The following is a 115,343-nucleotide window of genomic DNA, read 5'->3' on the forward strand; positions in this document are numbered from 1 at the left end:
TAGTCCTCTTTTCCATTTCCTAAATCATATACCGCTACTTTTGGAGTATTATTCTCGGCCATGTCGCCAGTTTTTTGGAGCCCACTAACAATAAGCTTGTTTTGAGGCATCGCTGTAGAAGAAGTGAAAATCTGTCTCCACTGATTCCCTTCAGAACTAAAAAGTATTTGACCTGAAACAAAATCAATTACAGTTTTCTTGGAAGACATAAATCCGCCTTGTGCCACCATAACATAAGGTGAAGCAGGAATAAAAGTGAGTTCTTCTGGTTTTACGCGACCGTAGTCTGTAAATTTAAAAAGCAATTCATTGCTTCCAGGCTTAATGCCTACTAAGCCATCGTTACTTGCAACAACAAGCGTCCCAGCCTCGGTAAGATACATTTCGTTAATTTTCCCGCCTATATCGTAGCTCCAGTCGGGTTGTTCGGCTTTTTGCGCAAACGTCCCTAAAGCTATTAAAAGAGCAAAAAGTGTGTTGAAAATTGTTTTCATAATCGTGGTTTTAAATTTGATTACTTCAAAGGTGTAAAACATTGCCTAGTAGTTCAATAGGGCAATTGACGTATAATTTATATAGTAATGGATTTTAGGTAGATGGTCATTACGTAAAAAACCGGAAGCAAAACAAAGTTCTACTCCCGGCTCCACGTAAAAACCTCAACACTTGAGATTTTTTTTAATGGGATTTAGTTTTGGGTTACTTCCATATCAAAAGATCCACTTGTTACTGAAACTGTATCTGTGTTATCTTGAATATTATACCCTGTAAAAGAAAAGGTTCCCTTTACTCTGTCTGCTGTGTAACTAGAAATATTAACTTCTCCTCCAGAAGTAGTTCCATTTACGGCCATATACACTACCACGGTTGTTGGATCTGGATTGCCTGGATCTGGCAAGTAGCTATAGGTTCCAATATTAGCTAAGTTTAACTCGTAAGTTCCTACGCCATCAAAATTTTGGATTATCATTTGTAGATTTTCTGAATCCACTGTTCCTGCAGAAACAGCCATAACTCTAACACCTCCAGAATTGGATTCTTGAGCCATAACAGTTCCTTCAAGTGACTCAAAAGAACCACCATCTACAGTTGCAGTCATAGTTCCAGCGGCTGCCTGTGGGTCGTCACCCCCGTCATCGTCTTTTTTACATGAAGCAAGCACTAAACTTGCAAAAAAGAATAAAGAAAGAATTTTTAAAGTTTTCATAATTGTATGTTTTGGTTTTTGTTAGGTACAAAGTTGTCCTAAAACCAAAGCGCATACAATACGGCAATTGTCGTATAATACAAAAATGACGCCCATAGGCGCCATTTTTATTTCTTTTTTACCTTACACGTACTAATACCAAAAGGCGCATACAATGGGCAAAAACTTATAAAACTAGTAAGTATAAAAATACCTGCCAGTATTAAAAGCACGAGCCCTAGTGTACCAGAGATAACACCTGCGTAATAAAGAATGGCGATAATGACTGCGATGATAATTCTTAAAAAACGATCACCTTGTCCCATGTTTTTTTTCATAACCGTAGCTTTTTAAACTTATTAAATATAGTCAAAACTATCATTTTTCTAAAAACAATTAAATGACCAAAGTCACTAAAACTGTATCCAAGGAAGTTCCTTTTGAAGCTTTTCTATGCTCTTCTGAAGATTTTTTTGAAACACGCTGTGTTCCTCACTATCAGGATTAAACGGTTTGTGTTGTAATCCTTTATGAATGGCCGCAATCTCATTTTGAAGGTGGGTTGTTTCAGCTGAAATCCATACCCGATTAAACTTTTCCCATATATACTGTATGGCAGTATCATTAGGATGCAACATATCCTCTTTATAAAAGCGATAATCGCGTAGCTCGTCCATCATCAATTCATAAGAAGGGAAATAATGTGCATTTTCAATCGTAGAAATCGATGGGTGTACGGCTGAAAGTAAGTGCGACTTGCTTAAGGTATTTTCTGCAAATCCATCCTTTATATGCCTAACAGGAGAAACCGTAAAAATGAAAGTAACCTTTGGGTTTACTTCATTAATTTCTGAAATACAATTTTGCAAACTTTTTGAAATCATCTCCATAGAGAGTATCTCTTTTGAAAATTCTTTCTGTGGGACTTTTTGACAGTTTGCAACAATTTCGGAAGTGTTGTTGTGCAAGTACACCCAAGCCGAACCTAATGTAAAGATGATATGTGAGGCTTCTAAAAGGTATGTTTTAAAATGGCTAAGTTGAAGGTTAATGCTGTTTAAAAATTCAGATTTATCTACCATTGAAAGGGACGAATGCACCTCATAACAATGCCATAAGCCTTTGTGCTGAAAAACATCATTTTCCGTATAAAAATCATCATGTAACGCTCTAAAAATGAGTTTTTCAATAGAAACAGGATTGAAAATTACCCCAAACGGATTTTGAATATTCTGAAATTGAAAATAGTCCAGCTTCCCTCCTATATTCTCCGTAAAACAAGACCCCATTAATACCACCTTGGACTGGTAATTAATTTGAGGTTCCTTGGGAGAAAGTGGTATTTGGGTTTGGAGGTTCATTTATTTTAAATAATCTTCCGCAGCTTTTAAGGCCTCAGTAATCCCTTCAGGGTTTTTACCTCCAGCCGTAGCAAAGAAGGGTTGTCCACCACCGCCGCCTTGGATGTATTTTCCTAATTCACGAACTATCTGACCAGCATTTAGGTTTTTTTCAGCAACTAATTCTTTAGAAATATAACAGGTTAATAAGGCTTTTCCATCGATTGCGCTTCCAAAGAGTAAAAACAAATTGTCTACTTCATTCCCCAATTCAAAAGCCAGATCCTTTTGCCCTGCGGCATCCAAATCGATTTCTGTGGCTAAATAGTGAACGCCATTTACCTCTTTTACTTCAGCCTTTAAATCTCCTTTTAAATTTTTGGCTTTATCTTTTAATAGCTGCTGAATCTGCTTCTGCAATTCGTTGTTTTCTTCCTGTAGTTTTTCGATAGAACTTACGGGGTCTGGTGTGTTGTTCAATAATTTTTGAACTTGTTTAAAAGAGGCTGCACGTTCTTCAAAATATTGCTTTGCGGCATCGCCTGTAATGGCTTCGATTCTTCGTATTCCTGAAGCTACCGCCCCTTCTGAAGTAATGATAAAATGCCACACGTCATTAGTATTTTGCACGTGTGTACCACCACACAATTCCATCGATTTTCCAAACTTAATGGCACGCACTGTATCCCCATATTTTTCACCAAATAATGCCAAAGCACCTTCGTCAATGGCTTGTTGATGTGGAATATTGCGACGCTCTTCTAAGGCAATTCCTTCTCGAATACGAGCATTGACAAAATCTTCAACTTTTTGTAATTCTTCATCAGTCACTTTACTGAAATGAGAAAAATCGAAACGCAAATTTTTACTATGTACCATGGACCCTTTTTGAGCTACATGTTCGCCTAAAATATTGCGCAAAGCCTGGTGCAACAAGTGTGTTGCCGTATGGTTTGATGCGGTTCTAAATCGCTGTTTTGAATCTACAACTGCCTTAAAAGTAGCTTCAGGATCACGTGGTAAATTTTTTGCAAAATGAACAATAAGGTTGTTCTCTTTTTTGGTGTCAATAATATAGACTACTTCCCCATTTTGAGCTTCCAAATAGCCTTTATCACCTACTTGTCCGCCCCCTTCAGGATAGAATGGTGTAAGATTAAAAACCAGTTGATACAACTCCCCTTCCTTTTTGCATTCCACCTTACGATAACGGGTAATCTTTATTTGGGTTTCTAGGGTATCATACCCAACAAATTCTTCATCGGCATCATCACTTAATAGCACCCAATCGCCCGTTTCTACTTTGGTGGCAGCACGCGATCGTTCTTTTTGTTTTTGGAGTTCTTCTTCAAATCCTTTTTCGTCTAGTTCTAACCCCCGTTCTCTTAAAATAAGCGCTGTCAAATCGATAGGAAACCCAAAGGTATCATACAATTCAAATGCCTTGGAACCCGAAATAGTTTTACTCTTTGAAGCAGAAATAACATTCTCCAATAACACCAAACCTTGGTCCAGAGTTCTAAGGAAAGAAGCTTCTTCTTCTCGAATGACATTTGTAATTAAATTTTCCTCACGAACCAATTCTGGAAAGGCTTTTCCCATCATTTTTACTAAGGTGGGAACAAGCTTGTAAATGAAAGCCTCTTTGGTATCCAAAAACGTAAATCCGTAGCGAATAGCACGACGAAGTATTCTTCTAATAACATACCCAGCCCCAGAATTACTTGGCAACTGCCCATCTGCAATAGAAAATGCTACCGCTCGAATATGATCTGAAATTACGCGAATCGCCACATCCCTTTTTTCATCTTTCCCGTATTGACTCTTGGTAACGGCTTCAATTTCACGAATAAGCGGCATAAATACATCGGTGTCGTAATTACTTTGTTTGTTTTGAAGCACCATACACAAACGTTCAAATCCCATCCCCGTATCTACGTGTTGCGAAGGTAGTTTTTCAAGACTTCCATCCGCCTTACGGTTGTATTGCATAAATACCAAATTCCAAATTTCCACCACTTGTGGATGGTCTTGGTTGACAAGTTTATCTCCTGAAATTTTTGCTTTTTCTTCGGCAGAACGAATATCCACATGGATTTCACTACAAGGGCCGCATGGTCCTTGTTCTCCCATTTCCCAAAAATTGTCTTTTTTGTTTCCGTTTAGGATACGTTCTTCAGGAACAAATTTTTTCCAAAGGTTGTAAGCTTCGGTATCACGGTCCAACCCTTCACTTTTATCTCCTTCAAAAATGGAGACATATAAAATATCCTTATCTATTTTATATACTTCGGTCAATAATTCCCAAGCCCATTCAATGGCTTCCTTTTTAAAATAATCGCCAAAACTCCAGTTTCCCAACATCTCAAACATGGTATGATGATAGGTGTCCATTCCCACCTCTTCCAAATCGTTATGCTTTCCGCTTACACGTAAACATTTTTGGGTATCGGCAATACGGTTATTTTTAGGTTTTCCATTTCCTAAAAAATATTCCTTAAATGGCGCCATCCCACTATTAATAAACATTAAAGTAGGATCATTTTTTACCACCATGGGTGCTGAAGCTACTATGGAATGAGATTTCGACTTAAAAAAATCTAAAAACTGTTGACGGATTTCTACCGAAGTCATAAAAAATTAGTATTTGTAAGAGTTTATTTACTATAAAAGCAAACAATTTCTATCTTTGTTATGCGTTACAAAAAAGGCATTAGCCTTTAATCACCGCAAAAATAGGACTTTTTAAGATATGTCTAAGGTAAAATATTACTACGATAGCGAAACGCTCTCCTACCGAAAAATTGAACGCAAAAAAGGGAGAAGGCTAGGAATATTCTTGTTATCTCTTTTGGGATCTTTATTGAGCGGTTTTTTACTTTTATTAGTTTATTTAAATCTACCTAATGTTGAAACCCCAAAAGAGCGCGAATTAAGGCGTGAACTTGCGCAGATGGAGCTTCAATTTGAGTTATTAAATAAAAAAATGACGCAGGCCGAAGCGGTTTTGGAACAAGTAGCCGATAGAGATAATAACATTTACCGTGTTTATTTTGAAGCCAATCCCATTCCCGAAGAACAGCGTAAAGCAGGTTTTGGAGGGGTGAACCGTTATAAGGATTTGGAAGGATTTGATAATTCCAAACTTATTATTAATGCTAGTAGACGGCTTGATATTTTAACCAAACAGATTGTTATTCAATCAAAATCGTTGGATGAAATAACGATACTCGCTACCGAAAAACAAAAGTTACTCGAAGCTATTCCCGCCATACAACCTGTAAACAATGAAGATTTAACCCGCATGGCGTCTGGATTTGGATACCGAACCGATCCTTTTACCAAAGAACGTAAATTTCACTGGGGAATGGATTTTACTGCCCCTCGAGGAACACCGGTTTATGCTTCAGGAAATGGAGTGGTAAGTAGAGCAGATAACAGTGCAGCAGGATACGGTAATCATGTTCGTATAGACCACGGGTTTGGATATGAAAGTTTATACGCTCATTTATTTAAATATAATGTGCGTGTGGGACAAAGAGTAAAACGAGGAGATTTAATTGGCTTTGTGGGTAGCACTGGAAGAAGTGAAGCGCCTCATTTACACTACGAAATATTTAAGGACGGAGACCGTATAAACCCTATTAATTTTTACTATGGAAACTTAACGCCAGAAGAATTTGCTCAAATACTTGAGAAATCTCAGTTAGAAAACCAATCGCTCGATTAATGCACGTAGAACTCCCAGAAAAATTGTATTACACCATTGGCGAAGTAGCTAAGGCATTTGATGTTAATACATCGCTTATACGATTTTGGGAAAAGGAATTTGATATTTTACAGCCTAAAAAAACTGCCAAAGGCAATAGAAAATTTACCCCCGAGGACATTAAAAACCTTGAGTTTATTTATCACTTGGTAAAAGAACGAGGGTTTACGCTTGAGGGAGCAAAAACGCATCTTAAAGAAAATAAGCACAAAACACTGGACAATTTTGAGATTATTAGAAAATTGGAAACCGTAAAAGCTGAATTGTTAAAGATTAAGGAAAATCTTTAATTCATTATTTCTTCCTAATAAAAATTGTTACTGGTACCCCGTTAAAGTCGAAGTTTTCGCGCAACTTATTTTCTAGAAAACGCTTGTAGGGCTCCTTTACATACTGTGGTAAGTTGGCAAAAAATGCAAAACTAGGGAAAGGCGTAGGCAGTTGTGTACAGAATTTAATCTTTACATATTTTGCTTTAATAGCGGGCGGCGGATAGGCTTGTATAATAGGCAACATCACATCGTTAAGCTCACTCGTTTTTATCCTTTTACTTCTGTTCTTAAACACCTCAACAGCCGTTTCTATTGCCTTATAAATTCGTTGTTTATTGGTGACCGATATAAACACTATTGGGACATCTACAAAAGGTTCAATTTGTTTACGAATGTATGCTTCAAATTCTTTTGTTGTATTGGTTTCTTTTTCAACTAAATCCCATTTGTTCACCAAAATCACAATCCCCTTATTATTTCGCTGTGCTAGCCAAAAAATGTTTTGTACTTGTCCATCGAATCCGCGTGTGGCATCGCAAACTAAAATAGCTACATCACAATGTTCTATAGCGCGAACACTACGCATCACACTATAAAACTCTAGGTCTTCTTTTACCTTACTTTTCTTTCGTATTCCGGCTGTATCTACCAAGTTAAACTCGAACCCAAACTGGTTGTAGGTGGTGTCTATACTATCGCGCGTAGTTCCGGCAATATCGGTTACCACAAAACGATCTTTACCAATTAAGGCATTAATAAAAGAGGATTTTCCTGCATTGGGACGTCCTACTACCGCAAAACGCGGAAGGGTGGTTTCTTCCTTTTCGGCTTCATCAGGTAACGCTTCTACTAAATCGTCAAGCAGTTCTCCTGTTCCGCTTCCGTTAATGCTAGAAAGGGTATAATATTTTTCTACGCCTAAGGAATAAAACTCCATGGCATCATTTACCCTGTTGCTATTATCTACTTTATTAACGGCTAAGAAAAATGGTTTTTTACTCTTTCGAAGCAATTCCGCTACTTCTTGATCCATACCCGTAACGCCGTCTTCTACATCTACCATAAAGATTATGGCATCTGCCTCGTCAATAGCGAGTTCTACTTGTTTGTCAATTTCAGCTTCAAAAATATCATCGCTTCCTACTACATACCCTCCTGTATCGATTAGCGAAAATTTCTTTCCGTTCCAGTCGCTCTTACCATAGTGACGGTCACGGGTTACCCCGCTCACGGCATCTACAATGGCTTCACGACGCTGGATTAATCGGTTAAAAAAGGTAGATTTACCTACATTGGGTCTTCCTACTATAGCTACTATACTCATATTCTGAAAAATGGACTGCAAAGGTAGGGGTTTAAATTGAAGAAAAAATGCTAATTTCAATCTGTTTAAAATTATTATCTATTGGAACTAGGTGAAGAAATAGTATTGCGCCCCCGGTTTACTTTTGATTTAAAAAGTACACCCGAAGAAGCGATAAAGGCATTTGAAGCTAAAAAGAATAACACAGAGGACATTGTGATTACGCATGTAGACCATCACGTATTTTTAAAAATTCCGAAACACCTACAACATTTTTGGTCGCCTCAACTGGATTTGGAAATTACTAGTTTTGAAGAAGGAAAGACTACCCTACGAGGGCTCTTTGGCCCCAAACCAGCGGTATGGACTATGTTTATGTTCTTCCACTTTGCCGTGGCATCGCTGTTTATTGCCTTCGGGATTTGGGCATACACCAATGCCTCTTTAGACTCCCCTTACCTACTACAATTAGTATTCATGGGGCTTATGGTAATTACTTGGTTTGTACTTTATTTTGCCGGTAGGATGGGCAAACAAGCAGGTAAAAAAGAAATGCTAAAGCTTTATGGGTTTATGAAGCAAACGTTGCAGCTTTAATTGTTATATCCAAAACGCTTTAATTGGTTTTGATCGTTACGCCAGTTTTTATTCACCTTTACATACAACTCTAGGTGAATATGCTTCCCGAAGAATTTCTCTAAATCTTTACGTGCTTCAATCCCTACCCACTTAAGAGGTTGTCCTTTATGACCAATCACAATTCCTTTTTGAGATTCTCGCTCTACCATAATAATTGAACGAATACGAATCATTTTTTCATCTTCAAAAAACTCTTCGGTTTCTATCTCTACCGAATACGGAATTTCCTTTTTGTATTGCATTAATATTTTTTCGCGAATGGTTTCATTCACAAAAAAACGTTCGGGCTTATCGGTTAATTGGTCTTTAGGATAAAAGGCGGGTGACTCTGGTAGTAGCTCAATAATCCTCTGAAAAACTTGTTGTACTCCAAAATTCTTTAAAGCAGAAATGGCAAAAACCTCGGCATTGGGCACTTTTTCCTGCCACATTTTTACAGCTTCGAGCAGGGATTCTTCATTCCCCATATCAATTTTATTGAGCAGTAGTAGCACGGGGATTTTGGCACTCTTTATTTTATTGAAAAAATCTTCGTCTTTTAATTCCTTTTCGCCTAATTCTACAATATAGAGCAGTACATCGGCATCGTCAAAAGCAGATTTTACAAACTCCATCATACTGCTTTGCAACTCGTAGGCTGGTTTAATAATTCCAGGGGTATCACTCAACACTACCTGAAAATCCTCACCGTTTACAATCCCTAAAATTCGATGGCGTGTTGTTTGCGCTTTACTGGTGATGATAGACAAGCGTTCCCCTACAAAAGCATTCATAAGTGTACTCTTGCCTACGTTAGGGTTTCCTATAATATTTACAAATCCAGCTTTGTGAGCCATAAAAAATGTTTTTGCAAAGGTAGGTTATTACAATTTGTTGAAAAGGAAGCGCATTTATTTATTTCTGAAATAAAAAAAATAGGTAGCCAAGTAATTGACTACCTATCCCTCAGCTGTAGAAATCCTTATAAAGGCTTTCTACCCGATATAATATTGTACAAAATTGCAATCACTGCAATCACTAAAAGTATATGAATTAAACTTCCGGTTCCTATTCCGGCAACGATGCCAAAAAACCCTAGCACCCAAATAATAATACAGATTACGGCTACAAGCCAAAGCAAACTTCTCATAATGTTAGTTTTAATGGGTTGATATACTTAAAGATACAGTAACTAAGGTTAAGTAGTACGCCTTTTAATAATTCCTTCACAAAAGTTTGGGACAGATTAACAATTAGCGCTTTACATTCTTATAATTTTAAAATCTTATTTTTTTAAATCTTGAATCACCCAATGTAACATATTATCTCTCCCCTTTGCAAAGCTACCCCATTGATAATGTAATAAAACATCGGGTTGCACCCCTTGTGTAACAGTATCTGAAATTTTAAAATATCGTTTTGAATACGTAATTACCAATTTTGAGTTTGGCAACTCAAATGTAGCCATATCTTGATATCCAGTGGGGTTAGAGCCAGTGGGTTCGCCTACTACTTTGCCGTTAAGTAGCCTTTTAAAAAGGGCGGTGTTACTGGTTGCTGCCGAAAATGTAATATGATCACACATAATGTAAACTCCATTTTTCCAGTCTATGGTGTCTGCCAAATTGAGCGCATAGGCCAAAACCACTCCTACATATAAATCGCCACCTCCATTGCCACGAAGATCAATAACTGCCTTTGAATGTGCATTCGCCATAATATATCCAACCAAGGTTTCCCCAAAGGCTAGCATTTCATCAAAACTTGGATAACCCTTAAATTTAATATAGATAGCTTTTGTATCCTTTATGGGTGTATACCATAAATAATCGAATTTTGAGTCTTCGGGTTTTGTAATCTCAGGAACGCTAATCGTTAGTGCTTCAAAATCGGTTTCTTTTGTAGACGTATTGTTGGAAATAGGATTTAAAGTAAGGCTTATTTCCCGTTTATTTTCATCTATAAAAGTGAATTTGGCTTCGTTTTTATTCTTCGTAATGTGTAGCGCATAAAGCAACTCACTCATAGGTATATATTCTCCTGTTCTAATCACTTCCGAATATTCATTTTCTACAAACTGGGCCACTTCTGAAACCTTTGACACTACCTCATTAATAGGAATTCCTTCAATTTTAATTAAGGATGTTTTTAAAAGATTTTTATGCTCTTTAGCAACCTTTACCACACGCCAATGCCCTTCTAAAAAACGTACTTCAAAAGGATAGTTATGGGTTTCAATATTTCGTAATGACACCGAGGTATGACCATCACCAATGCGTCTTGTTAATCGCATGAGGTCTAACATAATCTCAAAATCGGTCTTCTCAAGGACACTTTCTTTTATCCTAGTTAGCTCACTTTCAAAATCTTGTTTGCTAACGCTATTATAAACGTCTATGTGTTTTACTTCTAATCCAGTTTGATAGGCTTGAATATCTTCTTGCCAAGCCAATACCCTATTCTGCTGGGCATTTACAAAGGAAAGTTGAAGGAATGTAAAACCGAGTAGGAGATATTTAAAAACATATTTTTTCATAATAAACTGACGATTTAAACCATTTTTTGAAACAATTTAATGAAAGAAAATAACTCAATGTATTTTTACAGTAAATAGGCTTACCTTTTCTTGTTTTCCTTTTAAGGGAATATTCCCAATGGAATTAAATTGAAACGTTGACTTTTCTTGAATATCATCCAAAACCTTTTGAGAAACCAATAAATCTGTAGAAAATTCCTTGCATAAAGATTGCATTCTTGCCGTGGTATTTAAAACATCTCCTGTAAAAAATATTTCTTTCTTTAGTGCGCCTATTTCCCCTGTAGTAACCTCCCCCACATGAATAGCAGCTTTAAATTCTGGAAAAAAATGAAATGTTTTGTGATACCAATCTTTTCTTTTTTCTAAATCGGTTTTCATATCATAAAAGCATTTAATACTTGCATCGGCTCCTTTCACTTTCTTAAGATTCCAAGTAATTACAATCTCATCCCCAATGTATTGATATACCTCCCCTTCATTATTAATAATGGCATTAGACAAATCATTGTAATAGGCTCTTAATAGTTCAAAATATTTTCGGTTGCCTAACTTCTCTGCGATGGTTGTGGAGGCTTTCATATCGGTAAACATAATGACCCGTTCCTCGTTAATGGGATTATGATACTTTCCCGTAAAAAAGTTTTTTAGCACATTTTGACCTAGGTTTTCACTTACTTCAGCATATAGCAGAGAAATTAAAAGCGAAAAGCCAATTTGCATTAGGGTGCTTAGGTGGGTAATACTAAAGAAAAAGGTGACATATTTATTCCAAACTTGAATGTCCAAAATTGAAGTATTCATTTCAATACTAGCGGCAATCATAAACATGACGAATATGATAATGCTTAAAAAAACAGTATAAATAATGAACTTATAAAATATCTTAGCTTTAAAACTATAGGTAACAAAGTGTTTTTCAAGATATACTAGCTCAATAACTCCAACTAAAAGACCTACCAGGGTTACCCCAAATGAGGCAAAAATAAATACCTGAAGATTAACATTAATGGCAGAGTCTAAGGTGTTTCCTTGAGCTCCTGATACGGCATGCTCTGAAAACAAAAAGACTAAAGAGAGAATAAACCATATAAGCCCAAAGGGAATAATTCGATTAATATTTCTCTTAGTTCTGGGTGTTAGTTTTAGCACAATTAAAAATAGTAAAAACTATAAAAAAGAAAAAAATAAAGCCTCTTGATTTCTCAAGAGGCTTTATTAGTAGCGGGAACTGGACTCGAACCAGTGACCTTCGGGTTATGAGTTCCAATCGAAAATTAACAAACCCTCTATTTACTTGGATTTCCAGTGACTCACTCCTGCTATTATGTCAAAATCGTATGCGTTAGCGTATGCGCAAAGATTATTAATTACTACAGTAAAAATAGACATTATATTATTAATTACAAAAGATCTCTAAAAACCATCTCTTTTTCAATAGTAATTTATTTTTTTTTACTTTAAACCTTTATTTTTAATGTCTTTAGAATATTTTGAAACAGTAAATTAATTAATGGTAATGAAACCAAAAGATATATTTATTACACATTTAAAAAAGAGCATTTCGATTTCAGAAAGTGACGAAATACTTGTTAGGACATATTTTATTGAAAGAGAATTAAAGAAAAAAGAAATTTTACTTTTTGCTGGAAAGGAATCGTGTCATATGCAATTTATTGCAAAAGGATCATTACGGGCATATTATTTAGATGAAGATGCCAAGGAACATATAGTACAATTTGGTATTGAAGAATGGTGGGTTAATGACTTATACAGTTACCTTACAAAAACCCCTGCTACACAGTATATACAAGCACTAGAAGATAGTATCATCTTACAAATACATAGAGATAAACTAAACGAGCTTTATGATTTAGTCCCAGCTATTGAGCGTTTTTTTAGATTGAAATTTGAAAAAGCCTATGTTGCTTTCCAAAATAGAACCATTAATTCTATGAGCAAAACAGCCGAAGAACGATACGAAGAATTTCGTACAAAATATAGAGCTATAGAACAGCGTGTGCCACAATATATGGTAGCTTCCTATCTTGGCATTACCCCCGAATTTCTTAGCGCTATCAGAAAAAAAACAATATAAATTCCTTTCTTAAGATATCTTAATTATTAGTTTTCCCTCAAGGTCTAGCTTTGTACTGTTAAATAAGAAATGTATGAACGCTAAAATCATAAATAATTTATTTGAATTTTGGGAACAAATAGGAACCTCAGCTCATTGTTTTAAAAAAGAAATTGGCTTTAAACTTACCATGCCAGAGAACAATTCATGGCCCTCTAAAATCTTCTCCTTAAATCCCCTAACCATTGATTTAAAAGATTTACGAAACCGCATTCAAAATAGTGAACTTCCGAATGCTATTGGGGTTGTCGAAGAAGAAAACACTAATCAAATATTAGTAAAGCATCACTTTAAAAAGACAAGCATTGTAAAAGCTATGTCATTAAATATTTCTCAATTAGAAAAACCAACAATTAATTTTGATAATATAAAGCAGATTGAAACTGATGAAGAAGCTTGTCATTTTGCCGAAATAGCTACAAAATCATTCGGATATGTGGTTTCACCCAAGATTATTAAAGCAATCATAAAGGAATCAAATATTAAAATGTTTTTAGGCAAACTCGAAAACGAATATGCAAGTTGTGGAATGATTTATTTAGATAAAAATGGAGAATCGGGTATCCATATGATAGGGACACTTGACAATTTTAGAGGCTTTGGGTTAGGAAAGACAATGACCCAGAAACTTATATCTGAAGCATTCAAAAATAATAGCGATTATGTATTTTTAGTAGCATCAAAACTTGGAGAACCTATTTACACTAAATTAGGCTTCCAAACCTTTGGCGCACTTGCTACGTACACTGTTTAATGACCTTCACTTGATTTATTTTTTAGTAATTTTATTTAATGAAGATTAAAAAATTACAACTGCTTACAAACAATCTTAAGGATACAAAAGAATTTTATACAGTTTCTTTAGGGCTTCAAACCATTGAAGAATCTTCAGATAAGTTTACATTACAAATTGGAAGAAGTGAGCTCACTTTTCTCAAAGCCCAAAACAACCATATTTACCATTTTTGTTTCCTAATTCCTTCAAATAAAATTATCGAGGCTTTAGAATGGTTTGAAAAAAGAGGTCGCGTCCTTTCAATTGAAAACCAGAGAAAAATACAAAATTTTGAAAGCTGGAATGCTCAGTCTTTTTATTTCAAAGATCCAAGTGGAAATATCGTAGAGTTTATAGTCAGACATGATATAGAAAATAAAAGTGATGTTGCCTTTGGTTCAGATAGTATTCTTTGTGTAAATGAAATTGGCATGCCCACAAGAGACATTCTTACTACTAATAGATTTTTAGAAAGTAAATTGACATCGAAGTTTTGGAAAGGAAATTTTAAATCATTTGGCACCCATGGATCACAAATAGGATTGCTTCTGCTTCCAAATTACCTTCTAAAAGCAAAATGGTTCCCAACGGAATTAGTAATAAAACCAGAACCCTTTAAAGCTCAATTGGAAATAAATGAAATTTTGTATTCATTAGAATACAAAAATGAAACTATTTCCATTTCTATTTTGTAACAATTTGGTTCACAAGCCTTTCTTAAGATACCTTAAGTTTTATCACCCAACTAGCCTCTAAATTTGCCTATATCAATTAGATATAGGTTATGAAAACAATTTTACAATTTATAGTTTTTATCCTTTTCGGTTTACAACTAACCCATGGGCAACTACTATCCTTTACCCCAGAAATTGTATTAGGAACAAGATCCCATACCTACCAACACTATATTAATTATTCATTCGATAGTAACTGGTCAATTAATAATGTCACACTGTTTGATGCAGAATACTTTACTGAGGGAAATACTATTTTTTTCATCAGAAATATGCTGGCATATAAAGTTAGCAAACATTACAAAATTAATGCAGGTTTTGGTGTAAAAAATCCAGGAACATTCTCAACAATAAACGGACAATATCAACTTACAAAATCAAAGTTAAAACTAAACTATTCCATAGGGACCACCTATCAAGAGGGCTTCACACTAGAGCAAAATATTAGCCTAAACTATACGCCTAGACTTACGAACACCCTAGATTTTTATTTAAGTGTCTTTGCTGTTATGAATACAGATTTTAAGATGATTAATCGTGGGATTCAGCAAGTAAAAATTGGGGTTAAAAAGGGAGATATTATGTTCGGGCTTGCAGGCAATCTAGATCAATTTAACAATACTTCAAAGACCCTCGAAAACTATGGAGTATTTATAAAATATAACTTTTAAAACTAAATATTATGAATCAAAAACAACACATCGGATTATTTTTATTAAGAGCTAGTATTGCTTTTACCATGCTTTTATATGGTATTAATAAATTAATTTTTGGCATTGAATACATAAAAGATTTGTTGGATCAATATGGCCTTCCTACATTTTTAAGCTACGGGGTTTTTATTGGTGAAATAATTGCTCCCATCCTCATTATTATTGGATTAAGAGCCAAATTGGCAGGGCTTTTTTTTGGTATATTTTGCTTTATAGCCATCTTATTGGATCGAATTCCAGATGTTTTGAGTTTAAACGAAAATGGCGGTTGGTCAATAGGATTGATTTTCATCTACATGATATTTGGCTTAAGTATATTTTTTATTGGGGCAGGCAAATACGCCTTGTCAACTTCTAACAAGTGGGATTAAGCAATTTTAATAAACTATTATGAAAATATTCTCATTCTACATTCTAGCCTTAATGGGCGGTGTTTTTTTGGCAGTTCAAGCTGGGTTTAATTCTCATTTAGGAGGACTTTTAAAACAACCGATTCTTGCAGTAATTGCAACTTCCATTAGCAGTGTGGTATTTGGGAGTATTTTATTCCTACTAATAGGAAAAATAAATTTCCACACAATAACATTTACGAATATCCCATGGTATTTATGGTTTATAGGTGGCCTTTTTAGTGTTCTTGGAATTTCCTTGTATTTCTATACAATTCCACGTCTTGGCATTTCAAAAATGATTGCTTTAGGACTATTTGGGCAGCTCATTTTCTCACTAATTGCAGGAAAGTATGGCTGGTTGAATTTACCTATAGAACCTCTTACTATGAAAAGAATTTTAGGTGCAATAGCTATGACTATTGGAATTATATTAATTAATACAAAATAAAAAATGGAATTATTAAAAAACTTAGAATGGCGTTATGCCACAAAAAAATTTGATACTACTAAAAAAGTGTCCAATGAACATTTATCCAAACTAAAAAAGGCAATTCAACTTTCAGTTTCATCTTATGGATTACAGTTGTATAAAGTACTTATTGTAGAAGACCCAAAAATAAGAAAACAACTCTTGCCTGTCTCTTGGAATCAAAGTCAAATAATAGATGCTTCTCACCTATTTGTTTTTTGTTATCACAAAAATCCTACTCCAGAAATGATTGATATATTTATTAAACAAACCGCAGATGAACGTCAATTAGACTTAGAAAGGTTAAATGGATATGGAGACTTTATAAAACAAAAAATTGAGGAAAAATCTCAAGAAGAAAAAACAAGCTGGTTAAAATCTCAAACCTATTTGGCATTAGGAAATTTGTTAAATGCTTGTGCCGAATTAAAAATTGATGCTTGTCCAATGGAAGGTTTTGAAGCAGAATCGTACAACGAGATATTAAATCTGAATGAAGAAGGGTTGTGCGCTGCTGTTATTGCTCCTATAGGGTACAGGCATAAAGAGGATAATACGCAAGCTTTACCCAAGGTTCGCAAACCAATAGAAAAACTATTTTCAGTGATTTAATCGTTTTTACTTTAGTATTTTAAATAAAGGTTTGGGTTTGTACCCAAACCTTTTTTAATTTAGCTTAGTTTTTAAGATATCCCTTTGACGAAATGGAAAATAAAATTTCCGATCTTATCTCCAGATTTTTAAGCCTTAACAAGGAAGAGCGTAATGCTTTTGAAGAATGTATCCCCATTAAATCGTTTAAAAAAGGGACAATACTTTTAAAGGAAGGCCAGATTTCTAGGGAATCTTATTTTGTAATAAAGGGATGTGTTAGAAAATTTTACTTGGTGGATGGTGAGGATAAAACTACCTCCTTTTATATTGAAGACGAATCTGTAGCATCATTACAAAGCTATAAGAATAAAACACCAGCAAATCATTACTTTGAATGTGTAGAGGATTGCAAATTAGCCGTATTAACATACGAAAAGGAACAAGAATTGTTTCAACGAGTCCCCAAGTATGAAACCCTATGCAGAATGACCATGGAGGAAGACTTTGGTGATCAACAAGAAGAACAAGCAAGGTTTATTACTTCTAATCCTGAAACTCGATATAAACTCCTCATTGAGACCCGACCAGATTTAGTACAACGTGTACCACAATACCATTTGGCAAGTTATTTGGGTGTAAAACCGGAATCTTTGAGTCGCATTAGAAAAAGAATAGCGAAAAAATAGATTTTCTTTAATTAAAATATTCTACCCTTACTTATTTGTAAATAAAACAAACCTATACTTCTATAATGATGTGTAAATTATTAAAGTAAGTATGAATAATAATTTGAACTATAGTTATCAATACTATTTGCACTTTTCTTAAAGTATCTTAATAGATAAGAATCTGTTTCTAAATAATTTTACAATCCTATAATCCTTTTTAAAAACAACAAACATGAATTTAGAATTTCATAAAAGAATCTTTGCAGTATTTATGGCAAGCATAGCCCTACTAGTTACTTTAGAACTTTATAGTTCGAATTTACGAAACTCTGGTAATCAAGGAAGTGCTATCAATCCTCCTAATATGACAATGAGGCTAGAATTATTTACATCGAACATAGAACAAACGGTGAATTTTTATAAAAACGTACTTGGTTTTAAATCCTTAAAATCCTCTATTTCCACCTATCAACCCATTCAGAATGGACAAGTTGTATTAGGAATAGGGCTGATAGAAAACCTCGGAAATGATCATTATTTTAATCCCAATCAAATTGATATTCAATACGGTTTTGGAGTGGAAATAGTATTGGAAGTGGAAGATATAAAATTCATATATAATAAAGTTAAGATGGCTGATATTGAAATTGAAAGTGAACTTAAAAAGCAACCTTGGGGACTAACTGACTTTCGTTTAGTAGACCCTAATGGATACTATATTCGAGTTACTTCAAAAAAATAATAATATTTTCGCAATCTATTTAATCTTAATTAAAAGGAAGCCCTAGGAATTATTTCTAGGGCTTCCTTTTAATTACTAATAATCTTGGTACTATTCTTCTCTTTTAATCACTTTTACCGTTTTATAATCTACCATTCCAAGGGAAAGGATTCGTAACCATAAACTAGATTTCGTTTCAATAGTATACTTTTCTGCATTCATTTCATCAACAAGTGCTTTTACATCACTCTCTTTTACATTAATACCAATAATGTGTAAATCACTTGTTTTTTTAAAGGTTAACTCCTTTGTTTTTTCTCCAAATACTTTCCCGCCATTTTCAAATGGCTCAGTTTCTGTATTCACTGCAAATTGTTGCACCGAACAAGATGTTATAGTTAAACACAATAACATCCAAAATACTAATTTCATTAAATTCATAATTTTTAAATTTTTAATCTTACAAAAGTATCAAGGGATTAAAATTCAAACATTGACTTAAGTTAATAATGAAAGGTCAAATCCAAATAAAAGAAGCCGGATTTAACATCCGGCTTCTTACCCAACTAACTATTAATCAAAATCACTAATTAAAAACTTAATTAGTTTTTTTTAATGTTACTATTAATCTTTCATTTCATTTTTTGGTATCGAAAAATAGCTTGGTAAAATAATTATAGCTGTTTACAAACCAATAAATAATAATTCTAAACGAATTAGAAATTACTTGCCCTTACTTGATTGCTTTTTTATCACATAAAATTTTATTCCACAAAAACTCTTTATTAAAAAGCCAGACATTACATCTGGCCTTTTACATAACTAACCAATTAATCTAAAAATCACTAATCAAAACTCAATTAGTTTTCCTTCAAAGTCTCTATTATCTTATCACTTTTAATTTTTTTTATTTCAACATTATTAAATGACAGAGTATTCTTCTTAGCTGTTGCTAGAGTCAAAAAAATAGGAAGGAACCCATCCATTCTTACCAACCGGCAAGTTCCTTTTTTTACTACGGCATAATAATATTTCTGATTAACGGTTGTCACTGATAACAATAAATTATTGTTTAATAACTCGCTTAAGGAATGTCCCTCCTGAATCTGTGGTTACATTCAGTAAATAAACCCCATTAGAGAGTCCAGACATATTGACTTCAGCATTATTGGAAACTTCAATAATCTTTTTTCCAGTTAAATCATAAACAGATATAGCTTTAGGCGAAACACCCGATACCATTACAGAAACTACATTGGTTGTTGGGTTTGGAAAAACAGAAATATCTTGGTTTGAAAAATGATTCTCTTCAATTTCTAGCACCTGCAGGTCTATGGTATACTTTAACAATCCCAAATCTACACTTCCAATATAGACGTCTGCACTTTCTTCATTGAATTTAACCGTAGAAGCAGCCGATCCAATAGATAATAATTCATCATTATCTACAACATCCCAAGTCTGTCCAGCATCCATTGAATAAATTAATCCAAATTCAGAATCTCGAGAACTGTGAATCATTCCAACCAAATGTCCATCATTATAGCTGGAATGATGAATTTGATGAACAAGCTCATTGTAAATTTGACTCCAAGAAGCACCACCATCTAGGGATGTAAATATTCCTCTATTGGTTGCAATAGACAATTGATCATTATTAAATGGATTTGAATCCATATGCAAGATTAGATCTATTTGTGGGTCTAAAAATTCAATACCGACATTAGACAAATTCCAAGTACTTCCAAAATCTTCAGTTTTATATACTTTCGTTCCTAAGGTGATTATTACATGACCTTGGTTATTTGGATCAAAATAAATACCTCTAATTATTCCATTCTCGGGTAAGGAAATATTACTTGTTATTATGGAATTTAAGTCACTTACATCTGCACGTTTGAGTTGAGCATTTCCAGCTGTATCAGAAAAAGCAAACCAAATAACACTTGTATCAAAAGGATCTGTTCCCGTGGCGTCCAAAGAATTCATCCAAGTATTAAGAACTTGATGCTTGTTTTGACCGTGGTCAATACTTATTTTGAGGTCTGATCCAAACCATCCTCCACTTAATGTAAAAATTCTTCCCTCTATAGCTTCATCAATAAATAGCTTTGGAGCATTCCCTTGAGTAAACCAATCAAGTGGCAGAATATCAAAGCTAGCTTCATTTTCAGTAGTTAAATTTCTATTTATGTATCCATATTGAACCCCATAATATAAATGACCATCTCCTTCAGGAAATAACCCAATAGAACCTGTAGAAAGGAAGAAATTGTTTTTAGCCCAATTTAAGGTTATACCTCCATCATTCGAAAATTGTGGGTGATAATCACTGTTAATAAATACTTCATTCTCATTATAGGGATTAAATGAAAGGTTTGTACCATAATAATATCCGTGAATATTACTAGTATCATGAACATAATTCTCCCAAGTAATTCCGTTGTCTGTGGAAATAGCAATTTCATTTTCTTCTAAAACCATGATACTATTTTCAACCTGTGGATTAAAGGCAATAAAAGTAATGTCATTCAATTGTTCATCTGTCCAAGAAATGGGTACCGTTTGCCAGTTTTCTCCACCGTCTACAGAACGATATAAGTTTTCTATTGTACTTCCAAAGCTAATCCCTGTACCAGCATAAATTACGTTGGTATTATGCGGATTAAAAACCACTGGAGCCAAAACAATACCTTCTAATTTTTCAACCCAGGTTTGTCCTCCGTCAAATGACTGAAATAATCCACCATCAACACCTGACGGACCTAACCCTCTGGTAAGTATAAGGTGCTCTGGATTACTTGGGTTTATCGTTACACTATTAATAGCAACATTATCGTGCTCAGATTTTGTGTAAACTAAATCCCAATTTTGACCTCCATCTGTTGTATAGTATGTGTTCTCTAAAGTGCCAAAGTCAATTCTGGTATTCATCAAAATGACATTTGGGTCTGCATCATAAATACTATATGACTTTATATATTTATCTCCAGAAGTGTAGGGAATTTCTATTTCATCAATAATAGTATTTGAATTTAAATCCAGTATTAAAATTGTATTATTTGATGAACCTATATTATACTTAATAAAACTCAATGCTGTATTATTTCGAGTGAGTTTTAAATTTTTGAATGTGGTAACCTCTTGTACCGACATAGAAAATAATACTTCCCAGTTTTGACCATTATCATTAGACACTAGAATATGGTTATACAGGGTTGTTGCATATAATTTATTTTCAACCGAAGGGTCATACGTAATATTAAAAATTCTTCCGTAGTCAGACGACCCTATAGCCTCCAATTGGGCAAATCCTCTTTGAAAAAATGAGAGACCCAAAACCAAAATAAGCCAAGTAAATTTGTTTTTCATTGTTATTTGTTTTTAAATATGATTTACGGGGCGAAATTGAGGAATTGGTGGTTCTAGGAAGAATTTTACACACGAATTAATAGGACATGTTAGAATAAAAAGTGTGACATGTAATTCTTTATTGCAATTGAGAGAGGTACTGATACAAATTAGAAGTATCCTTTAAACCCAGTTTTTTCCCAATGCGTTCCTTTCGTTTTCTACACGCATCTGGGGTAATGTTAAACATGGTTGCAATTTCCTTAATTGAAAGATTCATGTATAAATAAGAAATGAATCGGATGTCGTTAGTATTTAATGAGGGATGTTTTTCTTTTAAAGTTTTTAAGAACCCATAATTTGCTTCTTCAAAATGAATCAAAAAATCGTTCCAACCTGCATCATTTTTTAAATGAGTCTTTAACTGAAGCATCAAATTTTTTAATTCACTATTACTAGCTAAATCTTTATATGATTTAATTGTTTGTAAAACTTCTTGAAGCAATTCATTTCTGCTTGCCATATTCAAGGCTCTGACCGTTAACTTCCTGTTTTTAGATTCCAATTCATTTTCAAGTTCCAACATTTTAATCTTTTGATCTCTTTCAGAAATGATTCTCTTTTGTTTATATCTTGAAATATTCATTTTCCATGCCCAAATGGAAAGTAAAAGCAATAACACAAAAGAACCTATTAGTATATAAAACACCTTACGTTCTGCATTAAATTTTCGAGTATTATCTTCAAGCTCTTTTTCATAACGCTTGATATCGAATTTCACTTTATTTCCTTCAAACTGATTTCTACTTTTAACTTTGAAAAGGCTATCTTTTAAAGTAATAACCGAATCTCCATAAACCCGTGCTTTTTCAAAATCTTTTGAACCGTAGTTGAGTAATGAGAGCTGTTCGTATACTTTAATTAGAGTTTCTAAACTACCATAAAAAGACTTTGCTTTTAATCCATACTGTTTAGCACGCAACAAATCACCTTCTTTTTGATAGATATTCGAAAGAATTAGATAGGCCTCAGATTGATGTTCCAATAGCCCAGCATTATTTAATTCTGGAATCAATGAGTTAATTAAATTAATTGCCTCTTCCAGATTCCCCTTTAAATATACATTCTCCGCTAATGCAAATTTACCTTGAAGAAATATGGCCTTGTCATTATGGAGAAGAGGGAACGCCATATCTAAATACTGATTCGCCTTATCTAAATTCCCTAATTTATTATGAACAAGACCTAAGTTTATCGCGTAAATACCTTTTTTAACTGTTTCATTATACTCATTGGCAATGGTGTATGCCTTTGAAAAATAGTTTTCAGCTTCTTTATACTTCTTCTCCTCAAAAGATAAAATTCCCACATTATTTAAAACGACCATTTCCTTTCGTGGGCTTAAATAATCTAAAGCAACATTATATGCTGCTAAATAGTTCTCCAACGCCTCTCCATAATCTGATAATTGATAATAGTTAGCACCTATATTATTTAGTGCCAAAAACTGTTCTTCATACCATTTATAGGTAATGGCCATATTTTGGGCATTGATGAGTAATTCTAAGGATTTAACATGTTCCTTATTGTGCAAGGCCTCAATGGCTGTTTGAATCATTTCTTGACATTGCTCTCTAGATTTTTCAAGAGGACTAAATACTAATAATAAAACAATAAAAAATAACTTCATTTAATCTCCTTTTCTACCTACCAACTTCTAGCTTTTCCTTTATTCCAAAACTGACCCGATTTCACATTACTATTTAACAAATTGAAAATATCATTTGCTGCTGCTTGAGGTTTACGATTAGCCTCAAGCCCACCCATATCGGTTTGCGTCCACCCTGGATCTAGAGAGGAAACCTTAATTTGCTTTTCTTCCAATCGTTTTGCCAACAATTTAGTGTACATATTTAAAGCAGCTTTAGACATTTTATAATGGGGCTGAAATTCATCAAAGTTTTGCTCGCTAAATGAACCCCAATCTGAGGTAATATTTACAATATGCGCATTGGTGTTTAACTTTGGTATTAACTTTTCGGTTAACTCAATAGTTCCAAATAGATTAATGTTGAAAGTACTTTTTAATTGTACCATATTTATAGTAGAAACATCCCATTTTTCAATTAAAATGCCTGCATTATTGATTAAGAAATCAATGTGTATATTGCCTATTTTCTCAACAAAATTAGCAATAGAATTACTGCTTGACAAGTCTAATTTTAAACATTGAAAATTTGGATGTTTAAGTGGATGATTACCAGAAGTGGAGCTTCCAATAATTTTATAATTATGGGCAATTAATAACTCGGCAGTGGCTAATCCAATACCTCTACTGGACCCTGTAACAATTCCGTATTTCATAACACGTCTTTTTATTCTTTTTCGTTAATATAATGAGCGTAATGATGTAAATAATCAAAATACAAATTGGAATTATCAGAAATCTTTGTTCTGGAAATACAACCCAAAAAATTAAAATTGAAACTGTTCGTATAACGACATGAAATATACCCACCCAATGCTTTATAACCTTTGAAAATTGAATCCAATGGATTCCTGTAAGTAATCCAATGGTTAAAGGCAGTGATGTATATTCTATTATAAAGAAAGGAATAACAATAGCATAGATTAATGAAGCTTTAATCATAGCATATAAAAACAAGCCATTAAACATTTTTTTAGGCTCTATTTTGTCCAAATAATTTTCACCTGTAAATTTTGAAATAAAAAGGGCTACATAAACGATGCTTGAGGAAGCAATTAATAACACCCAAATGGTTATACTATTAGGCAAAAACATTCCTGAAATACTTACTAAAAGCCAAGCAATTAAACCCGAAAATGGCATCGCTAAAAATTTTCTTTTTGCAAATTCGATACGTTGTTCTTCTAAGGGTATATTCATGACTTTAGTCAAATACACTATTAATGAATTTAAGGTTTAGTCTAATTAGCTTCAGAAGCTTTGTTAAAACCAACGGTTTCTCTATAAAGTTGTGGAGAAACATCAACATTTTTTTTAAAAAATCTGCTAAAATAGTATTCGTCATTATAACCTAATTCATAAGCAATTTCCTTTATTGTTTTATTAGTTAAGTATAATTCCCTTTTAGCTTCAATTATTATACGTTCAGAGATTAAATCAGTTAAGGTTTTATTAAAATGAGCTTTGGTTAGTCTTGTTAGTGCTTTTGGCGTAATCGCCAGCATATTAGCATATTCACTAGCTGTATGCTTTGTTTTATAGTTTGATTCTATGAAATTTTTAAGATTTTGTAATATAAATGGCATTTCACTTGTATCATTTAATTTTTCTACATCTTCTTGCTGACTTGCTTTTAATCTCGATGCGTTAATTAAAAAAATTTTTAAGTAGGAGATTAACAATTCATACTGTGCTAAAGCTGGATTTTGCAATTCGTTTTTCAATTGTGCTATAATCCCTTTAAAATTGTTCTTTGTCTTCTTGTCAACTTTTACCAACGGTGGGCTATAAATATTATTGAATAAAACTCCATTACAAGCTACTTCCTCATGATGCTTGTGGATACAAAAGAAATCTGGATGAAAGTTAATACACACAGCTTGTACTTCATCTGAAGTGTTGATCATAAAGGGTTGATAAGGGGAAAAAGAGAGTAATGTATCCTTTTTGAAAGTATATTCAGAAAAATCAGCCTTTACAGTACCCTCACCTTTAGTAATCCAAATAAGTGAATAATAATTCATTCTTTGAATATGGTCATAAGGATTTTCATTTTCAACAAATTGTAATTTGAATGCTAGATTTCCTGTTTTTGGATTGATAAGTGTGTAGTTGTTTTTCTGCATCATACTTTAAATTAAAACTCTATCAGTTTCTTCAATCTTTAAATCATTTATACTGGCAAAACGCTTTTGCATCAATCCATTTTTATCAAATTCCCAAAGTTCATTGCCATAGGCTCTGTACCATTGGTCGTTTTCATCTTGAAATTCATACTCAAATTTAACTGCCATTCTATTTTTTCTAAAACCCCATAGTTCTTTTTTTAATTTATAATTTCGTTCTTTTTTCCATTTTTCAGTTAAAAATTGAACTATTTCTTTACGGCCATTTATAAATTGGGTTCTGTTTCTCCATTCAGAATCAACAGTATAGGCTTTTGAAATTTGTATTGGGTCTTTAGTATTCCAAGCATCTTCTGCTTTTTGTACTTTTTCAAGCGCAGTTTCCAAGGTAAATGGTGGAAGTGGATATTTTTTTTCCATAGTAAATAAATGTTTTTTAATCTTTTATAAATTAGGCCGCACTATACATAATTTTGTATAGCACAGCCTAAATTTAATTTGATTTATTGATCTTGTCCCAATTCTTATGAGCCGCTTTTATCAATCTTGAGGTTTCTGCCTCCCATGGTTCCAATGTATTGAATGGTGCGCCATTAAAAGGACCGTTGAAGAAGAGGTATAACTTCCCATCCACAATATCAAAGGTCTCTGGATTAATCGGGAATTTTGTTTCTTTTTCTCCTACGCCCCATGCACAATATCCATCAAACTGAGGAAGGTATTTTTTAGGTGCTTTTTTGAAAGCATTACTATTTGTAATGTTGGCAAAATAATAAGTAACACCATTATATTTTGCAGAATAGCTCTCAAGACCCTTTTCAGCTTTACCTGAAAAATAGGCTACAACGTCATATCCACCAATGGCCAGACCGTTATCATCTACAGGAGCGATTTGCGCCAGTGAGATAGAAGCCATTGAAATGGCAATTACTAATATTATATTTTTAATCGTTTTCATTATATTTGATTTTTAAGTTAAAAGTGGGGAACATGAAAATTTCTGTTTGCCACTCTAAATTATTATTTGATTTACAAACTTTCCGCTATTGGAAAATCTACAGGCACTTTTGTTAGGTTGTGCAAATAGTTCATTGCTGTTTTATCACTTATTTGAAGGATTAAATCAACCAAAGTTTCTTTGGTATATCCTTGAGCAAAAAAATCTTCAATATTTCGTGCATTCGCATTACCTTTATTTTTGGTAATGTCGGCTGCCAATTTTACTAAGGCATCCAGTCTAGCATTTTCGCTTTTACCTTTACGAATGTTTAATAATTGCTCATCGTCAAATCCATTCATTTTTCCCAAAACTATATGTGCACTTTGACAATAAATACACCCATTGATCTGGCTTACAATTAGGTTTACTGCTTCTTTTTCCTTATTCGATAATGAGGTTTTGGCGTTTTGAAAATCTAAATACCTTTTTAATCCGTGGTCTGAATATGCTATCGTTGCATAAAGGTTTGGTACAAACCCCAACGCTTTGTTTAAACCGTCGAAAATTTCTTGGTTATTAGATGATACTTGTTCTCTTGTAGGAACTTTAAATTCTGTTTTTACTAAATTTTCCATTTCTATGTATTTTAAAATTGTATGTCAATATTGACGCTACAAAGTTGATGAAGAATACAATGGCTTAAAATGGATAATTCTCGTTAATGGATGGACGATTTTCCTTAACTAAAAAATAATTTAGCAAATTTCTTTTTGCAAATTCGATATGTTGATTTTTTAAAGATTCCATAATGTCAATTAGTTTTGACTTTTATATATTTTCCTTGGGTTATAATATTAAACCACCAACCGTTTTTTTCTAAAATTGTTGATAAGCTCTCTACTTCACCATTTGAAGACAACTTAAATTTTAAATAATCATTGGAAGTTGGTCCTTTAAAATCAAATGTACCCTTATTAATAGGTTGCAGTTCAAAATGAAAAGCACCTTCTTGCCTTGCAAATAGTTTTCCATCTTCAAAAACAATTTCAATCACCATTGCATCTGTTAATTGGTAAACTCCAACGTAGGACATTAATTCATTTTGTGTTAATTTAAAATTGTTATTAAAATCTACTTCCAACAATTCTTGTATTTGATACTTTAAGTAAGCCTTTAATTTAGGATAGGCCTCTAAACCCTTAACGATCTCATTCAATTTAGGATCTAATGACATCTCTTCTGCACTTAAACCTTTTTCATATAAGTGACCAACAACTTTTGCGAATTTTGTGTAAATCGCTCTATTTGTCATCAATCGATTTTTATTTCCAAAATAGAAATGAGGATTTTTTGACGTGTTTCCAGAAACAATAATCGTATTTTCATCGCTCAATGAAATCGCCATATCAATCCCTTTTAAAACACCATTTAGTCCATTTGGCCCAGTATAAGTTAGCCAATTGGTTTTAAAACCATCGCTCATAAACAACACATTGCTTTTTTCTAAGTGAACATCAATATGGTCAAGGGTATGTGAGGGTGTATGGTATGCTGTAACGACTTCATTACCTATTGGAATAGAGATAGAATCTTTAAAAAGGATGTCGTGATCCGCTGTTGAATACTTCATATTGTAATGCGATACTATTGTAGCACCTTTATCTGCAAAATATGTATTGGCATGATGGTTATATGGATCTGAATCACTATTAATGATATAGGTAATAGGCAAGTCTGTAATTTTTTGGATTTCCTTTTCTAAAGATGATGCACTATTCATCATCATAGAATTAATAAGCAACACTTGATTATTACCTATAACCACTCCTAAGTTTCCATTGGCATTACCTTCCCATAGTTCAGTTAAAATAAAGACGTTCTCATTTACTTTTTTGACATCGTATTTAGCTTGCGCAACTAATTGTGGTGCAAACAAAAAAGCATAATAAATACTTAAAATATGTGCCAATTTCATAATTACATAGTCTTTTTATTAAGTCTAAAAACCATTTGCTACCAATATTCTTTAATCATAAAAATCTTTCCATTCTTAAACTCGAAAAGTGCCATTTGTTCGTCACTTGCAACCATTTTACCATTTTCTTTTGTGACGAAGCGTTTACTTACTGTAATGGCATTTAACCCATAAATAATGTTCTCGATTTTTATGTCAATAACACTTCCATCGTAGCCTCCATTCTTTTGATTACGTTTGTAACCATTATAGAGGTCTTCACGTGTATAAACGCCACCATAATTTGGGTGCACATAGGTAAAATCATCAGTAAACAGTTCAAAGATGTTATCGATGTCTTTTAAGGTAGAGCTTTGCTGAAATACCTTTAGGTTTAGCTTGTAATATTGATTTAACACATAGTTTAGCGAATCTTTATGAGTATCCAAGTTATTTTCCTGTGCTTGGGCTAAATGAAGTCCTCCAAACAATAGTGTTATTAAAATGATAAATCTAATTTTCATATTTTCATATTTTAATTAATTCCAAATGCAAAATTGGGTATGGCTTTCCTGAGGCATCCGTTTCAGATCGACCAATTGCTTTAAATCCGTAACGTTTGTAAAACCCAATAGCGTCATTATTCTGCTTATTAACATCCACTTTGGTGACCTTTAAATTGCTTATGGCATATTCCAATAAAGTTTTTCCTATGCTTTTACCTCTATGTGCTGGGTGAATAAATAGCATCTCTAAATGTCCATTTAACACCCCTACAAAACCTATAATGTTATAATACTCATCTCTACAACATCTTAATTCAACAGCGTCTAGATAAGTATTTAGAATTAAGGATTTGAAATAGGTGATATCTTCTTCTTTTAAAAAGTGGTGTGTTGCTCTTACAGAAGCTTCCCACAACTCTACAACTTTATTGTATTCGAATTTGTCAATATAATCTATTCTATGTTTCATCTTATATTGCCTTAAATAACTTGTCAATTTTGGATTCAACAATTTCATTGGGTGCGACTTTATAGAATTCATTGAGTATATCTAGAGAAGTTGGTTTCTTTGGGTATTGATTATTTAGAAGAAAATTTTTGAGAGCGAGGTTTACTTTGTCTTCACCAATTAACTCACTTAACTTCACCATAATTATTGCGCCTTTAGAATAGGCTATGTGAGCATTCCCATAAGTGACTTTGTAAAGCGGTTGGTCTCCATTCAAACCTTTTTCACTATCATAAATCTGCTGATGAATTTTAATTCGTTCCATCATTTTTTCTATCCCATACATCTTTTTATACAACATCATTTCCGTGTACATCGCTAAGGTCTCTGTAAGCATTGAAGCACCTTCTCTCTCGTCTGGGTTTATTAGGCTATTCCCCCACCAAATATGAGAAAGCTCGTGTCCAGCTAATTCATTAATTACGTCCTGTTTTTTATCGCTCTCGAGGTTCGTGTGAAAAATCATATCCTCGGTCATAAAGATGACTGAAGGGTAGGCAGTTGCTGCAAACCCTTTAGTAAAAGAAGAAACTTCAACAAAATTAATCGATTTAAATGGATATGCTCCAAAATGAGCTGTACAATAATCCAACGTAAGTTTAGCATTATTTAGTAAATGGTCTACATTTTCAAAATGATTTTTGGTGTAATACACATTGATATTTACACCTTTATGTTGAATTGATTTATGTCTATATACTGCTGATGAAACTGCAAAACGAAAAGGAATATTCTCAGCTTTATAGTTAAAATAATTTCTATTAGCATCAGACCACTGTTCTACTAAATCGCCTGTACCTACAGCCACTTGAGGAGCTTCTGTAGAAACAGTCATATTCAAATTAATAAAGTCGTTTTTAAAAACCTCTGGAGCATCAATTGTATTGACTTGTGAAGCTTTTCCTAATTGAAATTCTTTACGTTTAAGCTCTTCTTCAATTTCCCTATCTTTTTGATAACCTATGGACGGAAAATAATTGCTAATTCGCATAAACGACCCATTACCAACAATAGCATTAAAAGATTGATGACCATTTACAGCAAACCATTTATACGATAAGTTAAAACTTAGAGTAGTTTTTTCGTTAGGTTCTAATGGTTTTTTTAGTTTTATTTCAGAGACAAAATCTTCCAGTTTTATACTATCTCCATTACTTTTAAATAAGGCATCATCAACTTTTAATTCGGGGTGAAAATTCACCAATATATTCTCAATTGGTTTATCAGTTTGATTGTTTAAAACATATTTCCCTTGAATCTGGTATTCATTTTTTGATGGATAAAGCTGAATTTCTGTGGCCACATCCGTAATGGAAGGTTGTGGTAAGGATTCGTAAATGCGGAATTTCTGTTCGTATTCAACTGCTTCTAAAATAGTTTTTTCCTCATCTTTAGGAATGTATCCCTCCATAAAAGAGATTCCGGTTAACATGCATAAAACCAATAAAACAGAAGTGAATATTGATTTTTTAATATGCCAAACTCTTGTCTTTAAAAAATCAATTGCAACCCACAATAAGGCAATGAAGCAGAATCCAAATAATAGCCGTTGGGAGAAAGCTGACAAATAAATTCCATACCCATTAAAATCACTGAAATTACCATTAAAGCCTGAAAATATTTGTAGTAATGGATATGTAAGAATTGATTTGGATAATGGAGTTGCTAAGGCAAAAACTGCCACGGTTGAAATTCCCAAAGCTGCAAACCGATTCTGGATAATATTATTTATCAATAGTAAAAAAGCTGAAAAAAGAAGTAATGGAAATGTATTGAAGATTATGACCCCTACATACGCTTTCCAATCAATATAAAAGTAATTATAGCTAATCTGAAATACGATTCCTTCAGCAATAAGTAAAAAGGTGAAAAAGCATACCAAAATGTTTACTGAAACAAGATGTCCTAACATCTTATTTTTGGAAAAATAAGTGCTTTTTTCAATTAATTCGAAACCCGACGTATGACTTCTCCAATAGATGTCATTAATGAAATAGACCAAAATCAATAATCCGAATAAATGAAAGTTTTCAGAAATAGTGATGGCTAAAAGTCCAGAACTAGCATAGTTTTCAGGCAATCTAATGCCTTTATCTATATCTGCATACATTTCCATTCCTACGTAAAACACAAGTAGAATGGAAATCGCAACAATAGAGACACTTTTAAAGAGATAAATTAAGTCTATTCTCGCAAAAGATACCATCGATTTAAAACCTGCCAAACTTCCATAATAAAGTTGAGGAATCTTGATTTTTTTAAACGTTGATATGGAATTACCCGCTTCTATTTCTATTCTCCGCAGGACTTTTTTCCCTTTTTTTCGAGAAAAAGAGAAACATCGATAACTGAGCCATAAAAAGGTTCCAGAAATGAGAACAATTGCTAATCTGTTTATTAACAGCAGTCCCGATAGCGGTACAATAAGTTCATTCTTTTGTTGTACCAAAAATATTCTTGCTTCAAAAAAATAGGCAGATAATCCAAATGGGTCTAATAAGGAAGACATTTGTTGTACTTCTATAGATTGCGGTAAACTAGAAGACATAAATGGTGAGTTAGAAAACACTAAAAGCACCATATAAAGTACATACAACAAAAGTCCGCCAACAACTACCAATAACTTTTTACGTGTTGAATAGGCAATAAAAAATAAAAAGCTGCAAACAAAGAAACAATTTATCAATCCAAATAAAAGGAGAGGGTACAAATAGTGCCATACATTAAATCCTGCTTGTATTTCACTTCCAATTCGCAAATTTTGACCAATAACAAACCCCAAAATAAGTAGCCCAAAACTCAAAAATGTTTTTAGAAAAAGAAATCCGAATTTCCCTTTTAAATACGACTTTTTGGATATTGGTAATGCAAAAAACATATTTTCGAATTGTGCATCCCATTCTTTAAAAAGGAGTTGGTTCGAAAAGAGAATGGCAAAGAATATAATCGACAGACTTAACATTCCTGTCATAAAACCAATAGTGTAAGGCGAATTAAGGTAAATTCCTTCTCCTGCACTCAAATTGAACTTATTCCCGCAAAAAACTCCAATACATAGTAGAATTATGGCAATAAGATAGGTGACCCAATGCCTTGAACTTTGCTTTAATTCAAATAGTAACAAAGCATTCATCATTCGTTATTTTGAGAAAGTGCGTAAAAATAAACGTGCTCCAACAAAGGAGTAGTCATTTCAAAATCTTTTGGCTGTTCGTTTGAAAATACAGTAATCTGTAATTTTCTTTCAACCAATTGTTGACTGATAATGTTGAAATTGGAATGATAAAAATCCAATTCATCCTTTTCAATAGATTTTGACCAGATCTTGTTTTTCAGTTCCAAAATCAATTCTTTTGGTTGACCAGATTTAAGAAATTGCCCTTTATTCATAATGGTCATTTCTGAACATAAATTCTTTACATCTTCCACTAAGTGTGTGGAGAGTATAACAATAACATCGGCACTAATTTCATTCAATAAAGTATTAAATCGGTTTCGCTCTTCCGGGTCTAGTCCAGCAGTGGGCTCATCCACAATAATTATTTTGGGTTTTCCCAATAATGCTTGAGCTACACCAAAACGCTGTTTCATTCCACCAGAAAACGTATGTACTTCTTTGTTCTTAAAATTCCAAAGATTTACTTTCTCTAACAAATACTGAATTTGGTCTTTACGCTCTGTATCATCTTTAATTCCTTTTAAAATGGCAATATGGTTTAAAAGATTATAAGCACTAACTTTAGGATACACTCCAAAATCCTGAGGTAAAAATCCTAAGTTCTTTTTAATATAATCCGAATTTCTGACGATATCAACATCGTTAAATTGAATACTTCCTGAAGACGGTTTTTGAAGCCCTACGATTGTTTTCATAAGAGAAGATTTTCCTGCACCATTAGGACCCAACAACCCAAACATTCCATTTTTTATCTCTATTGAAATATTATTTATGGCCTGATGTCCATTGTTATAAGTAAGGTTTAGATTATTGATCTTTAAAGTGTTCATTTTTTAGTCTTCTTTAATGGCATTAATTGCTTTAATCTTCTTATTCAAAAATTTATCTGAATTTGGATGCTTTTTTTATACTATTCTGAGAAGTTATATCATTGTTTTATTACAATAAGTTGCTCTCTCAAAATCCCTTATGTTAATAGAAATAATAGGCACTTCAGGAAACATTCCTTTAAGTTCTGTAACTATTCGTTTTGAAAGCCCTGCTTTCTGTTCTGTATTTCTTCCTTCCATGATATTCCCAAAAACATGAATGAAGTTATCCTTTGAATTACCTGTAGTGTAATATTGAAATTGATTGATTCTTACTTTTATTTCTTCAGGAAGAAACAATCCAGTCGATTCTGCTGTATTATATACATTCTGTATAATTTCTTGTGGTGATTTTAATTTGATAATCTCCTCTGAGCAGTCTATTATAAAATGTGGCATAATCTGTTGTTTTTAAGTTTGTTTTTTTAAGTTTTCAATTATTAATGTTACTATATCTCGCGTAACTTTTGTTGGTGAGTTACAATCACAATTACTAAAACCTACTACGTACACATCGTAATCTGGCACATAAACTCCCATAGATTTATATCCAAATATACTTCCCCCATGCTCTCTAGTAGAAATTCCTTCTGTTTCATTTAATTGCCAGCCATAGCCATAATTAATTAGCTCTCCGCTGTTTAATTTATAGTTTCTAAATATTATTTCTTTTGTTTTTTCACTTATTAATTCATTATCATTGATTGCATTTTGCCATTTCAGCATATCATTTGCCGTTGACATTAAGGCCCCTGATGAAAAAGGAATGCTATAACTTATGTTTGTTTTATTCACGTATCCGTAGGTTCTTTTGTGATAACCATAGGCCCTATTCTTTATAACCTCTCTATCACTTGAATAACGGGAATTTTTCATCCCAAGTTTTTCGAAAATGTATGTTTCAATAAAATCTTCGTAGGTATTTCCAGACACTAATTCTATAATATATCCTAAAAGGACATAGCCAGAATTATTGTAAGAATATTGCTCCCCTGGTTCAAAATCGACGGGCTCATCCATAAAAAATTCTACAAGTTCTTTTGATGCCATATCTTTCCTTGCAATATTCATAATGGATTTCATCTTAGTAAAATCTTTAATTCCAGACGTATGCGTCAATAAATGATGGATAGTGATATTGTCTCCTTTAGGGTAATCTGGAATGAATTTTGAAATAGGATCATTTACATTTAATTTACCTTGTTCCTCGAGCATCATGATAGCAATGGCTGTAAATTGTTTGGTCATGGAACCTATTTGAAAAACGTTATCCGGGGTCATAGTAACATCTAGTTCAATGTTAGATTTACCGAAGGCCTTTAAGTAAATTGGTTCACAATCCTTGGAAACCAAAAATACTCCTCCAGGTCCATCTTTTTGAAATATGGGCTGAAGGAGACTATCAATTTTAGATTCTAATGTTTGTGCAACACCTAATTGAATTGAAAAAAAGAAAAGTATTAAATATTTTACACCGAGTATTTGATTCATTTTATTCATTGATTTTATGTTGTAAATCTTGATCTTATAATTTTAAAGTCAATTCCCGATTATCCAATTTGTAATCTTATCCAAAAAACGATTTACAAATTTCTTTTCAAGAAATGGATATTCATCCCTCCTTCCCGTGGTTGCTTTTTGGAAAAAATGATTGGCATGTTCAAATGTTATAAATTGATAATCAGACCCCGATTTAAGAAGGGCATTTTCCATTCGATCCTTATTCTGGTCGATCGTAACCTGAAAATCTAATCCTCCAAATAAGCCTAATACAGGCACTTCCAATTGTTTCAAATCAATTGATGGATCGTAGTAAAGAAATGAGGTAAGGGATGGTAAACCGTAAATTATTTTGAATTCCTTGGTTTTAGCTAGGGCTTCCTTTTCAATTTTCAAAGTGTCAACGACATTTTTTGATAAAGATGACTCATACAAAATAACTTCAGTACTTTCTCGGAACAAGCTTAATGCCTCATTAATATTTTTGTTATCCTTGATAGCCCACATCAATCTACTATGGGCTGATACATTAGCTTCAATAAGTGGTTTTGAGATATTGGCTTCGTTATTTTCTTGCCTTACTTGGTACAAAACCACTTCTACAAGAGGCACCGCAGGGGCACCCATTAAAATCACCTTTTTGACTGACGTATTTCCAACAGCAACCTTTGATGCAAGAATACCTCCCTGACTATGCCCAAATAATATAAAGTCATGGAAGGGATGCTTTATGTTCGATTTAAAATAATCCATTATATTTTTAAGGTCGTTTGAATGGTCCTCTATGGTACTGTTCACAAAATCACCTGTACTTTCACCTACCCCTCTATCATCATAGCGAAAAGAAGCAATTCCTTTAGAAGCTAGGTGGTCGGCGATGACCTTTAGTATTTTAAACCCCTCTAAGGTTTCATCTCTATCTTGGTCACCACTTCCAGAAAGTAATATAACGAGGGAGGAAACTTCTGGTTTAACTGGAGTAGTAAGCGTTCCACCAATTTGAGTATCACCTGTTTTAATTATGAGATTAATATCTTCTTTGTCATTATTAAAAGTTAAGCCAATTCTTGTATTTGGCTCAGGCTCAAAGTAGGTTTTATTGGTGAAAGCATAACAAGCATGGGCCATGATTAAAAACCCTATAATGCCTAACAATTTTATACTTCTTTTCATTATTTGTTATTTATATTATACTCCTAAGTCAGCTAATTTTTTTATGTTTTGATAAAATTAAACGGGTTTAGATTATTAAATCTTAAACTACATTAAGAAAAACCAAGGGTATCTTTTATTGACGATGTCTTATTCAAAAAAGTTACAATGATTGGCTGGACTTTATCTGGTAAGCCATTTTTTTGAAGCCTTTGAACAATAACCAAATGGTAAATGACAGCTCTCCAATAACACCCGTAAGAATAACACCCATCTCAAAATAAGACTTAAATTGACTATAATCTTCTAGAGTTAATTTTGCTGAAGAATCAATAAAATATCCAAGTGAAGCCAGTATTAATAATATGCCTAAAGTGCTAGGGATTGTTGATGATTTTAAGCCAAGATATCCTAGAATCAATAAATGAATCGCAAAAAACATTAATCCAATTGTCCATAGAATATCGAAATTCACTAATAAAATCATTATTTCCTCTTGTAAAGGATTTGAAATTATCGGGTTAGAAGTTTGGATGTATATTTTAAATAAATAAATCAAACCGATAATAAAAAAAAGAGCGTGCAATAATCTAAATATTGATGCCAAATACGAAAGCCTCTTACTGACAGTCACGGTTATTTTAAAAAGTGACCAAACCAATAACAAATCGAAAAAAACCATCACAACAAATCCAATTAAACCATAACCAAATTGTATATGGTTATTTATAATATTAGTTGTAGTAGTTATGGGGTCTTTCAAATCCACAAGACTTTCAAGGATTGCAAAGTTGGCGTAAAATCCACTTATAAAAATCAATAAATAAGCAATTCCTGAAATTTTAATTATCTGTTTCATAATGTTTTACATTAATATTATGAACAAAATTATGGCCTCAAAATTTATATTTCATTGACTTATGTTAAGTAATAACCTATTTCGAAGTTTCTTTTAATCTATAATACTTAGCATCTAGTAATGAATAAAACTTTTTACTTATTAGATCATGAAGGGTAATTTAATATTACATTAGTTTTTCTCTAATCGGTCTATTTCAAGTTGGTAACCCTCCTCATAACCCAATTTGTATTTTTTCGACACTTTAATAGCTTCTTCATAAGTACTAATAGCTCGCTGTATCTGATTTACTTTTTCATAGAGTTTAGCCAAGTTATTTAAAAGACCAACATATTTTGGATAGGCTTCAGTAGCTCTTTTTAATACAACTATAGCATCTGTAGTCTCCCCTTTTTCATCTAGACCAGCATATAATTTTACATAATCCATGGCAGGTCTTCTGGTCATTTCTCCATATTGTGATATAAGATTTTGTTCATCTTTTAAAAAGGTGGTCCTATCAAAGTTTTCAATTGTAAACTTGGTGTTTTTCAAATCTGAAAAGATAAACCTTAAGCCGTGATAATTTAAGAGTAATCGCGCTTGATTGTGGTCTTCATCTCCAACTTCTTCATGCTTCCATCTAAAGCCGTGAGGTGTATTTTTATTGACCACCTCAACATAGCGTTTTAATTCTTGACGCATTCCCCAACCATCGTCACCACCTATTCCAAAATACACGGTTTTGTTTAAACTGAAATTTGCCATATAGAAGGTTTTGGCTGTTTCTATCATCTCTTCATTATTCCACCATAAAGCAGGTGCTTGTATGATAAACGCATCAAAAAGATCAGGTGATTGCATCAATACAAAGGTGCTAAATAAGCCTCCAAAAGAGTGCCCTTCTAAAATGCGAAATGGATGTGTTCTATACGTGGTTTCTACATAAGGTATGAGTTCTTCTTCTAAAAACTTTAAAAATAATGGTGCCCCTCCGCTCTGAGGTATACCTGCCCCTCCTGCTCCGCCATAAACGCCTTCGCCAGCTTTTGATGGTGTCAAGTCTTTGGCTCTGTCCATACTTTGAATACCTACAATAATTAATGGTGAAATCAATCCTGACTCAGCTAATAATTCTGCGGTAGCTACAGTATGTTTAATATTTCCTAACCCATCTAAAACATATAGAACTGGATAATTGGCATTCGAAGTTTCATACCCAATAGGTAATGAAATAATAATTGGTCTGTCTTCATCAAGGATTTTAGACTTATAAATATGTTGCGTTCCCAGCCCTAGAAGCTGTCCATCTTCGGTCATGTCTATAGTATTGGCTAATTGTGCGTTTAACTGGCAATAACCTAATACCATAATGGCAATAGGCATTAGTCGCTTAATTATTTTTGTCCTCATAATGGTTGTTTTTTCATTTTTAATTATTAGTAACCATTTCTTGATTATAATATGTTGTTTTTTGCAAGACCTACATATTTATAAACAAATTTATAGACTTATGTAATTAATTTCATTGACTTAAGTTAAGAACTAATCCTTTTAAAAAAAATGCTATTGTCTATGGAAATAATTAGAACTTATAGAAAGATTGCTTTAGTGCTGTTATAATTTGTTACGAACTATCTATTGTAAAATCTGATATCATTGGTTTTATTTAACTGTTATTTGAAATGTTTTGACCTTGGTGAAAATGTCCTCTTTCAAAGATTCACTATTGATTTCCTCACTACAGAAATTATTAAAAAATGTAGGCAATAAAAATGTAGGTTATTCAAAATTCAACACATACAATCACTATATTTAGTTGGCATTAGTTTTCTTTATTCTACCAATCTCATAATCATTTTTCTACTACCTAAATCAAGTTCTTGTTTTAAAATTTTTCTAGTTAACATATCAATATAATAAGTAATTGTAGAAGTATTATTTGAAATCTCGTCTGTAGTTTCAATCTTCCATACTTGTTTAAGCTTACCATTATGTTCTAAAGTTGATTCTTTTGTGTCTTTTATTGATGCTGTTAGGACACCTATTTTAGCCTTTGGATTGTAATCAAAAATTGAAATGGTTTTCGAATAGCCGTTATTTAAAGGTAATAACCTTAATAGTTGTGGATAAAAATTACTATCAAAAAAAGGTTCTTTAACTTCTTCCGAAATTTTAGTTTTGGTGTTGGCTTGCTTATCTAAATAATAACCTGTTATTTTTTTACCGAATTTTAAAACCATATCTCTTTGTTGATTGTATGAAGAATGATAAATAGGCTTTAAGTTTTTCGTGCCAACTATAGTACTGTCAATCCATTTGCTATTTGATCGATGCATAAGTACTGTTGTAGTAATAATAATACTGTCTTTTTCTTTTCTTACTATGGAATGGATGTCACCAATTTTTATTTCAGTTGAATCTTTAACCATAGACCAAGACATTTTTGATTTTTCTGATTTAAGCAAAGCTAAATTTGCAGAGTTGTTTTTTGGACTCAATGACAATTCTTGACTAGTTCCTTGAGAAGTAAAGACTATAGTAAGAATTAATAAGTAAATTATATTTTTCATTTTTAATTGATTTTAGATATAAAACAAATGAAGGCTCCGAAAACTTATTAAAAGTCTCCAGAGCCTTTATAAATGGGTTAGTGGTTTTGAGTTATTTCTAAATTCCAAATCCCAGCTTCAGCAGTTTGTCTAGCATAGGTTTCAAAATCTTTAGCCGGTCTACCTAATACTTTTGCAACATCATCTGATACTTCTTGGTTATCTGGATTTCCTAGTACTTCTTGAAATAAATAACCAAAAAGCCATACATAAGAATCTGGTAATCCTGCTTTTCGCATGCCATCTTTGAATTCGTCAATTGAAATAGGTACAAATTGAATTGGTTTATCGGAAGCTTCAGCCATAATCTCTACAACTTCTTTAAAGGTTCTTTTTTGAGGTCCAGTAACGGTTATGGTTTGTCCGTTGTATGAATCATCGATCAATACTTTAGATACTACATCGGCAATATCATCTGCGTCCACAAATGGAATTCTTGCTTCTGGCATAGGCAATGCCACAACGCCACCCAATACAAAATCTAAAAAAGCACCTTCACTAAAGTTTTGATTAAACCACGAGGCTCTAACCAAGGTGTAATTTAAGCCTGAATTAGCCACGATGTCCTCACAAGCTTCTGCTTCAGTTTCGCCTTTACCAGAAAGCAATACTACTTTTTCTAAGCCAGCTTCTAATGCTTTTTTAGTAAGTGTTGTAATTGCATCTCTAGAACCAGGAACAGCCAAATCAGGATAATAGACGATGTAAGCTCTGTCCATATCTTTCAAAGCTGCATCATAGGTTTCAGAATTTTCCCAGTCAAAAGCTGGATTTGTTTTTCTCCCTACAACTCGTACGTTGTGTCCAGATCGTGTCAAATTTTCTGCTACTCGGCGACCAGTTTTACCAGTTCCTCCGATAACTAAAATGTTTTCTGATTTCATAATTTTAAATTTTGATTATTAATAATTGTTCTGTTTTATTTTGTGTAAATAAACCCTATTAGAAGTAAGCAAAATGAGGTAAATGAGGCAATGGTTCGTTGAATGTGCCAACGGTTCCAAGGTTGTTCAAATTTGGTTCTTAATTCTTTAAGTTCAACTACCGAAAGATTTTCTAATACAGTTTTATCAAGTACCTCGTTGAGCGGAACATTTTTAAAAACTGTGATAAGACCAACACCAAAAAAAAACAAAATTGCAGCCACCATAAATGACCAGAATGTTGTTGGGTGTGCATGGCGATGTAAAAAGGCATTAATAAATAAGAGCAACACTGGTCCTAAAAACACAATGAGAAAACTTGGGTTGATGATGGCACGGTTCATAGCTTGAAATGATTGCAAGAACCCTAAGTCATCCAATCTACCTATGCCTGGTGTTATAGCGTTAGACCAGGTAAAACATAAACCTGCCGTTAACCCTGTAAATAAGATGCTTAGCATTAATACGATAATTTTAAAGTTTATTTCCATTTTGATTGCTTTTTGTGGATGATATCCAGGTTAATAAATCTTGATACTCAATAGAGGTAAGTTTATTATTTCTGCCTTTTGGCATCCGTTTCTTAATGAAGACTTGCTTATAAATGTCATTGGCCCAGGTATCCATGTTTTCTGTTGTGAATACGCGCCTTTTGTTTTGTTTACGATGACATACGTTGCATTTGTTATTTAAAATTTGAAATGCATTTACTTTAGAATTATTTTTAGAATAACTTAAAGAAAGTACACTCAAATCATTATTATTAAAAATAGGTTCATATGAGCTCTTGGAGTTCACCATAAGTGCCATAATAACTGCAATGATATATTTTGCCAATACAACCATGATTATATTAGTTATTATATTGCTGTTCAAAAAGAACTAGCTTTTGATATAGTTCTTGGTTTAATCCTTCATCAGTTATTCCTTCTTCTGAAAAATTATCATAAAAAGAGGGCAATGAAAACGTATCTGTGATGCTAGCTCCCATAAACGGAAAGTATGCATTAGCCGATTGTAAAACCGTTGCACCACCTCTAGCTCCTGGCGAGGTTGCCATTAACAGCATAGGCTTATCTCGCCATATTTTCATATTTGCACGAGACAACCAATCAATTATATTTTTAAATACCGATGCATAAGACCCGTTATGTTCAGCCAGAGATACTATAAATCCGTCAGCAGTATCAAATAACTCGTTTAGACGTTTTATTGCAGTCGGAATACCATTTTCCGCTTCATAATCAATACCGTAAATAGGTAAAACATAATCGTTTAAATCGATTGATATAGTTTCCACGTTTTTTAAGAAACTCGAAGTATACTCTATTAAACTTTTATTGATAGATTTTTGACTATTGCTACCTGCTATTGTGATTATTTTTTTCATAATTACTTTTTTTTAGAAATTAATGTATCTATTGACCATTTCCCACTACCATTTACTACAATAGATAAGGCTAGACCGATTACAAGAAGAGAATATTCGAAACCTTCTCCTGCTTGATTATTATACCAATTCATAAAAAAACCATGTTCTAATTGTGTGGTATAAATAATGCCAATGAACATCCCTGTAAGTGATAATGCCCAAAACCTACTAATCAGTCCAAGAATTAGTGAAATAGAGCCAAAAAATTCAATGATTATTATTGAAAAGGCGACAATGCTTGGTAAACCCATTTGTGCCGTAAATGATTCCATAGTTGCTGAATACCCATAGCCTCCAAAAATTCCAAGTAATTTCTGAGCTCCATGTGGAAATATTACCAAACCAAGAGTTAATCTTGCAATGCTAAATCCAATATTTGGATTTGTAGTTAAAAGTTTTTTTACTAAATTTTTCATGATGTTTTAGATTTAAAATTGTTTATAAAGTTTTTCTATAATACAAGCCGAAAGATTTCTTTTCTATTGGGTTTGGACCATACTGATCAAAGTCCACTCCAACACCAAGTTGGTGACTATTGAAGGATACTCCTGCACGCAATTGCTCAAAACTTCTTGAATGCTTTTCGAATTTGTCCCATACAGTTAAAAATTGCCCATTAATCCAAAGTGATACTTTGTCATTCAACGGTGCATTTATCTGAAACTGAGCAAAGATTTCGGCATATCCAGCATCCATTTTTTCAGAATGAGCAACTGAAGGAATAAATACAAATAATACTCGTGAATTTTGAAGTGTGAATTTTGCCGACATGCGTCTCGAATAGCCAGCAATGCTGTTGTAATATAAGGATGGTCCAAGTGCAATACTCTTATTAATATTCCAGAATAGAGTTGGTTGAACTCCTACCTCATCAAAGCCTTGGTTTTCTTTATGGTTAAATTTTTGAAAGAAAGCCAATGTATTAATACTTAGAGTCTTTTTCTGATTAATAGTATAGCTTGAGTATGATGTAAAATCTGTTTTATCAAAACCTGAAAACAGTTCGATCTGAGTAAATTGTGCTTGCAAATAGTTTACAAACCCAATTGTTAAAAATGATGTAATGGTGATTAATTTTTTCATGCTTCAAAAATCCGATAGGAACGCATGAAAAAAAATGAACTAGTTTAAGACTTTTACATTCTATTAACTTTCGAAATAATTTTACTCATAAATTCTGGTGTTATACCAATGTAGCCTGCTAAGTCTTTCTGTGTAATTCTATTTACAATTTTTGGATATTTCTTTTTAAACTCGATATATCTTTCTTCAGCAGTTAAGGATATCCCGTGATTGGAACGTCTTATATAGCTTATAAGTGACCTTTGATATAGTATTCGATAAAACCTTTCAAATTTTGGAATTTCTTGAAAAAGTAAATTATAATTAGCCCTAGAGATACCTAATAATTCTGAATCCTCAGTAGCTCTAATAAAATAACGTGATGGTTGTTTGGTCATAAAACTAGCCATGTCTCCAGTCCAATAATCCTCTACTGCAAACATGGATATGTGTGGAACACCATCTTCATCTAAGGTATAGACCTTTAAGCATCCTTTTGTGATAAAATATTCATATTTAGTAACATCACCAGCCTGCATTAAATAGGCCTTCTTTTTTACTTTTATTTCCGTTAATAAAGAGAGGTATTTTTGCTTTTCTAGCTCGGTTAAATCAATAAACCTTGCTATATTATTAAGTATTAATATATGTGATTCTTTATAAATCAATTCCTTCTAAATATTTATGATTTTAATTTATAAAATAAATATTTAAAAGCAAAGTAGCCCAGCAAAATAATTGAAAATGAGACCTCTAACTTCTAATTTGGCAAAGGTCTCTGCTATTAGGAGTTATGTATTTAAATAATAAGTAATAAATAAAACTAAAAATCCTATATGTTTTCATAAGTAGGCTAGAAATAGCAATTATTTATTAGTATTAATTCTTTCAATTTCATTTATCATTTCTTTTGCCACAATAGCTGAAGAGGGAAGAAACATGGTCGTCACAATTCTCTTATCAATTACTATATCATGTTTATCTTTCAAATCGGCTTTTGTTTGAAATATTCCTCCGTTAATCCTTAACTGGTCCTCTAGCATTACGGGTAATAATGTTCCTTCTTTAGCCCAACTTTTGGTAATCTCAGTTGAATTTGGAAAACCTGTCACTTTTTTACCTTTAACCATATAATCACCATTACTAAGCTTAACATTTGCAAAAGCACCAGGGCCGTGACCACAACCTCCTACTATTCCCTCATTTTCATAAATTTTTGCTATAATAGAAAGTAAACTTCTATTATTGGCAACATCAAACAATGGTCCATATCCACCTCCAATAAAAACAGCTTTATAATTTTTATAATCTACTAAATCGGGGGTTAATGAATTTTGAACTTCATCATTAAAATTTTCATACTTTATAGTATAGCTACTTATTCCAATAGGATCCATTGAAAAAGGTACTTTTCCACCTGTTGGTGAAACAAAATCAACTTTATACCCATGAGACACAAAAACATGATATGGGGGTGCTACCTCCCAGAGATTGTTTCCTGCAAAGTGCTTTTCTGGGTCGCCCATGTCTTCTAGATTTGAAACAATAATCAATATACTTCCTTTTTCAGTTTTGTCATCGGCACATGATATAAAAGTTAATATTACCGATAATGTGAAGAGTAATTTTTTCATTTTACTTGATTGAACTATGTATTGTAAGACTATAAATAAAAAAAATGTTACAGTTTTTAGTATTAAAATTAACGGTTTAGTGTATGAGTAGTAGCGGATTTCTGCTCACAAACCTTTCGGTTTTAGACTGACCTTTGTTTTATGTTTATACTTCGGTTTTATCACTTAAACCGCTATTACTTATACACCATGTTAGCAAATGTTTTTTTCTATTTCATATTGAAAAGTATGTCAGCGTTTACCCAATAAACTTCTCCTTTTTCTACTCCTGCCCATCCTTTTTTTTCAGGGTTATTATATCTTCTGGAATAGATAAAAAACTTTTCATCTGAAGACATATAAGGACAATAATAACGCCAATTACTTTCATATTTTAACGGTATCTCTTTCGGTTTTGTCCATTCTCCATTTTCATTAAAAGTTATTTGAAATTTACCTTGTCCATTAGTAATGGCATACCGTTCATCAGCTGAAACATACGTTATTAGTTCTTTGTTCTTTGTCTTAATATCTACGATAACAGGTGTTTCAAATTTTTCATCTCCTAAATATTGCGCACGATATGTCTGCATTCCTCCTTTATTATTTGGTCTATTTGAACGAAAATATAAACTACCATCTGCCGTAACCACAGGATAGGTTTCGAAATATTCAGTGGAAACCAAGAAATCTACTTTGGAGGCTAATTCCCACTTACCATTCACTTTTTCACTCTTATAAATGTCTGGCGGGATTGTGTAAAGTTCTTCTCGGGTAACATTATTATTATATAATTTAGGGTCAACACCGAGAAAATACATTGCCTTTCCGTCTTTGGTAATAGTGGGGTCACAGGCAACTGAAAACAAGACACTATCGTCATACATCTTTATTGGCTCAATGTCAGACCATTTACCATTATTTAACTCAGAATGGTGAATAACAAAGCTACTGTCCACAATTCTTGAAAAGAACATTTCTGTATGGTCAGAATTAAAAACCACATTAAGTTCGACATTGTCAGTATTAACAATTGTTGGCGCAAATAATTTAGGGGTTGTAGAAGGAAGTTCTTGGTTGAAATATAAAACTGTATTGTTTTTACAACTAAAAAATGTTATTGTAATTAGGAAAATCAATAAGTGTCTATTCATTATTGTTAATATTTGCTAATTCGTTATATCTTAAGTTTTATCATGGTTATCTGGGTCCATTGCCACGGATAACAATAAATTCATATCGTGTTTATCCGGAACCCTTTCTATTTTATTGCAATTATCATAGAACTATTACACCATTCAATAGTTTTATACATACTTGGGTATAAATCAAGGTTAATCCATATTTACTATGTCTTAAAGTTATTAAATAAGCCTTAAAATAAGTTTCAAACTTTTAAAATTTATATCAAAAAAGCAAGATAATTTTTTATCTCCTTTCTCAAAAAATGCAATTCTGGTTATATAAAAACAACCATTTGGTTAGCAACATCATAAAAAGGATTCTTGCCAAACTCATCCCTACCAATATTTTTAATGGGAAGTAGACTCCCTTTAATCAATGATTTAAGCTCAATAATATCTTCTTTTGTTGCCGGTCTATTGTGTTCTGGAGTCAATGCTTTTGATAATAAATTAACCGCTAAGTTACCCATAGCTGCATTTCCAACCCCTGCGAGGCTCATTTTATCAATTTGTGTCTTTTCTTTTTTTTTGGATTTTACTTTCTTATTCGATTGAATTTTTTTTGATGGCTCCGAATAACGATTTCTTATATAGTAGGCTTTGGACCTACAACTATTTGAGCAATACTTTTGGGCAAATCTCCTCTTAGGGACATATTCTCTATGACAATATTCGCATTCGTAGGTATAATTATCCGTCAAATAATCGTTTGTTTTACGCATAATGCTGGGTTTTTAAGTTTTAATATTAAATACTTGTTTAAGAATGTAGGCATCGGCTTCACCTCTTGTGATGAGCTTGGCCCTTAAAACTGAAGAAGCTTTTTTCTCTTTTAAAATATCCTTATCCAACATTGCATATAGTTTTTTCAGCTCTTCCGCAGGAAGTGCCTTAGCTACACTATATACAATGTTCGCATTCAATTGGTTGCTTTACTTTTCAGAATTAATCTTTACAAGATTAATAATCCTTAAAATTTTAGTGGAGAGAATGGCTAGTCTTGGCCGGACTTTTCCGGAAAAAAATGGTTATGTCTGGACTTTGATGGACTTGTCCTCTCTTTTCCACTCTTTTCCACTCTTTTCCACTCTTTTCCCTTCTTTTCCCTTCTTTGCAGGACATTGAAGGAAATTGCGGGAAATTGAAGACCTATGAAAGGCATTACTTTGACCAGTAAAATATTTAGGCTAGTTCAGGGGTCTTAAATAAATTTAGCTTAAAAGCAATAATCCTATGGATGAATTCTAATTATAGAGGCTATGAAAAATATTCTGAATAATCCTCGGGTAAGGCAGCATCTATATCCCTAAGATATTTTTCAAGTGCTTGCATACTAGAATGCCCTGTTATGAGCATCAATTTACTTTTTACTTCAAACGGAGTAAGCTCTACAGCCATTTCTTTATAAAGTTTAGTAATAAATGTATGTCTAAAGGAGTAAAGGCCATACTCTTTACCTAAATCGAAATGGTTCTTTACCACCGTTCTAAATCGCTTTGAAAAATAATCCCTTCTATTGATTTCCGTGGCATTCCATTCCCCACCTATCTGTGTTGGAGTAAATAAAAAATGGTCTTGTTCTAAACTTGTAAGATTTGGGATGGATTCAAGCATAATTTCAGGAATTATCTTGATTTTGACAGGTTTATTTTTAGCCCTAATATAAATACGTCTTTCCATAACATCAACATCTTTTACTTTCAACCTACAGACTTCAATAGGCCTTAAAAAATTATAGGAAATAAACTGTATGAATAATAATAAAATAGGATCATTATCCTTTAAAAAGGAATAGATAGATTCTTGCTGTTGATTAGTATAGGTCTTATTCCTCTCAGGAGTAGCCTTTAAGACATTTATGGAATGAATAAAATTGACGGGGATAATTTCGTTATCAACTAAAACCTGAAATAAACTTCCTAATTCAGTACGGGTATTATTTCGTGTCCTAGGACTTGTACGAGCCAATACTTCATTTAGATATTCAACTATCAATTTCTTAGTAACCATGTCTATGGTTGGGTTCTTGGGAAGTTTTTCGTTTAACCATTTTTCAAGTTTTTTGAGTTTACTTCTATAATTGGTAAAAGAACTTACCGAAACCACGTTTTTTTTTATGTCTAATATTTTTTCAAATGATTCTTTTATTGTGGTGTTATTTATCCTAGAATCTCCTAAAGATTCTAAAATTTTGGGGTTTTCAAATTTAGGAATCAATCGATCGGTGTTATCCTCATAGGGATTAAACCCTTTTTTTAAAAAATCTGATAAGCTCTTGCGATACATAGAAAGAATTTCCAGACGTTCCCCTTTGGTATGGTAATGATTTGCACCCCCATAGATTGGAGTTTGACGTTCCAACTTACCTGTTGATGGGTTTCTAAAAGAAAAATAGACATACCACCTTTTGCTAAGGTCACCCCCAGCATCAAATATTTTAGGTTCAGAATATTGCTTGCGTTTGGTCAAATCGTATGCGCTACCGTATGCGTTAGCGTATTCAAATGTAAGAAAATCCGTAAATTGAGACATAAAAAAAGCGGTTTAGCTTGCGCTAAACCGCTTTATCACTTGACTTGTGAATTAGTAGCGGGAACTGGACTCGAACCAGTGACCTTCGGGTTATGAGCCCGACGAGCTACCTACTGCTCTATCCCGCGATATGGACGGCAAAGATACAACGAAAATTATACTCCGCAAAAGTTTATTTTAAAATTATTGCTCTATACTGGTCGCATCAAAATGGATTAAGGCTCCATCTTCAAAAGCTACTGTCACTTCAATAGGATGACAACATATTTCGCAATCCTCCACATAAGTTTGTGAAGCGCTTGGATCTAGCAACATTGATATTTCCTCCCAACAATAAGGACATTGAAAGAAATGTTCCTCCATTATAACTCCACATTTAGTAATTGACCCGTAAGTTGAAGTAATTCTAATTCTGAAAGTTTAGCTTGATATTTTGCTAAGTTCTTACTGGTTTTGGCATTTAGCAAATTAATTTGCGCTTGACGAAGCTCTACAGACGTAATCTGACCCAATTTATAGCGCTCTAGCGAACGTTCATAGTTATTGGTTGCCGTAATCACATTTTGCTCTTGTAGCTTGTAAATAGCCAATCTATTCTGATAATTCCCATTTGCATTAGCTATATCTCTTTTTACTTCAGTCTTTATTTGATTGTAAAGTATTTCTTGTGAATCTAACTGAATTTTAGCATTCTTAACGGAGGTAATTCCGCTGCCACCATCAAATAAATTCCAAGTTAAACTAACTCCTGCAGAAAGCCCTGTAGTGTTATTTACAGCTAAAAAGCTAGTGGAAGGAAAAAAGCCTTCATTCCATCCATATGAGCCCGACAACCCAACAGTTGGCAAAAAAACAGATTTGTTAGCCTTTAGATTATACTCGTTTATTTTGGTGTTTTTTTGAGCTTGTAATAATCGAATATTGTTAGTATCTGCTGTTTGAATAAAACTTTCCATTTTCAATGCTCCTAAAAACGAAACCGTAGTATCAACAATAAATCCCCGCTCTAATTCCCCATTTATAACAACCATTAAATCCCGCTTTGCATTTAAAAGTTGCTGATGACCATTCATTAAATTTATACTGTCTGTCACCAAATCAACTTCAGCATTTAAAACATTTAATTTATTTACTTGCCCATATTCAAATGCATATTGAGCACGTTTTAAGCGGTCTTTGGTATTTTGTAATGTTTGGTTTAAAACCTCTTCATTTTCGGTAAGTCGGGCCACCTCAAAATAAACCGAAAATAGTTGCAACAACGTAGTTTCAATAGTTTCTCTGGCTTGTAATTCGGAAAGGTTATATTCTTCCTTTAACCGTTTGTAATCATACCATCTTCCTAATCCGTCGAAAAGGGTGTAATTCAAATTTAAGGAAGCATTGTAGCGTTTTGTTTCGGCACCATCTACAGTATTGACCGTTCCATCTTGAAAAGTTACTTCTTGATTCTCTTTATTGTAGGATGCCCCTGCATTTCCTGTTAATGACGGAAGAAAACCAGAATTTAAAACCCCTTGGTTGTTATCTGCAATGGCAACATTATTTTTTGCTATTTCAACTCCAAAATTGTTTTCCAAAACCTCAGCAACTGCTTTTTCTTTGGTTAATAATTCTAGATTTTGCGCTCCAGAAACAGCACAAATTAAACCAACTATACAAGTTAAAATACTAGACTTCATGGATTTCTTCTTCCGTTTTAAATTCTTCATGATGCTCTTCAAATCGTCTTTTAGCTTCTTCTGCAAATTCCCAATCCTTTTCTTCCTTCTGCTCCTTAATAGCTCGTTCTACATCCTCTCGCTTAATTTCATCGCCTGTCCTTAACCAAGCAACTTTAGCCTTAAACTCGTTAGTAATAGATAAAAGAAGAGGTAAAATAATTAGGGTTAAAACGGTTGCAATTCCTATTCCATAGGCAATAGAAATAGCCATAGGCTTTAAAAATTGTGCTTGTCGGCTTTTTTCAATGAGCAATGGTGCTATACCTGCAATAGTCGTTAAAGAGGTAAGGAAAATAGCTCTAAAACGAGCTCGTCCGGCTTCAAACAATGCCTCTTCAAATTTCATTCCTTCCCGTAAAAAGGAATTGAATTTTCCTATAAGCACCAATCCGTCGTTTACCATAATCCCAATTAATGCTATAATTCCTAAAGCCGAGAGTATATTAATTGGAAAATCATGAATCCAATGTCCCCAAGCCACTGCAATAAAACTAAAGGGAATCATAAATATGAGTAACAATGGTTGGCTGTAACTTCGGAAGGTAAAGGCAATTGTAATATAAATAAGCAGGATAATAATAGGCACGACTGTTTTTGCAGACCTTGTAAGTTTTCCCGCTTCCCTATTTTGCCCCTCATAAGAAACACTCAATGTAGGATATTTTGAAAGTATTTCTGGCATCACATTATTCTCAATATCCGAAAGAATTTCGGTAGGGCTGCCTTTTGGGTCTTTTAGGTCTGCATTAAGTTGAATTTCTCGAAGTCCGTTTAAGTGACTAATAGATTCATCTCCTCTTCTAATTTCATAAGTAGCAATTTCACCAAAAGGAACGCGTTGCCCCGAAGGGGTTACTATTCGCATATCGTCTAAATCGTTTATCGACTCTCGATTTATCCTGTTGTAACGCACCCAAACTCTAATTTCGTCTTGCCCTCGTTGAAATCGTTGTGCTTGTAATCCGAAAAATCCCGCACGAACTTGACTCATAACACTTTGAAGGTTTAAACCAAGCGCATATGCTGTTTCATTAAGTTCAACATTAATCTCTTTTATTCCCTCTGGATCGGTATCTGAAACATCTGCCAACAAAGGGTTTTCCTCCATTATTTGGCGCAATTCATCTTTGGCAGCCTTTAGTTCTTCCGTATTGTTGCCTAAAAGTGAAACTGAAACAGGATTACCTCCAAAGTTTCCTCCAGACCCAAAGGTAAGTCGTTCCACTCCATACACACTACCCACTTCCTGTCTAATAGAATTGGTAATATCTGGGGATCCAACGTCTCTTTCTTCCCCTGGGAGTAAGTTGACACTTAATGAGGCTTTATTATTTCCTGGACCCACTCTTTTTATAATATTTTCAACTACTTGTTTGTTATCTGTTTGTAATGCTGTGTATTCTTCATTTACTCTCCAAACAGCATCTTCTACTAAGGAAATAATAGAATCTGTAATTTTTGGATTGGTTCCCTCTGGCATTAGTAAATCGATACTTACGCGGTCACTTGCAATTTGCGGAAAAAAGGCCCCTCTAATGATACCCCCATTAAATGAACCAATAGTAAGAATCATGACTGCAATAAGAATGGCAAAGGTGATAAAACGTTGTTTTAATGCAAACCGAAGAACAGGAGTATACATATTATCTCTACAATAACGCATAAACCTATCGCCATACTCATTAAATTTTCTAAGTTTCAAGAAAAGCTTATCAATTCCCTTTTTTTCTTGTTTTTCTTTCTCTGTTTCGCGAAGAAGTGCTTTTGAGTGTGCAATATGAGTGGGGAGAATTATAAGCGCTTCTACTAGCGACACTACTAAGGTTAAAATAACAATTACTGAAACTTCACTGAAGAAATTTCCTATTCGACCATCCAGAAAAAGAAAGGTTGAAAATGCTAAAACTGTAGTAATAATAGCCGAAGTTATAGGCGACAACACCTCCATAGTACCATCAATAGCCGCTTGTATTCTTGGTTTCCCTTTTTCGAAATGTTGGTAGATGTTTTCTGAAATAACAATTCCATCATCCACCAAAATACCAATGACGATAATCATTCCAAAAAGGGACAATACATTAATGGTCACATTAAATTGAGATGCAAAAATAAACATTCCTAAAAATGCTATAGGTAACCCAAAGGCAACCCAAAAAGCAAGTCTTGTGTTTAGAAAAAAGGAAAGAAAGAACAAGACTAAAAAAATTCCCATAGCCCCATTTTCTAGAAGCAATTTAGTACGCTGTTTTAATGTAATAGAGGAATCGCTTACTACATCCAAATGTACTCCAGTGTATTTTTGATTGAAGTTCTCTATATAGGCGTTTACCTTATCTGCAGTGGAAATAAGATCTTCGTTGTTAGTATTACTTATTGTAATATTGACCGCAATATTGCCATTAAAATACGAAGCGTTAGGTGTTTCTGAAAATCGATCCTTAACATCTGCAACATCTTCTAGACGAACGACAGTTCCATCGGCACTCGAGCGAACGACAATATGATTTAATTCGTCTCCATAATAAGAACGGTTATTAGCACGAATAAGGTAATCCTCTGCTTCGGTTTTAATATTTCCACCGGTACTTAAAATATTGGCTTGTGAAACGGCCGAAGCAACTTCGGCAAAGGTGAGATTGTACGCCAATAAGTCACTTTCCCGTACAGCAATTTCAATTTCTTCTTCAGGATAGCCAGAGACTTCAATTTGCGAAACACCATCCATCCTACGTAGGTCATTTTCTATTTGCCTCCCAATTTGTTTTAAAGTAGCGAGGTCAATATTTTTTCCGCTAATAGAGAAATCGATGGTTTGCCTTACATTTTCTTGTTTGGCTACCACCAAGGGCTCCATTCCTGTTGGGAAATTTGGTACACGATCTACCGCATTTTTCACTTCAGCCAGCATGGCATCAATATCTCGCCCAGTTTCAATTTCTACGGTAATGCTACCCCCATTTTCACGAGACACAGAAGTAACTCTATCTACCCCAATTAATCCTTTTAGGTTATCTTCGATTTTAAGTACAATCCCTTCTTCAATTTCTTGAGGTGCTGCCCCTGGATAGGCAATACTAATAGAAATAATCTCTGGATCTTGTAAGGGAAAAAAGGAAGATTTTAGCTGGGATACTCCAATAAATCCGAATATAACAAAAGCGATAATGATAATATTTACCGCTACTTCATACTTTATAAAATAAGAGATGACTTTTTTCATCTATTCGGTAGTTTTAGTTGAAGTTGTATCTGTAGTTTTTGCTTCTTTATACACTTTCACCAACATACCCGCATAAGCCCCTGCAACAGGTCTTGAAACCACTTGGGTACCATTGGGAATCCCCTTTACCACCATATCTTTTGAAGAAAAATAGACAGGCTCTACCTCTAAAACATCCAAAATACTATCACGCACTATAAATATTTCGGATTCATTAACCAATAGTTTTCTAGATAGTTTAATCGCGTTGGGCTCTTCCTTGGCTTCCAATTGTGCCTCTAGGTACATCCCTTCCTTTAACCCTTCTCCTTTTACTTCTACATAAACTTTTATGGTTTGTGTGGCTTGATCAATACTACTATTCACCCTAGTTACAGTACCGGTATAAGTATCATTCCCATCAATAGAATTTAACGCAACTTTTTCTCCTAAACTCAGCAAATCACTATAGTTTTTACCAATAGACAATTCTAAATCATACACCGATGTATCAATAAATTCTCCTAATTTTTGCCCCTGTCTAATGAGGGTTCCTTTGGTTACTAAAGCTTCTGTAAGAACGCCACTAAAGGGTGCCGAAATACTATACTTCCCTAAACGTTGTTCAAGGTTTTTTATGTTATAATAGGAGGTTGTTACGCCTCTTCCTGTAATAAAATAATTCACTTTTTCAGAAGACGTTTCAGGCAGTGGTGGTAAAGATTTATTGATATTAATACTATTTAAATAATTTTGCCACGTTGGGAAAGCTTCTGGATAATCCAGTCTTAAATCCGGCATTAGTGAGGTTACCAAGTTATAAAATTCGCTTTTTGCAGCTTGAACCGAAGCGTAGTATTCCGAAGCATCCATTCGTAATAAGATTTCTCCCTTTCTATAGGATTGTCCGGTTTTAAAATCATGTGAACTAGAAGAAAAAATCCCTTGAACTTCTGCATATAGCTCCAATCTATTTTTAGCAATTAAATTTCCATTAGCAGGAATAACAATAGGAACGGATCCATTTTGAGCTGTTTCGGTAAAAACAGTCTTAACTATCTTTTGCACTTGAGGTTTGGGCTTATTGCTATTTTTCACAATGAGATAGGCACCTAGCAATGCACCACCAATAATAACAACTCCTATTAGGGAAAGTAAAATTCTACGCACAAATTTAAATTTAGGTTAGAATTTCAAAAGTAACAACCTAAAGTTGGCTATTGCGTTAAACTAATCTTAAAAAAATATTCTAGTTCAATTCGTCAATTTGAAGGGTAATTTGCTCCCACTCGGTCATTAGTTTTTGCAATTTGTTCTTTTTAGACTCGTACTGTTCAAAAAAGTTAGATTGACTTATTGTTTTTTCGTAATTCACCGCCAATTCTACATCTATTTCTTTAATTTCTTTTTCAAGTTGATGGATGGCAGCTTCGGTTTTGCTTAATTTGTTTTGAAGTGATTTACTTTTTTTCTGTTCTTCGTATGCCTCTTTACCACTTTTGGCTTTTTCAACTGGTTTTTTTTCAGAAATAGATTTTTTTTCGGCTTCTCCTAAATTTTGAAGATTTCTTTGTTCAAGGAAATAATCTATATCCCCCAAGTATTCTTTAATTCTATGGTCTTTAAACTCGTATACCTTATTGGTTAACCCTTGAAGAAAGTCCCTGTCGTGAGATACCACAATCAAGGTGCCGGTAAAGTTCTTTAAAGCTTCCTTGAGTACGTTTTTAGATTTTATATCTAAGTGGTTGGTAGGCTCATCCATCACCAATACATTAAAAGGTTGAAGCAAAAGTTTTGCAAGTGCTAAACGATTACGCTCACCTCCAGACAACACCCGAACATATTTATCTACTTCCTCACCACGAAACAAAAAAGAACCCAAAATATCGCGAACCCGAGGACGCGATTTTTCGTCTGCCGCATCAATCATGGTTTCTTCTACTGTTTTGTTCCCGTTGAGATATTCGGCTTGGTTTTGTGCAAAATAACCTATTTGTACATTATGCCCCAATTCAATTTTTCCTTGGAAATCGATTTCCCCGACTATCATTTTTGCAAGGGTCGATTTCCCCTGACCATTTTGCCCTACAAATGCCGTTTTACTATCACGCTCAATTAATAAACTTACATTTTTCAATACTTCCTTTTCACCATAGTTTTTTGAAGCATTTTTTGCGGTAACTACTACTTTTCCAGGAGTAACCGAAATTGGAAAACGAAGCGTCATTACAGAATTGTCATCTTCATCTACCTCAATTCGATCTATCCTATCTAACTTTTTAATTAATGATTGCGCCATGGAAGCCTTACTAGCCTTCGCACGGAATTTTTCAATAAGTTTTTCAGTCTGTTCTATCTGCTTTTGTTGATTCTTTTGTGTGGCTAATTGTTGTTCTCTAAGTTCTTTTCTTAGCACTAAATATTTAGAATAGGGTTTAGGGAAATCGTAGATTTTTCCTAAAGAAATTTCAATAGTCCTATTGGTTACATGGTCCAAAAACATCTTATCATGACTCACAAGTACCACTGCTCCAGCATAGTTTCGAAGAAATTCTTCCAACCATAAAATAGATTCAATATCCAAGTGGTTGGTAGGTTCATCGAGCAGTAAAATATCATTGTTTTGAAGGAGTAATTTTGCTAACTCAATTCGCATTCGCCATCCCCCCGAAAAAGTATCAGTTACTTTGGTAAAATCCTCTCTTTGAAACCCTAACCCTTGAAGTATTCGCTCTGTTTCTCCTTGATAATTATACCCTCCATGAATTTCGTATTGATGCTGAATTTCGTTTAAATCCACCATAAGCTGATGATATCCATCACTTTCATAATCGGTTCTTTCGGCTAACTGGGTATTTATTTCTTCAAGCTGTTTTTCAAGTTTCTTGATTTCAGTGAAGGCTTGATAAGACTCTTCCAAAACCGTACGTCCTTTAACAAAGTCAATATCTTGCTTCAAAAAACCAATAGAAACTTCTTTGTCGGTAGCAATTTGTCCCGTATCATATTCCTGTTCACGAGAAATAATTCGTAACAACGTAGATTTTCCCGCACCGTTTTTTCCAACCAATCCCACGCGGTCACCTGCCTTAAGCTGAAAGGTAATTCCTTCGAATAAATATTCGCCTTGAAACGAAACAGAAAGATTGTGAATATTTATCATAGTATTAATCTAAAAAAGTATCAGTAAATGTTATTGAGGACCTCATTTATTTTAATGCAAAGATGCTTAATTTTGTAGCAGAAAAAAAATGCTTATGTCACTTAAAGGAAGTAAAGCTTACAGCATAGTTACAAGTACATGTCCCGTTTGTCAATCTGGAAAAATGTACAGCAATAAAAATCCATATAAAATTTCGGAAACCTTAAAAATGAATGAACGATGCCCGCATTGTGATACAAAATTTAAAATTGAACCCTCTTTCTTTTATGGTGCGATGTATGTGAGTTATGGTGTTGGCATAGCGTTTGCCGTAGCCGCGTTCATCATTTCTTTTTTTATACTTGATCTGGGAAGACTAAATTCTTTTTTTGTCATTATTGGAACTTTAGTCGTTTTCCTTCCTATTATATTAAGACTTTCAAGAAATATTTGGATTAACTTTTTCTTTAAGTATGACGAGAAAAAGGCTAATTAAAGAATCTTTTGATATTAATTTCTGAAGGAAGGTTTATATTATTCTCTATAAAATCATATAAATAATTTGAAAGGAGTGGCGCCATTAACAACCCTCTTGTACCCAAACCATTTAAAAAATAGACATTTTTATGTTCAGGTAAATTTCCCACTAATGGCCTTCTGTCTTTTACTGTTGGGCGCATTCCTACTTCTTGATCTATAACTTCAAAAGGAACTGTAATCAGTTTTTGAATGGCAGCTACCAATTCTTTTCGTCCCTTTTCAGAAATTTGTAGACCGTAGTCGTCATGAGCAAATGTGGCTCCAATTTTATACATATCTTCCCCTAAAGGAATAATAAAAAATTTACTTTTTAATACTGAAAAGCAATCCAGTTGTGGTGATTTTATGGTAATGTATTCCCCCTTTTTCGGAATTAAAATATTTTTAGGAAAAAAGGGATTGTATATAGCTGAAGCACCTTCAGCAAAGACAATATTGGTTGCTAAAATATCCTCGTAAACTACTTCACTGTTTTTCACTTTTAATGCTTCAAAATTAAAATCTGTAGGTAGTAAGGATTTCGTATTACCTAAATATTCACGATATTTTGCAATAATAATTTTAGTATCTATTTGAAAGCTATGATTTACTTTTCCAAAACCAAAATCTGCGTTGAGCCCGTCATTGGTGTTTTGTATTATTTCTTCCCCGAGATATTTTGAAAGTTCATTTCTGTCACTAGCAACAGTCCATAAATTTTGTTCTTCATTATTATTAAAAACTTTTAGGATGGGTGTTTCAGTAATAAATTCAACGTTAAGAAAAGATTCTAATTCCTTATAAAATGGCAGCGCTTGGGGCAAGAAGATATTGGCTTCCCAAACAGGCGTAAAGTGTTTTAAAACACACGGATTTACAACCCCACCAGCGACACTTGTTGCTGAGGAATTTGCATCGATAACGACAAAACTTTTGTTGTTTTTCCGAAGTTGTTCGCAAATTGAAATTCCTGCAATTCCTAACCCAACAATTATGTAATCTATTTTATCCATAAAAAAACCCTCCAAAGGTAAGGAGGGTTTTTAATTTTATCACTTAGAATTTATTAATAATTCCAAAGGTCAATTTCTATGTTTCTAATTTGTTCTTTGATACGGTCAGATTCCAATAATTGCATCAATGCATTATCGCTTATGTAATCTGCCACACCTCTATCTCCTTGCACATTATCTTCTCTATAGATTACGGCACTAAATCTTCTTGAATTTAACAAATGATCAAAGGAAATAGGCTGTGATGTGTTTTTGCGGTTGAAAGCCATAGATTGGTTTAACACTTCTCTCGTCGCGGGAAACCAAACCCAGAATAATTCAACTTTTGCATCTACTCCGTCATCTGGATATGCTTTAGAACGAGCCTCGTTTGCTACTGGACAAAGTCCAAGCAATCTGTAACGAAGTTCTCCTTGACGCTTATCAAGATACCAATATCCACGTATTCTCCACTCTTCAACATCGCCAGCATCCAAAGTAAATTTTCTAATGTATTCTGGATCTACTACACCTTCTGCGTTGTATTGCTCAATACCTAAATCGGTAGTGTCACTATACATTAAAGAAGCTTCGATGTCTTTAAGTGTACGTTTTTCAGTAAAATAAGAATCGGCATACACTTGGTCTATTTTACCATTTTTGATATTCTTTACCAAAACATCATACAAAGAACGTCTGTCTGCTCCAATGTTGTTGGTATCGATTGGGTAATACAATGGAAAATTCACTCTTTCATCAAGGTCAATAATTTCCCAAGTGGTTTTGGACCACAACACATCACGCTCGTCAACGTATCCATAAGGTAATGGAGTATCGTTATCGTAGGCAATCTGAGCTTCGGTCTTTACGCCTATCTCATCGGGTGTCTTTGCATTAAGGATATTGATTTGCGCAGTAGCACTTATCCCTAAAAGACCCATTACACATAAAACAACATTTCTAAAACTCATATTTTAATATTCTTAGTTTGTTAATTCGATACAGATTGGGGAAATCTTTTTAAGCTTATATCCTGTGTTACCAGAAATACTTGCGTTGATATCGAAAATTTGAACAGTTTCCCCTCTTTTTGCACGGTTAAGTGCTCCAATGGCTTGGGAATTTAGTTTTCTTCCGCTAACAATAACGGTTGGTTGACCAGATACTTTAAAACTGAATCCAGTTACGTTAAGTGCTAAATCAAAATCAAAATCTTCTAAAGCAGCACCTACGCTAGCAATCTCCAATCCTTGACGTTGCATACGTACACAACCACCATCACCAGTTTCTCCACGAATAGATCCTACTGGACGAGGGATATCTTTGATACGGAACATAGAATTCGTACTAATTTTTTGACCGTCTGGAAGTGTCCCACTTGCGTTAATTGTTACTTCTCTTCCCTGTCCTGGTCGCATCATATATTTACTTCCAGCTCCTTTAGTAAGACCCGCAGCAGAAGCAGATACTTTATTATCTGGGATACCAGGGATAGAAATCGTCATAGGATTATCTACACCACGGTAAACCACATTCATCTTATCTGCAGAAATTACAGCAGCATTTGGCTTTGTAATAGTAGCAAAACTTGCGCTTACAGGAATTTCAACTTCCTTACCATCTTGTAAGAAAATTAAATTTCCTTCAATTTTATGATCTCCTGCAGCACCAGCACTAATATTTAATTTTACTTTACCATTTTCAATTGTGTACTGACCTTCCGTTAATGGTCTTCCATCTAACGTAAGTTCAACTCTGTTTGGTTTTGTATTTGGATCCTTACGTCCTAAAACAATTCCTCCATCAAATGGCTCTCCTGCATAAAAGGCAGATTTAGCTTGTTCAAGTAACGTATTGTATTGAGTAAATGATAATGCTGTTGCTTGCTGCCCAGCAAGCATTTTAGCTAGCAACTCATTTTTAATTACCTGAATGTCATTTTGAAGAGATGTTAACTTTGTTCTAGAAGCAACCATTGGGAAACCTTCATAGTTATAGTTTAACCAATCAATTTCTTTACCATCACGTCTTGTAACTGGAGCTGTAGAGAAATTACTTTCAACCGAAGCCTTAATATCTGGGTACGTATCTCCTAATACAGCAACCATATCAGTTCTATACTTATTGATTTGATCTAAGAACTCTTGACCTTCTGGCTTCAATTTATCTCCCTGAAAAAACAATCGATCTAAAAAATCTGGTTTATCTTGAACCTCGTAATCATTTTGTTCTTCTGGCTTAACCGTTGCCATCATATCGCTTTTTAACTTAGCTAAGTAACTATCCAATGTTGCTGATATTTCGGTCACCTGATCTGCCTTTGCCTTTACAGAGGCGTATTGTTCTGGTTGCTCTGAAGCTTTTGTAGCTAAACTCTCCATAAACGCAGTGTTTCTTTGAGTCGTTGCTGTGGTAGCATCAGAAATTTTTTCGTCTAATAATCCAAAAGCAGATAATACTTCTTTGGACATGTTTAAGGCAAGCATTGCGATGAAAACCAGATACATTAGGTTAATCATCTTTTGCCTTGGTGATAATGCTCCTTTAGCCATAATCTTTTAGTTTTTTAAGTTATTAAAAGTTAGTCTAACGGACATTAGTTTCTATTGGTCATTGCAGAAAGCATTCCACCATACACTCCATTTAATGAAGATAGGTTAGTTGCTAAATGCTCCATTTGTGCTTTTAGTTGCTCTGCATTTTCCACTACACGCTCGTTTACTTCTGCTTGACGGCTTGTAGACTCCACTTGTACTTTATAAAGACTATTTAAAGACTCCATTTGTGCAGCCGCAAGCGCCATTTCTTCACTATATTTTTTGGTAGAACTCATTGCTTCAGCAGTTGGGGCCATGCTTTTAGCAGCTCCTTCGAAAGAACGGATACTATTTCCTAAGCTACTCATTAATTCAGAATCAATTTTAGCGTCTTTCAACATTTCGTCTAATTTTTTAGAAAGGATTCCCTGAGCATCTTTTGGGGCTTCTTTATCTTTTCCTTTTCCTCCAGCCAATTCTGGATATACTAGAGACCAGTCTAAATCGTCGTCAACTGGCTCAAAAGCTGAAATAGCAAAAATAATTGCTTCGGTAATTAAACCAATGGCTAGAAGAAGTCCACCGTTAAGGGGTCCTAATTCCCAGTGAAGAATTTTGAAAAGTGCTCCTAAGATTACAATAGACGCTCCAAGGCCGTAAGCCATGTTAAAAAGTTTCTTGGATGATTTTGATTGTGCCATAATAAAATATAATTAAGTTAAGTTAAGTTTAAAGTTAGATGTATTAATAAGTAGAGACTATCGAGCGTCTCCAAAGTTTTTGTTTAAGGTTATGTCTGTACCCATATAGTCTTGCACAGTTCTAAAGCCTATATAACTTCTTGCAGAATCTGCGTATTCATAATCACGAGTACTTACTTGTAAGAAATAGGCAACATCCTTCCAAGATCCACCTCTAACCACTTTACGCATATTCTTTTCGTCATTAACGTTAGGGTTCATTGTTGAAGAATATTCATAAGAATCTGGGTCATAAGATGAAGCAACCCACTCGCTTACGTTACCTGCCATATTATACAGGTTATAATCGTTAGGTTCGTACGCATCTGCTTCTACGGTATATAATGCCTGATCTGCCGCATAATCACCTCTCAAAGGTTTAAAGTTTGCCATAAAACAACCTCTATCGTTTTTAGCATAAGGTCCTCCCCAAGGATAGGTTGCAGACTCTAATCCTCCACGAGCGGCATATTCCCACTCTGCCTCACCCGGAAGTCTAAATGAGTTAACATAAGGTCTTTTCTTCGATTTTTGATATGCATTTTTGTATAAAGTTCTCCAAGCACAGAATGCTTTTGCTTGTTTCCAATTCACTCCAACAACTGGGTAATCTCCATAAGCTTCATGCCAGAAGTAATCGTTATGCATTGGTTCATTATAAGAGTAATTGAAATCTTTTATCCAAACAGTAGTATCTGGATAAATATTAACTTCTTCTTTCTTAATAAAATCTTTTCTGCGTTGTCCTTTAGCACGAGCTGCTGCTTGGATGTCCATATAAGTGTATTGAAACTTCAACTTACTTACATCAATGGTTCTTTGTCCATTATACGCTTCTTCAGCAGGAATATACATACTATCCATTACTTCTGAATAATATTCATCTGGGTATTCTGCTGTGTCCGTAAAAAGGTCAACATCACGGTTAATCTTTCTACCTGCGTAGAAATCTTCACCCATTCCGTAATAATTATCGTAATTATACTGCTCCCACGGAGTCATTTCTTCATTTTCTTGATCTACAAACGCAAACTCACCAATACCACCATCTCCTGGAGTAGCACCTACTTCATCTGCTAGGATAGCAAGTTTAAGTCTAATTGTAGAGTCACGTACCCACTCTACAAACTGGCGATATTCTGCATTTGTGATTTCTGTTTCGTCCATATAAAAGGAGCGAACCGTTACGGTACGAGTAGGAGCATCGTTAACGGCAACAAAGTCGTCGTCTGCTTTACCCATGATGAAGGACCCACCAGGGATAAGCGTCATTCCATAAGGTTTCTCGGGATACCATTTTTTGCCTTTAGCACCAACAAGTTCTCCTCTATCTTTTTTAGAGTTACAACTGAACAACAAGGCAAGTACTGCAGTAATTGCAATTAGCTTCTTCATAGGTAATTAGGTTAAATTTTATCAGATTTAAGGGCGTAAACCTATTTATAATATTCCAAAAAAACAACATTTTTCTGAAAAATCCCCTAAATCTTGATTATTTAATTTTTGGTTATACTTCATTCTTTTGGCGGGCTTTAAACCACCTTTCAGGAATTTCCTGATTTGTTGCACTCAAATAATCGCCATAAGTGCAAGGTAATAACGTATGTGTTTTTAATTTATTATTAACATTTGAAATAAATGGCAATTCTATCCACCATCTACCCGTTTTATTACTCTTTTTAAACACCAATATATCTTCAGCTATAGGAACTTTAAAAGTTGTAAAGTGATTTTCATTTTCAAAATCTTCATCTTCTATCCTAAAATTAACCCCTTCAATAAAGTACCATAAAACCTGAGATAATAACATTGCAAGGCTTTCTCCCTGCGTAAACTCTTTCAATTCGTAAATACCAAAAGAGCTCACTCGATTACTTATTCCTGCATATCTAGCAATAGCGCAAATCTCCCTACTATCAAATCCGTTAGGACTATTGTAGTATTTATAACTTAAATCTCCATATTTTATTGTGGCAGCATCTATAGCTACAATGTCTGCATCTCTTAAAATAGGCTCTACTTTTGTAATATCCTCGGTGACACTCCCCAAACGGTAGGCATCAAAATACAGCTTATCCATAAGCGCTATTTCTGCAGGGGGGTTAAAAAACGATTGATACCCCAAAACACTATAATTAAATAGATTGTATGGCTTATCAACGATTACCTTGCCAACATAGGATTTATTGGAAATCGGATTTTCGGCAACCCCTAAATCAAAACGATTATCCACATTAACCAAATTAATCATCTTCTTAAAAGAATCATACGCTCTGTAATGCGAATACAGCAAATCCTGACTACCTCCTAATATAATAGGTATAATATTTTTTTTGAGTAATGCTTCAACGACCGCCTTTAAAGCAAAATAAGTATCTTCTACCGTTTCTCCTTTTTCAATATCCCCAAGGTCCACCATATTTAGCGACCAATTTCCTGGATATAAACTGTAAAACGTTTTTCTTAACGTTTCGAAAGAGACCTCTTCCCCTAAATAATTTTCGTCATTTCTATTTTCTTTTACCCCTAAAATAGCAAATGCAATGCCTTTAAGGTTAGGAATCTCTCCTTTCTTTTTATGCAATGCAATTTCTTTACCAATGGTTCCAATGGATAAAACCTCTATATGAGCAACAACAGATTTTGAAACGGGAGAGAGAAATTCTATCATTTCTTTTTAGCAGGAGCTTTTTTGGTTCGAGTTTTCTTTTTTGGAGCTTTCTTTTCTAAAATCTCTTGTACTTGCTCCAGCGTTAGTTTATCTGCTTTCGTAGTTTTTGGCAATTCTACTTTTGTTTTGCCTTTAATTAAATTGAATCGTCCCCAACGCGCCTTTTCAATTTTAATTCCTTCGGAAGGCCATTCTTGCACCAATTTATCTATCTCTTTCTGCTTTTTATCTTTAATTAGTTCGATAATATCCGCATCAGAAAGATTATCGAAGTCATACTTTTTATTCACGTTAATGAACATATTATTCCACTTTATAAATGGTCCAAAACGCCCAGTCCCTTTTTGAACAGGTAATCCTTCGTAAGTATATATTGGGGCATCTGCCTTTTTCTTTTCTTCTATTAATTCCTTTGCTTCCGCCATAGAAACATCCAATGGATCCATGCCTTGTGGCAATGATATAAATTTCTTTCCAAATCGAACATACGGTCCATATCGTCCGTTAGCCACTTCAACTTCTTCTCCATCATACACACCCAATTGCTTTGGAAGTTTAAATAAATCCATCACTTCTTCAAAAGTAACTAAGTGAAGTTGTTGATCGGGTCTTAGACTTGCAAATTTTTTGTCATCATCATCGGGGGCACCAATTTGAGCCATCGCACCAAATTTTCCTAAACGCACCGATACAGGTTTGCCAGTTTCTGGATCTTCCCCTAAAATTCGTTCTCCACTTTCTCTATCTGCATTTTCTTGCACGTCTTCTACCTGTGGATGGAATTTTTTGTAAAAATCCTTCATCATTTTTGTCCACTCTTCTTTTCCTTCGGCTATTTCATCAAAATCCTCTTCTACTTTCGCGGTAAAGTTATAGTCAACAATATTTTTAAAATGCTCCACCAAAAAGTCTGTTACAATCATTCCAATATCGGTTGGCACAAGCTTTCCTTTATCACTCCCCACGGTTTCGGTTAGGTTCTTTTCTTTTAAAGCTCCTTTATCTAAAAGTAGCTGTGTGTATTTACGCTCCACACCCTCAACCGTTCCCTTTTCAACATAATTACGGTTAATTATTGTAGAAATGGTAGGTGCATAAGTAGAAGGTCTTCCTATTCCAAGTTCCTCTAACTGCTTCACTAATGATGCTTCGGTAAATCGGTAAGGTGGTCTTGTGAAACGCTCGGTTGCAGTGATGTATTTATTTTGAAGTGCCTCCCCTTCTTTTAAGTTAGGCAACATACCTTCTTGCTCTTCCTCGTCAAAATCGGTGCCTTCTAAATATACTTTTAAGAAACCATCAAACTTGATCATTTCCCCATTGGCTGTAAACTGTTCTGAAACTTTTTCGGAAGAAAGTATATCAATCTTTACATTGGTTCTTTCCAATTTAGCATCGCTCATTTGAGACGCCAAGGTTCGTTTCCAAATTAAATCGTACAATCGTTCTTGATCGCGATCTCCTGAAATAGTATGCTGTGACATATCTGTTGGGCGAATTGCCTCGTGAGCTTCCTGAGCCCCTTTGGACTTACTTTTATAATTACGTGGCTTGCTGTATTCCTTTCCGTATGAGGTTTCAATTTCATTTTGTGCAGCCTTCATCGCATCATTCGATAGATTTACGCTATCGGTACGCATATAGGTAATTAACCCAGATTCGTACAATCGTTGTGCAATGGTCATGGTCTTACCCACTGAAAAATATAATTTTCTCGATGCCTCTTGCTGAAGCGTAGAAGTGGTAAAAGGTGCTGCAGGCGATTTGGCTCCTGGTTTTTTGGATAGCTCTGCTATTTTATAATTAGCTCCTAAATTTTTCTGAAGAAATGCTTTTGCCTCTGCTTCGGTTTCAAAGTTTTTAGGAAGTTTTGCTTTAAACTTACTACCCTCTTCTGTTATAAATTCTGCATCAATTCTAAAGGAAGCCACGGGATTAAAGCCTTCAATTTCTCGCTCCCTTTCCACAATTAAACGTACAGCAACACTTTGCACACGCCCCGCAGAAAGCCCTCCTTTTACTTTTCGCCAAAGCACAGGAGATAATTCGTACCCAACCAATCTATCCAAAACACGCCTTGCTTGTTGGGCATTAACTAAATTGTAATCTATTTTTCGTGGATTCTCAATAGCTTTTAATATGGCAGATTTCGTAATTTCGTGAAAAACAATTCGTTTTGTTTTTTCATCTTTTAAATCTAATGACTCGGCTAAATGCCAAGCAATAGCTTCTCCTTCTCGATCCTCATCACTTGCGAGCCACACCATATCAGCTTTGTCGGCTAGGCCTTTTAACTCTTTTACAAGTGCTTTTTTATCTCGTGAGACTATATATTTAGGTGTAAAGTCACCCTCAACATCCACTCCCAATTCTTTGGAAGGAAGATCTGCAATGTGCCCAAAACTGGAAGTTACTTTAAATTCTTTTCCTAAAAATTTCTCTATAGTTTTAGCTTTTGCGGGAGACTCAACGATCACTAAATTCTTTGCCATAATGGTAAAATTTGGATTACAAAAGTATAGGAATTTTTTAATTCGATACGATTTAACCTATAAATTAGAATTTTCACCGATAAAAAAGGGTGATGAAAAAATTGATTTTCATCACCCCTATTTGTGTATTTGATTTGGAATTTTCTAATTACTCTTCCACTGGCTTTCCTATGCTAGAAATACCATCAACATCTTCAAAACCAATCGTATCTCGATACGTTACATAGGTAGCTATATACGTAAAAAATAAGGTGGCAATCATTCCAATATAACAAGCAATAGCACCTAAAGATGCAATTATGGAAACTACAATCCCAATCCCAGCAAAAGTTAGCCAGTTTTTATTTCCAAATTTAAAAGCTGCTTTTATAGTATCTGAAACACTAAGTTTATCATTAAAAATAAAAATAGGGAACGCCCAATGCAAAGGAATCATCACATAGAAAATTGGTAAATAACATAATAAAGCGGCTAACAATGCTATACCTAAAGTTGCCAGAGACAGCATAAATAGCTTACTAAAATGTGTTTTTAAGAGGGTAAAATATCCGCCAATATCTTCGTTAGTCCCATAATCCATTCGTTTTAGATCTTTAAAGAAATGGCCAAAAATAGACATATTAACCATCTGCATTAAAAAAGAAAAAAGAAAAACTAAAATCACCCATCCTACAATCATCGCTATTGAATAATCCTCAAAAGCGGTGGGAGTGTAATAAGGATCTCCCGCATTTTGAATCATTTCTATATACATGGGAATTAACGGAATGTAAATTATGAGTATAAACGGAATGACAACCACTAAAGAAATTAGTGTATGTGTCAATCCTTGCGTAAACGTTTTCTTATAGAGTTCAAAACTTTTACTTATTACATCCCCAAAGTCGGGCTGTGGCGATCTTTGAATCTTTTCAAAAATTGGGTGTTCCATGATTTCTTTGGTTTAGTTAATGAAAGGCTAAAGATACAAAAAGAAGTCTGCCATTTTGACACTTTACACATGAAAATTGTATCTTTGCAAAGCCTTTTAAAGGCAGGCATATTATTTGACAAATAAACTAACTATCCGTTACAAAAACACGGAAAATTGATGGAAGAGAAAATCATTGACGAAAGTAAACAAGGCGAATCACTTGTGCTTGAAGGCAAAAGCAGCAATACTCGAAAGCTATATATTGAAAGCTACGGTTGCCAAATGAATTTTAGCGATAGCGAAATTGTGGCTTCAATTCTTAATGACCAAGGCTACAATACAACGCAGGTACTTGAAGAAGCCGATTTGGTATTGGTAAATACATGCTCCATTAGAGACAAGGCAGAACAAACAGTTAGAAAACGTCTAGAAAAATACAATGCCGTAAAAAAAATCAACCCAAAAATGAAAGTAGGCGTTTTGGGTTGTATGGCAGAACGCTTAAAAAGTAAATTTCTCGAAGAAGAAAAAATCGTGGATATGGTCGTGGGGCCAGATGCCTATAAAGATTTACCCAACTTGCTTCAAGAAGTGGAAGAAGGACGCGATGCTGTGAATGTGATTCTTTCAAAAGATGAAACCTACGGAGATATTTCCCCTGTGCGATTGGGCGGAAATGGTGTTACAGCTTTTGTAAGCATTACCCGGGGTTGCGATAACATGTGCACCTTTTGTGTAGTGCCTTTTACTCGGGGTCGAGAACGTAGTCGAGATCCACTAAGTATTATTGAAGAGGTAAACGATTTAGCTAAAAAAGGCTACAAGGAAATTACGCTCTTAGGCCAAAACGTAGACAGTTATTTATGGTATGGTGGCGGACTCAAAAAAGACTTCAAAAATGCTACCGAAATGCAAAAAGCCACAGCAACCAACTTTGCACAGTTATTAGAAATGGTCGCTACAGCACAACCCAAGATGCGTATTCGGTTTTCTACGAGCAATCCGCAGGATATGACTGAGGATGTGCTGCACACCATGGCAAAATTTGAAAATATCTGTAATTATATTCACCTTCCGGTACAAAGTGGAAGCACGCGTATTTTAAAGGAGATGAATCGCCAACATACGCGCGAAGAGTATATGCAACTCATCGATAAAATTAGGGAGATTATACCAGACTGTGCCATTTCACAAGATATGATTAGCGGTTTCCCTACTGAAACCGAAGAAGATCATCAAGACACACTTTCCCTTATGGAATATGTAAAATACGACTTTGGTTTTATGTTTATGTATTCAGAAAGACCAGGAACCATGGCAGCTCGAAAATTGGAAGACGATATTCCCGAAGCTACAAAAAAGCGCCGACTGGCAGAGATTATAGATCTTCAGCAAAAACATAGTGGCTATCGCACAAAACAATTTGTAGGAAAAACGGTCGAAATTTTAATTGAAAAAGAAAGTAAAAAAAGTGATGCCGAGTGGAGTGGTCGAACTCCGCAAAATACTGTGGCAGTCTTTGCCAAAAAACATTACAAAGTAGGTGATTTTGTTATGGTAAGAATAGACGATTGTACCAGCACCACTTTGTTGGGAGAAGCCGTTGGATATTCTGAAAATAATTAAGGTATGGAAAGTATTCAAGCCGTAAAACAACGTTTTGAAATTATTGGGAATGACCCAAAATTGAACCGAGCTATTGAAAAAGCTATTCAAGTGGCCCCTACCGATATTTCGGTTTTAGTTACTGGTGAAAGCGGTGTGGGTAAAGAAAGCATTCCTAAAATTATTCATTCGCTTTCGCATAGAAAACACAATAAATATATTGCCGTAAACTGTGGTGCCATTCCTGAAGGTACTATCGATAGTGAACTTTTTGGTCATGAAAAAGGAGCCTTTACTGGAGCCACATCAACTCGTTCGGGTTATTTTGAAGTAGCCGATGGTGGCACTATTTTTCTTGATGAAGTAGGTGAGCTTCCACTTCCAACTCAAGTACGGTTATTACGTGTTTTGGAAAATGGAGAGTTTTTAAAAGTAGGTTCTTCACAAGCCCAAAAAACAGATGTACGTATCGTTGCCGCTACCAATGTTAAAATGGGCGATGCTATAGAAAAAGGAAAGTTTCGAGAAGATTTATATTATCGATTAAGTACTGTGGAGATTGGATTACCACCACTTCGAGACCGTGGCGAGGATATTCATTTATTGTTTCGAAAATTTGCTTCAGACTTTGCGCAGAAATACAAAATGCCCACCATTCGCTTGGCAGATGATGCCGTGAGTTTGTTACTTCAGTATAACTGGGGTGGAAATATTCGTCAGCTGCGAAATATCACCGAGCAGCTTTCCGTTTTAGAACAAAAAAGAGAAGTTTCTTATACTACCTTAAAACAATATTTGCCAAGTGTTGGTAGTAATTTACCCGCAGTAATCAACAGAAAAAAGCCTGAAAGCGATTTCAGCAATGAGCGTGAAATTCTTTATAAAGTGTTGTTCGATATGCAACGCGACATCAATGACTTGAAAAAGTTAACGATGGAATTGATGAATTCTGGAAGTACAGCCAAAGTCAAAGAACAAAATGCCACTTTAATCAATAAAATTTATGCAGATGATGATAATCGGGAAGCACAGTTAGCTGCTTTTGTTGATGAAGAGGAAACACCAGAGGCACATGATGTAGAAGTAATGAATGTTTCCCAGGCTTACGATACAAATAAAGGCGTTAAAAATGGCGACAAATATCATTTTGCCGAAGAAATTGAAGAAGAAGAAAGCCTTTCCATTCAGGATAAAGAATTAGAACTTATTAAAAAATCCCTCGAAAAATACGATGGCAAGCGCAAAGAAGCCGCTGCCGAGTTAGGAATAAGCGAACGTACTTTATACCGAAAGATTAAACAATATAATTTGTAGATTGCCAGTTCAAAATAGATGAAACGTTTTCAATATTTTATTTTTCTTTTTTTAATCGCTGCCCTTTTTCAAGGTTGTGGCGCATATTCCTTTACAGGAGCCGATATTGATTATACATCTACTAAAACATTTCAGGTAAACAATTTTGCGAACAATGCGCCTATCGTAGAGCCTACAGTTGCCAGAAATTTCACCATAGAATTACAAGATTTATTGCTAAATCAAACCAGTTTGGATCTAGTCAATAATAATGGTGATTTATTGTACGAAGGCGAAATTGTACAATATTATATTTCACCTATTACAGCCACTTCGCAAAGTACGGCAGCACAAAACCGTTTAACGGTTGCCGTTAACGTTCGGTTTTTTAATACAAAAGATGCTACCAAAGATTTTGAGGAACGGTTTTCATTTTACTATGATTATAGCGGAAGCACACAGCTAATTGGCTCTGCCCTTGATGATGCCTTGGCTATTATTTTCGAAAGAATAACTCAGGATATTTTTAATAAATCATTGGCAAACTGGTAGTATGAATACGGGAAAGTACATATCATTACTAGCAAAGCCACAAAACATTTCAAAAGAGGACCTTTCAAGTTTAGGTACGATCATTTCAAAATACCCTTATTTCCAGAGTGCCCGTGCGCTTCAGTTAAAGGGGCTGAAGAATGAGAATAGCTTTTTGTACAATGATGCTTTAAAAAAGACAGCTGCTTACACGACAGATCGTGACGTGTTGTTTGATTATATTACTTCAGAAGCATTTATTCAGAATGAAATTTCGGAACATATTTTACAACATTCTGAAGCCATTCAGGCTATGGAAGTGGTTTCTGAAAATGTTTCAGAACAGGTAAGTCTTGAAATTGATAGGCAACTAAAAGCCGAAATTAAAAAGGCCGAAGCCATTTTAAGTCCGAAACTTTTTGAGCGAAAAGAAGAGGAAAAGGAAGTTGAAAAAATGATTAATGAACCGCTCACTTTCACGAAGGAAGAAACTCATTCGTTTACCGAATGGCTTAAACTTACCAAGGCAACGCCCATTGATAGAAGTGATGAAGAAGCAATTGCAAAAGAAAGCAGTTCAACCAATGATGTGGAACGCAAATTTGAGCTAATAGAAAAGTTCATTCAGGAAAAAAAGAAGCCTTCGGCAAGTTTAAAATCAAAGTCCGATCGTACTACAGAAGAAAATATAAACCTCGCCGAGCCTTTTACAAAAACTTCGGAAAGCTTGATGACAGAGACTTTAGCTAAGGTTTACTTGCAGCAAAAAAACTATACAAAGGCAATTCAGGCCTATAAAATTTTAATTTTGAAAAATCCCGAAAAAAGTGGTTTCTTTGCAGACCAAATTCGGGCAATACAAAAATTGATAAAAGAATAACAATGAGTACGTTTTCAATATTTTTAATCTTGATTATTTTCGTCGCCTTTTTATTGGTGGTAGTAGTAATGGTTCAAAACCCAAAAGGAGGAGGACTTTCTTCTGCCTTTGGTGGTGGCGGGACGCAACAATTGGGTGGTGTTAAAAAAACATCCGACTTCCTTGACAAAAGTACTTGGACATTAGCCGCTATCTTATTGGCGCTAATTCTACTTTCAAATATGTCTTTATTTGATGGTAGCAATACGGATAGTTTTTTACAGGACCAAGTTGAGAGTGTTACATTACCAAGTACAGACACTCCCCCAGCAACTGACAATACTACGGGCGATACACCAGAATAATAGTCATTCAAAAGAAAAAATTTAGATGCCAACTTGTGACAAGTTGGCATTTTTTTTACACAATTCCAGCCAAATTACGGATGGCATAATTTCTGCCTAATTGAAGCAGATTAAAGAATAATTAACAATTAAAAAATATAATAAAAATGGCTTTAAAAATTCAACCACTTTCAGACCGCGTTTTGGTCGAGCCGCAAGAGGCAGAAACTAAAACCGCTTCTGGGATTTACATTCCAGATTCAGCAAAAGAAAAACCACAACAAGGTAAAGTTGTGGCTGTAGGTAAAGGGAAAAAAGATCACGATATGACTGTAAAAGTTGGTGATACTGTCCTTTACGGAAAGTATGCTGGAAACGAGTTAAAATTGGATGGAAAAGATTACCTCATTATGCGTGAGGATGACATCTTAGCTATTATTTAATAACCCCATAATTTATTCTAAAATAAGTTAAACGAAATTTTAAAAACTAACAAAATGGCAAAGGATATAAAATTTGATATTGAAGCACGTGATGCAATAAAGCGTGGTGTAGATGCATTGGCTAATGCAGTAAAAGTAACACTAGGGCCAAAAGGACGTAACGTAATTATTAGCAAATCTTTTGGTGCTCCTCAAGTAACTAAAGATGGCGTTACCGTTGCAAAAGAAATAGAGCTTGAAGATGCACTTGAAAATATGGGAGCGCAAATGGTAAAAGAAGTGGCTTCCAAAACCAACGATTTAGCAGGTGACGGAACAACTACTGCCACCGTTCTAGCACAAGCTATTGTAAAAGAAGGTTTAAAAAACGTAGCTGCTGGTGCAAATCCAATGGATTTAAAACGAGGAATTGACAAAGCTGTTGAAGCGATTGTGAAAGACCTTGAAAAGCAATCGACCAAAGTGGGTAACTCTGGTGAAAAAATAAAGCAAGTAGCTTCTATTTCTGCTAATAATGATGATACTATTGGTAGTTTAATTGCTGAAGCCTTTGGAAAGGTAGGAAAAGAAGGAGTGATTACTGTGGAAGAAGCAAAAGGAACAGAAACCTATGTAGATGTTGTGGAAGGAATGCAGTTTGACCGCGGATTTCTTTCTCCATACTTCGTAACAAATAGTGAAAAGATGATGGCAGAAATGGAGAATCCCATGATTCTTCTTTACGATAAGAAAGTAAGTAATATGAAAGACTTACTTCCTATTCTTGAGCCTGTGGCACAGCAAGGAAAATCGTTATTAATTATTGCCGAAGATGTGGAAGGCGAAGCATTGGCAACTTTGGTGGTAAATAAGCTACGAGGCGCACTTAAAATTGCTGCCGTAAAAGCGCCTGGATTTGGAGATAGAAGAAAAGCAATGCTTGAAGACATCGCAATCTTAACAGGTGCTACTGTAATTGCAGAAGAAAGAGGATTCACCCTTGAAAATGCGACCATCGATATGTTAGGTACTGCCGAAACTGTAACTATCGATAAAGACAACACTACAATTGTAAATGGAGCTGGAAAGAAGAGTGATATTCAAGCTAGAGTGGGGCAAATTAAATCTCAAATTGAAACCACTACAAGTGATTACGATAAGGAAAAATTACAAGAACGCTTGGCTAAATTAGCTGGTGGTGTTGCTGTATTATATGTAGGAGCTGCTAGTGAAGTTGAAATGAAAGAAAAGAAAGATCGTGTAGACGATGCACTTCACGCAACACGTGCGGCCGTGGAAGAAGGAATCGTTGCAGGAGGTGGAGTTGCATTAGTTCGTGCTAAAAAAGTACTGGAAAAAGTAACTACCGACTCGTTAGACGAAACCACTGGAGTACAAATTGTAGCTCGTGCCATCGAATCTCCTTTACGTACTATTGTTGAAAATGCTGGTGGCGAAGGTTCTGTGGTTATCAACAAAGTAATGGAAGGCAAAACAAGCTTTGGTTACGATGCTAAGAACGATACTTATGTTGATATGCTGAAAGCTGGAATTATCGATCCTAAAAAAGTAACTCGTGTAGCTCTTGAAAATGCTGCTTCGGTTGCGGGAATGATTCTTACTACAGAGTGTGCTTTAGTAGACATTAAAGAAGATGCTCCTGCTATGCCTCCCATGGGAGGCGGCGGAATGCCAGGAATGATGTAGACCGAAATCCGGCTAGCCCATAATAAATTAAAACCCTTGATTCATCTCAAGGGTTTTTTATTTGATTTAAGTTAGGAATGAGATAAAAAAACAAATACCACCTTTTAAGGGGTGGTAGCTTTTTAAGAAAAGGTTTATACGAAATAAACCTAAGTTACATTACTTCTTTTTTGAAGCTGGTGTAGTCTTCTTTGCAGGAGCTTTCGCAGGTGCTTTTTTAGCAGAAGGCTTACCACTTGACTTTGATGTTGCCATAGCGATCTTGTATTTAAATTACTATCTAAAGTTAGCTAGAAATCTTTTTTATTGATTTTTTATAGAAGAAGTAATTAACCAAGATATGAACAAAAAAAACGCCCTAATGAAGAACATTGGGCGTTACAATTTTCTTTAGTTATATTAAAAATTTAGTTTTCACTACCATCTTTTCCGTGAGCATTAACCACTTTAGGATTACGGTATTTGCAACAATCGTCTATACCATTATAAACTTCGTCAGTTGCTTTAAAATCATGGGTATCATGTCCCACTGCTGCAATATTCTTCTGAATAGTTTCTAAATTGGTTTTCCCATCATTATAAAATAGAGTTAATACATGGGTTTCGATGTTCCAATTGGCAGATTTCACACCTTTGGTTTTTAGCGCAGCTTTTTCAATACGCATTTTACACATCATACAAACCCCATCTACTTCGAGTGTTGCCGTTGCATTTTTATCTTGAGCTTGCATCAAGCCTCCAACAATTAACATGATTATTACAAGTATTTTTTTCATTTTTATTGAATTTATAAATTAATCTATTTTATATCGTAATCCAGCGTAATACGTACTACCAAAAATTGGACCATAGACAAAAGTGGTATCAAAATAGGTCGAAAATGGGTTTTCAGCATTAACTACCGGATTACTCTGTCTAACGTTGGTAATATTTTCTCCTCCCAAATATAATTCAAATTTTGGTGAGAACACCTTAGTGATTTGTGCATTTAGGGTAGCCACAGTAGGTGAACGTTCTTCCAACTGAAATGCCTCAGGACTTGATGCTGTAGAAGGAAATCGTTGGGTGTCTAACCAGTTAAAGGTAGTATCAAACTTCCATTGTGAGCCAGCCTCTGTAAGTTGAGTTTCATAACTTGCATTGGCAAAAATTCTATTTTTTGGCGTTAATGGTTTTTCCAATCTTCCTGAAATATAATCAGTTTGGATATCATAATATTTATAGGCCAAACGAATATCAAAATGTAAAAATGGATTGTAGTTGAATTCAGTTTGAAAAGAATTTGCATAACTCTCTCCCCTTAAATTATAAAATCGAACATTTTGAGGATTCTCCCAATCAACCACCACTTGATTGATAAAATCGGTACGATAAAAATCGAAAGTTACGTCTGCTTTCTTTCCAAAGAGATTAAACCCTTGTAAATAGGAAATTCCATAATTCCACGCTTTTTCAGGGTCTAAGCCGTAAATTTTTCCATCCTTATCTAAAATATTAATATTCCTACTAGTAGAGAATAATTGCTGATTCTCTGTAAAAATATTTGCACTTCTTCTTCCGCTTCCGACCGAAAAACGTACTGCAGATTTTTCCCAAGGGGTGTATTTAACATGCAAACGCGGTGTTACAAAAAAGCCTAGCACATTGCTATTATCTACACGCACTCCCGCTGTTAAATTAAGCTTATCGAGATTGTCATAATTATACTCAAAAAATGCTCCTACCGAGTTTTCTTTTCTTCCATAAGTTGTTTCATTTACAACTTCTTCGTAGGAATCATAAGTAAAACTTACTCCTGTCTTAATTTTATGTCGAGAATCACTAATAATTGAATTGTACAAAGCGTTTCCATAAAAACTAGTATGTATAATGTCATACATATTTAACCCAAAAAATGAATCTTGATCATGACGTCCAAAAGCTGTTTGTACCCCAATACTTTGATAGGGAATCTCAGGATTTACCCATCCCAATTTTGCAGCTACATCTATTCTTTGTGTTTGAATCTCGCTCTCCCAAAGTTGCTGTAAATCCTCTCCTCCACCGTGATCTCCACCATCATCTCCATTGTGATCTAAATGGATTTGACCTGACTGATTTTCATCCTCCATATACCGGAAGTTAATAAAACTCACGATTCCTTTTTCAGGGTTGGTGTATTGCCAACGGTTCATAACATTGATTTGCTTTCCTAAGGGCATATCTAGAAAATTGTCATCGTTTTTATCGTGATGTCCATCACGAAGATTTCCGTGTAGATAAAACCCTGTATCCCACTTCTCACTCACTTTCGTGTTAATATGAGTATTGAGTTCTTTTCTTCCGTTATTCGCCGCATACAGATTCTGATAAAAAGAAAAGTCGGTACTTGGTTTTTGTAGTTCGGCATTAATTTGTCCCGTGATACTTTCATATCCATTCACCACACTTCCTGCACCCTTTGTAATTTGAATACTCTCTACCCAAGTTCCTGGAATAAAACTTAACCCATAACTCTGTGCAGCACCACGTATGGCTGGAATATTTTCGGTTGCGATTAAAATATACGGACTTTTTAATCCTAACATTTGAATTTGTCTCGCTCCCGAAATAGCATCGGCGAAGTTGACATCAATGGACGGATTGGTTTCAAAGCTTTCTGAAAGATTACAACAAGCCGCTTTAAGCAACTCAGCACTACTTATATTAATTACATTTTGTGAAGAAATATAAGATCTTGCTGAAGCTTTTCTTCGTGCTGAAACCGTTACTTCTTCCAAATTACTAGTCGCATTTAACTTATGTATAATGCGTTTATTTTCAGAAACTTGAATCGTATCGGTTTGATATCCCACATAACTTATCACTAAGTTTTTGTAAGATGCATCATAAGGAATTGTAAAGTTTCCTTCAAAATCGGTTACTGTTCCCACCGATGTATCTAACCAATACACATTGGCGCCACCTAAACCTTTGGGTTCTTGAGTAGCATTGGCATCTTCAATTCGACCTTCCAATTGTTCCTGTGAAAACAATGAAAGTGGTAGTAAAAATATAAATAAGATATACTTTTTCATATTATACAAGATTTAAGAGCATTAGTACCGCCATGACAATCATAATGGCATTTTCAATAAACGTAGCTTCGGTCAGGGGCAATTTTAACGCCGTTCCTAAACAAGCGCATTGAATGGCTTTTTTATTTAATAACGTTCTCGTTACTCCAATGGTTGTAATTCCTAGGATTACCAAAGTAATAATTAGTGCGGCTGTAATTTCAACACGCATTAAAAACATAAGTCCTAAGGCTAATTCAATAAAAGGATAGACCCATCCGTAGGCAGGAATAATCTTTGCCAACGGGTCGTACATGCTAAAGGATTCTGGAAATCCTTTTAAATCCAGTAACTTAAAGAAGCTAAAAACGATATAGAAAAGCCCCATAAAATCGAGCATCGCTTCGGTAGTATTCCACGCTTTATAATGGAGTAAAATTGCTGAAGCAATTAGATACCCAAATATTAAAAATAAAGGTTGTAATTGCTGAAATTTTGTCTTTGGAACTTCCATAGTTTCAGAAGAAGCAAAGACATTTTTAGGCTTTTGTTGGGTGATTGTATATTTATTGGGTAATGCTTTTTGAAGCACTTCCAAAGGAATGTGATGTTCCATAGAAAGAGAGGCTTCTCCTTTGCCCAAATTAACTTCTACCGAAGTAATCCCTTCGACAGCCGTTAACTTTTCTTCTACAGATTTTTTACATCCCTCACAGGTCATTCCTGTGACTTGATATGTATGATTCATGATTTTTTTATTAAGGTTTAACTAAAGAACATATGTTGTTTAAAAGTGCCTCGCTATTGGCGTGACATTTAAACAAAACGAGTTATACCTTAAAAATCAAATGAGGAATGTTTCGTAAAGAATTTGCAAATCCCGTTCGAGAGGTGGCGGTCGATAATAGTTGTGAACTATTACTTTTTCAGGAATAAAAGATACATCCTGAAACTCCAGCGTTTCTACTGGGATAAAAATCCATTCGCCTTGAAAGTCATATTCGAAAGCCACTTTGTTAAAATGGTCATCGGTATTAACTTTTAAGTATTTGTTGCTACAACAACTATGACTTTCTTCTTTTTCATCTCCACATGCATCGACTTTCATAGTCATGCCACAAGAAAGCGATTCTTCTCCAAGAGTTACTTTGGCAAGCATTTCGAAGCTACCGCAATAGTGTTTGGCATACGCCAAGCCACTACTACTAAGTAGTATTAATGAAGAAAGTACTATGGAAATAATTGCGTTCACAAGACAAATTTACAAAAAAATAGGGCATCCTATTACATACCCTACTTCTCTAACGTATTTTTAACAAATTAGTTGCTTAACAATTTTTCGGCATTGGCAATGGCACTTTCCATAGAGGATTTTAGGTCGTTGACACTATTTTGAAATTCACCAAGCACATATCTCTTTTCCTCATTGAGTTCTTTTCCGTCTAACACTTCCTCGCTATCAAAGGCATTTCCAAAGTCAATCATCCAAGTCATCATTTCTTGGTTGGCTCCTTTTAGGTTTTGAATAGCAGTAACTTTCATAGAATCTACATTAGTAGAATCCATAGAAGCTTCAAGTTTACCAATAAGTTCGCCAATTGTACCCATTTTAGGCATAAGTTCGTCATGGACGGCAATTACTTGTTCCATTTGAGTGGGTCCTGTAGGTTCGGTTACTTTTTCTTTACAAGCTGAAAAGCTTAGAAAAAGAATTGCTACAAAGAATACGTTTTTCATGATATAGAATTTAGGGTGCAAAGATACTTTATTTCACATTCCGTTGAAAATAAAACGCTGGAATTAAAAGCAATAGTAAAATAGGATGAATTAAAAACCTGCGCACATAAAACAGTAACATATACAACTCTTTTTCAGGTGCTTTTACCAAAAAAAGAAATACGATTAATAAAAAAATATACACTATACAATATAAAATTAAAGAAAATCTCACAATATCCTTTTTCTGAAAAAGAACCCAAAGAATAGCTAAAGAAATGAAGGTGTTTAACCAAAAACGAATTCCAACGTTTAAGACTAACCATGGGATTTCAATCTCTGGAAAATTTTGAGCAGCATGGCTCGCTTTAAAAAAAGCAATAAGGGGATCGTAGAATAATTGTGGCGCATAAGCTCTTACAGCCACCAAACAAGCAACTAAAAAAGATAAAATACTAATTTTGAGCACTTTATTCATTTTGCAATTCTTTATTCTCATTCAAAGAAGTGATTACCACTTTTTTGGGTTTTAAGGTACGTACCCAAAGCACCCATAACACAAACACCAGACTATAAATAATGCCTGGAAAAACAACGGTATGCAACACCTCTTGATATTCTGGATATTGATATAATGCTATAGCTAATACAGCAATACGATAAAGATTTACTCCATAAATAAGTATTGCTCCTGCGCAAATAAAAACAAGTGTCTTTTTAAATGAAGCCGAAAATGCAATTATAAAAGCCACAAATAAAATGATAATACTTATAGCGTTACACCCTTCAATAATTTGTCCTACATGTATTCCTTCGACCCATAATTCCATGCTAGGTGTTGTCTCATTTGCAATGACTTCAGCATTATAACCAAGACTATTTAATACAGCGCTACTCTGCTCTGCCACTAATTGCGTGATAAAATCTGAAGTATTGGAATCTACTTTTGAAAGTTTGAGATATCCTCCATAAATTAAACTCAATACAATGTACGAACCCAAGAAAAGCAGCAAAAAACGGAGTACCGATTTATATTTTCTAAAAAGTTCCTTCATACTTCAAAAATAGTTAAATAGATGTTCCCTTTGGTTTTCATTTTTAAAATACCTTTGTGCAAAAATGATGGCTATGTCTCTTGAAACCTTAAAACCACAAATAACTACGATTATTTCTTCGGAAAATACTTCCGTAAATGAAAAACTAACCCAAGTTTGTGAAGTTCTTCAAAACCATATAGATTACTATAATTGGGTAGGATTTTATTTTGCCAATGAAGCAGAAAGAACACTGCATTTAAAGGCATTTGCCGGCGAACCTACAGACCATACTGTCATTCCATTTGGGAAAGGCATCTGCGGGCAAGTAGCTGAAAGCAATGCCAATTTTGTGGTGCCAGACGTCAAGGCGCAAGACAATTATATCGCTTGTAGTATAACGGTAAAATCTGAAATTGTGATTCCTTTATTCAAAAACGGAAAAAACATTGGTCAAATAGATATCGATTCGCATACCATAGATCCATTTTCGGAAGAAGATGAACGCTTTTTGGAATGGGTGAATAAGCGAGTTTCTGAAATTTTATAAAATATTACATCCCAGTTCGTATTGCTTCTACAGGATCTAATTTTGATGCTTTAATAGCAGGTAGAATTCCAGAGATTAATCCAATTGCCGCCGCAATGGCAGTTCCAATAAACATATTCCAAAGGGATAGCACAAACTCAAAATCTTCAGCTACATAGGTGGCAATTATAGAACCAAGAAGAACTAAAAGTAAACCAATCAGTCCCCCAATAATGGCTAAAATCATCGCTTCGAACAAAAACTGATATAGAATAAATCTTCGTTTTGCTCCTAGGGATTTCTGAATTCCAATAAGGTTCGTGCGCTCTTTTACACTTACAAACATAATATTGGCAATTCCGAAGCCTCCCACCAATAAAGAGAATAAGCTAATAATTCCACCAATGACATTCATACTTCCTGTAATACTATCTATGGCATCAGAAAACCCTTGTAATTGATTGACAAAAAAGTCATTTTCCCGTTCCGCTTTAATTCCTCTAATGATTCTCATTTTTGAAGACAGTAACGCAATAAACTCTTCATTATCTACTCCCTGTTCGGGTTTAATTAAAATGAAAGGGAAGGTGGACTTATTATTGTCTCCAAATATTTTTCGCATAAAGTTTACGGGTAAAAAGGTGGCGGTATCTTTACTACCTCCAAATATGCCACTCCCTTCCTTTTCCATAACCCCTATAACGGTTAATTTTCTACCATAAACTCTCACTTTTTTACCAATAGCCATTTCTGCACTTCCAAACAAACTATTAGCAATTTCATCGCCTATCACAATAACCGCTGCACCACTATTGGACTCAGATTCATTAAAGAAACGCCCATGGGCAATTTTCATATTTTCGATTTCGGTTTGTTGCTCTGTAACCCCATTCATCTCAACATTCTCGATCGATTTATCTTCAAATTTTACACTTTCGTTTTGCACATTAAGCTGAAAGGATATGCCTTTCATATTGGGCATCATCTTTTTTAAAAGCATGTGCTCCTCATACGTAACATCTGGATACTGTTCCCATTTCCACCGTGGAACATCTGTGGGGCCAAAAGAAAATCGACAAAGAAAAATAGTACTATTATCCAAGCCGCTAATGCTGTCTTCGATTTCACTTTTTAACGAATCTACAGAGGCTAGAACTGCAATAATAGAAAATATCCCAATGGTCACTCCCAACAACGACAAAAATGTACGTAGTTTGTTGTTTTTTAATGCGTTAATCGCAAAATTGAAGCTTTCTTTTAATACTCTAAGGTAAATTATCATGCCCGGAGAAACCTATTTTTTTGGTAGCTTAAAGATAGGTCTTTTTAGGTAAAGATATGTTACAAATTTCCTTAGGAATTATGTACTTTTGCAACTTAATTCAGCACAAAATATTTTCATGGCAAATTCACATAAAATCCAATCGGCTTTAATTTCAGTATTTCACAAAGACAGCTTAGCTCCTATTGTGGAAAAATTAGACCAATTGGGAGTTACACTTTATTCTACTGGTGGCACTGAAAAATTTATTAATGACATGGGTATCAATGTGATTCCTGTAGAAGAAGTTACCGATTATCCCTCTATTTTAGGAGGTCGCGTAAAAACCCTTCATCCAAAAGTTTTTGGTGGGATTTTAAACAGACAAGAAAATGAAAGTGATGTTGCCGAAATGAAACAATACAATATACCTCAGCTGGATTTGGTTATTGTAGACTTATATCCTTTTGAAAAGACAGTTGCATCGGGGGCAAGTGAACAAGACATTATAGAAAAAATTGACATTGGCGGAATCTCTTTAATTCGTGCTGCTGCCAAAAATTTTAAAGACACCCTTTGTGTTTCTTCTATGGAAGATTATGAAGAAGTGCTTCAAATATTATTTGACGCCAATGGTGAAACTACTTTAGCACAGCGCAAGCATTTTGCAACCAAGGCATTTAATGTTTCTTCGCATTACGATTCGGCTATTTTCAATTATTTTAATAGCACTCGTGAAATAGCTTCATTGAAAGTAAGTGAAACTAACGGGAAAGTGCTTCGGTATGGTGAAAATCCACATCAAAAAGGATTTTTCTTCGGGGATTTTGAAGCCATGTTCGATAATTTACACGGAAAAGAATTAAGCTACAACAACCTACTGGATGTGGATGCCGCTGTAAATCTTATGAATGAATTTGTAGGCGAAGCACCCACTTTTGCTATTTTGAAGCATAACAACGCCTGCGGAATTGCGCAAAGAAACATTGTAAAAGAAGCCTATGAAGCTGCTTTGGCAGGTGATCCTGTTTCGGCCTTTGGCGGGATTTTAATCTGCAATACCGAAATTGACGAAGCCACTGCCGAAGAAATTCACAAGCTATTTTGCGAAGTTGTGATAGCACCTTCCTATTCTGAAAAAGCATTAGATATTTTGAAGGGTAAAAAGAACCGAATTATATTAGTTCAAAAACAAATTGAATTGCCTAAAACAACGGTAAGAAGTTGTTTAAATGGTGCTTTAGTTCAAGACCGAGATCACTTAACAGACACTTCAGAAAATTTAACCGAAGTCACTCACAATAAACCAACACCAAACGAGTTAGAAGATTTATTGTTTGCTTCAAAAGTATGTAAACATACCAAGTCCAATACCATTGTTTTAGCAAAAAACAAACAACTTTGCGCCAGTGGTACAGGACAAACGTCAAGAGTAGACGCCCTACGTCAAGCGATTGATAAAGCAAATTCATTTGAGTTCGATTTAAAAGGAGCTGTGATGGCAAGTGATGCATTTTTCCCTTTTCCAGATTGTGTGGAAATTGCAGATCACGCAGGTATTACTGCTGTTATTCAACCAGGAGGTTCTATTAAAGATGAATTAAGCATTACATATTGCAATCAAAATAACATTGCCATGGTATTTACAGGCGTTAGACATTTTAAGCATTAAAAATTATTACATTTGTAAGAATACCAAGCCATTAAAATAATTATAGATACTTTAAACCATTATGGGATTTTTTGATTTTCTCACCGAAGAAATAGCTATCGACCTTGGAACGGCGAACACGCTTATCATTCATAACGACAAAGTAGTTGTGGATGCTCCTTCTATTGTTGCTCGTGATCGCATCACAGGAAAGATTATTGCGGTAGGAAGAGAAGCTGCTCGAATGCAAGGAAAAACACACGAAAACATAAAAACCATTAGACCATTAAAAGATGGAGTTATTGCAGATTTTGATGCCAGTGAGAAAATGATTAATATGTTTATTAAAGACATCCCTGCCTTAAAGAAGAGATGGCTTACACCCTCCCTGCGTATGGTTGTTTGCATCCCAAGTGGAATTACCGAGGTTGAAATGCGTGCCGTAAAGGAAAGTTGCGAACGTGTTAATGGAAAAGAAGTATATCTTATTCACGAACCCATGGCAGCAGCCATAGGTATTGGAGTAGATATTATGCAACCAAAAGGAAATATGGTCATAGACATTGGAGGAGGTACTACCGAAATTGCTGTCATTGCTCTGGGTGGAATTGTTTGTGATAAATCGGTAAAGATTGCTGGAGACGTTTTTACAAATGATATAGTGTATTATATGCGGACACAACATAATTTGTATGTAGGTGAACGCACTGCAGAAAAAATTAAAATACAAATTGGTGCCGCAACTGAAGATTTAGAATTGCCACCAGAGGAAATGGACGTGCAAGGACGTGATTTACTTACAGGAAAGCCAAAACAAGTACAAACTTCCTATCGTGAAATTGCAAAGGCCTTAGACAAATCCATTTTACGAATTGAAGATGCTGTTATGGAGACCTTGTCACAAACCCCACCAGAATTAGCCGCCGATATCTACAATACAGGAATTTATCTTGCTGGTGGAGGATCGATGCTTCGTGGACTTGATAAGCGACTTTCTCAAAAAACAGATCTTCCAGTTTATATTGCCGAAGACCCATTACGCGCGGTAGTTCGTGGAACAGGAATTTGTTTAAAAAACCTTTCAAAATACAAGAGTGTATTGATTAAATAAGAAATAACGTAGAATGCAACAGATTATCTATTTCTTTATTCGGAATAAAAATTTCCTGTTGTTTTTTGTTCTTTTTTTAATTTCTGTTTTTCTCACTATCAACTCACATTCGTATCACAAAAACCAATATGTAAATTCTGCCAATTTTATTTCGGGTGGAGTTTTTTCGGTTAAAAGTTCCATTACAGATTATTTCGATTTAAAAGATCAAAATCAAAAACTCACCGAGGAGAACAGATTACTTCGTTTACATCTTCAAAATATTGAAGAAACAATACCTGCCTTAGATTCCATTCAACCTGTTAACGATAGTGTTTTTTCAATAGTTGGGGCGAAAGTGATTAATAATAGTTATTCAAAAACTAAAAACCAATTAACCATCAATAAAGGTTCTGCGGACGATGTGGTAATTGATATGGGGGTTATTTCTTCGGAAGGTGTCGTGGGAATTGTAAGTCATACGTCTAAGAATTTTGCTTCGGTGCAATCTATTTTAAATTCGAATAGTCAAGTTGCTGCCAAGTTTAAAAAATCGAATCATTTTGGTACTATGATATGGGATGGCAAAAACCCTAATGTTGTTCAGTTAAAGGAAATACCAAGAGTTGCGAATGTGGCTTTAGGCGACACTATTGTAACCGATGGTAGGTCCACTATTTTCCCTGAAGGTGTCATGATTGGTACGGTTAAAGATTTTGTCATTGAAGATGTGGGAGATTATTATAATATTAGTATCGATCTATTTACAGACATGACAAGTTTGAAACACGTTTATCTTATCGCTCGAAAGGATGCAAAAGAAATAAAGGAACTGGAAAAAGAAGCGACCCATGTGGAACAATGAAATTTTAATTAATACGGCGCGTTTTCTTGTATTGATTCTACTTCAAGTAGTTCTTTTGGACCACATAAACTTTTTAGGGTATGTAAATCCGTATTTGTATATCTACTTCATTCTATTGTACCCATTAACAGGAAACAAAAGCTTACTGATTCTTTTAAGTTTTTTACTGGGTTTAAGTGTAGACATGTTTAATAACTCTGGAGGTATCCATGCGGGAGCCTCTGTTTTTATTGCTTGGATACGTCCTTTGGTTTTAAAATATTCCTTTGGGGTAAGTTATGAATACAATACAGTAAAGATTAATACGGCAAGTTTTTCTCAACAACTCGTTTTTATAGTGAGTATGGTTTTTATACATCACCTAATACTTTTCTCTCTTGAGATTTTTAACACAAGCCAAATACTTTTCATCTTAAAATCCACGTTATTTTCTGGGATATTCACTACTATTATTATTTTTTGTACCCTTTATTTATTTGGTAAGAGAAGTTTATGAGAAAACTATTACTGCTTTCTATAGTTTTAATAACAGGGGTTGTATTTGCAGCACGACTTTTCTATCTTCAAATTTACGATACCAGCTACCAAAAGCTTTCTGAAAATAACGCTGTAAAAGTAGTTTACAACTATCCTCAGAGAGGGTATATTTTTGACAGAAAAGGGAATCTATTGGTGTCTAACCAACCTTCCTACGATGTCATGGTTATTCCCAAAGATGTGAAACCCCTTGACACTCTAGAATTTTGTAAACTTCTTAAAATTGAGAAAGAAGACTTCAAAAGAATTCTGGAAAAAGCTTGGGTATATTCACCCAGAATAGCTCAGGTATTTATTCCGCAACTTACCAAAAGCGAATATGCTGCCTTGTCGGAAAAAATGTATAAATATCGGGGGTTTTATATTCAAAAACGATCGTTGCGTAATTATCACGTGAGACATTCTTCCAATGTGTTGGGATACATTTCTGAAGTTAATGAACGTATTATTAAGCAAAATCCTTATTACCAAATGGGAGAACTCATTGGGATGGGTGGTGTTGAAAAACAATATGAAGAAGTATTACGAGGTACAAAAGGGGTAAAATATATTCAAAAAGATCGATTTAATAGGGATATTGGCCCCTATAAAGAAGGAATTTTTGATACCCTACCTACACGTGGTAACGACATTATGCTTACGATTGATGCAGATCTCCAGCAGTATGGAGAAGAATTAATGATAAACAAAAGAGGAGGTATTGTAGCTTTAGAGCCAAAAACTGGTGAAATTTTGGCCTTGGTGGCAGCACCCAATTACGACCCTGCGCTTTTGGTAGGAAGAGATCGTTCAAAAAACTTCACCAAGTTATACTATGACACTATCGCCAAACCCCTTTTTGATAGGGTATTACAGGGCGAATACCCACCAGGATCCCCTTTTAAAACTCTTACTGCCTTAATAGGTCTACAAGAGGGTGTAATTGATTTGGATGAACGCGTCTACTGTCATGGTGGTTATCGCTATGGAAATAGAACCCTAGGGTGTCACCATCACAGTACACCACTAAGTTTAATTCCTGGAATAGCCAATTCTTGCAATGCCTATTTTGCTACGGTTTATAGAAGAACCATAGATAAATATCCCACACCTCAAGAAGGAATTGACCATTGGAGAGAGCATTTGGTAAGTTTTGGACTCGGGAATTATTTAGGGTATGATCTCCCCGCTGGAAATAAAGGTCTAATTCCAGATAGTGATTATTATAATAGAGCATATCAATATCCAAAATACAAATGGTATACTCCTGCCACCATTTCAAATTCCATAGGGCAAGGAGAGGTTTCATTAACCCCAATGCAAATGGTCAACTTTACGGCTGCCATTGCCAATAGAGGGTATTATTACAAACCTCACATTATTAAAAACATCGTTGGAGCCGATAGTATTCCTGAAAAATACACTGTTAAAAATTACACCACTATTGACCCAGAATACTTTGAACCAGTAATTCAAGGAATGTTTGATGTATATAATTATGGAACAGCCTCCCATCTTAAAATTCCAGGTATCGAAATTTGCGGAAAAACAGGAACAGCAGAAAATTATATTCGGGTAAACGGAAAACGAATGCAATTAACAGACCATTCGGTATTTGTGGCTTTTGCCCCCAAAGATGATCCAAAAATAGCAATTGCTGTGTTTGTTGAAAATGGTTATTGGGGCTCGCGCTGGGCGGGTAAAATTGCAAGTTTACTAATTGAAAAATACCTTAAGGGAGAAATTACCAGGAAGGACCTTGAAAACTTTGTTCTTAGTGGCAGTTTAATGGATGAATATAGTAAACCCTATAGTGGTGAACCTTTTAAAATCAATCAGTGATGGGAGATTATAAAAGAAATGTGCAGTTAGATTGGTTAACGATTTTTTCATACTTAGCGTTAGTTTTTATAGGTTGGATTAATATTTATTCTGCTTCCCTTAGTGAATCATCTCAAGGGTTTTTTGATTTTAATCAGATATATTTTAAACAGCTAGTATTTATAGTAACAAGTTTAGGGCTTATCATTTTTATTTTGGCATTAGATTCAAAGTTTTATGAACGCTTTTCTAGTATTATATACTTAGTGTCATTAGCTTCGTTGTTAGGGCTATTTATTTTCGGAAAAAATGTAAATGGCGCTACATCTTGGTATTCATTTGGCTCCATTGGGCTTCAACCAAGTGAGTTTGCTAAAGCCGCCACGGCTTTGGCATTAGGAAAATATGTGAGTGATATTCAAACTAATATGAAGGAATTGAAACATCAGCTTCGCACCTTTCTTATTATAGCATTACCTGCATTATTTATTATTCCGCAACCTGATCCCGGAAGCGCTTTGGTATATGCTGCTTTTGTTTTTCCATTATACCGTGAAGGGCTTAACTACATTTTTGTGCTTATTGGTTTTATTGCCGCGTTATTATTTGTAGGAACCTTACTCATTGGCATTCAATGGATGATATTAATAATCTTCATCGTTTTAACCATAATTCTTTTAAAGAAGAAAAAAAGAAATCGAATTAAGTGGTCTCAATATGCCATTATTGCTGCAGCCTGTATAGGATTTACATTTTCGGTGAGTTATGTTTTCAACACCGTTTTTGAACAACGCCATAGAGATCGTTTTAATATTGTTTTAGGAAAGGAAGTTGACGAAAAGGGCATTGGATACAATACCAACCAGAGTGAAATTGCGATTGGCAGTGGTAGTTGGACAGGAAAGGGATGGCTTCAAGGAACGCAAACAAAAGGAAACTTTGTACCAGAACAACACACCGATTATATTTTTAGTACCATTGGTGAAGAATGGGGCTTTCTTGGTTCCATTACGGTAGTAGGTCTATTTGTATTTTTAATTATTCGTCTTTTAATTTTGGCTGAAAGACAAAAAAGCACCTTCGGAAGAGTTTACGGATATGGCGTCGCTTCCATCCTATTTTTTCACTTTTTTGTGAATGTGGGAATGGTAACTGGATTGTTTCCAACTATCGGAATTCCATTGCCTTTTATTAGCTATGGAGGTTCCAGCCTTTGGGGGTTTACTATTTTACTGTTTATTTTTGTGAAGTTAGATGCGTCTAATTACATCAACCGATAAAGGGAGGAAAATCGAAAATTGTTAATCACTCCTGGGGTGGCGAACAACTTATTTTTTGTAGTTTCTTTGAATACAAAAAATAATTGTGAAGGCGTAATTAAACTGCGTTGTTTTTTTGTGAAGCTCGACGCATCCAATTATATCAATCGCTAGCGTTTTCCCCAGCCTTTTAAGTCTGTACTTGCTTCCAATTTCTCCTCAATTGAATCTGGTAAAGAAGAGAAGAAATCGATACCCGTTTTTGCTTCAATGTCATCAACGGGAACAACAAATTCATAAAATGATTCATTTGTAGCTTTATTCGGAATTAAGAAAGCCAACACTTTGAAGTTTCCATCTGAGGCATCTAAGATAATTTTATAAAATTCTTCTGGAACTGAAACATTCTCATCCCCAATGGTTGGTAAAGCCTCTTTTAAAACACCGCCCGTTACTACATAAACTCCATCATACTTTTTTGCCCAATAGCGCACCTTTTGTTCTAAAAAGTTCCAAACTCCAGAATTAAATTCTCTATCCTGCGGACTTATATTACTTGTTAAAAAGGTTTCGTGATAGGCTTCGTAAGAGAATCGTCTATCTCCTGCTGGACAAAGGTGTCCCCTATCAAATCCGGAATTCTTATAATTTCGATAATCAGCGGAACCCGTTTTCACTTCTCTATCTTCCACAAAATATGGCCTTTCAAATTCATTATTTGAAAGATGAGATTGTGAAAGCTCGTAGGCTACCCATTCTGCCTGTTCGTGAACTTCGGAATAAGACAACGTAAAAAAACCATGAGTGACAATAGCACCCGTGGTAGAAGTAGGCAAAAGGTTTTCAGAAAATTCTTGAGAAGATTCAACCAAAACTTTTGACGTATCTGGGTACGCTTCTGTTTGCTTGTTTACATATTTTTCAGCAAAATAAAGAATAGCAACTACTAGAATGGTTAAAATTGGATATAGGTATCTTCTATTCATAGATTAATTCTTCACATCTAGCACATCTCGTAAGGCATTTCCCATGAGCATAAAGGCTGTAACTAAACTCATTATGGCAATCCCAGGAATAATGGCTAAATAAGGCTTCCCTAAAATAATATAGGAGTAGTGATCTTTAATAATTCCACCCCAACTTGGCATTGGAGGTTGTGCACCGATACCTAAGAAACTCAATCCGCTTTCAATTAAAATAGCACCAGCAAAATTGGCTGCTGAAATGATAATTACAGGAGCTAAACTGTTTGGTAAAATATGGTTTGTAATAATACGCCAATGACTAAATCCTAAGGACTTGGCAGCCGTTACATATTGCATTTGTTTCACACCCATTACCTGCCCCCTAACGACACGAGCCACCTCAACCCACATGGTAAGTCCAACGGCTATGAATACTTGCCAAAATCCTTTCCCCAACGCTAGCGTAATGGCAATAACCAATAGTAAGGTTGGAATAGACCATGTAACATTAATGAGCCACATGATGGCCGCATCTACTCTTCCTCCAAAATAACCCGCTGTGGCTCCTAAAGTTATCCCTATAATTAGAGAAATAAACACCGCCACAAAACCAATAGCTAGCGATATTCTTATTCCAATAAGCATTCTACTTAACAAATCACGGCCATATTTATCGGTGCCTAAAATGAATTTTTTTTCTGAAATATATTTTGAAGGAATTTCTTCAGCTTTAGTTACATTATTGAATGATGATAAGGGATATGCCTTATTTAAACCCGCTGTTCCATCTGAAGTATATTCGGTGATTTCTATACCATTTTCCAGTATTTTATAATCTGAAATTGGAATTTCGGTATCTGTCGTCTTTTTTCCGAAGAAAAAAATGGATAACCCACTTTGACTGACTTCATTGGAAGGCAATGTTAGCATCTTCACTTTAAAACCCGGTGGTTTTGAATGAATGGAAAGGTGCATTTGATTTGCATTTTGAGAATTGTCTGGAGCTAAAGCATATGCAAAAATGGCAATCAAAACACAAATCATTAAAAATGAAAAACTAAAAACGCCCCAAAAGTTTTTCTTAAACTTTTGGAGCGCTATATTTCCCAATGATTTGGAAGGGACCATAGGTTTAGTTTTTAATCTTGGCCACTTTTCCGTTTCTAATGTTATTAAGTTTTAAATCTTCAAGAACATTTACGGCTTCTTCAACATAAATATCTTTTGCTAAGCTTTTATGCCATCTTTTTCTTTTTTCCTGAAGTGTAGTATCTTGTTTCATCAAGGCTATTTCACCTGGAAGTGAACGATAATTTAATTTATTATCATATTCCCCAATGGCATCAAACCTCTTGGTTTCCTCTTTACGTTTTTCAATATCCGCGGCATATTTTTCAAAATTAAGTGTCACGAAATTTTCATCTCTAGATCTCTTAATATACTTCGCATTTTCGTCGATTAACCGAAGCTGCTCACTTTTTGCCATGCGTTCTTTACTTCTATTAATAGTTCCTTCATAATCGATGTAGCCATCCCAAACTTTATAGTTAGCGGGGCTTATTTTGTCGTAAGGCAGCGGATTGTCATAATCTCTTTCTCCTATTTCAATATAGCTATACCGGTCTGGCATCACCACATCACTTTTTACACCTTCAAGTTGTGTAGAACCTCCATTCACTCGATAAAACTTTTGAGTGGTCAATTTTAATGCACCCATATCTCCCATATCATTCTGGCGCAACCATTGGTTAAGATCAATCATATTTTGCACCGTACCCTTTCCATAGGATTGTACACTCCCAATAATAATCCCCCTTTTATAATCTTGCATTGCTGCAGCTAGGATTTCAGAAGCTGACGCAGATAATTCATTCACTAATATTACTAATGGGCCGTCCCAAACTATTTCTTCATTTTCATCTTCCAGCACTTCCTTCTTTTTTCCACCAGAAGCTACTTGCACCACAGGACCATCCTTTATAAACAATCCCGCAATATCTACAGCTGTACGTAAAGATCCTCCTCCATTATCGCGAAGATCCAAAACCAAACCTTCCATGCCTTCGGCTTTTAGGTTTTCAATTTCCTTTTTTACATCAGTAGCAGAATTACGTTCGCCATAATCTTTCATATCGAAATAAAATGCTGGAAGATTTATAAGTCCAAACTTTTTATCTTCCTTTTCAATTAGCGTAGATTTTGCATAGGTTTCTTCAAGTTCTACCACATCTCTAGTAATGGTTTCCTCTTCTATGGTTCCATCTACTCGTTTTACAGTTAAGGTCACCTTAGTTCCTTTGGGACCTTTAATGAGTTTTACCGCATCATCCACTCGCATTCCCACAATACTTACGGGTTCCTTTTCATCTTCTTGCTTCACTTTTAAAATAGCATCTCCTACCTCCATATGCTCACCCCGCCAAACAGGACCTCCACTGATTACCTCAACAATTGTGATATAATCATTTTTCTTCTGAAGTCTCGCGCCAATACCTTCTAACTTACCACTCATTCGCAAATCGAAACGATCACGATCTGGGGGTGCAAAATAATTGGTATGAGGGTCGAATTCTTCAACTACAGTGTTTAAGAATACTGCAAAATAATCTTTGCGCTCAAGGTCATTTGTGAAATCATAATAATCATCTAAAGCAGTCATAGAGGTTTGACGCGCTTTAGCTTCCATTTCTTCAAGAGTTAGTTTTGCGTTATCACTTTCTATGTAGGCTTCACCTTTTTCTTCAGCTTCCTTTTTCTTTTTAGGAGCGTTATTTTTCTCCTCAACTAAGTCATAATAATTAGAAATCGTTGAAAATTTAAGTTGTTGTCTCCAACGCTCTTTTAATTCTTCTTTTGAAGTGGCATAAGGAAGCTTATCGTAATCCACATTAATTCTTTCATCAACGGTGTAATCGAAAGGCTCGCTTAAAATCTCCTTGTAATACCCTTTAGATTCTTCAGCACGCTGCATATATCTATCATATACCACACTAAAAAAAGTGAGTTCTTTACTTCGAATTTGATCATCAATTTCAGTTTCGTAAACGCTAAATTCTTCCAAGTCTGAAGCTAAAAAATAGCGCTTTAATGGGTCCATAGCCTCGATAAAGTCTTTGTAGACTCCAGCAGAAAAGACATTGTCCATTTCTTTTGGATCATAATGCCCTTTTTCTAGCACATAAGTAATTAAATCTACTAGTAATTTGTCCTTCTCAGGATCGTTAAATTCTTTTGAAGTAAAACTGCATGAGGCCACAGCCACAAATACAGCAAGTAATAAAATTTTGAAATTCTTTTGCATAAAACTCATAGCATCCTTTTTAAGACTTCTAAATTAGATAAAAAACCGTGCCAAGAAAGCATAATGATACTAATTTTTTGTTAAACCATTCTTCTAAAAAATTTAAAAATCAAAATTTAGAATTCAGGATTAATAACTGTATTTTTATGTCTTCAATAAATGCTATGGAAAAAGACAAACCCCTTATCCTTGTTACCAACGATGATGGCATCACAGCTCCAGGTATTCGTACCCTTATTGAGGTAATGAACGAAATAGGCACTGTTTGTGTTGTTGCCCCAGATTCTCCACAAAGCGGTATGGGTCATGCCATTACGGTAAACGACACCTTATATTGTGATAAAGTAATTATTGATAAAAACGCTCCACAGACCGAATATAGTTGTAGCGGGACACCCGCAGATTGTGTAAAACTTGCCACTAATGAGATTTTAAAACGCAAGCCTGATTTATGTGTTAGTGGGATTAATCACGGGAGTAATTCTTCCATTAATGTGATTTATAGCGGAACAATGAGCGCGGCTGTGGAAGCAGGAACTTCGGGCATACCAGCGATAGGTTTTTCATTATTAGATTACTCTTTGAATGCGAATTTTGAACCTATTAAAGCGTTTGTAAAAAAGATTACCTTAGAATGTTTACAAAACGGATTACCCAAAGGGGTGGTGCTTAATGTAAATTTCCCAAAGCTTTCAGAAAAGGAAATTAAAGGCATAAAAGTTTGTAGACAGGCAAACGCACATTGGATTGAAAATTTCGACAAACGCAAAAGCCCCCTTGGAAGAGAATACTACTGGCTCACCGGCGAGTTTGTAAATGAAGACAAAGGAGAAGACACTGATGAATGGGCACTAAAAAATGGCTATGTTTCAGTAGTGCCTGTCCAATTCGACTTAACGGCACATCACGTGATAAAAGATATTAACTCTTGGGATATTTAATATGAAGAAAGAAATATTTATTGGGTTTTTAGTTGGGATTATTAGCAATACTTTGGGAGTTATTGTATGTACTTTTATTGTTGCACAACTTAAAAACCAGGAGTTTGTTCACACATTTAATCTATATCTAAATTCTCAAAATCTGTGGATGCTTCTTACCCTTGGTGCATTACCCAATTTGGCCGCATTTTTTGGATTTTTGAAAATTAATAGAGAATATCGAGCTCGTGGTGTTTTATTAGCAACGTTTGTCACGGCTATAACTGCTTATTTAATTTATTTTCTTTAAATGAAATATTACCTTCTTGCTGGCGAGGCATCTGGGGACTTACATGGTTCCCATCTTATAAAAGCGATTAAAAAAGAAGACCCTAAGGCGGAATTTCGATTCTGGGGGGGTGACCTTATGTCCGCCGAAGGAGGAGATTTAGTAGTTCATTATAAAGATAGGGCGATTATGGGCTTTGCCGAAGTGATTAAAAATCTTCCTAAAATCAAAAAGCTTTTTACCCTTTGCAAAAAAGATATTTCAGATTATAAACCCGATGCTCTTATATTTATTGATAATTCTGGCTTTAACCTTCGCATCGCAAAATGGGCAAAACCGAAAGGTTTTAACACACATTACTATATAAGTCCACAAGTTTGGGCATCTCGTGCCGGTCGGGTAAAAACTATAAAAAAGACCATCGACCATATGTATGTGGTGTTGCCGTTTGTAAAGGATTTTTATAAAAAATACGATTATCCTGTTCATTTTGTAGGGCACCCATTACTCGATGCTTTTTCTGATAGAAAACAAGCTCTTCCAAAAGTTTTTAGAGAGGAAAATAATCTTGATGAAAGACCCATTATAGCTTTGCTTCCTGGGAGTAGAAAGCAAGAAATTTCTAAAATGTTGAAAGTGATGCTTTCTGTAGTGGATGAGTTTCAAGAATATCAATTTGTAATTGCAGGAGCGCCTAGTCAGGAAAAAGAATTTTACCTTCAGTTTATTGAAAAGGACAATGTGCATTTATTACTTAATAAAACTTACGATTTATTGAGTTTGTCTCATGCCGCATTGGTTACGTCGGGGACGGCTACTTTGGAAACAGCCTTGTATAAAGTTCCGCAAGTGGTATGCTATAAAGGAGGCCGAATATCGTATGAAATTGCGAAACGTATTATCAAGTTAAAATACATTTCGCTAGTAAATCTTATACTCGATAAACCTGCTGTTACAGAGCTTATTCAAAATGATTTTACTTCAAAAAATTTAAAAAAAGAACTTACCAAAATTCTAGATGAATATTATCGTGCCGTGTTATTTTTGGATTATTACATCTTGGAAGTTGCTCTTGGAGGGAAAGGAGCGAGTGAAAAAACGGCAAAATTGATAGTTTCTACACTCACTAAATAATTTTTTTTCATAATTTTAGCCATACCAAATCTATTGAAATTATGAAAAACCTCACCCTACTCGTTTTCATAGCTATTCTAGTATCCTCGTGTGGCTCTTCACGAAAACCAACAAACACTACTATTATTGGTGATACTTCAGTTTCTGTTACTGCAAAAAAAGCAACTAAAATTGTAGATTTTGCAAAAAAGTTTGAAGGCACCCGATACAAATTTGGTGGTACCGATAAAAGAGGTATGGATTGCTCTGGCCTAGTGTATATTTCATTTAAAGAAGAAAATATTGCCCTTCCTAGAGTTTCAAGGGATATGGCAACAAAAGGTATCCCTATTGATTTAAATGAAACTTCAGAAGGCGACCTCCTTTTTTTTCAAACAAATAAAAACAGACGCGTCATTAATCACGTAGGATTGGTAATAGAGTCTAAAAAAGGAGAAATTTTATTTATTCATTCTACCTCTTCTAGAGGGGTCATTGTATCTTCTTTAGAGGAGGACTATTGGAAAGATGCTTTTGTTGAAGTTAGACGAATTATTTAATTTTTTTTATCTTTAGGTTACTTCCCAGCTACTCATTTAGGCGAATAAGTTTCGCTAAAAGTGAAGTTCATCCATTTTACGATGATACAATTAGCCTTTGCCTTAACTACAGGTATTGTGCTTGCCTACCTATTCCCAATTTCCTTTTCAATAGTTCCTTTTTTGGGGTTAGGCTTAGGATTGCTATTGGGTATTTGGTGGTTTCTCCGAAATAAATTAAGGCCATTTCCTTTTTTCGAAATTTTTAGCTTCATACTTTTTATGACAATTGGTTACGCCAATTATCAACTACGGCATCCTCAATTTGAAAAGAATCATTATTCAAAATTTTATTCTGAAAAACAGTTTAAAACTGTACAGATTAAAATTAAAGAAGTTTTAAAACCTTCTGCTTTTCAGGATAAGTATATTGCTGAAGTATTTCAGTTAAATGCTCAAAAAACAAAAGGGAAAATTCTTGTGAATTTTCAAAAGGACAGTCTCCTAAGTCCTTTTAAAGTAGATGAACAATTGGTGCTTTATTCAGAAATAAAAACAATTCGAAAGGCAGTAAACCCACATCAGTTCGACTACAAAAATTATATGCAAAGTTTGGGCGTATATTACCAAATTGAAGGATCAAAAAATCAAATTCTTAATATTGATAAAGGTTCGCCAACCTTCAAAGGAGTTGCAGAAGAATATAGGAGTTATCTCATTTCAAAACTTAAAGAAACTCCTATAGAATCCAATGAAAGAAGCATTATTGAAGCGCTCATTTTAGGGCAACGTAGAAATATTGACCCTGAAACTTACAAAGAGTATGCTGCCGCAGGGGCTATCCATATTTTAGCAGTCTCAGGACTTCATGTGGGTATCATTTTTGTTATTCTATCATGGGTTTTGAAGCCCATTAGTTTCTTGAAATATGGGAGCATCATTAAATCCGCATTAATTGTTTTACTACTTTGGGGATTTGCTTTTCTTGCAGGGCTCTCGCCATCGGTAATAAGGGCCGTGACTATGTTCTCCTTTTTTGCATTAGCGTCAATGTCGAACAGGCCAAGCAATTCATTTAATATTCTATTTCTGTCTTTTTTGTCACTTTTATTATTCAATCCCAATTGGTTGTTTCACGTTGGATTTCAATTAAGTTATTTGGCAGTATTCTTTATAATTTGGGTTCAACCAACATTGAACAAACTATATCGCCCCAGATTTAAATTCGACAAATTATTCTGGGATATAATTACGGTGACTCTTGCCGCTCAATTAGGAATTGCACCTTTAAGCATTTATTATTTTCATCAATTTCCTGGGTTATTTTTTATTAGCAATCTGGTTATTTTACCTTTTTTAACCTTACTTCTTGGCTACGGAATTATGGTGGTTTTATTGGCTGGAATAAATCTTCTTCCAGATTTTGTTGCTTTAGGGTATAATTACCTTATAAAATTCTTAAATACGTTTATACACTGGGTAGCTAAAAAAGAAATGTTTCTATTTCAAGATATTTCTATGTCATTTCTCAAGATGATAGGTTTCTACATTTTAATTATCAGCCTTATTATTTGGTGGAGGCAAAATCAAAGAAAGTTAGTATTCTTAGTATTAGGAAGTCTTATTTTGATATTAGGAGTTACTTTTTATGAAAAAAGCAGATCAAAAGAAGAACTAGTAATTTTTCATAAATCTAGAAAAACTTGGATGGCCATAACTACCAAAGACTCACTAAAATTATTTCAGAAAGATACTTTTTCTATTGAGGATGAATATCCCATTAAAGCTTTTCGGGTTGCCAAAAATAAGGAAGTGGTATTTGCACAAAGAATTCCATCTGTATTTAGTTTTAAAGAAAAGATTTTTATTATCACAGATAGTTTAGGGGTTTACCCTTCAGTAAAGGGTGGTATTATCCTACTCTCTGAAAGTCCAAAAGTAAATTTAGAACGGTTAATTGATAGTCTCCAGCCCGAGCTGATTATTGCAGATGGCAATAACTACACATCATATGTTAATCGGTGGAAAAAAACGTGTGAGATAAAAAACACTCCCTTTCATTCAACACGTGAAAAAGGAGCATTTATATTTAATTAAACGTTCCTTTAAATTTCTTTTGATAGGCTTCCCAAGCTGCTGCCGTAGTGAGTGTTTTATAGTCGTCGTTGGCAATCATCTTTAAATAAATCTCAAGTTCCTTAGGAGTTTTATATCCAGGTACTGCTTGGATGAGTTTTCCGTTTTCTTCGAAAAAGACCAAGCTTGGGTAGCCCGGAATTCGGAGTGCATCTGCAAAAAAGTGAGTGGCATTTCTCCCTTTTCGTTCTGGCTGATAATTAGGATTGGTATAAGTAAAGTCTTCAAAAGTAATTTCCTCATTACCTTCGGCATTAAACTTTACCGCATAGTAATTTTTATTAATGAAAGCAATTACATCTTTATGACTCAAAGTGTTTTTGTCCAAAAGTTTACAGGGGCCACACCAAGTGGTATAAACATCCATAAATATTTTTTTAGGGGTTTCTTTTTGAGCTTCGAGTGCTTCATTCATAGTCAACCACTTAATTTTATCCTGAGAATAACCTAGAGTTGAAGACAGGATTAACACTAGTAAAAGTAGATTTTTCATGATTTGGGTTGTTATTACCCTTTAAATTGAGGAGTAAAATTATCTAAGTATTCTTGATATGCTTCTTGCGTAGTAATACTTTTCCAAAGATCTGTTCCAAAAAGCTTTAAATAAATTTCTAATTGAGGTGGGGTACGGTATCCTTTTACCCTATTAATCAAATTTCCACTCTCGTCAATAAATAAAACCGTTGGATAGGCATTAACACCCATAAATCTAGAAAATTGGTGTGCACTATTTCGCTTTTTTGCTTTCGCTGGATCGTATGTTGGGTTTTGATACACTTTGCCTTTATAGTTGACTACTTCGTTCCCTTCTGCATTAAACTTTACTGCGTAAAAGTTTTTATTAATAAACGCTATAACATCTGAATTACTAAAGGTGTTTCGGTCTAGTAACTTACAAGGTCCACACCATACAGTATACATATCAATGAATATTTTCTTTGGATTCTTTGCTTGAGCTTCTAGTGCTTCATTCATTGTCATCCACTTTATTTCTTGAGCTGAAACAACACTTATCGATAGTAATATAAAAAGAATTGTAATTTTTTTCATTTATAAATATTTGAAACAGGATTTCAATATAACAAAAAACGTTCCACAATGGGAACGTTTTTTTGTTAATTCTATTGTAAACTAGCGCACTCCGTGCATTAGTTTCTTGATTATAGGATATAATAAAGCCGATAAAATTCCTAAAATAACAGCAATAGCGGTGAGCAACCAGAAAAAGTAGCTAAGCCCTTGTTCTCGTGCAATACCCTCTGAAGCTTCTCCAAAAACACCAGCTAATTTCATACCTATTGCAACGGCCAAATACCAAATACCGAACATCATAGCTATCATTCTTCCAGGTACTAATTTACTTACATAGGAAAGTGCCACAGGAGATACACAAAGTTCCCCCATGGTATGAAAGAAATAAACCAAAATTAGCCAAATCATACTAACAGAGGCTGTTTTAGCTCCTACAGGAATATCCGAGGCTCCAATGGCTACACAGGCCATTCCCACGCCAAGCAATATCATTCCTATTGCATATTTCATATTTGCATTTGGGTTGTACTTGCTTTCCCACCATTTTGAAAATAATGGAGCAAAAGTGATAATGAAAAGAGAGTTTAATACTCCAAACCAAGATGCTGGAACCTCTGCAATATCTTTCATATATTCTGTATAAAGCATCCAAAGAGCAATTCCCCAAATAATCACAAAACTGGTTCCTAGAATTACATTAGAGAGAGCATATTTTGCAAAAGTTTTCTTGAATAACAACCAAAGCACCCAAGTAATAATTCCAAGGGGGATTAATGTCATTAAAGAATTGACAATTTTAAAAATTAAGGCAGAGTCACCTTCCAAAACTCTTTGGGTATAATCACGTGCAAAAATTGTTAAAGATCCTGGAGCTTGTTCAAAAATTGCCCAAAAGAAAATTGTTACAAACGCAAAGAAAATAACAGCTAACATTCGATCTCTGGTGATCTTGGCATACTTAGGAATTCTAATAATGAGTAATAGAATAAACAATGCTAAAGCCAATAAAATTGCGAAGTTACTCCCAGTGAGAGGTCCTATATTAAAGTTAAATAGATTATATGTTCCTTCAGAAATTTTTGAAACAGGATCATTTAAAATCCAAGCTAAACCCAGCACGGCAGCTATGATTATTATAAACACCTGGATTTTGGTAAATGGGTTTAATTTGCCTCCTGAAGCTTCAGAAATTTCGCTTAAATCCTCTATCTTCTTTTCGGGCTTTAATCCAATCTTTCCAAAAATATTTTGAGCTAACCAAAATTGAAGTAACCCAAATAACATAAAAATTCCCGCAACACCAAAGCCCCAACTCCAACCTACTTTTTCTCCTAAATAGCCACAGAGTAAAATACCAAGAAAGGCTCCAGCATTTACTCCCATATAGAAAATGGTATACGCCCCATCTTTCTTCTCTTCTTTGCCTTCATACATTTCAGAAATAATAGATGTCATGTTAGGCTTAAAGAAACCGCTTCCAAAAACAAGAAGTGTTAAACCAGTATATATAAAAAATTGTGTCTCTAATGCCATACAAGCATGACCCATGGTCATTAACAAAGCCCCAATGACCACAGCCCATCGATACCCAATTTTTTTATCGGCCATATACCCACCTAATAAGGTAGACAAGTAGACAAGTGACGTATAGGTCCCAAAAATTGCAAAAGCATGTTCTCTTGGCCAACCCCATCCTCCATCGAGTAAAGATGCCGTAAAAAACATAACCAGTAACGCGCGCATCCCGTAGTAGGAAAAACGTTCCCACATTTCCGTAAAGAATAACACAAATAGTCCTGCTGGATGTCCTAAAACTTTGTCTTTAAATAGATTTTCGATATCCGTATTCATACTTTTAAAATTTTAGAATCTTTTTTTAGTTTATGTCCTTATCTGCAACTTCGTACCCTTCTGTCTCCAACATTTCTCGTTCGTTATCCTCGGCACCATGCGTTAAATGCTCTAATTTCTTTCGGAACACCATCACTAACAATCCAAAGGCAACACAAAACACTGCTATCCCAGTAAAGATGGTATATTCTCCCAAACTTTCAGAAGCTTCTCCTAACAATCCAGCCAGTTTGTTTCCAAATCCAGTCATTGCAAAATATACACCCATCATTAATGAAGCGTATTTAAGCGGTGCTAATTTTGTAATATAAGATAGTGCTACCGGAGAAATACAAAGTTCTCCTACTGTGTGGAATAAATAAGCTAATACTAACCAATACATCGCAGAAGCACCATTAGTTTCATATTGTCCTGCTGCTGCCGTCATAAAGAAAAATCCTGTTCCCATTATAATGAGTCCTACAATCATTTTGAATAGGGATGTAGATACTTTTCCTTTCAGTTTTCTATGTGCCCAATACGCAGCAACGGTAGTCCCTAAGAATATAATAAACATCGCATTAAGAGACTGGAACCAAGAAGCAGGAACCTCCCAACCCATAAGCATTCTATCTGTTTTTTCGGAAGCATAAATATTCATTAATCCACCTGCTTGTTCAAAAGCTCCCCAAAATACAATCACCAATAAGAATGAAATAAATAATACAATGACTCTATCTTTCTCAATCTTAGTAAGTGGCCGTTTCATAGCAGCTTTTTCTTCTTCATTTTCAGAATTTCCAGAATAGTTTCCCACATGCTTTAAGTGCTTTTGTCCTGCTAAATACTGAATTAAACCTAAGGCCATCCCAATACCGGCTAATCCAAAACCATAATGCCACCCATGTACTTCTCCTACATATCCTACGATTAAACTAGATAAAAAGGCACCTAGGTTAATTCCTATATAGAAAATTGTAAATCCTTTATCCCTTCTAATATCTCCTTGCTTATATAGACCTCCAACCATAGTTGAGATATTGGGTTTTAGCATTCCTACACCAGCGATAATTAATCCAAGACCGGTGTAAAAGGCCCACATTTGCTCAACAGCCAAAATACTATGCCCTGCAACCAGCAAAATCCCACCATACAACACAGATTTTTTCTGCCCTAGAAACTTATCGGCAATCCAACCCCCAGGTATCGAAGCTACATAGACTAACATAGTGTACCAGCCATACAAGGCTAAAGCCTCTCCGTTGGTCCAGCCTAAGCCGCCATTTTCATCAGTGGTTTGTGCTACTAAGTAAAGTACCAAAATGGCTCGCATTCCATAATAGGAAAAACGTTCCCACATTTCTGTGAAAAATAAAACATAGAGCCCCACTGGGTGCCCAAATAACTCCTTTTGTTTTTGAATTGTCGCTGACATATGAATTGGTTATTAGTTGTTTATTAATTTTTAATCTCCATAAGCTGTTCTTCGGGAGACCCCAAAGACTCTTTTACGAAGTTGGTCATTTTTTTATATAAATGTAATCTTGTGTTACCGCCATAAATCCCGTGATTATCATCTGGATATACCAACCAATCAAAATCTTTATTGGCCTGAATTAAAGCTTCCGTAAGTCGCATGGTATTCTGAAAATGAACATTATCATCGGCACTACCGTGTACCAATAAAAAATCCCCTTTTAAATTTTCTACATAGGTAATTGGGGAATTGGTATCGTACCCAGAAGGGTTTTCTTGTGGTGTCGTCATATACCTTTCGGTATAAATAGTGTCATAAAAGCGCCAGCTGGTCACAGGTGCTACTGCAATGGCCATGGAAAAGGTATCGGGTGCTTGAAACAGACAGTTGGAAGACATAAATCCTCCATAACTCCAACCCCAAATTCCAATTCTGTCTTCATCTATATACGGTAACTCCCCAAGTTTTTTTGCAGCAGCCACTTGATCTTCCACTTCGTATTTTCCTAATTCCTTTTGAGTCATTTTTTTGAAATCGCGCCCCTTGAAGCCTGTTCCTCGTCCGTCGATACATACTATAATGATATCATCCTGCGCTAGCATTTGGTGCCAATAGTCATTAGCTCCATTCCATCGGTTTGCCACTTGCTGTGAACCTGGCCCAGAATATTGATACATAAACAAAGGGTACTCTTTGTTAGGGTCAAAATTCTTTGGTTTAATGGTGTACATATTTAAATCTTCTCCATTAATATGGATAGTAGAAAACTCTTTTTTAGACATTTTATAGTCCTTCAGAGATTCTTTTAGCTCATTATTATTTTTTATCTCACGAAGTGGTTTTCCGGTTAAACCATCATGCAACGTAAAGGTATGCGGTGTTTCGGTATTGGAAAACGTATTTATAAAATACGTAAAGTCTGTACTAAAAGAAGCACTATTACTTCCTGTATTTTGGGTTAACCGAACTTTGTTTTTTCCTGTTTTGGTAATGGAATACACATCTCTGTTAATATTTCCGTTTTCGGTACTTTGATAAAATATTCTCCCTGTTTTAGAATCGAATCCATAATAACTTGTAACATCCCAATCACCGTCAGTTACTTGTTTGAGTAATTTTCCAGTTCTATCATAATGGTAAATATGATTCCAACCACTTTTTTCACTGGTCCAAATAAAACTGTTATCATTTAAAAACGTTAGGTCATCGGTTACATCCACATAGGCGGCATCTTTTTCCTGATGGATTAATTGAGTGGAATTATCTGTAGCGTTTACAAAAACTAAATCCAACACATTTTGATGGCGATTGGTTAATTGCACACTTAAAAAATTTGCATCCTCTGTCCACTTAATCCGTGGAATATAATAACTATTGTATTTTGAAACGTCCACTTTGAAAGTTTTTCCAGTGGCTACATCGTACATATGAAGCGATACTTCTGCATTTTTCTCTCCTGCTTTTGGATATTTAAAAGTGTTTTCGGTTGGATATAATTCTTCCCCATAGATATCCATTGAAAATTCTGGAACGTCGGTTTCATCGAAACGGATAAATGCAATTTTATCACTGTTTTTGTTCCAATCAAAGGCTCTTACAAAAGCAAATTCTTCCTCGTACACCCAATCGGTTATCCCATTAATAATTTCGTTCTTTTTTCCGTCACTGGTAATTTGAATCGTGATTCCTGAAGCCAAATCCTTTACATACAAATTGTTATTGTATCCATAGGCAATTTTGGAACCATCGGGACTAAAAGTAGGTTCCTGCACTTGGTTTTCAGAAAGTAACGTGGCTTTTTTTGTTTTTGAGTCATAGACGTAATAGGTTCCTAAAGAGGAATGACGATATACTTGCTTTAAATTGGTTGCCAATAGTACTTTAGATTCATCCTCGCTAAATTCATACGAAATAAAGTAATCTACCTCAGGTAGATTTGTGCTAGTCACTATGGTTTTTACTTTTTCACCCGTTTTATAATCGTACACATCTATAGAAGAAGCATTGGTAGTACGATTGTAATCTAAAACTGAATATTGCTTTCCGTTATTCATAGAATGCAACACATCCATAAATTGGGTTCTAAATGCACCTCCCCAAATATCTTCTAAGGTTATCTCTTTTTGTTGTGCTTTTGAAGAAGTAAGTGTTAACAGAAACGTAAGCACGGAGATAGAAAGAATTTTTTTCAAAATAGTATGTTTTGTAATGTCAAGTTTACTAAAAATAAAGCGAAATATAAGAGTTTTTATCCTAATTACGGCAATATTGAAAGTTCAATTACTAACACCAAAATGGTTTAATGCCTTATATTTGTCTTAGTTTATAAAAAATCTCATGTCCAAAACGGTATCTGGCTTTTCCAAAAAAACAAAAGAAGAAAAAATAGATTGGCTTGTCGCCCAATATTTAGATGGAAATTCAACATTAAAAAACACCTTAAAAAAGTACTGGAATGTAGATGCCTCGTTGCAAAACCTACACGATGATTTTATAGAAAACACACTTACCAATTATTATTTACCCTTTGGTATTGCTCCTAATTTTAAAATTAATGGAAGCATTTATGCCATCCCCATGGTCATAGAAGAAAGCTCTGTAGTAGCGGCAGCTAGTAACGCCGCCAAGTTTTGGAAAGATCGTGGCGGATTTAAAGCTGAAGTACTTTCCACACAAAAAAACGGACAGGTCCATTTTAATTTCTACGGAAAGGAAGAAGCTATCCAATCGTATTTTAAATTTATTAAACCTACTCTTATTGAAGACATTGCTACGCTTCAGAAAAATATGCAGAAACGAGGCGGAGGTCTTGTGGACATTAAACTTAAAGATAGCACTCAAAAACTGAAAGGCTACTATCAAATCCATTGCACTTTTGAAACGTTGGATGCCATGGGCGCCAATTTCATTAATAGTTGTTTAGAGCAATTTGCTAAAACCTTTGAAGCCCAAGCACAGCACTTTGAAGCTTTTAAGAAAAGTAACGAATTTCCCGAAGTAGTGATGAGCATTCTCTCAAACTATGTTCCTGATTGTTTGGTAAAAGCCGAAGTAAGTTGTAAAGTAAATGAATTAGCAAACAACGGGATGGATGGAACAACCTTCGCCGAAAATTTTGTGCGTTCCATCGAGATTGCTAAGGTAGAACCGCATAGAGCGGTAACTCACAACAAAGGTATTATGAACGGTATTGACGCCGTAATTTTGGCTACTGGGAATGATTTTAGAGCTGTGGAAGCCGGTGTACACGCCTATGCATCACGAGATGGCCATTACACAAGCTTAACCCACGCCAAAGTAGAAAGTGACACGTTTACATTTTGGATAGAGATTCCACTGGCATTGGGAACTGTGGGTGGACTTACAACCCTACACCCACTGGTAAAGGTTGCTTTAGAGATATTACAAAAGCCATCGGCAAAAGAATTGATGCAACTAGTGGCGGTAGCAGGATTGGCTCAAAACTTTGCAGCGGTGCGTTCGCTAGTGACTACGGGAATCCAAAAAGGGCACATGAAAATGCACTTAATGAATATCCTTAACCAATTGGAAGCGACAGAAACCGAAAAAAAACAAGCAGTTACCCATTTTAAAAAGCACACAATTTCACACAGCGATGTAGTGAATTATATTTCAACCCTTAGAAATTAATTTGAAAACCTTTTACAGCAACGGAAAATTATTGCTCACAGGAGAATATGTGGTTTTGGACGGCGCCAAAGCACTTGCTATTCCTACAAAGAAAGGGCAATCCTTAAAGGTTGATACGTCAGAAAAAAATGGAATTCACTGGAAAAGTCTAGATGAAAAGGGAACTGTTTGGTTTGAAGCCACTTTTAGTTTAGATACATCCATTTCTGAAAAAGAAGACAAGGTGTTGTTTCAGCTAATTCAAATTTTAAAAGAAGCACAGAAACTAAATCCTTCTTTTTTAGCTGAAGAAAATTACAAGGTTACTACAATACTAGATTTTCCTAGAAATTGGGGTTTGGGCACCTCATCGACACTGATCAATAATATTGCGCAATGGGCAGAAGTGGACGCTTTTAAACTACTTCAAAATAGTTTTGGAGGCAGTGGTTACGATATTGCAGCCGCACAAAATAGCATACCCATTATATATCAGTTGAAAAATGGCAACCCCAAAGTTGAACCAGTTAAATTGAATTGGGACTTTACCGAAAGTCTATTCTTTGTACATCTCAACCAAAAACAAGATAGTAAAGAGGGTATTGCGCACTACAAAAAAGAAAAGGTGTCTGCTACTGTCATTTCTGAAATAAGTTTTATTACAGAAAAATTAATTTCCTGTAAGACCTTAAAAGAGTTTGAAGCCTTACTAAACCAACATGAAGAATTAATTTCTCTATCTATTGGGCTACCTACTGTAAAAGAACAACTATTCTCAGATTATCCAAAAGCCATCAAAAGCCTAGGCGCTTGGGGGGGTGATTTTGTATTGGCTGCAGGAAATCAAAGGGACCGAAGCTATTTTAGAAAAAAAGGATTTACTACTATTGTATTATACCGAGATATGATACAATAAAAAACCCGCTCATTAAGCGGGTTTTTTTATTCTTTTAAAATATCATTTAGTAAAAATCGGCGCGTTTATCTTCGATTTCCGCTGCTTTTCTAAGTGCACTAAATACTTTAGTGTTTACTGTTGAAGCATTTATAGAAGCCTTTAATTGGTTTACATAAGAGGCATAGTTATCTAGAGCGGGTGCCTCACTTTTAGAAAGGACACGTACTACAAAAACTCCTGTTTCACCATCAATAATTGGAGTGGTTTCTCCAGCTGCTTTTCCAAAAGCCATTCCAACCACGTAAGGTTCTGTTCCTGCGTCTGCAATGGTTGGTGTTGAACGTGTTAATGCACTTGCGGTTTTAACAGCCACGTTTTGGCTTGTAGCCATTTCTTGAAGCGTACTACCTGTAATACTTTCACGAATTTTTTGTGCTTTTTTCTGCTTTCTTAAAATAGGAGTCACGGTAACAGAAGCTTCGGCAACACTCATTAAGGCTTTTTTGTCGCTTTTACGGGTTAATTGCACTACTACATAAGCATCATTAATGTTAAAACGCTTCACGTCTCCAACGCTACTTCCTTCTTCAAAGGCCCAATTAACGATAGTACGGTTATTACCAATTCCAGGAATGTTAGAATCTAACTTCCCTATTTTATTTACTGGTTTTGGAGTTAATCCTTTTTCCTCGGCAGTTTTGGTAAAATCTGCATTACGAACCGCTTCTTCAAATTTAGCCGATTCACTAAATACTTGTGTTAAGGTAGCTTCAGAAGGTTCAATCTCTTTAACCACAGTGGCTACCTTATAAGCATCTTTTTTGTTTTTTTGACCCTCAACTTCAATTAAGTGATATCCAAACTGTGTTTCAACAACGCCCATATCCCCTACATTCTTTTCAAAACAGAAATCACGGAACGGCCCCACCATAGTATTGTAAGCAAACCAATCGTAATGTCCTCCTTTTTCAATACTTCCTTGGTCTGAAGAATATTTCTTTACAAAATCTCCAAATTTAGACTTGTTCTTTTTTAGCTCCACTAAAAGGCTATCGGCAAGTGCCTTTGCTTGTTCTGGTGTACGTGTAATACTATCGGTTCTACTTAAGCCTACAGGAATTAAAATATGTCTTGCCTCAACTGAATCTGGTAATTGAATGGTTTTAATTACTTTAGATAAGTTGAGTGTTTTATCTACACTAAAAGGACCATATACGGTTCCTATAGGAATATTTAACAGGGTGTCTTTTAAAGAAGGAGGTAAATCCTTTTTGAAGAACCATCTATCTACAAAAGCACTTTCAGATTCATTGTTAACAAATTGAATGGGGTCTTCTGCAGCTGCAAAATCTTCTTTTAATTTAGCCATTTCTCCTTTAGCAGCTTCGATATCTTCCATAGAAGGTTCTTCGCTAAAAGAAATGTACTGAATGTCCACCATAGGCTCAACTTCATATTTCGATGGATTCTTACGCACATAAGCTTCAATTTCGGCATCGGTTACAGGAACATCCTCGTCGGCAATTTTAGTATAGGGTACTTGAACATATTCGATATTGATTTTATCATTTTCGAAATGATATTGTTGCTCCCCTTCAGCAATGGTAACCGCAAGTCCGCTGGTCACTAAATTAGCATAATTAGATTGCAAAATGTTTTCTCGTACTCCAATGATGTAGGCATCCCACTGGCCTCTTGCCGTGGCATCATTTTGAATACTAGCTACGTACTCTATAACTCTTGCCTCGCTATAAATTCCATTTTCATCTTGAAAAGTAGGATTACCAGATAAACTTAATGCAAGGGTCTCGTTTAATTGCTCTTCACTTACACCCAAACCTAATTCTTCGGCTTGTTGATTGTATAAAATTCTTCTTAGCTCGGTTTCCCAAACAGTATTCATTGCCTGATATGGATTTGCATTTGGACCCAAGGATCTCTGGCGCTCCTCTACTTTCCCCATAAAGTCTTCTCTGGAGATTTCGGTTCCATTTACAGAAGCTACCACATTTTGAGTAGAAGCACTGCTTCCCCCCTTGTTTATGATATCACTTAAAATGAATGCAAATAATGCTAATGCTATAATAAGAATAAGGAAAAATCCTCTTTTTCGAATACTATTTAATATTGCCATTTTTCTTGAAAATTAATAGGGGGCGAAAATACCATTTTCAAACGATTTATAAAAAATCTAGGGTAAAAAAAATAGGGATTTTTTTAAAATCAGTTTTGCGATAGCTTTTTTAACTCAACTAGCTCAATCTTAGTGCTTGATACTTCTAAAATTTTAAAAGAATATCCATCAATATCTACCGTTTCATTCTGTTCTGGAATTTCTTCGGTAAAGTTAACGATAAGCCCTCCTAAAGTTTCATAATTTTCGCCTTCGGGAAGATCAAATTTATATTCTTCATTTAGATAATCTACTTCTAGGCGTGCAGAAAATTTATAATGGTCTGGTCCTAGTTCTTCCTCCATTAATTCTACAGAGTCGTGTTCGTCTTCAATCTCCCCAAAGAGTTCTTCAATAATATCTTCGACGGTTATTAAACCTGCCGTCCCACCATACTCATCTATAACTACAGCAATACTTTTTCGCTTTCTAGTTAAGATATTAAGTACATCTTTTGCCCAAATAGTTTCAGGAACAAAAACCACAGGCATCAATACTTTTTTTATGGTTGAAGGGTTTTTAAACAGTTCAAAACTATGGACATACCCCATAATATCATCGATATTATCTTTATACACCAAGATTTTTGAAAGCCCCGTTTCTGTAAATATTTTACCCAATTCTTTGGGTGTTGTTTCGACGTCCACCGCAATAATTTCGGTACGTGGAATCATCACCTCTCTTGCTTTTACTTCGGAAAACTCTAAAGCATTCTGAAAGATTTGAATTTCGGTATCCAATTCATCTCGCTGTTCAAAACTTTCCATTTGTTCAGTAATATAATTACCCAATTCTACTTTACTGAAACTTAATTGTACAGCATCGCCTTCGGTTTTAAAAAACACTTTTAAGACCAAATCTGATATCCAAATAATGAATTCGGAAATTACCGAAAATAATACATAAAACAGATAGCCAGGAAGTGCAAATATTTTTACCAATTGGTTAGCATATATCTGAAAAAATACCTTTGGAAGAAACTCTGCTGTTAGTAAAATAATAATTGTAGAGATTACTGTTTGCAACAACAAACCAGCAATACCATCTATGGGAATGGCACGCATTAAAACATCTCCCATAAAAAAACCATACACTACCAAAGCAATATTATTCCCCACCAGCATGGTGGCAATAAATTTTGAAGGGCGTTTCGTAATCTTTTTTAAGATCGTAGCAAGAAAGTTGTTTTGCTTTTTTTCAATTTCAATATGGATTTTATTGGCCGAAACATAGGCAATTTCCATTCCTGAAAAGAAAGCCGAAAAGAGTAAAGAAAGTACAATAATAAGTATGGAATAGTCCATTTATTGGTCTTGATTTCGTTTTTCTATGTTTTTTCTAAACTTACGTTTAAAGAAAAACATAAAAATAGCAACTACGCCAAAGAAAACAAAGATATAAGCACGTTCTCTATTTGTATCCCAATTGGTAATAACCAAATAGGCAGAAAATAATGCCATGGCAATGTATGCAAATTCGAAAAAGCGGTAAATTTTATTGCCCATTAGGAGTGTCGTTTTGTTTTTGATCTATTAGTTGAACACCATCGTTCTTTCGTGACAAAAATACGGTAAAATCTTCATTTGCATCAAATCGAGCTCCATCATTAAATGAACCATCGCTAAAAGTGATTCTATAGGGCTGGTCTGTAAATACCCATTTGTTGTTTTGATCCCAGTACAATTGTTGTGCATTCAATACATTACCATCGGCCGTGGTTAACACCACATTTTCTCTAAGGTCTACAATTCCTGTTTCATTAAAGCGTATGGCATAATCTGAAATAACAGTACTTTTTTTGTCTTCATCAAAAAAATGAACTTCAATGCCCTCAGGAAACTCTTGGTATGAAAATTCCAAATTTGAATAATCTAGAAGTTTCGGCGCCATCAAATTGGTTACAACCTTACCAGAGTCTGTGTAAAAAAGATTTACATCTACTCCTTCTGATGAAGGCATACCATCCTTTAAATTTAGCTTTTGAACATTTTGATAATTTCCTTCACATGCAAAAAGCGTGATCGTTATAAAAATAACTACCACGCTTTTAAAACTATAAAGGCTTTTATTCATGTTATAGATTAGGAACTCTCACGCTTCCACCAACCCAACAACTAAATGAAATTGTTTGTCCTGCTTTACCAGCGCTGAAAATATCACTTTTACTAGGTGCTCTTTGCATATAACTGCTGGCTGCATCTCTAGCAGTAGAAGCAATAGAACCGTCTACTCTAGCTGCTTTATTTGCCATTTCTGCAGCTTTCCAATTGATTGCTCTTTTTTCGAAGGGTGTATTTCCACAATCATTAGAACTTTGAGCATACATTTGAGCTATTTTTAAATAACATACTCCAAAAGATGGTTTTTGCTCAACAGCCTTTAAATAATAGCTTCTTGCACTACTAAAGCTTCCTTTTTTACGATAATCTTCAGCTATAGTGTAAAGGTATTTTGCTTTATCATTAGGATTCGTTTCCAACTGAACTGCTTGATCGTAGTATTTTCTTGCTTCGCTTCCTTTTCCATCCTTTTCTGCGAGTCTCCCTAAATAGAAAGCAGATTTCGCTGAAGGATCTAATCTGTGTAACTGTTGAACCATTTGAAAGAACAATGAAGTTTCACAATCTTTTGCATTTAGCTTTCCAGCGGCACTTCGTAACCAAGCTACATCATTTTTGCGAGCTTCAAAATTTCTCTCATATAAAGGAATAAGATTATCACAATCCGCAATAGAACCTAATTTAGCATCCACACTTCCTTTAATTTGACCGTAGTAGCCTACATTTTTTTCGTAAGCTTCAAGCTTATCCTGTTCTTTTTTAGTAAGTGTTGCTCCATTTTCTTGCTTATCTAATAATTGAGTAAGCTTTTCTGCATAATTTCCTTCTTCTTTTTCAATCTTTCCTTGGATAATATCATAAAGATCAAAAACCTCCTGAATATCTTTTTGTCCCTCATCAAATAAATCTTTTGCTAAAGAAAAATAAGTATAAATTCTTTTTGGACTTGTAAAGTTTTCTTCATCTCTCTTAAAAGCCTTGTCAAAAGCCTTAAATTGCTCCATCTTTGTACCAATACCATTATCATAGCGTATTTGTGCAATATCGGACAAGATATCTCCTTCTTTACTTTTACTAGCATAATACTTTAAACGTAAATCGTATGCTTTTTCAAGATCGGTAATTTTACTCTTATCTCCTTTCTCGATAAAATATTCGAACATCTTTACAGCATATTGATAGGTAGCCAAGCTGTATTGAGGACAATCATTGATTACTTTTTCATAATGTGGTAGAGCCGCTTCATAATTTTTTGCTTTCGCAGGCTCAATAAATAATGAGGCAGTAGTTACACAAGGATCCTGTGCTTGTACTTTTCCAAAAAAGGAGAAAGCTATTACTGCAAAAATTAAAGTAACTTTCGTTTTCATCTTGTTAGTGTTTATCGTATTAATCATAAAGTCTTTTTTCAAACCATTTATCATTTAAGGAAAGGCTAATAAAGATATTAAAAAAAGATTCTTCAACCAGCCCATTGTTCTTTGTTCCTCTTTTCCCTAGTTCTAATCCAAGGTTAATATTGGAGAACGTTCTTCCCATTGGTAATCCCAATCCAAAAGATATGCCAAACTCATTAATAGACTCACTATTAATATTAAGCCCAGTTTGCTCAAAACGGAATCCACCTCTATAAACAACTCTTTTCCAATAACTTGAAAAAGAATTGTATTCTGGAATATAAAAACCTCCTATTCTAAATTTAGAGGCATCTTCAAATATAACGTTTTCCAATTCAAAAGTCCTATTGGTAAGGTTACTAGTTTTTTGAGTTGAAAACTCTCCTCCTATAAACCAGTTTTTAGGCGCTCCAATTCCAGCACCCAACGTAATTTGGGATGGAAAGGTAAAATCTGTATCCTCAACTGTAATTTCCCGTAAATCAATATCTGCCGTATTACCATTCCCCAGGACTAAAAAGGTAGAAAGGGTTCTTCCATTTTCCGATTTAAAATCTGTTTCGGGAGTATAGGTAAGGGAAGACATAAATTCTAGTTTCTCAGAAACCTTCTTCTTATAAAGGGCACCAAGATTAAAGCTAAATCCTTTTAAATCTGATCGGTTTATTTCTTTGGTCCCTAATTGTATATCTTCTTGTGTAGAAAGTGTAGTGTTTTCAATGTTTCCAAAGTCATAGTTTGCTTCTAGTCCAATACTTAATTCTGGTGTTATTTCATATCCTAAAGCGAAAAATGCTTTATTAAGCCCTCCCTCTCCAGAATATTGGGTTGTGGTAGGACCATTTGTGTTTTCCAATTTATATCCTGTAGAAGTATAGGGTATTAATCCAAAGCTTGCTCCAAATTTTCCCATGGGGATACCAATGGCGAGATAATCTAAAGTAGTTGTGGTTGCTTTTTGGCTTTCTTCTGAAGTAGCTATCGTATTCACTCGGTGGCTTCCTGAAATAGAATAATTTACCAAACGTAGTCCCGCAATCCCAGCTGGATTTTGAATATTAATGTGGATACTATCTGAGTAAACCCCTATGCCACCCATACTCCTATTTTCTACTGTCCCCTTAAATTTTAGGTTTCCTATTCCAAAAAAAGAATATGGAGACGTGGTACCTTGCTGTGCTACAGAAAGGGTGGTAATTAAAAGAGCAATACCTATTAAAAAGTGCTTCAAAATGAGTCTTTGTTAATTTCTAAAATGTGATTTAATCCTTCTAATAGAAAATTTGAGTTGGCAAAGATGTCATTTTTTATGCTATCTAGCAAAAAATGAGTGTCACCTCCTGTTAAAATTGTTGTTAAATCTGAAAATTCTGTCTTATATGCCGAAATAAATCCCTCTATTTCATTCACAACGCCAATTACAACGCCCACATTCATAGAAGATTGCGTTGAGTTTCCAATTAATTTTTCAGGGTTCTTTTTCTCTATTAAAGGTAGATTGGCTGTAAAGGTATTCATAGCCTTATATCTCATGGATATCCCAGGAGAAATGGCACCGCCTAGATATTCATTCTTAGCGTTTAAAAAATCATAGGTAATACAACTACCTGCGTCAATTATTAATACATTTTTTTTTGGAAATTGAAACGCCGCCGCACTTACCAAAGCAATTCTATCTACCCCCAACGTTGTAGGAGTTTCATATTTATTGATAAAGGGAAGTTTTGAAGCATGAGAAAGTGTATGCACTTCCATCTGATTTTTTAATAATGAAAGATGTTCTTCTGCAAAATTTCCAACGGAAGAAACTATTGCATGGTTCAAATTTGGAAATGCTTTTTGCAGCGATTTTAATTGCGACGGAAAATCCTCCACAGATACTGCTTTTTTTTCAACTAGCTTTTCTTTATCAAAAACAGCTAGTTTTAAAAAACTATTCCCAACATCTACTATTACATTCATGTATTGGCTTTGTTGTTGCTAAAAATACAATTTGTTCCCACGATACTTTGTTAAGAGGGTATTAAATTGCTAAAAAGCAAAAACCCAAGCAAAATTGCTTGGGTTTTTGTGGTACCTCCAGGAATCGAACCAGGGACACACGGATTTTCAGTCCGTTGCTCTACCAACTGAGCTAAGGTACCTGCTTAAAGCGGGTGCAAATATAAATTTATTTTAGCTTTCCCAAAACAAAAATATAAAATTATCCAACTTTTTAGCTTTTCGATGTTCTTATTAAATTTTGCACCTCAGTTTCAGAGAGTTTACAATTGGCTCCAGCCTTTGAAGCCACTAGTGCACCAACAGCACAAGCCCTTTCTAATGCCACTGAAGGATGGGTTTTATTTATAAAAATTTCGCCAACTAAAGTTGCCAAAAAAGAATCGCCGGCCCCTACTGTGTCTTCAACATTTACTTTTACACCTTTGTGTTCGCAAAATTCATTCTCCAAAAATAGAAAAGCACCCTTTTCTCCTTTGGTGACACAAATTCCCTTTAAATTCATTTTACGTATCAACCAAAAAGCCTTTTCTTCAAGACCAACCAATGGGCATTGAAGCATGTTAGCTATTTCTTCTAGTTCTTCATCATTCACCTTTACAAAATTCGATTTTTCTAAGAGATAAATTAGTAGTTCTTTAGAATAAAAAGGAGGTCTCAAATTAACATCAAAGACCGAAAAATTGGAAGTATCTATCAACTTATAAAGCGAATCTCTACTCACTTTATTTCTACAAGCCAAGCTTCCAAATAAAAAAACTTTAGCATTTTTTACTAGCTCCTCTGTCACACTGTTATATTCAATGGCATCCCAAGCGACAGGCTGGGTAATAGAATAAGTTGCAGAGCCTTGATCGTTTAACGAAACTAAAACTTCTCCAGTTTGTAAGCTATCAT

112 protein-coding genes and 2 tRNA genes (2 of these 114 only partly in view) are annotated in these 115,343 nt (G+C 34.7%); 34 read left to right on the forward strand and 80 right to left on the reverse strand.

Going from position 1 to position 115,343, the window contains the following annotated elements:
* The 5 genes from KXJ69_RS01420 to alaS all read right to left on the reverse strand — a co-directional run.
* A protein-coding gene (locus KXJ69_RS01420) for an outer membrane protein assembly factor BamB family protein (protein ID WP_219050555.1) crosses the window boundary here: on the reverse strand, nt 1–494 show its 5' end (the start). It extends 1,366 nt beyond the left edge of the window; only the first 494 of its 1,860 coding nucleotides appear in the window; it begins with the start codon at nt 492–494; its stop codon lies off the left edge, out of view.
* Between the two features lie 194 nt (nt 495–688).
* The gene (locus KXJ69_RS01425; RefSeq protein WP_219050556.1) at nt 689–1,207 is read right to left on the reverse strand and encodes a Riean_0653 family protein; all 519 of its coding nucleotides are present in this window, start codon (nt 1,205–1,207) and stop codon (nt 689–691) included.
* 107 nt (nt 1,208–1,314) lie between these two features.
* Nucleotides 1,315–1,524 (reverse strand): YgaP family membrane protein, encoded by a 210-nt coding sequence (locus KXJ69_RS01430; protein ID WP_219050557.1) that lies wholly within the window; start codon nt 1,522–1,524, stop codon nt 1,315–1,317.
* Between the two features lie 75 nt (nt 1,525–1,599).
* Complete coding sequence (locus KXJ69_RS01435) at nt 1,600–2,547, reverse strand: GSCFA domain-containing protein (protein WP_219050558.1); 948 nt, start codon at nt 2,545–2,547, stop codon at nt 1,600–1,602.
* Nucleotides 2,548–5,160 carry an alanine--tRNA ligase gene (alaS, locus tag KXJ69_RS01440; RefSeq protein ID WP_219050559.1) on the reverse strand — a complete coding sequence of 871 codons (2,613 nt, stop codon included), beginning with the start codon at nt 5,158–5,160 and terminating at the stop codon, nt 2,548–2,550.
* A gap of 118 nt (nt 5,161–5,278) precedes the next feature.
* Between alaS and KXJ69_RS01445 the strand changes: the two genes are divergently transcribed.
* Nucleotides 5,279–6,256: a M23 family metallopeptidase gene (locus KXJ69_RS01445; protein ID WP_219050560.1), complete on the forward strand. Its 978-nt coding sequence runs from the start codon at nt 5,279–5,281 to the stop codon at nt 6,254–6,256.
* Complete coding sequence (locus KXJ69_RS01450) at nt 6,256–6,585, forward strand: MerR family transcriptional regulator (protein WP_219050561.1); 330 nt, start codon at nt 6,256–6,258, stop codon at nt 6,583–6,585. The genes KXJ69_RS01445 and KXJ69_RS01450 overlap by 1 nt, the downstream gene beginning before the upstream one ends.
* A gap of 4 nt (nt 6,586–6,589) precedes the next feature.
* Here the strand turns inward: KXJ69_RS01450 and der are convergent, their stop codons facing one another.
* On the reverse strand, nt 6,590–7,891 hold the full coding sequence (der, locus tag KXJ69_RS01455) for a ribosome biogenesis GTPase Der (RefSeq protein WP_219050562.1): 1,302 nt from the start codon (nt 7,889–7,891) through the stop codon (nt 6,590–6,592).
* Between the two features lie 81 nt (nt 7,892–7,972).
* Here der and KXJ69_RS01460 point away from each other — a divergent pair, with 81 nt between their 5' ends.
* Complete coding sequence (locus tag KXJ69_RS01460) at nt 7,973–8,467, forward strand: GTP-binding protein (RefSeq protein ID WP_219050563.1); 495 nt, start codon at nt 7,973–7,975, stop codon at nt 8,465–8,467.
* Here KXJ69_RS01460 and era read toward each other — a convergent pair.
* From era to KXJ69_RS13765, 4 genes are all read right to left on the reverse strand, one after another.
* Nucleotides 8,464–9,345 carry a GTPase Era gene (gene era, locus KXJ69_RS01465; protein WP_219050564.1) on the reverse strand — a complete coding sequence of 294 codons (882 nt, stop codon included), beginning with the start codon at nt 9,343–9,345 and terminating at the stop codon, nt 8,464–8,466. The genes KXJ69_RS01460 and era overlap by 4 nt on opposite strands.
* Before the next feature lie 125 nt (nt 9,346–9,470).
* On the reverse strand, nt 9,471–9,638 hold the full coding sequence (locus tag KXJ69_RS01470; RefSeq protein WP_219050565.1) for a lmo0937 family membrane protein: 168 nt from the start codon (nt 9,636–9,638) through the stop codon (nt 9,471–9,473).
* 135 nt (nt 9,639–9,773) lie between these two features.
* Nucleotides 9,774–11,024, reverse strand: a complete 1,251-nt coding sequence (locus tag KXJ69_RS01475) for a S41 family peptidase (protein ID WP_219050566.1) — start codon at nt 11,022–11,024, stop codon at nt 9,774–9,776.
* Nucleotides 11,025–11,078: 54 nt separating this feature from the next.
* Complete coding sequence (locus KXJ69_RS13765; protein ID WP_219050570.1) at nt 11,079–12,176, reverse strand: adenylate/guanylate cyclase domain-containing protein; 1,098 nt, start codon at nt 12,174–12,176, stop codon at nt 11,079–11,081.
* 367 nt (nt 12,177–12,543) lie between these two features.
* Between KXJ69_RS13765 and KXJ69_RS01485 the strand changes: the two genes are divergently transcribed.
* The 9 genes from KXJ69_RS01485 to KXJ69_RS01525 all read left to right on the forward strand — a co-directional run bounded on the left by KXJ69_RS01485 (nt 12,544) and on the right by KXJ69_RS01525 (nt 18,248).
* Complete coding sequence (locus KXJ69_RS01485; protein ID WP_255571145.1) at nt 12,544–13,122, forward strand: Crp/Fnr family transcriptional regulator; 579 nt, start codon at nt 12,544–12,546, stop codon at nt 13,120–13,122.
* 73 nt (nt 13,123–13,195) lie between these two features.
* Complete coding sequence (locus KXJ69_RS01490; protein WP_219050574.1) at nt 13,196–13,915, forward strand: GNAT family N-acetyltransferase; 720 nt, start codon at nt 13,196–13,198, stop codon at nt 13,913–13,915.
* Between the two features lie 38 nt (nt 13,916–13,953).
* Entirely contained in the window at nt 13,954–14,631 is a 678-nt protein-coding gene (locus tag KXJ69_RS01495) for a VOC family protein (RefSeq protein WP_219050576.1), read from the forward strand.
* 89 nt (nt 14,632–14,720) lie between these two features.
* Entirely contained in the window at nt 14,721–15,341 is a 621-nt protein-coding gene (locus tag KXJ69_RS01500; RefSeq protein ID WP_219050578.1) for a hypothetical protein, read from the forward strand.
* An 11-nt stretch (nt 15,342–15,352) separates the two neighbouring features.
* Complete coding sequence (locus tag KXJ69_RS01505) at nt 15,353–15,754, forward strand: DoxX family protein (RefSeq protein WP_219050580.1); 402 nt, start codon at nt 15,353–15,355, stop codon at nt 15,752–15,754.
* Nucleotides 15,755–15,773: 19 nt separating this feature from the next.
* Nucleotides 15,774–16,223 (forward strand): DMT family transporter, encoded by a 450-nt coding sequence (locus KXJ69_RS01510; protein ID WP_219050582.1) that lies wholly within the window; start codon nt 15,774–15,776, stop codon nt 16,221–16,223.
* 3 nt (nt 16,224–16,226) lie between these two features.
* The gene (locus tag KXJ69_RS01515; RefSeq protein WP_219050584.1) at nt 16,227–16,856 is read left to right on the forward strand and encodes an NAD(P)H-dependent oxidoreductase; all 630 of its coding nucleotides are present in this window, start codon (nt 16,227–16,229) and stop codon (nt 16,854–16,856) included.
* A gap of 92 nt (nt 16,857–16,948) precedes the next feature.
* Nucleotides 16,949–17,524 carry a Crp/Fnr family transcriptional regulator gene (locus KXJ69_RS01520; RefSeq protein WP_219050586.1) on the forward strand — a complete coding sequence of 192 codons (576 nt, stop codon included), beginning with the start codon at nt 16,949–16,951 and terminating at the stop codon, nt 17,522–17,524.
* A 214-nt stretch (nt 17,525–17,738) separates the two neighbouring features.
* Nucleotides 17,739–18,248, forward strand: coding sequence for a VOC family protein (locus KXJ69_RS01525; protein ID WP_255571146.1), 510 nt, complete (start codon nt 17,739–17,741; stop codon nt 18,246–18,248).
* Nucleotides 18,249–18,338: 90 nt separating this feature from the next.
* Here the strand turns inward: KXJ69_RS01525 and KXJ69_RS01530 are convergent, their stop codons facing one another.
* From KXJ69_RS01530 to KXJ69_RS01710, 37 genes are all read right to left on the reverse strand, one after another.
* A complete protein-coding gene (locus KXJ69_RS01530) occupies nt 18,339–18,659 on the reverse strand; it encodes a hypothetical protein (protein ID WP_219050588.1) in 321 nt (106 codons plus the stop codon).
* A gap of 633 nt (nt 18,660–19,292) precedes the next feature.
* The gene (locus KXJ69_RS01535) at nt 19,293–21,599 is read right to left on the reverse strand and encodes a VPS10 domain-containing protein (RefSeq protein WP_219050590.1); all 2,307 of its coding nucleotides are present in this window, start codon (nt 21,597–21,599) and stop codon (nt 19,293–19,295) included.
* 118 nt (nt 21,600–21,717) lie between these two features.
* Entirely contained in the window at nt 21,718–23,268 is a 1,551-nt protein-coding gene (locus KXJ69_RS01540; RefSeq protein ID WP_219050592.1) for a tetratricopeptide repeat protein, read from the reverse strand.
* A gap of 17 nt (nt 23,269–23,285) precedes the next feature.
* Nucleotides 23,286–23,942, reverse strand: coding sequence for an SDR family NAD(P)-dependent oxidoreductase (locus KXJ69_RS01545; protein WP_219050594.1), 657 nt, complete (start codon nt 23,940–23,942; stop codon nt 23,286–23,288).
* Nucleotides 23,911–24,486, reverse strand: a complete 576-nt coding sequence (locus tag KXJ69_RS01550) for a DUF7010 family protein (protein ID WP_219050596.1) — start codon at nt 24,484–24,486, stop codon at nt 23,911–23,913. The genes KXJ69_RS01545 and KXJ69_RS01550 overlap by 32 nt, the downstream gene beginning before the upstream one ends.
* A 41-nt stretch (nt 24,487–24,527) precedes the next feature.
* Nucleotides 24,528–25,415, reverse strand: a complete 888-nt coding sequence (locus KXJ69_RS01555) for a helix-turn-helix domain-containing protein (RefSeq protein ID WP_219050598.1) — start codon at nt 25,413–25,415, stop codon at nt 24,528–24,530.
* A gap of 3 nt (nt 25,416–25,418) precedes the next feature.
* Complete coding sequence (locus KXJ69_RS01560; protein WP_219050600.1) at nt 25,419–25,832, reverse strand: nuclear transport factor 2 family protein; 414 nt, start codon at nt 25,830–25,832, stop codon at nt 25,419–25,421.
* Between the two features lie 73 nt (nt 25,833–25,905).
* Nucleotides 25,906–26,370 (reverse strand): YHS domain-containing (seleno)protein, encoded by a 465-nt coding sequence (locus tag KXJ69_RS01565; protein ID WP_219050602.1) that lies wholly within the window; start codon nt 26,368–26,370, stop codon nt 25,906–25,908.
* Nucleotides 26,371–26,441: 71 nt separating this feature from the next.
* Entirely contained in the window at nt 26,442–26,987 is a 546-nt protein-coding gene (locus KXJ69_RS01570; protein ID WP_219050603.1) for a carboxymuconolactone decarboxylase family protein, read from the reverse strand.
* Between the two features lie 176 nt (nt 26,988–27,163).
* Entirely contained in the window at nt 27,164–28,321 is a 1,158-nt protein-coding gene (locus KXJ69_RS01575) for an MBL fold metallo-hydrolase (protein WP_219050605.1), read from the reverse strand.
* Nucleotides 28,322–28,365: 44 nt separating this feature from the next.
* Nucleotides 28,366–28,830, reverse strand: coding sequence for a nuclear transport factor 2 family protein (locus KXJ69_RS01580; protein WP_219050607.1), 465 nt, complete (start codon nt 28,828–28,830; stop codon nt 28,366–28,368).
* A gap of 4 nt (nt 28,831–28,834) precedes the next feature.
* Entirely contained in the window at nt 28,835–29,281 is a 447-nt protein-coding gene (locus KXJ69_RS01585) for a GNAT family N-acetyltransferase (RefSeq protein WP_219050609.1), read from the reverse strand.
* Nucleotide 29,282: 1 nt separating this feature from the next.
* Nucleotides 29,283–32,453 (reverse strand): M1 family aminopeptidase, encoded by a 3,171-nt coding sequence (locus KXJ69_RS01590; protein WP_219050611.1) that lies wholly within the window; start codon nt 32,451–32,453, stop codon nt 29,283–29,285.
* A complete protein-coding gene (locus tag KXJ69_RS01595) occupies nt 32,453–33,328 on the reverse strand; it encodes an ABC transporter ATP-binding protein (RefSeq protein ID WP_219050613.1) in 876 nt (291 codons plus the stop codon). Before KXJ69_RS01595 ends, KXJ69_RS01590 begins: the two co-directional genes overlap by 1 nt.
* Nucleotides 33,329–33,421: 93 nt before the next feature.
* On the reverse strand, nt 33,422–33,766 hold the full coding sequence (locus KXJ69_RS01600) for a 5-carboxymethyl-2-hydroxymuconate Delta-isomerase (protein WP_219050615.1): 345 nt from the start codon (nt 33,764–33,766) through the stop codon (nt 33,422–33,424).
* 12 nt (nt 33,767–33,778) lie between these two features.
* Nucleotides 33,779–34,858 (reverse strand): serine hydrolase domain-containing protein, encoded by a 1,080-nt coding sequence (locus KXJ69_RS01605; RefSeq protein ID WP_219050617.1) that lies wholly within the window; start codon nt 34,856–34,858, stop codon nt 33,779–33,781.
* Between the two features lie 48 nt (nt 34,859–34,906).
* A complete protein-coding gene (locus tag KXJ69_RS01610; protein ID WP_255571147.1) occupies nt 34,907–36,040 on the reverse strand; it encodes an alpha/beta hydrolase family protein in 1,134 nt (377 codons plus the stop codon).
* Between the two features lie 142 nt (nt 36,041–36,182).
* Complete coding sequence (locus tag KXJ69_RS01615) at nt 36,183–36,878, reverse strand: DUF4386 domain-containing protein (RefSeq protein ID WP_219050618.1); 696 nt, start codon at nt 36,876–36,878, stop codon at nt 36,183–36,185.
* A gap of 171 nt (nt 36,879–37,049) precedes the next feature.
* A complete protein-coding gene (locus KXJ69_RS01620) occupies nt 37,050–38,270 on the reverse strand; it encodes an alpha/beta hydrolase-fold protein (protein WP_219050620.1) in 1,221 nt (406 codons plus the stop codon).
* A gap of 422 nt (nt 38,271–38,692) precedes the next feature.
* The gene (locus KXJ69_RS01625; RefSeq protein ID WP_219050622.1) at nt 38,693–39,430 is read right to left on the reverse strand and encodes a DUF3108 domain-containing protein; all 738 of its coding nucleotides are present in this window, start codon (nt 39,428–39,430) and stop codon (nt 38,693–38,695) included.
* 77 nt (nt 39,431–39,507) lie between these two features.
* Nucleotides 39,508–40,353 (reverse strand): NmrA family NAD(P)-binding protein, encoded by an 846-nt coding sequence (locus tag KXJ69_RS01630; RefSeq protein WP_219050624.1) that lies wholly within the window; start codon nt 40,351–40,353, stop codon nt 39,508–39,510.
* Between the two features lie 35 nt (nt 40,354–40,388).
* Entirely contained in the window at nt 40,389–40,883 is a 495-nt protein-coding gene (locus KXJ69_RS01635; protein WP_219050626.1) for an anthrone oxygenase family protein, read from the reverse strand.
* A gap of 362 nt (nt 40,884–41,245) precedes the next feature.
* Nucleotides 41,246–41,782, reverse strand: a complete 537-nt coding sequence (locus tag KXJ69_RS01640; protein WP_219050628.1) for an NADPH-dependent FMN reductase — start codon at nt 41,780–41,782, stop codon at nt 41,246–41,248.
* A 2-nt stretch (nt 41,783–41,784) separates the two neighbouring features.
* Nucleotides 41,785–42,240, reverse strand: a complete 456-nt coding sequence (locus tag KXJ69_RS01645; protein ID WP_219050629.1) for a DoxX family protein — start codon at nt 42,238–42,240, stop codon at nt 41,785–41,787.
* A 22-nt stretch (nt 42,241–42,262) separates the two neighbouring features.
* Nucleotides 42,263–42,907 carry a hypothetical protein gene (locus KXJ69_RS01650; protein WP_219050630.1) on the reverse strand — a complete coding sequence of 215 codons (645 nt, stop codon included), beginning with the start codon at nt 42,905–42,907 and terminating at the stop codon, nt 42,263–42,265.
* A gap of 53 nt (nt 42,908–42,960) precedes the next feature.
* Nucleotides 42,961–43,554 (reverse strand): Crp/Fnr family transcriptional regulator, encoded by a 594-nt coding sequence (locus KXJ69_RS01655; protein ID WP_219050631.1) that lies wholly within the window; start codon nt 43,552–43,554, stop codon nt 42,961–42,963.
* A 198-nt stretch (nt 43,555–43,752) separates the two neighbouring features.
* Entirely contained in the window at nt 43,753–44,520 is a 768-nt protein-coding gene (locus tag KXJ69_RS01660; RefSeq protein WP_219050637.1) for a type 1 glutamine amidotransferase domain-containing protein, read from the reverse strand.
* Nucleotides 44,521–44,729: 209 nt separating this feature from the next.
* Nucleotides 44,730–45,653: a hypothetical protein gene (locus KXJ69_RS01665; RefSeq protein ID WP_219050639.1), complete on the reverse strand. Its 924-nt coding sequence runs from the start codon at nt 45,651–45,653 to the stop codon at nt 44,730–44,732.
* Nucleotides 45,654–45,958: 305 nt separating this feature from the next.
* Nucleotides 45,959–46,405: a SprT family zinc-dependent metalloprotease gene (locus KXJ69_RS01670; protein ID WP_219050641.1), complete on the reverse strand. Its 447-nt coding sequence runs from the start codon at nt 46,403–46,405 to the stop codon at nt 45,959–45,961.
* 12 nt (nt 46,406–46,417) lie between these two features.
* Entirely contained in the window at nt 46,418–46,606 is a 189-nt protein-coding gene (locus KXJ69_RS01675) for a hypothetical protein (RefSeq protein ID WP_219050643.1), read from the reverse strand.
* A gap of 334 nt (nt 46,607–46,940) precedes the next feature.
* A complete protein-coding gene (locus KXJ69_RS01680; RefSeq protein WP_219050645.1) occupies nt 46,941–48,215 on the reverse strand; it encodes a tyrosine-type recombinase/integrase in 1,275 nt (424 codons plus the stop codon).
* Between the two features lie 55 nt (nt 48,216–48,270).
* Nucleotides 48,271–48,343: transfer RNA gene (locus tag KXJ69_RS01685), tRNA-Met, on the reverse strand.
* Nucleotides 48,344–48,398: 55 nt separating this feature from the next.
* Nucleotides 48,399–48,578 (reverse strand): CPXCG motif-containing cysteine-rich protein, encoded by a 180-nt coding sequence (locus KXJ69_RS01690; protein ID WP_219050647.1) that lies wholly within the window; start codon nt 48,576–48,578, stop codon nt 48,399–48,401.
* Complete coding sequence (locus KXJ69_RS01695; RefSeq protein WP_219050649.1) at nt 48,578–49,897, reverse strand: TolC family protein; 1,320 nt, start codon at nt 49,895–49,897, stop codon at nt 48,578–48,580. The genes KXJ69_RS01690 and KXJ69_RS01695 overlap by 1 nt, the downstream gene beginning before the upstream one ends.
* Nucleotides 49,887–53,159, reverse strand: coding sequence for an efflux RND transporter permease subunit (locus tag KXJ69_RS01700; RefSeq protein ID WP_219050651.1), 3,273 nt, complete (start codon nt 53,157–53,159; stop codon nt 49,887–49,889). Before KXJ69_RS01700 ends, KXJ69_RS01695 begins: the two co-directional genes overlap by 11 nt.
* Complete coding sequence (locus KXJ69_RS01705; RefSeq protein ID WP_219050653.1) at nt 53,160–54,308, reverse strand: efflux RND transporter periplasmic adaptor subunit; 1,149 nt, start codon at nt 54,306–54,308, stop codon at nt 53,160–53,162. It abuts the gene before it with no gap.
* Nucleotides 54,309–54,387: 79 nt separating this feature from the next.
* Nucleotides 54,388–56,304: an ABC-F family ATP-binding cassette domain-containing protein gene (locus tag KXJ69_RS01710; protein ID WP_219050655.1), complete on the reverse strand. Its 1,917-nt coding sequence runs from the start codon at nt 56,302–56,304 to the stop codon at nt 54,388–54,390.
* 94 nt (nt 56,305–56,398) lie between these two features.
* Here KXJ69_RS01710 and KXJ69_RS01715 point away from each other — a divergent pair, with 94 nt between their 5' ends.
* Complete coding sequence (locus KXJ69_RS01715) at nt 56,399–56,779, forward strand: DUF983 domain-containing protein (protein WP_219050657.1); 381 nt, start codon at nt 56,399–56,401, stop codon at nt 56,777–56,779.
* Here KXJ69_RS01715 and KXJ69_RS01720 read toward each other — a convergent pair.
* The 8 genes from KXJ69_RS01720 to KXJ69_RS01755 form a co-directional block, all read right to left on the reverse strand.
* Nucleotides 56,772–57,830 carry an NAD(P)/FAD-dependent oxidoreductase gene (locus KXJ69_RS01720; RefSeq protein WP_219050659.1) on the reverse strand — a complete coding sequence of 353 codons (1,059 nt, stop codon included), beginning with the start codon at nt 57,828–57,830 and terminating at the stop codon, nt 56,772–56,774. The genes KXJ69_RS01715 and KXJ69_RS01720 overlap by 8 nt on opposite strands.
* A gap of 38 nt (nt 57,831–57,868) precedes the next feature.
* Nucleotides 57,869–58,765 (reverse strand): type IX secretion system ring subunit PorN/GldN, encoded by an 897-nt coding sequence (gene porN / locus KXJ69_RS01725; RefSeq protein WP_219050661.1) that lies wholly within the window; start codon nt 58,763–58,765, stop codon nt 57,869–57,871.
* A gap of 12 nt (nt 58,766–58,777) precedes the next feature.
* A complete protein-coding gene (gene porM / locus KXJ69_RS01730; RefSeq protein WP_219050663.1) occupies nt 58,778–60,346 on the reverse strand; it encodes a type IX secretion system motor protein PorM/GldM in 1,569 nt (522 codons plus the stop codon).
* A 44-nt stretch (nt 60,347–60,390) separates the two neighbouring features.
* Complete coding sequence (gene porL / locus KXJ69_RS01735; protein ID WP_219050665.1) at nt 60,391–61,032, reverse strand: type IX secretion system motor protein PorL/GldL; 642 nt, start codon at nt 61,030–61,032, stop codon at nt 60,391–60,393.
* Nucleotides 61,033–61,089: 57 nt separating this feature from the next.
* Nucleotides 61,090–62,466 (reverse strand): T9SS ring complex lipoprotein PorK/GldK, encoded by a 1,377-nt coding sequence (gene porK, locus KXJ69_RS01740; RefSeq protein WP_219050667.1) that lies wholly within the window; start codon nt 62,464–62,466, stop codon nt 61,090–61,092.
* Nucleotides 62,467–62,578: 112 nt separating this feature from the next.
* Nucleotides 62,579–63,742: a formimidoylglutamase gene (locus KXJ69_RS01745; RefSeq protein WP_219050669.1), complete on the reverse strand. Its 1,164-nt coding sequence runs from the start codon at nt 63,740–63,742 to the stop codon at nt 62,579–62,581.
* Nucleotides 63,739–66,234, reverse strand: a complete 2,496-nt coding sequence (gene topA, locus KXJ69_RS01750; RefSeq protein ID WP_219050671.1) for a type I DNA topoisomerase — start codon at nt 66,232–66,234, stop codon at nt 63,739–63,741. The genes KXJ69_RS01745 and topA overlap by 4 nt, the downstream gene beginning before the upstream one ends.
* Before the next feature lie 148 nt (nt 66,235–66,382).
* The gene (locus KXJ69_RS01755; protein ID WP_219050673.1) at nt 66,383–67,165 is read right to left on the reverse strand and encodes a hypothetical protein; all 783 of its coding nucleotides are present in this window, start codon (nt 67,163–67,165) and stop codon (nt 66,383–66,385) included.
* A gap of 159 nt (nt 67,166–67,324) precedes the next feature.
* On the opposite strand from KXJ69_RS01755, the gene miaB reads away from it, so the two are divergent.
* From miaB to groL, 7 genes are all read left to right on the forward strand, one after another.
* Nucleotides 67,325–68,773: a tRNA (N6-isopentenyl adenosine(37)-C2)-methylthiotransferase MiaB gene (miaB, locus tag KXJ69_RS01760; protein WP_219050675.1), complete on the forward strand. Its 1,449-nt coding sequence runs from the start codon at nt 67,325–67,327 to the stop codon at nt 68,771–68,773.
* Between the two features lie 3 nt (nt 68,774–68,776).
* The gene (locus tag KXJ69_RS01765) at nt 68,777–70,066 is read left to right on the forward strand and encodes a sigma-54 interaction domain-containing protein (RefSeq protein WP_219050677.1); all 1,290 of its coding nucleotides are present in this window, start codon (nt 68,777–68,779) and stop codon (nt 70,064–70,066) included.
* Nucleotides 70,067–70,084: 18 nt separating this feature from the next.
* Nucleotides 70,085–70,597 (forward strand): LptE family protein, encoded by a 513-nt coding sequence (locus KXJ69_RS01770; protein ID WP_219050679.1) that lies wholly within the window; start codon nt 70,085–70,087, stop codon nt 70,595–70,597.
* A gap of 1 nt (nt 70,598) precedes the next feature.
* Entirely contained in the window at nt 70,599–71,456 is an 858-nt protein-coding gene (locus KXJ69_RS01775) for a DUF8458 domain-containing protein (RefSeq protein WP_219050681.1), read from the forward strand.
* Nucleotides 71,457–71,458: 2 nt separating this feature from the next.
* The gene (secG, locus tag KXJ69_RS01780) at nt 71,459–71,800 is read left to right on the forward strand and encodes a preprotein translocase subunit SecG (RefSeq protein ID WP_219050683.1); all 342 of its coding nucleotides are present in this window, start codon (nt 71,459–71,461) and stop codon (nt 71,798–71,800) included.
* Between the two features lie 146 nt (nt 71,801–71,946).
* Nucleotides 71,947–72,222, forward strand: coding sequence for a co-chaperone GroES (locus KXJ69_RS01785; RefSeq protein ID WP_219050685.1), 276 nt, complete (start codon nt 71,947–71,949; stop codon nt 72,220–72,222).
* Between the two features lie 54 nt (nt 72,223–72,276).
* Nucleotides 72,277–73,908, forward strand: coding sequence for a chaperonin GroEL (gene groL, locus KXJ69_RS01790; protein ID WP_219050688.1), 1,632 nt, complete (start codon nt 72,277–72,279; stop codon nt 73,906–73,908).
* Between the two features lie 407 nt (nt 73,909–74,315).
* Here groL and KXJ69_RS01795 read toward each other — a convergent pair whose 3' ends face one another.
* The 7 genes from KXJ69_RS01795 to xrtF all read right to left on the reverse strand — a co-directional run bounded on the left by KXJ69_RS01795 (nt 74,316) and on the right by xrtF (nt 79,714).
* Nucleotides 74,316–74,684 carry a heavy-metal-associated domain-containing protein gene (locus KXJ69_RS01795; RefSeq protein ID WP_219050690.1) on the reverse strand — a complete coding sequence of 123 codons (369 nt, stop codon included), beginning with the start codon at nt 74,682–74,684 and terminating at the stop codon, nt 74,316–74,318.
* Nucleotides 74,685–74,702: 18 nt separating this feature from the next.
* Nucleotides 74,703–76,964: a TonB-dependent receptor gene (locus KXJ69_RS01800; protein ID WP_219050692.1), complete on the reverse strand. Its 2,262-nt coding sequence runs from the start codon at nt 76,962–76,964 to the stop codon at nt 74,703–74,705.
* A 1-nt stretch (nt 76,965) separates the two neighbouring features.
* On the reverse strand, nt 76,966–77,691 hold the full coding sequence (locus KXJ69_RS01805; protein WP_219050694.1) for a heavy metal translocating P-type ATPase: 726 nt from the start codon (nt 77,689–77,691) through the stop codon (nt 76,966–76,968).
* Between the two features lie 96 nt (nt 77,692–77,787).
* Nucleotides 77,788–78,195 (reverse strand): HYC_CC_PP family protein, encoded by a 408-nt coding sequence (locus KXJ69_RS01810; protein ID WP_219050696.1) that lies wholly within the window; start codon nt 78,193–78,195, stop codon nt 77,788–77,790.
* 68 nt (nt 78,196–78,263) lie between these two features.
* Nucleotides 78,264–78,680, reverse strand: coding sequence for a hypothetical protein (locus KXJ69_RS01815; protein ID WP_219050698.1), 417 nt, complete (start codon nt 78,678–78,680; stop codon nt 78,264–78,266).
* Nucleotides 78,681–78,708: 28 nt separating this feature from the next.
* Nucleotides 78,709–79,137: an exosortase F system-associated membrane protein gene (locus KXJ69_RS01820; RefSeq protein WP_219050700.1), complete on the reverse strand. Its 429-nt coding sequence runs from the start codon at nt 79,135–79,137 to the stop codon at nt 78,709–78,711.
* Nucleotides 79,130–79,714 (reverse strand): exosortase family protein XrtF, encoded by a 585-nt coding sequence (gene xrtF, locus KXJ69_RS01825; RefSeq protein ID WP_219050701.1) that lies wholly within the window; start codon nt 79,712–79,714, stop codon nt 79,130–79,132. Before xrtF ends, KXJ69_RS01820 begins: the two co-directional genes overlap by 8 nt.
* A 73-nt stretch (nt 79,715–79,787) precedes the next feature.
* Between xrtF and KXJ69_RS01830 the strand changes: the two genes are divergently transcribed.
* A complete protein-coding gene (locus KXJ69_RS01830; RefSeq protein ID WP_219050703.1) occupies nt 79,788–80,243 on the forward strand; it encodes an XrtF-associated fRMsr-like GAF protein in 456 nt (151 codons plus the stop codon).
* 4 nt (nt 80,244–80,247) lie between these two features.
* Here the strand turns inward: KXJ69_RS01830 and KXJ69_RS01835 are convergent, their stop codons facing one another.
* Nucleotides 80,248–81,504, reverse strand: coding sequence for an ABC transporter permease (locus tag KXJ69_RS01835; RefSeq protein ID WP_219050705.1), 1,257 nt, complete (start codon nt 81,502–81,504; stop codon nt 80,248–80,250).
* 118 nt (nt 81,505–81,622) lie between these two features.
* On the opposite strand from KXJ69_RS01835, the gene purH reads away from it, so the two are divergent.
* From purH to rodA, 6 genes are all read left to right on the forward strand, one after another.
* Nucleotides 81,623–83,155: a bifunctional phosphoribosylaminoimidazolecarboxamide formyltransferase/IMP cyclohydrolase gene (gene purH / locus KXJ69_RS01840; protein ID WP_219050708.1), complete on the forward strand. Its 1,533-nt coding sequence runs from the start codon at nt 81,623–81,625 to the stop codon at nt 83,153–83,155.
* Between the two features lie 61 nt (nt 83,156–83,216).
* Nucleotides 83,217–84,245: a rod shape-determining protein gene (locus tag KXJ69_RS01845; protein WP_219050710.1), complete on the forward strand. Its 1,029-nt coding sequence runs from the start codon at nt 83,217–83,219 to the stop codon at nt 84,243–84,245.
* Between the two features lie 13 nt (nt 84,246–84,258).
* Nucleotides 84,259–85,089: a rod shape-determining protein MreC gene (gene mreC, locus KXJ69_RS01850; RefSeq protein WP_219050712.1), complete on the forward strand. Its 831-nt coding sequence runs from the start codon at nt 84,259–84,261 to the stop codon at nt 85,087–85,089.
* Nucleotides 85,076–85,585, forward strand: a complete 510-nt coding sequence (locus tag KXJ69_RS01855) for a rod shape-determining protein MreD (RefSeq protein ID WP_219050713.1) — start codon at nt 85,076–85,078, stop codon at nt 85,583–85,585. The genes mreC and KXJ69_RS01855 overlap by 14 nt, the downstream gene beginning before the upstream one ends.
* Complete coding sequence (mrdA, locus tag KXJ69_RS01860) at nt 85,582–87,447, forward strand: penicillin-binding protein 2 (RefSeq protein WP_219050714.1); 1,866 nt, start codon at nt 85,582–85,584, stop codon at nt 87,445–87,447. Before KXJ69_RS01855 ends, mrdA begins: the two co-directional genes overlap by 4 nt.
* Nucleotides 87,447–88,706: a rod shape-determining protein RodA gene (gene rodA, locus KXJ69_RS01865; RefSeq protein WP_219050715.1), complete on the forward strand. Its 1,260-nt coding sequence runs from the start codon at nt 87,447–87,449 to the stop codon at nt 88,704–88,706. Before mrdA ends, rodA begins: the two co-directional genes overlap by 1 nt.
* 149 nt (nt 88,707–88,855) lie before the next feature.
* Here the strand turns inward: rodA and KXJ69_RS01870 are convergent, their stop codons facing one another.
* From KXJ69_RS01870 to KXJ69_RS01880, 3 genes are read right to left on the reverse strand one after another with little or no spacing between them, the layout of a single operon-like run.
* Nucleotides 88,856–89,671, reverse strand: coding sequence for a DNA/RNA non-specific endonuclease (locus KXJ69_RS01870; protein ID WP_219050716.1), 816 nt, complete (start codon nt 89,669–89,671; stop codon nt 88,856–88,858).
* A gap of 3 nt (nt 89,672–89,674) precedes the next feature.
* The gene (locus KXJ69_RS01875; protein WP_219050717.1) at nt 89,675–90,778 is read right to left on the reverse strand and encodes an ABC transporter permease; all 1,104 of its coding nucleotides are present in this window, start codon (nt 90,776–90,778) and stop codon (nt 89,675–89,677) included.
* A 4-nt stretch (nt 90,779–90,782) separates the two neighbouring features.
* Nucleotides 90,783–92,951: a carboxy terminal-processing peptidase gene (locus KXJ69_RS01880; RefSeq protein ID WP_219051784.1), complete on the reverse strand. Its 2,169-nt coding sequence runs from the start codon at nt 92,949–92,951 to the stop codon at nt 90,783–90,785.
* A gap of 164 nt (nt 92,952–93,115) precedes the next feature.
* Here KXJ69_RS01880 and surE point away from each other — a divergent pair, with 164 nt between their 5' ends.
* From surE to KXJ69_RS01905, 5 genes are all read left to right on the forward strand, one after another.
* On the forward strand, nt 93,116–93,892 hold the full coding sequence (gene surE, locus KXJ69_RS01885; protein ID WP_219051786.1) for a 5'/3'-nucleotidase SurE: 777 nt from the start codon (nt 93,116–93,118) through the stop codon (nt 93,890–93,892).
* Nucleotide 93,893: 1 nt separating this feature from the next.
* A complete protein-coding gene (locus KXJ69_RS01890) occupies nt 93,894–94,181 on the forward strand; it encodes a hypothetical protein (protein ID WP_219050718.1) in 288 nt (95 codons plus the stop codon).
* Nucleotides 94,182–95,294 (forward strand): lipid-A-disaccharide synthase, encoded by a 1,113-nt coding sequence (gene lpxB, locus KXJ69_RS01895; RefSeq protein WP_219050719.1) that lies wholly within the window; start codon nt 94,182–94,184, stop codon nt 95,292–95,294. It begins immediately after the preceding gene.
* A gap of 41 nt (nt 95,295–95,335) precedes the next feature.
* Nucleotides 95,336–95,833, forward strand: coding sequence for a C40 family peptidase (locus KXJ69_RS01900; RefSeq protein WP_219050720.1), 498 nt, complete (start codon nt 95,336–95,338; stop codon nt 95,831–95,833).
* An 81-nt stretch (nt 95,834–95,914) separates the two neighbouring features.
* Entirely contained in the window at nt 95,915–97,909 is a 1,995-nt protein-coding gene (locus KXJ69_RS01905; RefSeq protein WP_219050722.1) for a ComEC/Rec2 family competence protein, read from the forward strand.
* Here the strand turns inward: KXJ69_RS01905 and KXJ69_RS01910 are convergent.
* The 5 genes from KXJ69_RS01910 to KXJ69_RS01930 all read right to left on the reverse strand — a co-directional run bounded on the left by KXJ69_RS01910 (nt 97,902) and on the right by KXJ69_RS01930 (nt 104,479).
* Nucleotides 97,902–98,441 (reverse strand): thioredoxin family protein, encoded by a 540-nt coding sequence (locus KXJ69_RS01910; RefSeq protein WP_219050724.1) that lies wholly within the window; start codon nt 98,439–98,441, stop codon nt 97,902–97,904. The genes KXJ69_RS01905 and KXJ69_RS01910 overlap by 8 nt on opposite strands.
* A gap of 14 nt (nt 98,442–98,455) precedes the next feature.
* Nucleotides 98,456–98,998: a thioredoxin family protein gene (locus tag KXJ69_RS01915; RefSeq protein ID WP_219050725.1), complete on the reverse strand. Its 543-nt coding sequence runs from the start codon at nt 98,996–98,998 to the stop codon at nt 98,456–98,458.
* 81 nt (nt 98,999–99,079) lie between these two features.
* Nucleotides 99,080–100,831: a peptide MFS transporter gene (locus KXJ69_RS01920; RefSeq protein WP_219050727.1), complete on the reverse strand. Its 1,752-nt coding sequence runs from the start codon at nt 100,829–100,831 to the stop codon at nt 99,080–99,082.
* A 25-nt stretch (nt 100,832–100,856) separates the two neighbouring features.
* Nucleotides 100,857–102,245 (reverse strand): peptide MFS transporter, encoded by a 1,389-nt coding sequence (locus tag KXJ69_RS01925; RefSeq protein WP_219050729.1) that lies wholly within the window; start codon nt 102,243–102,245, stop codon nt 100,857–100,859.
* 23 nt (nt 102,246–102,268) lie between these two features.
* On the reverse strand, nt 102,269–104,479 hold the full coding sequence (locus KXJ69_RS01930; protein WP_255571151.1) for a S9 family peptidase: 2,211 nt from the start codon (nt 104,477–104,479) through the stop codon (nt 102,269–102,271).
* 145 nt (nt 104,480–104,624) lie between these two features.
* Here KXJ69_RS01930 and KXJ69_RS01935 point away from each other — a divergent pair, with 145 nt between their 5' ends.
* On the forward strand, nt 104,625–105,938 hold the full coding sequence (locus KXJ69_RS01935) for a hydroxymethylglutaryl-CoA reductase, degradative (RefSeq protein WP_219050731.1): 1,314 nt from the start codon (nt 104,625–104,627) through the stop codon (nt 105,936–105,938).
* Nucleotide 105,939: 1 nt separating this feature from the next.
* Nucleotides 105,940–106,833 carry a GYDIA family GHMP kinase gene (locus KXJ69_RS01940; protein ID WP_219050733.1) on the forward strand — a complete coding sequence of 298 codons (894 nt, stop codon included), beginning with the start codon at nt 105,940–105,942 and terminating at the stop codon, nt 106,831–106,833.
* A 46-nt stretch (nt 106,834–106,879) separates the two neighbouring features.
* On the opposite strand, the gene KXJ69_RS01945 is transcribed toward KXJ69_RS01940, so the two are convergent.
* The 9 genes from KXJ69_RS01945 to KXJ69_RS01985 form a co-directional block, all read right to left on the reverse strand.
* Nucleotides 106,880–108,949, reverse strand: coding sequence for a peptidylprolyl isomerase (locus KXJ69_RS01945; protein WP_219050735.1), 2,070 nt, complete (start codon nt 108,947–108,949; stop codon nt 106,880–106,882).
* A gap of 89 nt (nt 108,950–109,038) precedes the next feature.
* On the reverse strand, nt 109,039–110,292 hold the full coding sequence (locus KXJ69_RS01950) for a hemolysin family protein (protein ID WP_219050737.1): 1,254 nt from the start codon (nt 110,290–110,292) through the stop codon (nt 109,039–109,041).
* Nucleotides 110,293–110,493, reverse strand: a complete 201-nt coding sequence (locus KXJ69_RS01955) for a hypothetical protein (RefSeq protein ID WP_219050738.1) — start codon at nt 110,491–110,493, stop codon at nt 110,293–110,295. It abuts the gene before it with no gap.
* Nucleotides 110,483–111,061, reverse strand: coding sequence for an LPS export ABC transporter periplasmic protein LptC (gene lptC, locus KXJ69_RS01960; RefSeq protein ID WP_219050740.1), 579 nt, complete (start codon nt 111,059–111,061; stop codon nt 110,483–110,485). The genes KXJ69_RS01955 and lptC overlap by 11 nt, the downstream gene beginning before the upstream one ends.
* 1 nt (nt 111,062) lies before the next feature.
* Nucleotides 111,063–112,418, reverse strand: coding sequence for a tetratricopeptide repeat protein (locus KXJ69_RS01965; protein ID WP_255571152.1), 1,356 nt, complete (start codon nt 112,416–112,418; stop codon nt 111,063–111,065).
* A 19-nt stretch (nt 112,419–112,437) separates the two neighbouring features.
* The gene (bamG, locus tag KXJ69_RS01970; RefSeq protein ID WP_255571153.1) at nt 112,438–113,676 is read right to left on the reverse strand and encodes a BamG family beta-barrel-assembly machinery protein; all 1,239 of its coding nucleotides are present in this window, start codon (nt 113,674–113,676) and stop codon (nt 112,438–112,440) included.
* A complete protein-coding gene (locus KXJ69_RS01975; protein ID WP_219050744.1) occupies nt 113,673–114,407 on the reverse strand; it encodes a type III pantothenate kinase in 735 nt (244 codons plus the stop codon). The genes bamG and KXJ69_RS01975 overlap by 4 nt, the downstream gene beginning before the upstream one ends.
* Nucleotides 114,408–114,516: 109 nt before the next feature.
* Nucleotides 114,517–114,589 (reverse strand) — tRNA-Phe (locus KXJ69_RS01980).
* A gap of 71 nt (nt 114,590–114,660) precedes the next feature.
* Nucleotides 114,661–115,343, reverse strand: the 3' portion of a protein-coding gene (locus KXJ69_RS01985; protein ID WP_219050747.1) for a carbohydrate kinase family protein. The gene runs 220 nt beyond the window's last position; only the last 683 of its 903 coding nucleotides appear in the window; its start codon lies beyond the right edge, outside the window; it ends in the stop codon at nt 114,661–114,663.

This window comes from Halomarinibacterium sedimenti (genome assembly GCF_019312585.1).
Classification (GTDB): Bacteria; Bacteroidota; Bacteroidia; order Flavobacteriales; family Flavobacteriaceae; genus Halomarinibacterium; species Halomarinibacterium sedimenti.

Bases quoted from the DNA above. Each gene is read 5' to 3' on its own strand.
- KXJ69_RS01870 (WP_219050716.1), bottom strand. From the start codon at position 89,671: ATGAATAGAAGATACCTATATCCAATTTTAACCATTCTAGTAGTTGCT.
- KXJ69_RS01955 (WP_219050738.1), bottom strand. From the start codon at position 110,493: ATGGGCAATAAAATTTACCGCTTTTTCGAATTTGCATACATTGCCATG.
- era (WP_219050564.1), bottom strand. From the start codon at position 9,345: ATGGCTCACAAAGCTGGATTTGTAAATATTATAGGAAACCCTAACGTA.
- KXJ69_RS01615 (WP_219050618.1), bottom strand. From the start codon at position 36,878: ATGAAACAGATAATTAAAATTTCAGGAATTGCTTATTTATTGATTTTT.
- KXJ69_RS01945 (WP_219050735.1), bottom strand. From the start codon at position 108,949: ATGGCAATATTAAATAGTATTCGAAAAAGAGGATTTTTCCTTATTCTT.
- porN (WP_219050661.1), bottom strand. From the start codon at position 58,765: ATGAGTTTTAGAAATGTTGTTTTATGTGTAATGGGTCTTTTAGGGATA.
- KXJ69_RS01925 (WP_219050729.1), bottom strand. From the start codon at position 102,245: ATGTCAGCGACAATTCAAAAACAAAAGGAGTTATTTGGGCACCCAGTG.
- KXJ69_RS01890 (WP_219050718.1), top strand. From the start codon at position 93,894: ATGAAGAAAGAAATATTTATTGGGTTTTTAGTTGGGATTATTAGCAAT.
- lptC (WP_219050740.1), bottom strand. From the start codon at position 111,061: ATGAATAAAAGCCTTTATAGTTTTAAAAGCGTGGTAGTTATTTTTATA.
- KXJ69_RS01710 (WP_219050655.1), bottom strand. From the start codon at position 56,304: ATGATAAATATTCACAATCTTTCTGTTTCGTTTCAAGGCGAATATTTA.
- KXJ69_RS01550 (WP_219050596.1), bottom strand. From the start codon at position 24,486: ATGAATATACCCTTAGAAGAACAACGTATCGAATTTGCAAAAAGAAAA.
- KXJ69_RS01785 (WP_219050685.1), top strand. From the start codon at position 71,947: ATGGCTTTAAAAATTCAACCACTTTCAGACCGCGTTTTGGTCGAGCCG.
- KXJ69_RS01490 (WP_219050574.1), top strand. From the start codon at position 13,196: ATGAACGCTAAAATCATAAATAATTTATTTGAATTTTGGGAACAAATA.
- KXJ69_RS01910 (WP_219050724.1), bottom strand. From the start codon at position 98,441: ATGAAAAATCTACTTTTACTAGTGTTAATCCTGTCTTCAACTCTAGGT.
- KXJ69_RS01525 (WP_255571146.1), top strand. From the start codon at position 17,739: ATGAATTTAGAATTTCATAAAAGAATCTTTGCAGTATTTATGGCAAGC.
- KXJ69_RS01640 (WP_219050628.1), bottom strand. From the start codon at position 41,782: ATGAAAAAAATAATCACAATAGCAGGTAGCAATAGTCAAAAATCTATC.
- KXJ69_RS01775 (WP_219050681.1), top strand. From the start codon at position 70,599: ATGAATACGGGAAAGTACATATCATTACTAGCAAAGCCACAAAACATT.
- KXJ69_RS01715 (WP_219050657.1), top strand. From the start codon at position 56,399: ATGTCACTTAAAGGAAGTAAAGCTTACAGCATAGTTACAAGTACATGT.
- KXJ69_RS01475 (WP_219050566.1), bottom strand. From the start codon at position 11,024: ATGAAAAAATATGTTTTTAAATATCTCCTACTCGGTTTTACATTCCTT.
- purH (WP_219050708.1), top strand. From the start codon at position 81,623: ATGGCAAATTCACATAAAATCCAATCGGCTTTAATTTCAGTATTTCAC.
- KXJ69_RS01700 (WP_219050651.1), bottom strand. From the start codon at position 53,159: ATGAAAAAAGTCATCTCTTATTTTATAAAGTATGAAGTAGCGGTAAAT.
- KXJ69_RS01425 (WP_219050556.1), bottom strand. From the start codon at position 1,207: ATGAAAACTTTAAAAATTCTTTCTTTATTCTTTTTTGCAAGTTTAGTG.
- KXJ69_RS01595 (WP_219050613.1), bottom strand. From the start codon at position 33,328: ATGAACACTTTAAAGATCAATAATCTAAACCTTACTTATAACAATGGA.
- KXJ69_RS01610 (WP_255571147.1), bottom strand. From the start codon at position 36,040: ATGAAAAGAAGTATAAAATTGTTAGGCATTATAGGGTTTTTAATCATG.
- KXJ69_RS01555 (WP_219050598.1), bottom strand. From the start codon at position 25,415: ATGATGCAGAAAAACAACTACACACTTATCAATCCAAAAACAGGAAAT.
- KXJ69_RS01815 (WP_219050698.1), bottom strand. From the start codon at position 78,680: ATGAAAAACGTATTCTTTGTAGCAATTCTTTTTCTAAGCTTTTCAGCT.
- KXJ69_RS01695 (WP_219050649.1), bottom strand. From the start codon at position 49,897: ATGAAGTCTAGTATTTTAACTTGTATAGTTGGTTTAATTTGTGCTGTT.
- KXJ69_RS01805 (WP_219050694.1), bottom strand. From the start codon at position 77,691: ATGAATCATACATATCAAGTCACAGGAATGACCTGTGAGGGATGTAAA.
- KXJ69_RS01690 (WP_219050647.1), bottom strand. From the start codon at position 48,578: ATGGAGGAACATTTCTTTCAATGTCCTTATTGTTGGGAGGAAATATCA.
- KXJ69_RS01510 (WP_219050582.1), top strand. From the start codon at position 15,774: ATGAAAATATTCTCATTCTACATTCTAGCCTTAATGGGCGGTGTTTTT.
- KXJ69_RS01535 (WP_219050590.1), bottom strand. From the start codon at position 21,599: ATGAAAAACAAATTTACTTGGCTTATTTTGGTTTTGGGTCTCTCATTT.
- KXJ69_RS01505 (WP_219050580.1), top strand. From the start codon at position 15,353: ATGAATCAAAAACAACACATCGGATTATTTTTATTAAGAGCTAGTATT.
- KXJ69_RS01435 (WP_219050558.1), bottom strand. From the start codon at position 2,547: ATGAACCTCCAAACCCAAATACCACTTTCTCCCAAGGAACCTCAAATT.
- KXJ69_RS01880 (WP_219051784.1), bottom strand. From the start codon at position 92,951: ATGCAAAAGAATTTCAAAATTTTATTACTTGCTGTATTTGTGGCTGTG.
- KXJ69_RS01665 (WP_219050639.1), bottom strand. From the start codon at position 45,653: ATGAATAGACACTTATTGATTTTCCTAATTACAATAACATTTTTTAGT.
- rodA (WP_219050715.1), top strand. From the start codon at position 87,447: ATGGGAGATTATAAAAGAAATGTGCAGTTAGATTGGTTAACGATTTTT.
- KXJ69_RS01845 (WP_219050710.1), top strand. From the start codon at position 83,217: ATGGGATTTTTTGATTTTCTCACCGAAGAAATAGCTATCGACCTTGGA.
- KXJ69_RS01515 (WP_219050584.1), top strand. From the start codon at position 16,227: ATGGAATTATTAAAAAACTTAGAATGGCGTTATGCCACAAAAAAATTT.
- KXJ69_RS01590 (WP_219050611.1), bottom strand. From the start codon at position 32,453: ATGAATGCTTTGTTACTATTTGAATTAAAGCAAAGTTCAAGGCATTGG.
- groL (WP_219050688.1), top strand. From the start codon at position 72,277: ATGGCAAAGGATATAAAATTTGATATTGAAGCACGTGATGCAATAAAG.
- lpxB (WP_219050719.1), top strand. From the start codon at position 94,182: ATGAAATATTACCTTCTTGCTGGCGAGGCATCTGGGGACTTACATGGT.
- KXJ69_RS01620 (WP_219050620.1), bottom strand. From the start codon at position 38,270: ATGAGGACAAAAATAATTAAGCGACTAATGCCTATTGCCATTATGGTA.
- KXJ69_RS01520 (WP_219050586.1), top strand. From the start codon at position 16,949: ATGGAAAATAAAATTTCCGATCTTATCTCCAGATTTTTAAGCCTTAAC.
- KXJ69_RS01650 (WP_219050630.1), bottom strand. From the start codon at position 42,907: ATGAAAAAATTAATCACCATTACATCATTTTTAACAATTGGGTTTGTA.
- KXJ69_RS01470 (WP_219050565.1), bottom strand. From the start codon at position 9,638: ATGAGAAGTTTGCTTTGGCTTGTAGCCGTAATCTGTATTATTATTTGG.
- KXJ69_RS01645 (WP_219050629.1), bottom strand. From the start codon at position 42,240: ATGAAAAATTTAGTAAAAAAACTTTTAACTACAAATCCAAATATTGGA.
- KXJ69_RS01545 (WP_219050594.1), bottom strand. From the start codon at position 23,942: ATGAAATACGGAATTGTTACAGGGTCCAGTAGAGGTATTGGATTAGCC.
- KXJ69_RS01585 (WP_219050609.1), bottom strand. From the start codon at position 29,281: ATGAAACATAGAATAGATTATATTGACAAATTCGAATACAATAAAGTT.
- porK (WP_219050667.1), bottom strand. From the start codon at position 62,466: ATGAAGAAGCTAATTGCAATTACTGCAGTACTTGCCTTGTTGTTCAGT.
- KXJ69_RS01830 (WP_219050703.1), top strand. From the start codon at position 79,788: ATGTCTCTTGAAACCTTAAAACCACAAATAACTACGATTATTTCTTCG.
- xrtF (WP_219050701.1), bottom strand. From the start codon at position 79,714: ATGAAGGAACTTTTTAGAAAATATAAATCGGTACTCCGTTTTTTGCTG.
- KXJ69_RS01795 (WP_219050690.1), bottom strand. From the start codon at position 74,684: ATGAAAAAAATACTTGTAATAATCATGTTAATTGTTGGAGGCTTGATG.
- KXJ69_RS01935 (WP_219050731.1), top strand. From the start codon at position 104,625: ATGTCCAAAACGGTATCTGGCTTTTCCAAAAAAACAAAAGAAGAAAAA.
- miaB (WP_219050675.1), top strand. From the start codon at position 67,325: ATGGAAGAGAAAATCATTGACGAAAGTAAACAAGGCGAATCACTTGTG.
- KXJ69_RS01670 (WP_219050641.1), bottom strand. From the start codon at position 46,405: ATGCGTAAAACAAACGATTATTTGACGGATAATTATACCTACGAATGC.
- KXJ69_RS01905 (WP_219050722.1), top strand. From the start codon at position 95,915: ATGATACAATTAGCCTTTGCCTTAACTACAGGTATTGTGCTTGCCTAC.
- KXJ69_RS01540 (WP_219050592.1), bottom strand. From the start codon at position 23,268: ATGAAGTTATTTTTTATTGTTTTATTATTAGTATTTAGTCCTCTTGAA.
- secG (WP_219050683.1), top strand. From the start codon at position 71,459: ATGAGTACGTTTTCAATATTTTTAATCTTGATTATTTTCGTCGCCTTT.
- KXJ69_RS01765 (WP_219050677.1), top strand. From the start codon at position 68,777: ATGGAAAGTATTCAAGCCGTAAAACAACGTTTTGAAATTATTGGGAAT.
- KXJ69_RS01635 (WP_219050626.1), bottom strand. From the start codon at position 40,883: ATGGAAATAAACTTTAAAATTATCGTATTAATGCTAAGCATCTTATTT.
- KXJ69_RS01445 (WP_219050560.1), top strand. From the start codon at position 5,279: ATGTCTAAGGTAAAATATTACTACGATAGCGAAACGCTCTCCTACCGA.
- KXJ69_RS01800 (WP_219050692.1), bottom strand. From the start codon at position 76,964: ATGAAAAAGTATATCTTATTTATATTTTTACTACCACTTTCATTGTTT.
- KXJ69_RS01855 (WP_219050713.1), top strand. From the start codon at position 85,076: ATGTGGAACAATGAAATTTTAATTAATACGGCGCGTTTTCTTGTATTG.
- KXJ69_RS01560 (WP_219050600.1), bottom strand. From the start codon at position 25,832: ATGGAAAAAAAATATCCACTTCCACCATTTACCTTGGAAACTGCGCTT.
- KXJ69_RS01580 (WP_219050607.1), bottom strand. From the start codon at position 28,830: ATGAAAATTAGATTTATCATTTTAATAACACTATTGTTTGGAGGACTT.
- KXJ69_RS01600 (WP_219050615.1), bottom strand. From the start codon at position 33,766: ATGCCACATTTTATAATAGACTGCTCAGAGGAGATTATCAAATTAAAA.
- KXJ69_RS01835 (WP_219050705.1), bottom strand. From the start codon at position 81,504: ATGATAATTTACCTTAGAGTATTAAAAGAAAGCTTCAATTTTGCGATT.
- KXJ69_RS01495 (WP_219050576.1), top strand. From the start codon at position 13,954: ATGAAGATTAAAAAATTACAACTGCTTACAAACAATCTTAAGGATACA.
- KXJ69_RS01770 (WP_219050679.1), top strand. From the start codon at position 70,085: ATGAAACGTTTTCAATATTTTATTTTTCTTTTTTTAATCGCTGCCCTT.
- KXJ69_RS01755 (WP_219050673.1), bottom strand. From the start codon at position 67,165: ATGGAACACCCAATTTTTGAAAAGATTCAAAGATCGCCACAGCCCGAC.
- mreC (WP_219050712.1), top strand. From the start codon at position 84,259: ATGCAACAGATTATCTATTTCTTTATTCGGAATAAAAATTTCCTGTTG.
- KXJ69_RS01900 (WP_219050720.1), top strand. From the start codon at position 95,336: ATGAAAAACCTCACCCTACTCGTTTTCATAGCTATTCTAGTATCCTCG.
- KXJ69_RS01570 (WP_219050603.1), bottom strand. From the start codon at position 26,987: ATGGAAAATTTAGTAAAAACAGAATTTAAAGTTCCTACAAGAGAACAA.
- KXJ69_RS01915 (WP_219050725.1), bottom strand. From the start codon at position 98,998: ATGAAAAAAATTACAATTCTTTTTATATTACTATCGATAAGTGTTGTT.
- KXJ69_RS01965 (WP_255571152.1), bottom strand. From the start codon at position 112,418: ATGAAAACGAAAGTTACTTTAATTTTTGCAGTAATAGCTTTCTCCTTT.
- KXJ69_RS01500 (WP_219050578.1), top strand. From the start codon at position 14,721: ATGAAAACAATTTTACAATTTATAGTTTTTATCCTTTTCGGTTTACAA.
- KXJ69_RS01605 (WP_219050617.1), bottom strand. From the start codon at position 34,858: ATGAATCAAATACTCGGTGTAAAATATTTAATACTTTTCTTTTTTTCA.
- KXJ69_RS01950 (WP_219050737.1), bottom strand. From the start codon at position 110,292: ATGGACTATTCCATACTTATTATTGTACTTTCTTTACTCTTTTCGGCT.
- KXJ69_RS01450 (WP_219050561.1), top strand. From the start codon at position 6,256: ATGCACGTAGAACTCCCAGAAAAATTGTATTACACCATTGGCGAAGTA.
- KXJ69_RS01820 (WP_219050700.1), bottom strand. From the start codon at position 79,137: ATGAATAAAGTGCTCAAAATTAGTATTTTATCTTTTTTAGTTGCTTGT.
- KXJ69_RS01745 (WP_219050669.1), bottom strand. From the start codon at position 63,742: ATGATAGAATTTCTCTCTCCCGTTTCAAAATCTGTTGTTGCTCATATA.
- der (WP_219050562.1), bottom strand. From the start codon at position 7,891: ATGAGTATAGTAGCTATAGTAGGAAGACCCAATGTAGGTAAATCTACC.
- KXJ69_RS01625 (WP_219050622.1), bottom strand. From the start codon at position 39,430: ATGAAAAATATAATTTACTTATTAATTCTTACTATAGTCTTTACTTCT.
- surE (WP_219051786.1), top strand. From the start codon at position 93,116: ATGGAAAAAGACAAACCCCTTATCCTTGTTACCAACGATGATGGCATC.
- KXJ69_RS01875 (WP_219050717.1), bottom strand. From the start codon at position 90,778: ATGGTCCCTTCCAAATCATTGGGAAATATAGCGCTCCAAAAGTTTAAG.
- KXJ69_RS01630 (WP_219050624.1), bottom strand. From the start codon at position 40,353: ATGAAATCAGAAAACATTTTAGTTATCGGAGGAACTGGTAAAACTGGT.
- topA (WP_219050671.1), bottom strand. From the start codon at position 66,234: ATGGCAAAGAATTTAGTGATCGTTGAGTCTCCCGCAAAAGCTAAAACT.
- porM (WP_219050663.1), bottom strand. From the start codon at position 60,346: ATGGCTAAAGGAGCATTATCACCAAGGCAAAAGATGATTAACCTAATG.
- KXJ69_RS01660 (WP_219050637.1), bottom strand. From the start codon at position 44,520: ATGAAAAAATTACTCTTCACATTATCGGTAATATTAACTTTTATATCA.
- KXJ69_RS01430 (WP_219050557.1), bottom strand. From the start codon at position 1,524: ATGAAAAAAAACATGGGACAAGGTGATCGTTTTTTAAGAATTATCATC.
- KXJ69_RS01565 (WP_219050602.1), bottom strand. From the start codon at position 26,370: ATGAAAACGATTAAAAATATAATATTAGTAATTGCCATTTCAATGGCT.
- KXJ69_RS01975 (WP_219050744.1), bottom strand. From the start codon at position 114,407: ATGAATGTAATAGTAGATGTTGGGAATAGTTTTTTAAAACTAGCTGTT.
- KXJ69_RS01485 (WP_255571145.1), top strand. From the start codon at position 12,544: ATGAAACCAAAAGATATATTTATTACACATTTAAAAAAGAGCATTTCG.
- porL (WP_219050665.1), bottom strand. From the start codon at position 61,032: ATGGCACAATCAAAATCATCCAAGAAACTTTTTAACATGGCTTACGGC.
- mrdA (WP_219050714.1), top strand. From the start codon at position 85,582: ATGAGAAAACTATTACTGCTTTCTATAGTTTTAATAACAGGGGTTGTA.
- KXJ69_RS01530 (WP_219050588.1), bottom strand. From the start codon at position 18,659: ATGAAATTAGTATTTTGGATGTTATTGTGTTTAACTATAACATCTTGT.
- KXJ69_RS01920 (WP_219050727.1), bottom strand. From the start codon at position 100,831: ATGAATACGGATATCGAAAATCTATTTAAAGACAAAGTTTTAGGACAT.
- alaS (WP_219050559.1), bottom strand. From the start codon at position 5,160: ATGACTTCGGTAGAAATCCGTCAACAGTTTTTAGATTTTTTTAAGTCG.
- KXJ69_RS01680 (WP_219050645.1), bottom strand. From the start codon at position 48,215: ATGTCTCAATTTACGGATTTTCTTACATTTGAATACGCTAACGCATAC.